The organism is Glutamicibacter sp. BW80, from assembly GCF_002332385.1.
GTDB lineage: Bacteria > Actinomycetota > Actinomycetes > Actinomycetales > Micrococcaceae > Glutamicibacter.
This window is the reverse complement of sequence record NZ_NRGV01000031.1, coordinates 148697-262260: the sequence shown is the minus strand read 5'-3', so window position 1 is coordinate 262260 and position 113564 is coordinate 148697. Positions and strand designations below refer to the sequence as shown.

At 61.1% G+C, this 113564-nt stretch carries 106 protein-coding genes, 1 tRNA gene, 1 other RNA gene and 4 riboswitches (2 of these 112 running past the window's edge); of the genes, 54 read left to right on the top strand and 54 right to left on the bottom strand.

Features of this window, described 5'->3' with window-relative positions; all coding sequences use genetic code 11:
- From kynU to CIK76_RS09530, 3 genes are all read left to right on the top strand, one after another.
- Window positions 1–795: the 3' portion of a kynureninase gene (gene kynU / locus CIK76_RS09540; RefSeq protein WP_096285763.1), read on the top strand. Its footprint begins 486 nt before the window's first position; only the last 795 of its 1281 coding nucleotides appear in the window; its start codon lies beyond the left edge, outside the window; its stop codon occupies window positions 793–795.
- A gap of 122 nt (window positions 796–917) precedes the next feature.
- Window positions 918–2297, top strand: a complete 1380-nt coding sequence (locus CIK76_RS09535; protein ID WP_255248411.1) for an amino acid permease — start codon at window positions 918–920, stop codon at window positions 2295–2297.
- A gap of 65 nt (window positions 2298–2362) precedes the next feature.
- Complete coding sequence (locus CIK76_RS09530) at window positions 2363–2986, top strand: thymidine kinase (RefSeq protein WP_096285761.1); 624 nt, start codon at window positions 2363–2365, stop codon at window positions 2984–2986.
- A gap of 15 nt (window positions 2987–3001) precedes the next feature.
- On the opposite strand, the gene CIK76_RS09525 is transcribed toward CIK76_RS09530, so the two are convergent.
- Window positions 3002–3541: a TetR family transcriptional regulator gene (locus CIK76_RS09525; RefSeq protein WP_096285759.1), complete on the bottom strand. Its 540-nt coding sequence runs from the start codon at window positions 3539–3541 to the stop codon at window positions 3002–3004.
- Window positions 3542–3602: 61 nt separating this feature from the next.
- Window positions 3603–4166 (bottom strand): small multidrug efflux protein, encoded by a 564-nt coding sequence (locus CIK76_RS09520; protein ID WP_096285757.1) that lies wholly within the window; start codon window positions 4164–4166, stop codon window positions 3603–3605.
- A 146-nt stretch (window positions 4167–4312) separates the two neighbouring features.
- Between CIK76_RS09520 and CIK76_RS09515 the strand changes: the two genes are divergently transcribed.
- Genes CIK76_RS09515 through CIK76_RS09505 form a run of 3 tightly spaced genes read left to right on the top strand, consistent with a single transcriptional unit; the run spans window position 4313 to window position 6485 of the window.
- On the top strand, window positions 4313–5530 hold the full coding sequence (locus CIK76_RS09515) for a histidine kinase (protein WP_096285755.1): 1218 nt from the start codon (window positions 4313–4315) through the stop codon (window positions 5528–5530).
- Window positions 5530–6135 (top strand): response regulator transcription factor, encoded by a 606-nt coding sequence (locus tag CIK76_RS09510; RefSeq protein ID WP_096286021.1) that lies wholly within the window; start codon window positions 5530–5532, stop codon window positions 6133–6135. The genes CIK76_RS09515 and CIK76_RS09510 overlap by 1 nt, the downstream gene beginning before the upstream one ends.
- Before the next feature lie 14 nt (window positions 6136–6149).
- Window positions 6150–6485 (top strand): hypothetical protein, encoded by a 336-nt coding sequence (locus CIK76_RS09505; protein WP_096285753.1) that lies wholly within the window; start codon window positions 6150–6152, stop codon window positions 6483–6485.
- 41 nt (window positions 6486–6526) lie between these two features.
- On the opposite strand, the gene CIK76_RS09500 is transcribed toward CIK76_RS09505, so the two are convergent.
- A complete protein-coding gene (locus CIK76_RS09500; RefSeq protein WP_096285751.1) occupies window positions 6527–7330 on the bottom strand; it encodes a MerR family transcriptional regulator in 804 nt (267 codons plus the stop codon).
- A 177-nt stretch (window positions 7331–7507) separates the two neighbouring features.
- Here CIK76_RS09500 and CIK76_RS09495 point away from each other — a divergent pair, with 177 nt between their 5' ends.
- The 3 genes from CIK76_RS09495 (at window position 7508) to CIK76_RS09485 (ending at window position 10004) form a co-directional block, all read left to right on the top strand.
- On the top strand, window positions 7508–8161 hold the full coding sequence (locus tag CIK76_RS09495) for a Pr6Pr family membrane protein (protein WP_141393522.1): 654 nt from the start codon (window positions 7508–7510) through the stop codon (window positions 8159–8161).
- A 155-nt stretch (window positions 8162–8316) separates the two neighbouring features.
- Window positions 8317–9606: an adenylosuccinate synthase gene (locus tag CIK76_RS09490; protein ID WP_096285746.1), complete on the top strand. Its 1290-nt coding sequence runs from the start codon at window positions 8317–8319 to the stop codon at window positions 9604–9606.
- 38 nt (window positions 9607–9644) lie between these two features.
- Entirely contained in the window at window positions 9645–10004 is a 360-nt protein-coding gene (locus CIK76_RS09485) for an NUDIX domain-containing protein (protein ID WP_096285744.1), read from the top strand.
- On the opposite strand, the gene CIK76_RS09480 is transcribed toward CIK76_RS09485, so the two are convergent.
- The 3 genes from CIK76_RS09480 to CIK76_RS09470 all read right to left on the bottom strand — a co-directional run bounded on the left by CIK76_RS09480 (window position 9985) and on the right by CIK76_RS09470 (window position 13678).
- Entirely contained in the window at window positions 9985–11271 is a 1287-nt protein-coding gene (locus tag CIK76_RS09480) for a HipA domain-containing protein (protein WP_096285742.1), read from the bottom strand. The two genes, CIK76_RS09485 and CIK76_RS09480, sit on opposite strands and share 20 nt — an antisense overlap.
- A gap of 1 nt (window position 11272) precedes the next feature.
- Entirely contained in the window at window positions 11273–11554 is a 282-nt protein-coding gene (locus tag CIK76_RS09475; protein WP_096285740.1) for a helix-turn-helix domain-containing protein, read from the bottom strand.
- A 594-nt stretch (window positions 11555–12148) separates the two neighbouring features.
- Complete coding sequence (locus CIK76_RS09470) at window positions 12149–13678, bottom strand: sodium:solute symporter (protein ID WP_096285738.1); 1530 nt, start codon at window positions 13676–13678, stop codon at window positions 12149–12151.
- A 438-nt stretch (window positions 13679–14116) separates the two neighbouring features.
- On the opposite strand from CIK76_RS09470, the gene CIK76_RS09465 reads away from it, so the two are divergent.
- The 3 genes from CIK76_RS09465 (at window position 14117) to CIK76_RS09455 (ending at window position 16981) form a co-directional block, all read left to right on the top strand.
- Window positions 14117–15772 carry a thiamine pyrophosphate-dependent enzyme gene (locus tag CIK76_RS09465; protein WP_096285736.1) on the top strand — a complete coding sequence of 552 codons (1656 nt, stop codon included), beginning with the start codon at window positions 14117–14119 and terminating at the stop codon, window positions 15770–15772.
- 266 nt (window positions 15773–16038) lie between these two features.
- Window positions 16039–16407: a hypothetical protein gene (locus tag CIK76_RS09460; protein ID WP_141393521.1), complete on the top strand. Its 369-nt coding sequence runs from the start codon at window positions 16039–16041 to the stop codon at window positions 16405–16407.
- Window positions 16408–16549: 142 nt separating this feature from the next.
- Entirely contained in the window at window positions 16550–16981 is a 432-nt protein-coding gene (locus tag CIK76_RS09455) for an SRPBCC family protein (RefSeq protein ID WP_176484155.1), read from the top strand.
- Window positions 16982–16990: 9 nt separating this feature from the next.
- Here the strand turns inward: CIK76_RS09455 and CIK76_RS09450 are convergent, their stop codons facing one another.
- The 8 genes from CIK76_RS09450 to CIK76_RS09415 all read right to left on the bottom strand — a co-directional run bounded on the left by CIK76_RS09450 (window position 16991) and on the right by CIK76_RS09415 (window position 25919).
- Window positions 16991–17731: a polysaccharide deacetylase family protein gene (locus tag CIK76_RS09450; RefSeq protein ID WP_096285730.1), complete on the bottom strand. Its 741-nt coding sequence runs from the start codon at window positions 17729–17731 to the stop codon at window positions 16991–16993.
- A 316-nt stretch (window positions 17732–18047) separates the two neighbouring features.
- Window positions 18048–18326 carry an HPr family phosphocarrier protein gene (locus CIK76_RS09445; protein ID WP_096285728.1) on the bottom strand — a complete coding sequence of 93 codons (279 nt, stop codon included), beginning with the start codon at window positions 18324–18326 and terminating at the stop codon, window positions 18048–18050.
- 54 nt (window positions 18327–18380) lie between these two features.
- Entirely contained in the window at window positions 18381–20090 is a 1710-nt protein-coding gene (ptsP, locus tag CIK76_RS09440) for a phosphoenolpyruvate--protein phosphotransferase (RefSeq protein WP_096285725.1), read from the bottom strand.
- The gene (locus CIK76_RS09435) at window positions 20087–22102 is read right to left on the bottom strand and encodes a fructose-specific PTS transporter subunit EIIC (RefSeq protein WP_096285723.1); all 2016 of its coding nucleotides are present in this window, start codon (window positions 22100–22102) and stop codon (window positions 20087–20089) included. Before CIK76_RS09435 ends, ptsP begins: the two co-directional genes overlap by 4 nt.
- Before the next feature lie 2 nt (window positions 22103–22104).
- Window positions 22105–23082 carry a 1-phosphofructokinase family hexose kinase gene (locus CIK76_RS09430; RefSeq protein ID WP_096285721.1) on the bottom strand — a complete coding sequence of 326 codons (978 nt, stop codon included), beginning with the start codon at window positions 23080–23082 and terminating at the stop codon, window positions 22105–22107.
- Complete coding sequence (locus CIK76_RS09425) at window positions 23079–23855, bottom strand: DeoR/GlpR family DNA-binding transcription regulator (protein WP_096286019.1); 777 nt, start codon at window positions 23853–23855, stop codon at window positions 23079–23081. Before CIK76_RS09425 ends, CIK76_RS09430 begins: the two co-directional genes overlap by 4 nt.
- A 202-nt stretch (window positions 23856–24057) precedes the next feature.
- Window positions 24058–24552: a CoA-binding protein gene (locus CIK76_RS09420; protein WP_096285719.1), complete on the bottom strand. Its 495-nt coding sequence runs from the start codon at window positions 24550–24552 to the stop codon at window positions 24058–24060.
- Window positions 24552–25919 carry an O-acetylhomoserine aminocarboxypropyltransferase/cysteine synthase family protein gene (locus tag CIK76_RS09415; RefSeq protein ID WP_096285717.1) on the bottom strand — a complete coding sequence of 456 codons (1368 nt, stop codon included), beginning with the start codon at window positions 25917–25919 and terminating at the stop codon, window positions 24552–24554. Before CIK76_RS09415 ends, CIK76_RS09420 begins: the two co-directional genes overlap by 1 nt.
- A 218-nt stretch (window positions 25920–26137) precedes the next feature.
- On the opposite strand from CIK76_RS09415, the gene CIK76_RS09410 reads away from it, so the two are divergent.
- From CIK76_RS09410 to glpX, 5 genes are all read left to right on the top strand, one after another.
- Complete coding sequence (locus tag CIK76_RS09410) at window positions 26138–26776, top strand: histidine phosphatase family protein (protein ID WP_176484154.1); 639 nt, start codon at window positions 26138–26140, stop codon at window positions 26774–26776.
- Window positions 26777–26935: 159 nt separating this feature from the next.
- Window positions 26936–27436 (top strand): sigma-70 family RNA polymerase sigma factor, encoded by a 501-nt coding sequence (locus tag CIK76_RS09405; RefSeq protein ID WP_096285713.1) that lies wholly within the window; start codon window positions 26936–26938, stop codon window positions 27434–27436.
- Window positions 27433–28062 carry a methylated-DNA--[protein]-cysteine S-methyltransferase gene (locus CIK76_RS09400; RefSeq protein WP_096285711.1) on the top strand — a complete coding sequence of 210 codons (630 nt, stop codon included), beginning with the start codon at window positions 27433–27435 and terminating at the stop codon, window positions 28060–28062. Before CIK76_RS09405 ends, CIK76_RS09400 begins: the two co-directional genes overlap by 4 nt.
- 460 nt (window positions 28063–28522) lie before the next feature.
- Complete coding sequence (gene nhaA / locus CIK76_RS09395) at window positions 28523–29800, top strand: Na+/H+ antiporter NhaA (protein WP_176484153.1); 1278 nt, start codon at window positions 28523–28525, stop codon at window positions 29798–29800.
- 85 nt (window positions 29801–29885) lie between these two features.
- Window positions 29886–30860, top strand: a complete 975-nt coding sequence (gene glpX, locus CIK76_RS09390) for a class II fructose-bisphosphatase (protein ID WP_096285709.1) — start codon at window positions 29886–29888, stop codon at window positions 30858–30860.
- Window positions 30861–31015: 155 nt separating this feature from the next.
- Here the strand turns inward: glpX and katG are convergent, their stop codons facing one another.
- From katG to CIK76_RS09360, 6 genes are all read right to left on the bottom strand, one after another.
- Entirely contained in the window at window positions 31016–33196 is a 2181-nt protein-coding gene (katG, locus tag CIK76_RS09385) for a catalase/peroxidase HPI (protein ID WP_096285707.1), read from the bottom strand.
- Between the two features lie 95 nt (window positions 33197–33291).
- On the bottom strand, window positions 33292–33744 hold the full coding sequence (locus tag CIK76_RS09380; protein WP_096285705.1) for a Fur family transcriptional regulator: 453 nt from the start codon (window positions 33742–33744) through the stop codon (window positions 33292–33294).
- Window positions 33745–33891: 147 nt separating this feature from the next.
- Window positions 33892–35856 carry an acetate--CoA ligase gene (gene acs, locus CIK76_RS09375; protein WP_096285703.1) on the bottom strand — a complete coding sequence of 655 codons (1965 nt, stop codon included), beginning with the start codon at window positions 35854–35856 and terminating at the stop codon, window positions 33892–33894.
- A gap of 32 nt (window positions 35857–35888) precedes the next feature.
- Entirely contained in the window at window positions 35889–36710 is an 822-nt protein-coding gene (locus tag CIK76_RS09370) for an ABC transporter permease (protein ID WP_096285701.1), read from the bottom strand.
- A gap of 5 nt (window positions 36711–36715) precedes the next feature.
- Entirely contained in the window at window positions 36716–37732 is a 1017-nt protein-coding gene (locus CIK76_RS09365) for an aliphatic sulfonate ABC transporter substrate-binding protein (protein ID WP_096285699.1), read from the bottom strand.
- Between the two features lie 62 nt (window positions 37733–37794).
- On the bottom strand, window positions 37795–38607 hold the full coding sequence (locus CIK76_RS09360; protein ID WP_096286015.1) for an ABC transporter ATP-binding protein: 813 nt from the start codon (window positions 38605–38607) through the stop codon (window positions 37795–37797).
- A gap of 5 nt (window positions 38608–38612) precedes the next feature.
- Window positions 38613–38720, bottom strand: a riboswitch (SAM riboswitch).
- Window positions 38721–38985: 265 nt separating this feature from the next.
- A riboswitch (SAM riboswitch) is annotated at window positions 38986–39085 on the top strand.
- Window positions 39086–39101: 16 nt separating this feature from the next.
- Here CIK76_RS09360 and CIK76_RS09355 point away from each other — a divergent pair.
- The gene (locus CIK76_RS09355) at window positions 39102–40436 is read left to right on the top strand and encodes an acyl-CoA dehydrogenase (RefSeq protein ID WP_096285697.1); all 1335 of its coding nucleotides are present in this window, start codon (window positions 39102–39104) and stop codon (window positions 40434–40436) included.
- Window positions 40437–40500: 64 nt separating this feature from the next.
- Window positions 40501–41904, top strand: coding sequence for an LLM class flavin-dependent oxidoreductase (locus CIK76_RS09350; RefSeq protein WP_096285694.1), 1404 nt, complete (start codon window positions 40501–40503; stop codon window positions 41902–41904).
- An 81-nt stretch (window positions 41905–41985) separates the two neighbouring features.
- On the opposite strand, the gene ggt is transcribed toward CIK76_RS09350, so the two are convergent.
- Complete coding sequence (ggt, locus tag CIK76_RS09345; protein WP_096285692.1) at window positions 41986–43809, bottom strand: gamma-glutamyltransferase; 1824 nt, start codon at window positions 43807–43809, stop codon at window positions 41986–41988.
- Between the two features lie 249 nt (window positions 43810–44058).
- On the opposite strand from ggt, the gene CIK76_RS09340 reads away from it, so the two are divergent.
- The 14 genes from CIK76_RS09340 to CIK76_RS09275 all read left to right on the top strand — a co-directional run bounded on the left by CIK76_RS09340 (window position 44059) and on the right by CIK76_RS09275 (window position 58991).
- Window positions 44059–44574 (top strand): ASCH domain-containing protein, encoded by a 516-nt coding sequence (locus CIK76_RS09340; RefSeq protein ID WP_096285690.1) that lies wholly within the window; start codon window positions 44059–44061, stop codon window positions 44572–44574.
- 276 nt (window positions 44575–44850) lie between these two features.
- Window positions 44851–44940, top strand: a riboswitch (SAM riboswitch).
- A 146-nt stretch (window positions 44941–45086) separates the two neighbouring features.
- Window positions 45087–46121 (top strand): methionine ABC transporter ATP-binding protein, encoded by a 1035-nt coding sequence (locus CIK76_RS09335; protein ID WP_096285688.1) that lies wholly within the window; start codon window positions 45087–45089, stop codon window positions 46119–46121.
- Window positions 46118–46813 carry a methionine ABC transporter permease gene (locus tag CIK76_RS09330; protein ID WP_096285686.1) on the top strand — a complete coding sequence of 232 codons (696 nt, stop codon included), beginning with the start codon at window positions 46118–46120 and terminating at the stop codon, window positions 46811–46813. The genes CIK76_RS09335 and CIK76_RS09330 overlap by 4 nt, the downstream gene beginning before the upstream one ends.
- A gap of 25 nt (window positions 46814–46838) precedes the next feature.
- Window positions 46839–47750, top strand: a complete 912-nt coding sequence (locus tag CIK76_RS09325; protein ID WP_096285684.1) for a MetQ/NlpA family ABC transporter substrate-binding protein — start codon at window positions 46839–46841, stop codon at window positions 47748–47750.
- A 316-nt stretch (window positions 47751–48066) separates the two neighbouring features.
- Window positions 48067–48157: riboswitch (SAM riboswitch) on the top strand.
- Between the two features lie 122 nt (window positions 48158–48279).
- Window positions 48280–49920, top strand: a complete 1641-nt coding sequence (locus CIK76_RS09320) for an ABC transporter substrate-binding protein (RefSeq protein WP_096285682.1) — start codon at window positions 48280–48282, stop codon at window positions 49918–49920.
- Between the two features lie 11 nt (window positions 49921–49931).
- Window positions 49932–50888: an ABC transporter permease gene (locus tag CIK76_RS09315; protein WP_096285679.1), complete on the top strand. Its 957-nt coding sequence runs from the start codon at window positions 49932–49934 to the stop codon at window positions 50886–50888.
- 15 nt (window positions 50889–50903) lie between these two features.
- Entirely contained in the window at window positions 50904–51794 is an 891-nt protein-coding gene (locus CIK76_RS09310; protein WP_096285677.1) for an ABC transporter permease, read from the top strand.
- Between the two features lie 38 nt (window positions 51795–51832).
- A complete protein-coding gene (locus CIK76_RS09305; protein WP_096285675.1) occupies window positions 51833–53455 on the top strand; it encodes an ABC transporter ATP-binding protein in 1623 nt (540 codons plus the stop codon).
- A gap of 50 nt (window positions 53456–53505) precedes the next feature.
- Window positions 53506–54729 carry an acyl-CoA dehydrogenase family protein gene (locus CIK76_RS09300; protein ID WP_096285673.1) on the top strand — a complete coding sequence of 408 codons (1224 nt, stop codon included), beginning with the start codon at window positions 53506–53508 and terminating at the stop codon, window positions 54727–54729.
- Between the two features lies 1 nt (window position 54730).
- On the top strand, window positions 54731–56143 hold the full coding sequence (locus tag CIK76_RS09295; protein ID WP_096285671.1) for an NtaA/DmoA family FMN-dependent monooxygenase: 1413 nt from the start codon (window positions 54731–54733) through the stop codon (window positions 56141–56143).
- Window positions 56144–56221: 78 nt separating this feature from the next.
- On the top strand, window positions 56222–56638 hold the full coding sequence (locus tag CIK76_RS09290) for a CoA-binding protein (protein WP_096285669.1): 417 nt from the start codon (window positions 56222–56224) through the stop codon (window positions 56636–56638).
- Window positions 56639–56724: 86 nt separating this feature from the next.
- Window positions 56725–57141 (top strand): MmcQ/YjbR family DNA-binding protein, encoded by a 417-nt coding sequence (locus tag CIK76_RS09285; protein ID WP_096285667.1) that lies wholly within the window; start codon window positions 56725–56727, stop codon window positions 57139–57141.
- A gap of 5 nt (window positions 57142–57146) precedes the next feature.
- Entirely contained in the window at window positions 57147–57470 is a 324-nt protein-coding gene (locus CIK76_RS09280; protein ID WP_176484151.1) for a putative quinol monooxygenase, read from the top strand.
- A gap of 159 nt (window positions 57471–57629) precedes the next feature.
- Window positions 57630–58991, top strand: coding sequence for an FAD-dependent oxidoreductase (locus CIK76_RS09275; RefSeq protein WP_096285663.1), 1362 nt, complete (start codon window positions 57630–57632; stop codon window positions 58989–58991).
- 70 nt (window positions 58992–59061) lie between these two features.
- Here CIK76_RS09275 and CIK76_RS09270 read toward each other — a convergent pair whose 3' ends face one another.
- Complete coding sequence (locus CIK76_RS09270) at window positions 59062–61320, bottom strand: 5'-nucleotidase C-terminal domain-containing protein (RefSeq protein WP_096285661.1); 2259 nt, start codon at window positions 61318–61320, stop codon at window positions 59062–59064.
- A 192-nt stretch (window positions 61321–61512) separates the two neighbouring features.
- Here CIK76_RS09270 and CIK76_RS09265 point away from each other — a divergent pair, with 192 nt between their 5' ends.
- Window positions 61513–61869 carry a zinc ribbon domain-containing protein YjdM gene (locus tag CIK76_RS09265; RefSeq protein ID WP_096285659.1) on the top strand — a complete coding sequence of 119 codons (357 nt, stop codon included), beginning with the start codon at window positions 61513–61515 and terminating at the stop codon, window positions 61867–61869.
- Window positions 61870–61873: 4 nt separating this feature from the next.
- Here the strand turns inward: CIK76_RS09265 and CIK76_RS09260 are convergent, their stop codons facing one another.
- From CIK76_RS09260 to CIK76_RS09240, 4 genes are all read right to left on the bottom strand, one after another.
- Entirely contained in the window at window positions 61874–62080 is a 207-nt protein-coding gene (locus CIK76_RS09260) for a hypothetical protein (protein ID WP_096285657.1), read from the bottom strand.
- A 169-nt stretch (window positions 62081–62249) separates the two neighbouring features.
- On the bottom strand, window positions 62250–62957 hold the full coding sequence (locus CIK76_RS09255) for an HNH endonuclease family protein (RefSeq protein WP_096285655.1): 708 nt from the start codon (window positions 62955–62957) through the stop codon (window positions 62250–62252).
- 1124 nt (window positions 62958–64081) lie between these two features.
- Window positions 64082–64282, bottom strand: a complete 201-nt coding sequence (locus CIK76_RS09245) for a hypothetical protein (protein WP_096285651.1) — start codon at window positions 64280–64282, stop codon at window positions 64082–64084.
- A 72-nt stretch (window positions 64283–64354) separates the two neighbouring features.
- Complete coding sequence (locus CIK76_RS09240) at window positions 64355–65455, bottom strand: siderophore-interacting protein (RefSeq protein ID WP_141393519.1); 1101 nt, start codon at window positions 65453–65455, stop codon at window positions 64355–64357.
- A gap of 292 nt (window positions 65456–65747) precedes the next feature.
- Between CIK76_RS09240 and CIK76_RS09235 the strand changes: the two genes are divergently transcribed.
- Entirely contained in the window at window positions 65748–66530 is a 783-nt protein-coding gene (locus CIK76_RS09235; RefSeq protein WP_096285647.1) for a type 1 glutamine amidotransferase domain-containing protein, read from the top strand.
- 106 nt (window positions 66531–66636) lie between these two features.
- Here CIK76_RS09235 and purL read toward each other — a convergent pair whose 3' ends face one another.
- The 3 genes from purL to purS are packed head-to-tail and all read right to left on the bottom strand — an operon-like array spanning window position 66637 to window position 69952.
- Window positions 66637–68952, bottom strand: a complete 2316-nt coding sequence (gene purL, locus CIK76_RS09230) for a phosphoribosylformylglycinamidine synthase subunit PurL (protein WP_096285645.1) — start codon at window positions 68950–68952, stop codon at window positions 66637–66639.
- Complete coding sequence (gene purQ / locus CIK76_RS09225; RefSeq protein ID WP_096285643.1) at window positions 68949–69701, bottom strand: phosphoribosylformylglycinamidine synthase subunit PurQ; 753 nt, start codon at window positions 69699–69701, stop codon at window positions 68949–68951. Before purQ ends, purL begins: the two co-directional genes overlap by 4 nt.
- Window positions 69701–69952, bottom strand: coding sequence for a phosphoribosylformylglycinamidine synthase subunit PurS (gene purS, locus CIK76_RS09220; RefSeq protein WP_096285640.1), 252 nt, complete (start codon window positions 69950–69952; stop codon window positions 69701–69703). The genes purQ and purS overlap by 1 nt, the downstream gene beginning before the upstream one ends.
- Window positions 69953–70171: 219 nt before the next feature.
- Between purS and CIK76_RS09215 the strand changes: the two genes are divergently transcribed.
- Window positions 70172–70582, top strand: coding sequence for a YchJ family metal-binding protein (locus CIK76_RS09215; RefSeq protein WP_096285638.1), 411 nt, complete (start codon window positions 70172–70174; stop codon window positions 70580–70582).
- 12 nt (window positions 70583–70594) lie between these two features.
- Here CIK76_RS09215 and CIK76_RS19370 read toward each other — a convergent pair whose 3' ends face one another.
- Window positions 70595–71212, bottom strand: coding sequence for an ankyrin repeat domain-containing protein (locus tag CIK76_RS19370; RefSeq protein WP_176484150.1), 618 nt, complete (start codon window positions 71210–71212; stop codon window positions 70595–70597).
- On the opposite strand from CIK76_RS19370, the gene CIK76_RS19365 reads away from it, so the two are divergent.
- Together CIK76_RS19365 and rlmC are read left to right on the top strand one after the other, a co-directional pair.
- Window positions 71175–71528 carry a hypothetical protein gene (locus tag CIK76_RS19365; RefSeq protein WP_176484139.1) on the top strand — a complete coding sequence of 118 codons (354 nt, stop codon included), beginning with the start codon at window positions 71175–71177 and terminating at the stop codon, window positions 71526–71528. The two genes, CIK76_RS19370 and CIK76_RS19365, sit on opposite strands and share 38 nt — an antisense overlap.
- A 200-nt stretch (window positions 71529–71728) precedes the next feature.
- Entirely contained in the window at window positions 71729–72859 is a 1131-nt protein-coding gene (gene rlmC / locus CIK76_RS09205; protein WP_096285634.1) for a 23S rRNA (uracil(747)-C(5))-methyltransferase RlmC, read from the top strand.
- Between the two features lie 64 nt (window positions 72860–72923).
- Here rlmC and CIK76_RS09200 read toward each other — a convergent pair whose 3' ends face one another.
- The 3 genes from CIK76_RS09200 to CIK76_RS09190 all read right to left on the bottom strand — a co-directional run bounded on the left by CIK76_RS09200 (window position 72924) and on the right by CIK76_RS09190 (window position 75957).
- Complete coding sequence (locus CIK76_RS09200) at window positions 72924–74507, bottom strand: sodium:proton antiporter (RefSeq protein ID WP_096285632.1); 1584 nt, start codon at window positions 74505–74507, stop codon at window positions 72924–72926.
- Window positions 74508–74568: 61 nt separating this feature from the next.
- Window positions 74569–75024 (bottom strand): hypothetical protein, encoded by a 456-nt coding sequence (locus tag CIK76_RS09195; RefSeq protein ID WP_096285630.1) that lies wholly within the window; start codon window positions 75022–75024, stop codon window positions 74569–74571.
- A gap of 33 nt (window positions 75025–75057) precedes the next feature.
- Entirely contained in the window at window positions 75058–75957 is a 900-nt protein-coding gene (locus tag CIK76_RS09190) for a 3-methyladenine DNA glycosylase (RefSeq protein ID WP_096285628.1), read from the bottom strand.
- 77 nt (window positions 75958–76034) lie between these two features.
- Here CIK76_RS09190 and CIK76_RS09185 point away from each other — a divergent pair, with 77 nt between their 5' ends.
- The 4 genes from CIK76_RS09185 (at window position 76035) to CIK76_RS09170 (ending at window position 80559) form a co-directional block, all read left to right on the top strand.
- On the top strand, window positions 76035–76589 hold the full coding sequence (locus CIK76_RS09185) for a DUF664 domain-containing protein (protein WP_096285626.1): 555 nt from the start codon (window positions 76035–76037) through the stop codon (window positions 76587–76589).
- Window positions 76590–78266: 1677 nt separating this feature from the next.
- Entirely contained in the window at window positions 78267–79235 is a 969-nt protein-coding gene (locus CIK76_RS09180) for a hypothetical protein (protein ID WP_141393518.1), read from the top strand.
- A gap of 53 nt (window positions 79236–79288) precedes the next feature.
- On the top strand, window positions 79289–79591 hold the full coding sequence (locus CIK76_RS09175) for a hypothetical protein (RefSeq protein ID WP_096255847.1): 303 nt from the start codon (window positions 79289–79291) through the stop codon (window positions 79589–79591).
- 413 nt (window positions 79592–80004) lie between these two features.
- Complete coding sequence (locus CIK76_RS09170) at window positions 80005–80559, top strand: type 1 glutamine amidotransferase domain-containing protein (RefSeq protein ID WP_096255846.1); 555 nt, start codon at window positions 80005–80007, stop codon at window positions 80557–80559.
- Between the two features lie 285 nt (window positions 80560–80844).
- Here CIK76_RS09170 and CIK76_RS09165 read toward each other — a convergent pair whose 3' ends face one another.
- The 6 genes from CIK76_RS09165 to CIK76_RS09145 form a co-directional block, all read right to left on the bottom strand.
- On the bottom strand, window positions 80845–81111 hold the full coding sequence (locus tag CIK76_RS09165) for a Txe/YoeB family addiction module toxin (RefSeq protein WP_096285622.1): 267 nt from the start codon (window positions 81109–81111) through the stop codon (window positions 80845–80847).
- Complete coding sequence (locus CIK76_RS09160; RefSeq protein WP_096285619.1) at window positions 81108–81356, bottom strand: type II toxin-antitoxin system prevent-host-death family antitoxin; 249 nt, start codon at window positions 81354–81356, stop codon at window positions 81108–81110. Before CIK76_RS09160 ends, CIK76_RS09165 begins: the two co-directional genes overlap by 4 nt.
- Window positions 81357–81840: 484 nt before the next feature.
- A complete protein-coding gene (locus CIK76_RS09155; RefSeq protein WP_096285617.1) occupies window positions 81841–82053 on the bottom strand; it encodes a hypothetical protein in 213 nt (70 codons plus the stop codon).
- 48 nt (window positions 82054–82101) lie between these two features.
- The gene (locus CIK76_RS19360) at window positions 82102–82242 is read right to left on the bottom strand and encodes a hypothetical protein (RefSeq protein ID WP_176484149.1); all 141 of its coding nucleotides are present in this window, start codon (window positions 82240–82242) and stop codon (window positions 82102–82104) included.
- A 358-nt stretch (window positions 82243–82600) separates the two neighbouring features.
- Complete coding sequence (locus CIK76_RS09150; protein ID WP_146113362.1) at window positions 82601–83284, bottom strand: multidrug efflux MFS transporter; 684 nt, start codon at window positions 83282–83284, stop codon at window positions 82601–82603.
- Between the two features lie 318 nt (window positions 83285–83602).
- The gene (locus tag CIK76_RS09145) at window positions 83603–85078 is read right to left on the bottom strand and encodes an SLC13 family permease (protein ID WP_343252123.1); all 1476 of its coding nucleotides are present in this window, start codon (window positions 85076–85078) and stop codon (window positions 83603–83605) included.
- A gap of 109 nt (window positions 85079–85187) precedes the next feature.
- Between CIK76_RS09145 and CIK76_RS09140 the strand changes: the two genes are divergently transcribed.
- Together CIK76_RS09140 and CIK76_RS09135 are read left to right on the top strand one after the other, a co-directional pair.
- Window positions 85188–86852 (top strand): ATP-binding protein, encoded by a 1665-nt coding sequence (locus CIK76_RS09140; protein WP_096285611.1) that lies wholly within the window; start codon window positions 85188–85190, stop codon window positions 86850–86852.
- Between the two features lie 14 nt (window positions 86853–86866).
- Window positions 86867–87538, top strand: coding sequence for a response regulator (locus tag CIK76_RS09135; protein ID WP_096286013.1), 672 nt, complete (start codon window positions 86867–86869; stop codon window positions 87536–87538).
- Window positions 87539–87553: 15 nt separating this feature from the next.
- Here CIK76_RS09135 and CIK76_RS09130 read toward each other — a convergent pair whose 3' ends face one another.
- Window positions 87554–87799 carry a hypothetical protein gene (locus tag CIK76_RS09130; RefSeq protein WP_096285609.1) on the bottom strand — a complete coding sequence of 82 codons (246 nt, stop codon included), beginning with the start codon at window positions 87797–87799 and terminating at the stop codon, window positions 87554–87556.
- Window positions 87800–88011: 212 nt separating this feature from the next.
- Here CIK76_RS09130 and CIK76_RS09125 point away from each other — a divergent pair, with 212 nt between their 5' ends.
- Window positions 88012–88224, top strand: a complete 213-nt coding sequence (locus tag CIK76_RS09125) for a hypothetical protein (protein WP_096285607.1) — start codon at window positions 88012–88014, stop codon at window positions 88222–88224.
- Window positions 88225–88327: 103 nt separating this feature from the next.
- On the opposite strand, the gene CIK76_RS09120 is transcribed toward CIK76_RS09125, so the two are convergent.
- Window positions 88328–89029, bottom strand: a complete 702-nt coding sequence (locus tag CIK76_RS09120) for a hypothetical protein (RefSeq protein WP_096285604.1) — start codon at window positions 89027–89029, stop codon at window positions 88328–88330.
- A 183-nt stretch (window positions 89030–89212) separates the two neighbouring features.
- On the opposite strand from CIK76_RS09120, the gene CIK76_RS09115 reads away from it, so the two are divergent.
- Window positions 89213–90820, top strand: a complete 1608-nt coding sequence (locus CIK76_RS09115) for an alkaline phosphatase D family protein (protein WP_096285602.1) — start codon at window positions 89213–89215, stop codon at window positions 90818–90820.
- Window positions 90821–90896: 76 nt separating this feature from the next.
- On the opposite strand, the gene CIK76_RS09110 is transcribed toward CIK76_RS09115, so the two are convergent.
- The 9 genes from CIK76_RS09110 to CIK76_RS09070 form a co-directional block, all read right to left on the bottom strand.
- The gene (locus CIK76_RS09110) at window positions 90897–92183 is read right to left on the bottom strand and encodes an aspartate kinase (protein WP_096285600.1); all 1287 of its coding nucleotides are present in this window, start codon (window positions 92181–92183) and stop codon (window positions 90897–90899) included.
- A gap of 172 nt (window positions 92184–92355) precedes the next feature.
- Window positions 92356–92907, bottom strand: a complete 552-nt coding sequence (locus CIK76_RS09105) for a hypothetical protein (protein ID WP_096285598.1) — start codon at window positions 92905–92907, stop codon at window positions 92356–92358.
- A 146-nt stretch (window positions 92908–93053) separates the two neighbouring features.
- Window positions 93054–93524, bottom strand: a complete 471-nt coding sequence (locus tag CIK76_RS09100) for a helix-turn-helix domain-containing protein (RefSeq protein WP_096285595.1) — start codon at window positions 93522–93524, stop codon at window positions 93054–93056.
- A gap of 5 nt (window positions 93525–93529) precedes the next feature.
- Window positions 93530–95137, bottom strand: a complete 1608-nt coding sequence (locus tag CIK76_RS09095; protein WP_255248410.1) for a DHA2 family efflux MFS transporter permease subunit — start codon at window positions 95135–95137, stop codon at window positions 93530–93532.
- 157 nt (window positions 95138–95294) lie between these two features.
- Window positions 95295–95912 carry a recombination mediator RecR gene (gene recR / locus CIK76_RS09090; protein ID WP_096285593.1) on the bottom strand — a complete coding sequence of 206 codons (618 nt, stop codon included), beginning with the start codon at window positions 95910–95912 and terminating at the stop codon, window positions 95295–95297.
- A gap of 115 nt (window positions 95913–96027) precedes the next feature.
- Window positions 96028–99591 (bottom strand): DNA polymerase III subunit gamma and tau, encoded by a 3564-nt coding sequence (locus CIK76_RS09085; RefSeq protein ID WP_096285591.1) that lies wholly within the window; start codon window positions 99589–99591, stop codon window positions 96028–96030.
- Window positions 99592–99600: 9 nt separating this feature from the next.
- Window positions 99601–100521, bottom strand: a complete 921-nt coding sequence (gluQRS, locus tag CIK76_RS09080; protein ID WP_096285589.1) for a tRNA glutamyl-Q(34) synthetase GluQRS — start codon at window positions 100519–100521, stop codon at window positions 99601–99603.
- 27 nt (window positions 100522–100548) lie between these two features.
- An RNA gene (gene ffs / locus CIK76_RS09075) (signal recognition particle sRNA small type) lies at window positions 100549–100645 on the bottom strand.
- An 88-nt stretch (window positions 100646–100733) separates the two neighbouring features.
- Entirely contained in the window at window positions 100734–102257 is a 1524-nt protein-coding gene (locus CIK76_RS09070) for an HNH endonuclease signature motif containing protein (protein WP_096285587.1), read from the bottom strand.
- 187 nt (window positions 102258–102444) lie between these two features.
- Between CIK76_RS09070 and CIK76_RS09065 the strand changes: the two genes are divergently transcribed.
- Window positions 102445–102532, top strand: a tRNA-Ser gene (locus tag CIK76_RS09065).
- Window positions 102533–102588: 56 nt separating this feature from the next.
- Here the strand turns inward: CIK76_RS09065 and CIK76_RS09060 are convergent.
- A complete protein-coding gene (locus CIK76_RS09060) occupies window positions 102589–103770 on the bottom strand; it encodes an IS481 family transposase (protein ID WP_255248409.1) in 1182 nt (393 codons plus the stop codon).
- A 310-nt stretch (window positions 103771–104080) separates the two neighbouring features.
- Here CIK76_RS09060 and CIK76_RS09055 point away from each other — a divergent pair, with 310 nt between their 5' ends.
- Window positions 104081–104452 (top strand): VOC family protein, encoded by a 372-nt coding sequence (locus tag CIK76_RS09055; protein ID WP_096285585.1) that lies wholly within the window; start codon window positions 104081–104083, stop codon window positions 104450–104452.
- Window positions 104453–104528: 76 nt separating this feature from the next.
- Complete coding sequence (locus tag CIK76_RS09050; RefSeq protein ID WP_176484148.1) at window positions 104529–105296, top strand: response regulator transcription factor; 768 nt, start codon at window positions 104529–104531, stop codon at window positions 105294–105296.
- A 245-nt stretch (window positions 105297–105541) separates the two neighbouring features.
- Here CIK76_RS09050 and CIK76_RS09045 read toward each other — a convergent pair whose 3' ends face one another.
- Window positions 105542–106582 carry a 2-oxoglutarate and iron-dependent oxygenase domain-containing protein gene (locus CIK76_RS09045; protein WP_096285581.1) on the bottom strand — a complete coding sequence of 347 codons (1041 nt, stop codon included), beginning with the start codon at window positions 106580–106582 and terminating at the stop codon, window positions 105542–105544.
- 259 nt (window positions 106583–106841) lie between these two features.
- On the opposite strand from CIK76_RS09045, the gene CIK76_RS09040 reads away from it, so the two are divergent.
- Together CIK76_RS09040 and CIK76_RS09035 are read left to right on the top strand one after the other, a co-directional pair.
- The gene (locus CIK76_RS09040) at window positions 106842–107141 is read left to right on the top strand and encodes a type II toxin-antitoxin system VapB family antitoxin (protein ID WP_176484147.1); all 300 of its coding nucleotides are present in this window, start codon (window positions 106842–106844) and stop codon (window positions 107139–107141) included.
- A 65-nt stretch (window positions 107142–107206) separates the two neighbouring features.
- Window positions 107207–107839 (top strand): LytR C-terminal domain-containing protein, encoded by a 633-nt coding sequence (locus tag CIK76_RS09035; protein WP_096285577.1) that lies wholly within the window; start codon window positions 107207–107209, stop codon window positions 107837–107839.
- A gap of 51 nt (window positions 107840–107890) precedes the next feature.
- Here the strand turns inward: CIK76_RS09035 and CIK76_RS09030 are convergent, their stop codons facing one another.
- Entirely contained in the window at window positions 107891–108547 is a 657-nt protein-coding gene (locus tag CIK76_RS09030) for a DsbA family oxidoreductase (protein ID WP_096285575.1), read from the bottom strand.
- An 87-nt stretch (window positions 108548–108634) separates the two neighbouring features.
- On the opposite strand from CIK76_RS09030, the gene CIK76_RS09025 reads away from it, so the two are divergent.
- Entirely contained in the window at window positions 108635–109294 is a 660-nt protein-coding gene (locus tag CIK76_RS09025) for a YoaK family protein (RefSeq protein WP_255248408.1), read from the top strand.
- A gap of 60 nt (window positions 109295–109354) precedes the next feature.
- On the opposite strand, the gene CIK76_RS09020 is transcribed toward CIK76_RS09025, so the two are convergent.
- Window positions 109355–110683 carry an amino acid permease gene (locus CIK76_RS09020; RefSeq protein WP_096286007.1) on the bottom strand — a complete coding sequence of 443 codons (1329 nt, stop codon included), beginning with the start codon at window positions 110681–110683 and terminating at the stop codon, window positions 109355–109357.
- A 457-nt stretch (window positions 110684–111140) separates the two neighbouring features.
- Here CIK76_RS09020 and CIK76_RS09015 point away from each other — a divergent pair, with 457 nt between their 5' ends.
- Together CIK76_RS09015 and CIK76_RS09010 are read left to right on the top strand one after the other, a co-directional pair.
- The gene (locus tag CIK76_RS09015; protein ID WP_096285573.1) at window positions 111141–113183 is read left to right on the top strand and encodes a hypothetical protein; all 2043 of its coding nucleotides are present in this window, start codon (window positions 111141–111143) and stop codon (window positions 113181–113183) included.
- A protein-coding gene (locus CIK76_RS09010; RefSeq protein WP_096285571.1) for an ATP-binding cassette domain-containing protein crosses the window boundary here: on the top strand, window positions 113180–113564 show its 5' portion. It continues 251 nt past the right edge of the window; only the first 385 of its 636 coding nucleotides appear in the window; it begins with the start codon at window positions 113180–113182; its stop codon lies beyond the right edge, outside the window. The genes CIK76_RS09015 and CIK76_RS09010 overlap by 4 nt, the downstream gene beginning before the upstream one ends.

Sequence of the window (113564 nt, the reverse complement as noted above, 5' to 3'; positions counted from 1 at the left end):
GACAACGAAACCGAGCTGCTTGCCGCGCTAGACGAAGACACCGCGGTTATCTCGCTGTCGCACGTTAACTACCGCACCGGCTCCATGTGGGACATGGCGTCCATAACCGAAGCGGTCCACCAAGCTGGGGCACTGGCAATTTGGGATCTGGCGCATGCTGCCGGCGCCGTTCCCGTAGATCTAAACGCCGCAAAGGCCGACTACGCGGTTGGGTGCACCTACAAATACCTCAACGGCGGCCCGGGCTCTCCGGCTTTCATCTGGGTCAACGCCCGGCATCAGGACCGCTTCTGGCAACCGCTCTCCGGATGGTGGTCCCACCAGGCACCCTTTGAAATGGCAGAGCAATACACCCCGGCAAATGATGTACGCCGCTTCATGTGCGGCACCCAGCCGGTAACGTCCATGGCGATGATCGAGGTAGGCCTGGATATCGCGGTGGAAGCCGAGATGGATTTGGTCCGGGCGAAGTCCTTGGAACTCACAGATCTATTCATCGAGCTAGTCGAGACCCGATGTGCCGGACACGGACTCGAACTGATTACCCCTCGTGAGCATGCGCAACGCGGAAGCCATGTGAGCTTCCATCATCCGAACGGCTACGAGATCATTGCCGCGTTGATCGAACGCGGCGTAATTGGCGACTACCGCGAGCCTGCGGTGCTGCGCTTCGGCATCACGCCGCTGTATCTGAGCCGTACGGATATCTGGGATGCGGTGGAGATCTTGCGTGAAGTTCTGCACACAGGCCACTGGCAACGCGAAGAGTTTGCCGTGCGAAACGCCGTGACATAGCAGGAATACTAGCCACTGGCGCCCAGCGGCTCCCAAAACCGCACGGCCGAGGCGATAGTACGCTTGAACGCAGCGAGGCAGCTGGTGCCTCGCTGCGTTTTCTTTGAGGGGTGCTGCGCAACGTGGGAACTGAACCTGCGAACAATGTACCGGGTGGCTTGGGGCTGAAAAAGTCGCTTACCACGGCCCAGATGACCATGATCGCCCTCGGCGGGGCGATTGGCACCGGCCTATTCATGGGCAGCAAGCTTGGCATCCTGCTGGCCGGTCCATCGGTGATCATCAGCTACATTATTGGTGGCATCATCGCCCTGCTGGTGATGGGCGCGCTTTCGGAAATGACAGTGCATCAACCTGTGGCTGGTTCGTTCGGTGTGTACGCGGAGAAGTACCTTGGACACTTCGCCGGGTACCTGACCAAGTATCTTTACTGGTCCGCGTTGGTCTTCGCGGTGGGAACCGAAGTCAGCGTGGTGGGGGAGTACATGCAGTACTGGTTCCCCGATATTCCCGGATTGTTCTGGGTGGTCGTCTTCTCTCTGGCACTTCTCGCGGTGAACATGTCCAGCGTGAAGTTCTTTGGAACCACCGAATATTGGTTCTCCGCGATCAAGGTCTTCGCGATCGTCGCCTTCATAATCATCGCCGCATGGCTGGTATTCCATGACCCAAATGACCAGTTTGGCATCGCCAACTACAGCGCTGAATCAGGGTTCTTCGCCAACGGCATCTGGGGCACTTGGAATGCGGTGATCGTCGCAATTTTCTCTTATATGGGCATCGAAGCAATCTCCATTGCAGCCGCGGAATCACGCAATCCTCAGATCGCGGTGCGCAAAGCCTTCAAGACGACGTTCCTGCGCCTGTTGCTGTTCTATGTGTTCACCATGGGGCTGATCCTCGCGATTGCACCAACCAGCGAGCTGGTCAACGGCGGTTCTCCCTTCGTGACCGTGATGAGCCTGATGGGTGTTCCCTTCGCCGACTCGGTGCTGAACTTCGTGTTGATCGTCGCTGCCCTTTCAGCCATGAACGCGCAGCTGTACGCGGCGACTCGCATGCTCAAATCCTTGGCGGATTCCGGCCATGCTCCATCTCTCGCACGAAAGCTCAACGTGAAGGGTTCGCCCATCCACGCGGTCTGGATGTCTGCTGGCGGGATTGCGGTCGCGGCGCTGGTCTACGGGCTTGTCCCGGATGGAGGCCTGGGCATCATGATCTCGCTAGCGACTTTTGGTGCCATCGCCACCTGGTTCATGATCCTCATAACTCACCTGGCCTTCCGTCGACACATCGGCAAAGAACAAATCCGTCTGGAATTCAGGCTGCCGGGCTACCCGACCGCTTCGTTGCTCGGCGCGATACTCCTCGCGGGCTTGCTGGCCACCTCGTATTTCACCGAACAGTTCAGCTACACGCTGGTCTTCGGCATTCCGTTTGTGGTCGTGATGTCGCTGCTCTATAAGTTGGTTTTTGCCCGCCGTGCCAAAGTCCGGGCCTAGAACAAAAGCCAACTAAACTCGTAGGAGGTCTGCGCGGTGCAGGCCAGAACTTTGAAGGGGCAACTGTGGCCAAGCTGTATTTCCGATACGGGGCAATGAACTCGGGCAAATCAACGAGCTTATTGCAGGCCGCCTTCAACTATGAGGAACGCGGTCAGCGTATCTTGCTGGCGAAGCCGGGCGTCGACACCAAGGGGGAGGCCTCGATCGTTTCCCGTTTGGGTATTGAACGCGAGGTCGACTTCGTCATCAGCCCCCGAGGCGATGTGCGTCAGCAGTTCGCTGCGATCGCTTCCGGCGAGGACCCTGAAGCCTTGCTCACCCATGTTGATTCGCCTCCGGTCGCTTGCCTGCTTGTCGACGAGGCGCAGTTCTTGACGCGTGAGCAGATCGATGACCTGCTGCGCATTGCCGTGTTGGACAATGTCCCGGTCCTTGCCTATGGGATCCGCACGGACTTTAGAACTCACGCTTTCCCAGGCTCTGCGCGATTAATGGAGCTGGCGCACTCGTTGGAAGAGCTGAAGACCATCTGCCGTTGCGGACGCAAGGCAATGTTTAACACTCGTAGAGTGGGGAACCAGGTTGTTTTTGACGGCGACCAGGTGGCTATCGACGGGGAAGATGTCTGGTACGAGTCACTGTGTGCCTCATGCTACCTAGAGGTTTCCGGCGGGCGACTGAGCTAGGTCTTTCTAGTGGGGTTAGCCGCGTGGGAAAAGACCAGAAACTGCGCGCTGAAGTCCCCAATCAAAACCGTCACTTTGTGGCGCATCAACGTCCAATTGCACAAGGTTTTGACGGTAAGCCACCGAACCCAAAATGTGGTTGAGCAGTAGCTGCTGACCAAAGCGGGCATCCTCTGTGGACAAACCAGCAGAGTGAAGCAAGTCGCGTAGCTGCAGAACCGGATTGAGCTGCTCAACTTGCAATGCGCTGGCTACTTCGATCACCTCTGGGCTGTCCTGGATGGGAAGCAGAGCCAAGTACAGCTTGCGGCATAGCTGCAAAACAGCGTCGGCGGGTGTTGCAAAATTTTCTGGGATGACACGTAGCTGCTCGGTGTTCAATAATTTTGCGGCAACGGCAGCTAGTAGCTCTTGTTTGTTCTTCACATGCCAGTACAGCGCGCCAACCTGAACTTCGAGTTCTTTGGCTAAACGCCGCATGGAAAGGTCAGCTAACCCGAACTGTTGCAGGATATCGACCGCGGTATCCACGACGGTCAGCTGAGTTAGTGCCATGCCTTCTAGTCTAGACGTAGTGACGTCGGCTACCCGTGTGCACTGACCTGGCCGGGTTTTCCTAGGCTGCGACGTTGACTACGCTGGCAATGAAAATGGACAGCACGGTGGTCCAGCCGACGATTGCGACTGCCTGCCAGATGAGGATGCGTGCCTTGTTGATGCCGGCGGCAGCGAGCATGGTGGCGGTGAAGTGCGTTGGCAGCAGCAGTGGGCCGAGCAAGCTCACCCCTGGCACGCCGTAGCGTTCGAATGCGCGCTGGAATTTCATGCGACGGTTGACTTTGCGTTCGCTGTCCTCGGCTACCGGCGCAATGCTTTCGTGGAGCTGTGCGTCTTCGGTGCGGTTGGCACCATTTACTGCGACAGGTTCTTTGGCTCGTTTGCGGTTGACCAGTGCGGTGCGGGCACCGGAACCCAGTAGCACTAGCAACGCCACACAGATGAAGTTGCCGATGATGGCGGCGATGGCGGCGGCCACCGGGTTAATTCCGCCAAGAATGCCGATGGTTGCCGCACCTTCGCCTTCGATGAAGGGCACTGCGCCGGCGAGGGCGACGATCAGTGGCTGTACGATTTCTGGAACTTGGGAGATGAGGTTCTGGAAGGATTCGATGAGGTTCATTATTGTTCCTGTCGTGGGTCACTGGATGTGTGTGTAATACAATTTCATCGCGTTTTCGGTGCCACGGTAAGTGTCTAAATGTCACTTGTGACAGGGAGCTTTGCATGTTTGGGCGATGACAAATGTCATCCCCGTATACTGAAGAAATGAGTGCTCTTTTACCTGCCGATCCGACTGAGAACTTTGGCCCCGGATCGATTGGTTCGCGCAGGCTGAGTACGGGAATCACCGCCACTTGGTGGTACACGGTGGCCGCTTTGTTGATGTTTCAGCTCACGATCCTGCTCTTATGGGTCGGCGCGCTGGCCAACCTGGACAAGGGCACTGCTTCCATGGCCATCATGTCGATTGGGGGACTGGTGTGGTGCGCCGCGACGATTTCCTTGCTGATGCAATACCGGCGCCGAGATGAAACTGCCGGAGCCGCAGCGCAATGGCGCAGCATCCTGCTTCCACTACTCATCAGCGCGGTATTTGCGCTGGTGGCGGGTCTGAGCAGCGGGCTTTGGGTGGTGGGCGCGTTGCCCATCGTGCAATCGCTGATGTTGCTCAACTGGCCTCGCGGCGTGCGCATGCGCTTGGTCATCACCACGCTGGTATTACTTGGAGGCCTGTGGTTTATCGACCTGCCAGCGGTGTCCTCCGCCAAGGGGGACAGCTGGTGGACACTGGGAATCGCGACCATTGTGTTGCCAGCGATGACCGTCAGCTCACTGTGGTGGTGGGACGTGCTTGCCACACTTGACCGCGCCCGGGCGGCGGAATCACGGTTGGGGGCCACCCAAGAGCGGCTGCGGGTTGCGACCGACGTACATGACCTGCAGGGCCATCACCTGCAGGTGATCGCGTTGCAGCTCGAACTCTCCGAACGGCTGCTGGCGCGTGACCCGCAGGCGGCGCTGCAACAGCTGCGGCTGGCCAGGTCAAGCGTTGCCGAAGCCCAGCAGGGCACCCGAGATCTGGCCATGCGCTTCCGTGGTGTTCCGCTGCGCGACGAGATCGATAATGCGGTTGACCTGCTCAGGGCTGCCGGAACTTCGGTGAATGCCGTGGTGTCTGCCGAGGCAAACTCGGCACCCGCCGCCACTCTCGGGCCGATCATTCGTGAAACGACAACCAACGTGCTCCGTCACGGCGGCGGGAAGCGCGCACAGCTGTCGTTGAGGCGCGAGGAAGACCAATGGCGCTACGAGATCACTAATGATGTTGCAGCAGCTGCCAAGGATGGTGCGGATGGATCGGGGCTGCAGGGGATCAGTCGCCGGGTGGCCGAAGCCGCTGGCTCGGTTCAGGTGCAACGTGGAAAACATGAGTTCACGGTCGTAGTGCTGGTGCCGGCGATGAGTCCTAAGGAAGAGCAATGATGATCCGAGTATTAATCGCAGATGATGAGGCAATGATTCGTTCGGCGGTGGCGGCCCTGTTGTCTTTAGAGGACGACATCGAAGTGGTTGCCGAATGCGCCGACGGTGCGCAGGCTGTTGTTATGGCAGAGAAACTAAAGCCAGATATCTGCCTGCTCGATTTGGAAATGCCAGAACTTGACGGCGTCCAGGTGGCCGACCGGCTGAGCGGTACGTTGGCCGCGACCCGCTGTGTTGTGGTGACCAGGCATGCCGGCCCCGGGGTGTTGCGCAGGGCCCTGGCATCCGGCGTCGCCGGATTCCTCCCGAAGTCGCGAAGCGCCAACGAGGTGGCCGAGGTCATCCGCCGCGTCGCGGCAGGCGCACGCTACGTCGACCCCGAGGTTGCCGCCGATGCGCTAAGCGAGGAGCGCAGCCCGTTGACCGAGCGGGAACTGGACGTGTTGCGCGCGGGCCGGCGTGGAGAATCCACGAGCCAGATCGCCAGGGCACTCGGCCTTGCCCCCGGAACCGTGCGCAATTACATCTCTGCGATTCTGGCTAAGTTGAATGTTGCTACCCGCCAGCAAGCGGTGTTGCTGGCCGAAGAGCGTGGCTGGATCTGAGACATATACTCGAAGTGACGCTGTTCGCGCTGTCCGGGGCGGTTGCCTTATTTGGACAGTCGCTGTTCGCAGATGTTTCGGCACTGTTCTTGCAGCTAGTCATAACGTTGGCCTATCGGCTGAGCGTGGGAGTCTTTATCCAGACGCAGGCCCGGGACGTAGCGCGAATATACCGCAGAAATACCATGATTCTTGTGGTTGCCAGCGTGCTGAGCGTTTTTGAACCACTGAAATTTGCGGTGGCTTTGCTTCTGATGCTCGGTGCGCTGTTGATCGCGCAGCGTGCCTGGCGTTACGGCCATCCGGAAATGGAAGATAATGATGTCCCGCGGCCCCTGCAATGGATCTGAGCTCGCAGCAGAAGCCAAGGGCAGAAGCCCCCGGTGAATCATTAGCGGTTTGGATCGGTGACCGGCTGTTGAAGCTCGGTCACCCAATCGGTCTGGTCTTCGGACTCTGCGCGCACATAAAGTTCGCGGCACGGGCCGGCTGGAACGAGCCCACGGGCAAGCACTTCGCCATGCACCGCTTGCCAGCTCTCATGGATTCGATCCATGGGGCCGAGGTGAATCCCGCAAATCGCCTCGGGTACTTCCTCAAGCTCAATGATCTCAAATTCATCGCTTGGCGGGGCATCGCTGAGGTACCCGGCTATCACGTCCACGCCGTTTTCGGTCCCGGTGTACTGCGCAATCGGGGTGGTCAGCGAAGCCCCTCGAAGTGCGCCTGCGACCTGGTCAAATAATGGGCCGAGGGATCCGGCAATTTCGGGTTGTTCGCTAACGGAAAACCGGCCGGCCGCTAGACGCACCGCAGGCAGGGGTTTGTGGATTATCTCGATGTGAGACATGAGTTTCTCCTTGGTGATGAGGTCAAGACGCCGGGCGACATCTCGCAGCCGCGAGGTCGCCAACCGGTGTTCGGCCTCGACTTGAGCATGACGCACGCGCAGCAGCTCAGCGATATGTGCTGCATCCATTCCCTGAGCTAAGATCAGCGAGATGTCTTCGAGGCCAAAACCGAGCTGCCGCAAGGCAACGATCCGGTGCAGGCGTTCTAGCTGCGCAGGATCATACGAGCGATAGCCGCTGAACTCGTCGACGTGGGCGGGCACAAGCAGCCCGGCGGTGTCCCAGTGCCGAAGCATCCGGTGAGTCACCTGACCGATCTGCGCAAACGCTCCAATGGATAACATGCTTTAAGTTCTCCGCCCTGACACCGTGTGAGAGTCAAGCCCTCGGTTGGTTCTGGGGCTATTGTTGCACCGCAACGGGTGCCATTGGCGTTTCCTGGGTCCGGTAATTTTCCGGAAGCTACAGGTCGCTTAGCTAAAGCCATTGGATACTACAGCGCTAGACGATAATCTTCGAAGGTGAAGACGCCTCAAAAAACCGTGCGCTATCTCAACCTCGCTCGAATCTTCTGGGCGCTGGTCACCCTGGGCGCTATTTTGGCCACTTATGCGGACACCGCGTCGCGAGGCCCGGTGCAAGCGATGAATTTCTTTGGCTACTTCACGATCCAGTCGAACCTGATCGTGGTAGGCGTCGGGCTCGTCGCCGGGGTGATGGGCCTAGCCAAGGGTGCCGCGGTGCCACGCTGGGTTGTGGGCCTGCGGGCCTTGGCCAGTATGTGCATGGTGGCCGTCGGGCTGATCTATATCACCTTGCTGGCACCCTTGGGAGCTGCCGGCGGGGTGCCGCTGCCGTGGGCGAATTGGGTGATGCATATTCTCGGCCCAATCCTGGTTCTGGCCGATTGGCTCTTGGCTAAGAAGCGGAAGGCCTTGCCCTACACGGCGGTACCGGTGCTCCTGCTTTACCCGCTGCTCTGGACCGGGGTGGTGCTGGTTCGCGGGGCCGTCGATGGGTGGGTCCCCTATCCCTTCCTCGACCCGGATCAGGGATACGGAGTCATCGGCTTGTACGTTGTTTCCATTGCCGTGGCCTTCGCGGGAATAGCCTTTCTCGTCGTCGCATATGGCCGGCGGGGACGACACCGTGACGCTGAGCTCGAGATTCCCTAATCGTTTCGGTAAACTTTGGTCGTAAGAGCCCCTAACTCTTACATTGAGCCCATTGGGCCAAGTGAGAAGTACAGGGGCATATTTTTTGCCCGGCACCGTGCCGGGACGGCGTGAAGAGCGCCGTAACCGCTGCTTTATGCAAGGGGGAGGATCCCATGCCAGCAATCGTGATCGTCGGAGCCCAGTGGGGCGATGAAGGCAAAGGCAAGGCTACCGATTTGCTCGGTGGACACGTCGACTATGTAGTCAAGCCAAACGGCGGCAACAACGCCGGGCACACCGTGGTCGTCGGCGGTGAGAAGTACGAGCTCAAGCTCCTTCCAGCCGGCATCCTGTCGCCAAATGCCACTCCGATCATCGGCAACGGTTGCGTGGTGAACCTCGAAGCGCTCTTCGAAGAAATCGATGGCCTCGAAGCCCGCGGCGCCGATACCTCGAAGCTGCGCGTTTCGGCCAACGCCCATCTGGTGGCCCCGTACCACCAGACCATGGACAAGGTCACCGAGCGTTTCCTGGGCAAGCGTGCCATTGGCACCACCGGCCGCGGCATCGGCCCCGCCTACATGGACAAGGTTGGACGCCTCGGCATCCGCGTGCAGGACGTCTTCGACGAGTCGATCCTGCGCCAGAAGGTCGAAGGCGCGCTGCGCCAGAAGAACGAACTGCTGGTGAAGATCTACAACCGGCGCACCGTGATCGTCGAGGACATCGTGGCGTACTTCCTGTCCTATGCCGATCGCCTGCGCCCGTTGATGATCGATTCCACCTTCGAGCTGAACAACGCGCTGGACGAGGGCAAGGTGGTGCTCATGGAGGGCGGCCAGGCCACCTTCCTGGACGTTGACCACGGCACCTACCCGTTTGTCACTTCCTCGAACCCCACCGCTGGCGGCGCCTCGGTCGGTTCGGGCATCGGCCCGACCCGCATCAGCCGTTCGATCGGCATCATCAAGGCCTACACCACTCGCGTGGGCGCAGGCCCTTTCCCCACCGAGTTGTTCGACGAGATGGGGATCTACCTGCAGACCACCGGCGGCGAATTCGGTGTGAACACCGGTCGCCCGCGCCGTTGCGGCTGGTATGACGCGGTGCTCGCCCGCCACGCCTCGCGTGTAAACGGCTTCACCGATTACTTCGTGACCAAGCTGGATGTGCTCACCAACATTGAGCAGATTCCGGTCTGCGTGGCCTACGACGTTGACGGCGTGCGCCACGACGAAATGCCGATGACGCAGACCGAGTTCCACCACGCGAAGCCGATCTTCGAGTACTTCCCGGGTTGGACCGAGGACATCTCCGAAGCCCGGAGCATGGAAGATCTGCCAGAGAATGCGCGCAACTACATTCTGGCCCTGGAGAAGATCAGCGGCACGCGGATCTCCGCCATCGGCGTGGGTCCGGACCGCGATCAGACCATCGTGCGCCACGATCTGCTTAAGGATTAATTTCTAGACATTTGGGAGCCGTCGCAGTTCATTGATTGATGAACTGCGACGGCTCTTTTTTCGTGCGCTCGAACCTAAGACGTGTTGGTAGTGGGATTCAGGCACCCCAAGATGAAGTCCTAGGATTGGATGGCGGGCATGGTGGTTTCTCCGAACATGCACACCCAGCCCGTGGGTGGATCAAGAAGAAACTCGAATTCCAGAACAGATTACTGTCAGCGGGCATTACCGGGCACGAGGCCGGGCAGGTTCTGGCAGTCCGCAAACGAGGTACGGCAACTTTCATGGTCCCGGGTGGCAAGCCTGAACCAGGCGAGTCTCCTCTCGATGCGGGCGTGCGCGAAGTGAGTGAGGAACTAGGGTCCAGCTCCCTTTTCGCTAGGCACTTGGCGGGGTGAGCCGGCCGATGCGTTTTCTGGTGTCATCGGCAACGTCGAGGATCATGGGGGTGAACCAGCCTTCTGCGCGCGATTGCTCGATGAGCGCCGGGAGCGCATCAAGCATCTCTCCCAGGGCGGTACGGATCTGCCTGGCGGCAATTTTCGAAGGGACACCCCAGGAGGCCGCTTCATCCATCAGATGCCTTCCATCGACCTCGTCGATGTGCGCACCGGCGCCTACGTGCAGGGACAGCTCGCGATCGGCATGCGCCCATGCGGCGGTGGGGACCACATCGTAGGCCGGCGCCAGTCGCACGGTTCCGCGGTCGATGGTCAATCCGATGTTCCGGGCGTGCATGTCGCAGTTCCCCAAGGCCAGATTCACGGTCAGGTATTTGAGCAGCAGTTCTCGCTCTTGCGGAGGATTTGAAGCGTTGTCGGTGAGGACCTGGGCGATTAGCTTCAGCGTGGGGGAGTTCTCTGCGGGTTTCTGGTACTTCTGCTTCATGCCGAGCGCTTGGCAGAAGTCCTCCTGGTGGATGCGCCGCACCGGTTTGGATTGGGCGTCGCGGTCGTAGCGTTCAACCAGGATTGCTTTGCGGCCTTGGACGGTGATGACTTCGGCGGCGGCGGCGATTTGGCGTTTGGAGCGGCTCAGGCGCACGGAGGCTTCGACCAGTCTCAGGCCGAACAGTTCCAGCTCGGCGATGGACGGCCATTGTTCGGTGCCGTCTTCATTCAGCCGCGCGGGTTTGAGGATGTGGGTGGTGGGACTGCCGTCCAGGGGCATGCCGATGCGGGGTCCGTCGCGGACTACGAGCAGCTTGCCTTGGAGTCCTCCCAGGCTCACCCGGATGGAGCTGTCGATGCCGATGCCCAGGGGTGCTGTGGGCAGGCTGGCGATGGCTTTGGCCAGTTCCTCGTCGGTGGTCCAGCGGATTTTGTGCGGTTCGTTGTTGGGCTCTTCGCCCAGGGGGAGCACTTGGACGGCGCCGGCGCAGTCCTTGCCGTAGGCGCCGAGCATCATGAAGGTGTCCTCGTGCGGGATTCTCGCCTTGTCGGCGAGCATTTTGCGGACGTCGTCTTCTGGCAGCAGGCCGTCCAGGAAGTGGACGCATTCGACCCAGGGGTAGGGTTCTTCCCGGATGGGCAGCTTGGTGGACAGCAGTGCGCTGCTGTTTTGAGCTTCGGGGGTGTACTGCAGGGATATGGTGCCGAAGCCGTGATCGGTGATGGTGGCCGTGTGCACTCCGTCGAACCATAGCGCCAGTTGCGGGTCTGCCACGTCAGCTCCTCTTGACTCGGTGGTGGATGCTGCGGGCGTTGCGGGCCATGCTGTTGCGGATGGCGTTGGTTTCGCCGGAGTGGCGTGGGGCGATGAGCAGATCCAGGCCGAGGAGGGACATGATTTCGAGCAGGATGTTGGCGTTGCCGAGCTTGCCGTTTTCGATCGCGCTGATGGTGTTGCGGGAGATGCCGAGCTGGTCGGCGACGTCCTCTTGGCTCAGTCCGAGGTCGATGCGCTGTTTGCGCAAGGTGCTTCCTATGGCTTTGGGGTCGTTTCGCATGCGCCCGCCTTTCTCTTAAAGCCCATTTTATCGTGAATTAACCCCAATGACATCATAATGTACTGATTTTTGCGTTTTAGTAGGTCGGTGACTTTAATGAGCAGAATCCTGTGCATTAGTGCATGGTGAGCATTAACGCCCAGAAGTTTGGTCTTTAATTGCCGTGCGCCGCTAAAGGCCAAAAAACTGCGCATTACCGCTAAGGTGCCAAAAGGCCAGCACCACCAGCAAGCTGATCATCATGGTCACCGTGGCAATCATCATGCTCGGCCTAGGGTAGCTGCCGCACCTACTATTTCAGGTGATGAAAATATGAGCATTAACGACAGATCGGAAATAAAGGGTTTCAATTTGGCGGGAGCGATAAAGATGCCGAGATTCCAACGCTGCAAAACTGCTGTTTCCAAGTTCCCGTACGGCAAAGACGCGTCCTGCTGAATTGTGAACTCATAATTTCATGGCCCTCCCGGATTCCTGCGCAGCCTATTCCGTGACGCTGGATGCCGAATAACAAAACGAGCCCCGTGCTCAGCGACGTTCACGGCTGAGCGCGGGACTCGAATACGAGGGTTCGCCCCGATGTTGCCTACTGGTCTAGAGTGCTGACTCCTGTGCCGTAGTGCTGGCCGGAGCGTCCTGGATCTTGCCTGCCACTCGTTGATTCCAATGCTCGATGACCTGCGCGGAGGTGGGTCGGGTGAGCAGGGAGACGATCACGAAGGTCAGCGCCGAGGCAATTAGTCCGTAGTAGATCGGCTCATTTGCGTATACGCCGGCGAATTTTTCCTCGGCCTGGATCTCTAAGATGATCATAGTGCCCAGGGTGACGACTGTACCGGCCGCCATGGAGACCGCGGCACCGATGCCGTTTCCGCGCTTCCAAATCAGCCCGCCAATGATGGCGACCAGCAGTCCGCCGACCAGAATGTCATAGGCGATGGTGAGCGCAGCGACCACATCATCAACCAGAATCGCCAGCGAGACCGTGACTATGCCGAGGAGCAGGACCCAGATGCGGTTTGCGCGCACGTCATGCTCCGGATTTTCGTCGGAGTTGGCCTGGACGGTCTTGCCGAACCAGCTGGCAACAAAGGGGGTGACGTCGGCGCGTGCCACGGTGGCCGCGGCGATCAATGCGCCGGATGCGGTTGACATCATTGCAGCCACCGCAGCGGCCATGACCAAGCCGCCTACGGCAACCGGCAGCAACTGGGTTGCGACCTCCGCGTAGACCACGTCCTGGTTGGAGTCAGCTCCGACGATGTCCGGCAGGGCTACCCGGGCCGCCATGCCGATAATCGCTCCGGCAGCGCCATAGATGATGCAGTAAATTCCTGCGGTGGTGCCGCCCCAGCGGGCCACCTTTGGGGTTTTAGCGGTGAATACGCGCTGCCAGATGTCCTGGCCGATGAGCAAGCCAAGGGTATAGACAACAAAGTAGGTGATGATTGACTGCAACCCGATGCCGGTGAAGCTGAAGAACTCGGCATCCACTCGTTCGCGGATGCCAGCCATTCCGCCGGCTGCGTTCAAGGCGAAGGGCAGCATCAAGAAGAAGATGCCGATCGTTTTGATGATGAACTGCACCTGGTCTGCCAGGGTGATTGACCACATGCCGCCGATAGTCGAGTAGACCACCACGATCGCCCCGCCGATGGCGATGGCGTGCCACTTCTCCCAATCGAAGAGCACCACGAAGATCGTCGCGTACGCACTGGTGGATGTCGCGCAGAGCATCAGGGTGTAGGCGAGCATGACCATGCCCGAGGTGTTGGTGGCCGACTTGCTGCCGTAGCGCAGGGTCAGCATTTGCGACACTGTGAAGACCTTCAGTCTTTGCAATGTCGGCGCGAAGCAGAGCGAGAGCAGGATGACTCCGGCCCCGATGGCGACCACCAGCCACATTCCCGAGATGCCCCATTTATAGCCCAGCCCGACGCCGCCCACGGTGGAGGCGCCGCCGAGCACGACGGCCGCCATGGTGCCGGTGTAGAGGAAGGGGCCTAGCCGGCGTCCGGCGACGAGGTAGTCGCTGCTGTTCTTGGTGCGCGATTTTCCCCACCATCCGAAGAGCAGCATTGCCGCCAGATAAGCTGCAACGATTATTCCGTTGATGTATTCCATGAAGGTGGCCTGTGTTCTGTGAGGGCGGGCAATCGAGATTACCGTAAGTAAACTTTTGTTGTTCTACAGGCTATTGGTGATAGCGGTGTGTCGTCAAACACATGAAGCTTGCCCGGTGATTGCCTCGACGGTTGCGGGGCATCCGAGGCGCGGCCCGGCAGGCTGCGGGTGAAGTGCGGTGCGACCTGCCCGATTTACCCTTGGTTGCTGTGATGGAACACACTGACCTACCCGCCGTAATTTTATGGACAATTTGACGAGCGATATGAATGATCGCTGGGCAGTCTGTCATATTTGCGTAGCAATCCATGGATCTTGTGCGATGCTGCGTGGACTCGAGTACTGTTTCAGGACGACGCAACGTTGCATCCGGTGCCTCTGTGGCACCTTTTTTCGTATGCGCGTCCCCCAAGTTTTCGATAGAAAGACGCCTAAAAGATGAGTGAAAATGGTCAGCCGTCGACAATGAAGTCGGCCGGACACGTCATTGTCGACACCCTTGCAGCCCATGGCGTGGAGCGCGCCTACGTCGTACCGGGCGAAAGCTACCTCGACGTCCTTGACGGCCTGCACCACTCGGCCATCGACACCATCGTCTGCCGCCATGAAGGCGGAGCCACTTATATGGCCGAAGCCGATGGCAAAATGCACCAGCGCCCGGGAATCGCGATGGTCACCCGTGGCCCGGGTGCCGCGAACGCCCACGTCGGTTTGCACACCGCGTGGCAGGACTCCACTCCGCTGGTGCTCTTCGTGGGGCTGATTCCCTTCGAGCACCGGGGCAAGGAGGCCTTCCAAGAATTCGATCCAAAGGCCTGGTTCGGTACCGGCGCCAAACGCGTGATGATCCTGGACCACCCCGATCGCGCCTCGGAAATCGTCGCCGAAGCCATGTTCGCCGCCATGTCCGGACGCCCTGGCCCGGTGGTGGTCGGACTGCCCGAAGATATCATCACCCGGCAGGTGCCTGCGGAGGTGCACCCTGCGATCCCTGTCGCTACCGGCGGCATGACGGTCACCGACTGGAAGGCGTTGAACGAGGCGCTGCAGGAAGCCGATAAGCCGCTGTTCATTTTCGGCGGCAACGACTGGTCCCATGAGGGGGCGGCAAACTTCACCAGCTGGCTCGAAGAGCACGACCTGCCGGCCGCCGCCGAATGGCGTTGCGAAGGAACCGTACCGTTCAACTCCCCGTCATATGTGGGGCCCATCGGGTACGGCCGTCCCAAGCCCACCTATGACCTGCTTGAAGAAACGGACCTGCTCATCTTCGTAGGCACCGTGCCCGGAGACGTGATTACCGATGGCTTTAACATCCGCCAGAACTGGGATAAGAAGAATTTCCTGGTCACCATCGACCCCTCGCTGCGTGGCCGTTCGGGGCCCGTCTCGCACCAGATCGTGGCCAAGCCCGACGTTTTCGTCCGCGACCTGATGCTCATGGATCTGAAGGTCAAGGATTCCTGGCGCGCATGGACTGGCCGCATGCGCGGCGAGCAGGAGAAGTTCGCCCAGCTGCCTTCGGCGGTTCCGGCGGAAGGCCAAGCCCGGATGGCAACTCTCATGGCCAACCTGGTCGATTCCCTCCCGGAAGATGCCATGGTGACCTTCGGGGCCGGCGAGCACACCAACTGGGCGCATCGCTACTTCCCCACCAACGGCTACGCCTCGATGCTCTCGGCGCGTAACGGTTCGATGGGTTATTCCATCCCTTCGGCGGTGGCCGCTTCGCTGTCCTACCCGGGACGCCAGGTGGTCAGCATCGCCGGGGACGGCGAATTCATGATGAACGGCCAGGAGCTGGCCACCGCCACCCAGTATGGCGCCACCCCGCTGGTCATCGTCATGGACAACCAGCAGTACGGCACCATCCGCACCCACCAGGAACGCCAGTACCCGGGCCGCGTCTCCGGCACGCAGCTGCAGAACCCGGACTTCGCGCTGATGGCCCAGGCCTTCGGCGGGTACGGGGCGCGCGTCGAAAAGGACGCGGACGTTCCCGCGGCAGTCGAAGCGGCGCTCGCCGCAATCGACGGAGAGAAAACCTTTGCGTTGATCCATTTGATCGTGGAGCAGGGCGTCAAGGCCTACTAGGCGGCTCCAAGGCGCAGCGCCCAGCGAGTGCCCCGACGGCGCTCGCTGGGCGCTTTAACCTCTGCCAGGCACCCGGAAACCGGCCTCCCGAGCGATGCGAAAGCTGCCGCGGAGGACCGGGCCTTCTGCCGATGGCGTGGCGTGCGCACGCGGGCAATGATAAATCCCACTCCTATCGCCTTGGCATGCCCCGTGGGACGGTTTAAGCTGAATTCCTACGGAATACGAGAGCAATCCAATCCCAACCCACCAAGGCGGAGAATCAGATGGCACAAATGAGCGAAGAGCTCATTGAGCAGTGGGCCGATGCCACTGCCGAAATCTACAACGAATCCCTATCCGGCATCTCGCTGACCCGATTGCCGGGCGCCGTGGGGCAATACATTGAGCTGTTTGCGCAGAGCGAAGACCTGACCTTCAATCGGGCAGCCACTCCACTGGATTACTTTGAGCGCCACCCGTTCCTTGCGGTGACAGCGATCCTGAACAACGACGAAGCGCTTGAGGCGCTGGACGAGGATCAGCAGGAAGCCTTGGACGAGATGGTGGGCTTCACCGAAGCCTGGTACAACTTCGACCAGGAGCAGGAACCCGAATTGGGGACCTCCGAAGCCGATGACGAGGACAACTGGTAAACCCAGATCCCCCAGCACGAAGCCGATCCGCCCAGGGTGCGCCGTGGACGGGTCGGTTTTTTGCTCGCCGAAACCGGCAGGCCGGAGCGGAAAAATGGATCCTGCTATTTCCATATCGCATGATTGGTGGGACGATGCCGTTATGAGCCAGTTCAGCGTCTTTGAAAGCACCGTGGTGATTCACCTGCCGGTGCACCGCGTCTGGGAACTGCTGACCGACTGGGCAGCCACCCCGTTATGGATGCCGGGCATCGCCACCATGCACTCCGATGACGTGCAGCTACGCGTAGGCACGCAGTTGATATATCGGGTAGGCAAGCACGAACGCCACTACCGGATCCACGACCTGATCGAGAACCGCCTGCTGGTGGCGCACACTTCCGAAAATCCAGATGGCCTCTCCTACCGTTTTGACCTGAAAGACGATGCCGGATACACCGAAGTGGTGCTCCAGGTGGCGGTGATCAATCCGGACCTCACCGTTGAGCAATGCGAAGAGCTTGCCGCCTCGGTGCGCGAGGCCGAGGGAGATATGCTCGATCAGCTCAGGCTCTACGCCGAGCAGGCTCCATAGCGGAACCTATCAGCTGTGCGGCATGCTGCGCTTGTCATAGGCCTTGGAATCCTTGAACTCGGTTCCGGAGAAAAGCTGCTCGACGGTCACCAGGGTGTAGCCCGCCTGCCGAAGTTCTTCCACCAGCTGCGGCACGGCCTGGACCGAACTTTCATGGATGTCGTGCATCAAGATGATGGAGCCGGGGCTGACCTCCTCCATGGCTATTTCCACGGTCTTTTTCGGGTCGTGATGCTGCCAATCCATCGTGTCCACATCCCACAGCACCAGCGGGTAGGGCACCAGCCGGTCATAAACCGCGCCGTGGGAACCGTAGGGCGGGCGGAGGACAGCGGGGCGCACCCCGGCGGCCTCTTCGATCGCTTCCTCCGTCCATTGCACCTCCTGCTCGATGCCTTCGGCGGTCAACGTGGTCAGATCCTTGTGGTCAAAGGTGTGGCTGCCGATCTGGTGTCCCTCTTGGACCATGCGCTCCAGGGCTTCCGGGTGCTTCTTGACGTTTTTGCCCAGCACAAAAAAGGTGGCCGGGGTGTGCTGCGCGCCCAATTCGTCCAAAAGCCTGTCGGTGAACTTTCCGGGCCCATCGTCAAAGGTCAGCGCGGCGCACTTGGTGGCCGCGCAGTCCACGGCTTCGGGGCTTGGCTCGGCGGGTGTCGGCTGCGCCGCGGGCTGTGCGGCGCAGCCGGCAAGCAAGGCGATGGCGATAGCCAGCGCGGAAAAGCGGTAGGAGTGACGGGAGAACGAACTCATCCTTCAACCATCCACCTCCCATGGCGCTGGCGCCAAGCTGCCACGCCCCACGGCGCGAATTTCACGGCTAACTCTGCGCAGCCGGTTGCGCGGCAGCGCGCATGATGAGCAGCGCATAATCTCGGTGGGTGAATGGTTTAACTAGGTGCCGCACCGAGTCTTGCACGCGGCTCACGGGTGCTCCTGCATAGATGCGTGTAAATCCAATTATCCGGCCACTGATTGAATTTTGTCAATCAGTAAATTCGGGTGCACGCAAAAGCCCCGTGCCGCACCCTTGATGGGTGCGGCACGGGGCTAAGCAGAGAAGCTTTGACTACTCGGAGTCGTGGTCAATTTCCAGGAGCGTGACCAGCTGCTCCAGGGAGGCCTCGGCTCCTTCGCCTTCGGCGCGCAACACTACCTTGGTGCCGTATTCGGCTCCCAGCCCCATCAGCGAGAGGATGCTCGAGGCATCCAGCGCGTCCTCGGCAGGTTCTCCTTCCAGCGCGATGGTGACCTCAACCGGAAGCTCACCGGCGGCTTCGGCGAAGATTGCAGCCGGACGGGCATGCAGGCCAACCCGGCTTCCAATGATTGCTGTACGTTCTGCCATGATGGCTCCTTCTGATCGGTGGTATTCGTAAGCTTAAAGTACTTAGGTCTTCGGTTACAGTCCGAAACGGTCCAGTTCGGGCAGCTGCGCGCGCACCAGAGCGCGAGCCTCATCCGCCGAGGCCGCCTGCAAGGCGAGGCGTGCCAAATCCTGCGCGGCCGCCAGGTCCACGGTGCGCAGCACCGCCGCTACCGGAGCGAGCGCACGCTTATTCATCGACAGCGTGCTGACTCCCAGCCCGACCAGCACCACCGCGAGCGCGGGATCCGCCGCGGCTTCACCGCACACGCCTACCGGTTTGGCCCCGGCGCCTTGCGCCCCGGCGCCTTGCGCCCCGGCGCAGGTGGCCGCGACCATGTGCAGCACCGCAGGCTGCCAGGGGTCGTTGAGTTCCGCCAGCGAACCCAGCTGCCGGTCGGCGGCCATGGTGTACTGCGTCAGGTCGTTGGTTCCGATGGAGACAAAATCGCAGCGTTCCAGGATCCGCTCGGCCAGCAGCGCGGCCGAGGGCACCTCGATCATCACCCCGGCGGTGGGCAGCTTCGCCTCGGCGACCAGCGCCGCGAAATCCTGTGCCTCGGCGGGCGTGGAAATCATCGGGGCCATGGTCCAGACCTCGGCCTGGTGGGCGGCGGCCGCCTCGGAGATCGCGGTGAGCTGGCGGGCCAGCACGCCGGGACTGGTGGTATCGGTGCGGTAGCCGCGCACCCCGAGGGCCGGGTTCGGCTCGCTGGCATCGGTGAGGAATGGCAATGGCTTGTCGGCGCCGGCATCCAGCGTGCGCACCACGACCTTCTGCTGCGCGAACGCCGCGAAGACCGCACCGTAGGCCGCGACCTGCTCCTCGTGGGAAGGTTCCTTTTCGCGTCCCAGGAAGCAGAACTCGGTACGCAGCAGGCCCACGCCTTCGGCTCCGGCCGCGGCGGCCGCCTGCGCGTCCTCGCCGCTTCCGACGTTGGCCAGCAGCGGGACGCGGTGCCCGTCGGCCAGCACGCCGCTGCCGTCGAAGTCCGGCAGCTGCTCGCGGTTGGCGTAGGTGCGCGCGATGGCGACCTCGACCTCGGTGGGGTTGCGCACCACCAGCCCGTCGATGCCGTCCACGTACACCCGGTCCGCATCGCGCAGCGCGGTGGTCTCGCTCGCCGCGACGATGGCAGGCAAGCCCAGGGAGCGGGCGATGATCGCGGTGTGGGACTGCGGGCCGCCGTCGCTGGTGACCAGGGCTAAGACCTTGGCCGGATCCAGGGTGGCGGTATCCGCCGGCGCCAGGTCCACCGCAACGAGCACAAAGGGCTCGTCCGAGTCGGGGATTCCCGGGGCGGGGACCCCGCGCAGCTGGGCCACGATGCGCGCCCGCACATCCAGCACGTCGCCGGCGCGTTCGGCCATGTAGCCGCCGAGCGCCGCAAGCTGGGTGGCCACCGCGTCGGCGGCTTCCCAGAGCGCCGACTCGGCGCAGGTGCCCGAGGCGACAAGCTTCGTCGCGGACTTCAGCAGGCTGCGGTCGCTGGCCATCAGCGCGGTGGCCTTGAGCACCGCTTGAGCGTCTCCGGTGGCATGCGCCGCGCGTTCCTTCAGCTGTGCCGCGACCGTCGCGGTGGCCTCGGCCAGTCGGGCGGTTTCGCTCTCCACGCTGGCCCCCGGGGCGAACGGGGCGCCGTCGGCCGGGGCGCTGATCGGATCGGGCATGCGCCGCACGGTGCCGATGACCCGGCCCGCGCTGACCCCGACGCCGGAGAACTTTTCTACGCTGTGGGTGCTCATGCGCCGACCTTCGCATTCTCTACGCCCGGCGTCGCGGACTTGCGGACGAATTTCTTCAAGATAATCACCAGCGCCGCGGAAACCAGCGTGCCGATGAGCGTTGCCAGCAAGAACATCGGCCAGGTGTTGTTCATCGCGAAGAAGACGAAGGCTCCGCCGTGGGGTGCCTGGCTGACCACATCAAAGGTCATGATCAGCGAACCGGTGACCCCGGCGCCGACCATCGAGGCCGGGATGACGCGCAGCGGATCCGCCGCGGCGAAGGGGATTGCCCCTTCGGAGATGAACGCGGCACCGAGCAGCCAGGCCGCCTTGCCGTTCTCGCGTTCGGCCCCGGTGAAGAGCCTCGGGGAGACCGCGGTGGCCAGCGCCATGGCCAGTGGTGGAACCATGCCCGCGGCCATAACCGCCGCCATGATCATCAGCGGTGCCGGGTTATCGGTAATCGAGCCGGCTCCCAGACCTGCCACGGCGAAGGAGTAAGCGACCTTGTTGACCGGTCCGCCCAGATCCACCGCCATCATCAGGCCGAGAATCAGTCCAAGAATTGCCGCGGCGGTGCCCGACATGCCCGATAGCCATGAGTTCAAGGCTTCGGTGAGTTTTGCGATCGGGCCGCCGAGGAAGAGGATCATCAGCCCCGAGGCGATGATCGAGCCCAGTAGCGGCACGATGACCACCGGCATCAGGCCGCGCAGCCAGCGCGGAACGTTCCACGAGCTGATCCAGCGTGCCGCCAGTCCGGCAATCAGGCCGCCGACGATACCGCCGAGGAAACCGGCTCCCATGAACCCGGCCACCGCACCGGCGGTGAAACCGGGGGCGATGCCCGGACGGTCGGCGTAGGCGTAGGCGATGTAGCCGGCCAGCGCCGGCACCAGGAAGCCCATGGACAACCCGCCGATCTTGAAGGCGACCGCGCCGAGGAAGGCCAGGAGCCCCTCGTCCGGCAGATTGAACAGCGTCGTCTCCGCCAGGTACTGATCGGCCACGTCGGTGATGTCGTAACCGCCGAGCAGGAAGCCCAAGGCGATCAGCAAACCGCCGCCGGCGACAAACGGGATCATGTAGGAGACGCCGGTGAGCAGTGCACGCTTCAGGTCGGCGCCGAAGCCTTGCTTGCCGCCGCCCTGTTCGGATTCCGCGGCGGCCGTGCCGGCGGGAACCTTGCGTGCGTTGGGATCGGTGGCCGCGGCGATGGCATCCTGCAAGAGCTTTTCCGGCTCGTCGATGCCGCGTTTGACGGGAACCTGGATCACCGGTTTGCCGGCGAAACGCGAGCGGTCACGCACATCCACGTCTACCGCGAAGATCACCGCGTCGGCGGCTTCGATAACCGCCGGGTCCAAGGCGGTTGAGCCGGAGGAGCCCTGGGTTTCCACGGCGAAGTCGATGCCGAGCTCCTCGGCGCTTTGCGCCAGCGAGTCGGCCGCCATGTAGGTGTGCGCGATGCCCGTGGGGCAGGCGGTGACCGCAACGATCTTGGAGACCTTCGCGGTAGCAGCCGGCGCTTCGGGCTGCGCGGCAGGTGCGGTGCCCGCCGCGGCAGGCACCGTGGGGCTATCGGAGATCACCGCGGAGACCAGTGCGACGATTTCCTCGTCGCTCTTGGCTTCACGCAGGGCGCCGGTGAAGGTCTTCTTGACCAGTGCGCGGGCCAGCTTGGAGAGCAGCTTCAAATGATCCTTGTCGGCGCCTTCCGGGGCGGCGATGAAGAAGATCAGATCCGCCGGGCCGTCCTTGGCTCCGAAGTCCACCGGGGTGGCCAGGCGCGCCATGGCCAGGGTCGGGATGGTCACGGCCGCCGAACGGCAGTGCGGGATCGCGATGCCCCCGGGGACGCCGGTTGCCGTTTTGGCTTCTCGGGCCAGCGCATGCTCGGCCAAAGCCGAGGCGTCGGTGGCGCGGGAGGCCTGGGCCACCAAATGCGCCAGATGGTTGATGACCTCGGAGGTCGAGGTGCCCAAGTGCGCGTCGAGGGTGACGAGCTGGGTGGTGATCAGGTCGCTCATAGCTATGATCCTTGCCTTGGGGTTAGTGCGAGAACGGTGACGGCGTCCACGGTGAGATCGGATGGTGCGGGAATGGTTGAGCCGGGAAGTGAAGCCGCCGCGGCGCCGTAGGCGATGGCGGAGCCAAGACACTGATCCGGTGCTGCCCCGGAGATGGCCGCTAGCAGGTAGCCTGCCAGCGAAGAGTCTCCGGCGCCCACGGTGCTGCGGGCGGTGATCGGCTGGTGCCAGCCATGCCAGGCGCCCTGGCCCGTTGCCAGCACGGCGCCGTGCGCTCCGAGGGTGGCAAGCACCGCGCCGGCCCCGCGTTCGAGCAGGTCGCGGCAGGTGCTCGCGGTCAGCTCGGCGTCGGCCTCGAGCTGCTCCTCGGTGAGCTGCGAACCGACCAGTTCGGCCAGTTCCTCGGCATTTGGCTTGATCAGATCCGGGACGTGGCTTGGGCCGTGGGCAAAGAGCTGGCGCAGCGGTTCACCGGAGGTGTCCACGGCGATGTGCGGGCAATTCACCCCGAGCGCATCGCGCAGTGCCGCGGTGAGCTGGGCGTAGAAATCTGCGGGTGCTCCCGGTGGCAGCGAGCCGGCCATCACCACCCATTGGGCTGCGCCAGCGGATTCCAGCACCAGCGCGCTCAGTGCGTTCAGCGCCTCGGCCGTGAGCACCGGACCCGATTCGTTGATCTTCGTGGTGGTGCCGTCCGGGTCGGTGATGGCGATGTTGGTGCGCAAGGGCCCATCGATGGGCAGCGCCTTGAACTCAAGCCCGTCGCCGCGCAGCGCCGCGATCAAGGGGTCATTGGCCGCTCCGGGGAGCAATGCCAGGCTCTGGGCACCGGCGATCGAGATCGCCCGGGAAACATTGACTCCCTTGCCGGCGGCTTGGGTGTGGCTTCTGGCCGCGCGCTGGACCGCTCCGTGGGCCAGCGGATCCAGCAGCTCGATGGTCTTGTCCAGGGCCGGGTTGCAGGTCAGGGTGATAATCATGCGACCACTACCTCTACCTCGGCTAGTTCCAGGGCGCGGGACAGCTCGGCTTCCGGGGCGTGATCGGTGACGATCGTGTCCACCTGGTCCAGCCGCGCGAAGCGGACCAGGGTTTCCTGCTCGAATTTCGAGGAATCCACCAGGAGGACCACCCGGCGGGCGCTGGCGACCAGCGCCGTTTTGACGGCGGCTTCCAACGGGTCCGGGGTGCTCAGCCCGAAGCCGGCATGCAGGCCGTTGGTTCCGATAAAAGCAATGTCTGCGCGGTAGTTCGCGTATTCCTGTGCGGTGCGCGCCCCGCTGCTGGCGCCGGTGATTCCGCGAACTCGTCCGCCAATCATTTCCAAGGCAATCTGCGGGCTTTGCATCAGCGCGGTGGCGATCGGCAGCGCGTGGGTGATCACCACGAGCCCCGACCCTGCATTGGTTTTCACCATGCGTTCGGCGAGAATCTCGGTGGTGGTTCCCGCATCGAGAATGACCGAGGCATCGGAGACCGGGAGCAGGCTCAGCGCGCGCTGGGCAATCCGGGCCTTGGCCTCGGCGTGGATGGCAGTGCGGGCTACATAGCTTTCCTCGCGGGTGCTCGCCTCGCTGGCCGCGACCGCACCGCCGTGCACCCGGCGCAAGAGGTTCTCTGATTCCATCTGGGCCAGATCGCGGCGGACCGTTTCGGCGGTGATCTCGAAGCGCTGGGCCAGCTGAGCGACGGTTACTTTCCCGGCATTCGCCAACTGATCAGTGATTAGCCGGTGTCTTTCCTCGGCAAACATCTGCGCCTCCATGAAGTCATGATCTACAACACACGAATCTGTGTTTCCATGACTTTATGCCCGTTTGCGTGGGGTAGTCAAGATGAAATCCAAAAATATTGTGGATTAATCTTTGCTTGCGTGGGGTTATCCGTTCAAAAGACAAAAATCGGTGGGTCCTCTCCGCAGAGGGAACCCACCGATCGAGGTATTGAGCCGAGCGCTACGCCAGGATCTGGCGTTTGGAAGAAATGACTCCGGTGTTGAAGCCGGCCAGGCGCAAGCCGCCGTGGAAGCGTGCGTGCTCAATCTTGACGCAGCGATCCATGACCACGTTCAGGCCCGCCGCCTCGCCGCGTGCGGCGACTTCCTCATGCCAGGATCCAAGCTGCAGCCACAGCGTTTTCGCGCCCACCGCCACGGCCTCATCCAGTACGCCGGGAAGGTCATCGTGCTTTCGGAAGACCTCAACCAGATCCGGGGTCTCCGGCAGATCCGCCAGCGACTTGTAGACCGGCTGGCCCAGAATCTCGTCGAGCACCGGGTTGATGAAGTACACCTTGTACTTCGAGGAGGACAGCAGGTAGGTGGCGACGAAATAGCTCGCACGCGAGGGCTTATTCGAGGCGCCAACAATGGCGATGACCTTTGTATCGCGCAGGATCTGCAGGCGTTCGGCCGCGCCGGGCGCCTGCCAGGTGCGTTCTTCGATGCTCATTAGTTCGCTCCCTTCGAAGCGGCTGGCACGGCGCAGGCGGCGCCGTCATAGGTGGGAGTGTCGAGCTGTTCGTCCGCGGTGGCTGCCTGCGAGGCGCTCAGCGCCTGATCAAGGTCCCAGATGATGTCTTCGACGTCCTCCAGGCCAACCGACAAGCGGATCAGGTCCTCCGGAACGCCGGCGGCAATCATCTGCGCGGCGCTCAGCTGCTGGTGCGTGGTGGAGCCCGGGTGCAGCACCAAGGTGCGCGCATCGCCGATATTCGCCAGGTGGCTGGCCAGCTGCAACGCCTCGATGAACTTGGTGCCGGCCGCACGCCCACCCTTCACGCCGAAGCTGAAGACCGAGCCGACGCCCAGGGGAAGCAATTCGGTGGCCCGCTCATGCTGTGGGTGGGATTCCAGGCCCGCGTAGTTCACATAGCCGACGCGGTCATCGGCTTCGAGCCACGCGGCGATCTGCTTCGCGTTGGCCAAGTGGTTGTCCATGCGCTGCGGCAGCGTCTCCAAACCCTGCAGCAGCTGGAAGGCCGACTGGGCCGGCAGGGAGGGACCGAAGTCGCGCAGCTGCTCGCTGCGCAGCTTGGTCAGGAAGCCGTACTCGCCGAAGTTATCCCACCAGGACACGTTGCCGTAGCTCGGCACCGGTTCGGTCATAGTGGGGAACTTGCCGTTGCCCCAGTTGAAGGTGCCGGCCTCGATGACCACACCACCCAAGGTGGTGCCGTGGCCGCCGATGAACTTGGTCGCCGAGTGGATCACGATGTCCGCACCGTGCTCGATAGGGCGCAGCAGGTACGGCGGGGTCAGCGTGGAGTCGACCACCAGCGGCAGGTTGTGCCGGTGCGCCACCTCGGCCAGGCCCTTCAGGTCTGCAATGTCGCCGGAGGGGTTCGCCACGATCTCGGTGTAGACGGCCTTGGTGTTTTCCTGGATGGCAGCCTCAAAGTCGGCCGCCTCGTTGGAATCGACGAAGGTGGTGTTGATGCCGAAGCGGCGCAGGGAGACGTCCAGCTGGGTGATGGTGCCGCCGTAGAGCTTGGAAGAGGCCACGATGTGGTCTCCGGCCTGTGCCAGCGCCGCGAAGGTGACGAACTCGGCTGCCATGCCGGAGCCGGTGGCTACCGCGCCGATGCCCCCTTCGAGGGAGGCCATGCGCTCCTCGAAAGCCGCCACGGTCGGATTGCCGATGCGCGAATAGATGTTGCCGTATTTCTGCAGGGCGAACAGGTTCGCCGCATCATCGGTGTCTTTGAAGACGAATGAGGTGCTCTGGTAGATCGGCACGGCGCGTGCGCCATGCTCGGCATCGGGGGTGCCGCCTGCGTGTAGCGCGCGGGTGCGGAATCCAAACTTGTGGTCGGCCATGGTGGCTTACGACTCCTTGTCGACTGGGTCTTCGGCAGGAATCCCGGGTCAATGTCGCATAACCCCTGGAGTCCAGTGGAAAGCAGCTCCATCGGTTCTGGCGGTAGCACCTGATCCACCGGCTGTGGCAGGTTGCTGCGGCGTCATCAAACCAGATCTCTCGGCCGCTCGGGATGGTTAAGTAATAGTCTGTCAATATGTCCTGGGATGACCCAACAATGAGTCCTAAGGTTGCGAAGGTTGAAGCGCAGACTGATTCGGGTGCGGCGCCGCGGTTACCCTATGCTCGAATTATGGACACCGCGCTAGCACTGGTACGACACGGGCAGACCGACTGGAATCTTGCGGGTCGGCTCCAGGGCCGCACGGACATCGAGCTGAACGAGACCGGCCGCGAACAGGCGCGCGCGGCCGGGCGAGCGCTCATGGGGGAGGGGTGGGATCTGGTGCTCGCCTCCCCGCTGTCCCGCGCCCAGGAGACCGCCGCGCTCATCGCCGCGGAACTCGGCGTCGACACCGGTGCCCCGGTTGCTCACGCGGTTGAACGCGGCTTCGGTCCGCTCGAAGGGCGGGTCATGATCGAAGTGACCGAGCGGGAAGCGGCTGCGCTGGCGGGGCAAGCCGAGAGCCGTGAACTGGTGCTGCAGCGGATGCTGCTCGCCTTGACCGAACTGATTCAGGCAAACCCCGGCCGCCGCATGCTGGTGGTCAGCCATGGGGCCGCCATGCGCATCACCCGCGACGCGCTCGCCGGGACCCGCGCCGAGCGGGGAGTGGAAAATGGAGAAGTCATTCCGGTCAGCCTTGCCCGGCTCGCCGAACTCGTTCAGGATCACGATCTTGCGGACGCCCGCTAGGCTCGTTTGCCACCCAGTGATTATCCGGCACCGGGCCGGTACTGCTTAAGCACCGCTAGGCAGCCGCGGAGAATCTTTCTCGAAGAAAAATCCCCACGAAACCTCACAAAACATCGCGGCGGTACGTTTACATGGTGAAAGCACCGAACCAGGAGCAGCATGAAACAGCCATTCGAACGCATCGTCCAGGCCCACGGGCTGAGCGTCCTTCGGGTTTGCCGCGCCCTGCTCGATGAGCACCGCGCGCAGGATGCCTGGTCCGAAACGTTTCTCTCCGCGCTGAAGGCGTACCCGGAGCTGGATGAGGAGGCGAATGTCCAGGCGTGGCTGGTGCGCATCGCCCATCGCAAGGCCATCGATGAGCTCCGCCGGCACAAACCAGAACTCAGCCAAGCAGAGGTCCAGCCAGCCACTCGGGCATCGTCCGAGACCAGCGCGGAGGACCACGTGGCAAACATGGAGCTGTGGCAGGCAGTGAAGCTGCTGCCACAAAAGCAGCGGCTGGTCGTGGCCTACCGTTATCTGGGTGGGCTCGGCTATGCCCAAATCGCCGAGATTCTCTCCGGCAGCGCGGATGCTGCCCGGCGTGCTTCAGCCGACGGAATCAAGAACCTGCGAACCCACCTGTCGCAGGATCAACTACCAGGAGGCGACCGATGAACACGCAAACTCCAGACTCCAACCCGACCTCATCCGAGGCGCAGCTGCTGCGCGAGCTCCATACGCGCCTGGAGCGTAGCGCGGGGGAGCAGCAGTTGATCGATATCGCCTATCGGGTAGTGGATTCGCCCATCGGGCGGCTGCTTATGGCCTGCACGGAGGTGGGGCTGGTTCGGGTCGCCTTCGAAAGCGAGGGGCATGAATCGATCCTCGATATCCTGTCCGGCAAAGTGGGTGCGCGGATCTTGCGCGCGCCAGCAAAACTGGACAATGTCGCCTGGCAGCTCGAAGAGTACTTTGCCGGGGACCGGCAGGAATTCGAAGTGCCCTTGGACCTGCGCCTCTCGACCGAATTCCGCAGGCAAGTCCAGCTGGAACTGAGCCAGATAGGCTACGGCGAAACCTGGAGCTATGCCCGGATGGCCGAAAGGCTCGGCAAGCCCAAGGCGGTGCGCGCGGTTGGATCGGCCTGCGCCACCAATCCGCTGCCTATCGTCCTGCCCTGCCACCGGGTCCTGCGCACCGATGGTTCGCTCGGCGGCTATCTGGGTGGGCTGGAGACCAAGACCTACCTGCTCCGGATGGAAAATCCGGATCGTTCAGAACAAGCCCCGGTCCTTTTCTAGCCCGAGCCACGGAGCTAAGCCGCACAGACCTGGGGATGGTGCTCGGGGAGCGCTTGATAGCTCGGTAACGCAATGAACTATTCATCCGCGAACTCCGCGGCAAAGTGCCTCCACCTCGGGGCCCGCCCCACATGTTTTCTACCGCCGTTCTGCCCGCGTACTGGTGGCGTATTCCAATCGCTGCCTGCCCGGTTCATGTTAGTGTTGAAGCATGCCCTTTTTGGTTTCGTCCCACGTGCAGCGGTTGATCGCTGCGGTGTTCCCGAACTCAAAATTACTGACGAAACGGGCTAGCGGCACTAACGGGTGGATGAGTTCCTGGGGAACCAATGCCCATGGCGAGATCGCCGGCTGTCCACCACCGCGCTCCTGATCTGCGCGGCTCTCTGCTCTCTTTCTTGATCGGTGGATTCCGCGCGCCATCGCGCCCGCATACCTCTTCTGAGAAAGACACCTTACTTTGTCGCACCATTCTTCCGACGTAATTCGTCAAGCACCCCATTCCATCTGGCGTGGAATCCACCAGACATTAAAGCAGGACTCGGTCGGCGGCTTGTTGCTGCTGTGCGCAACGGTCGCTGCGCTGATCCTCGCCAATTCCCCCGCCGCGTCCTGGTATGAGGATCTACGGAACTTCACTTTCGGCCCCGAAGCGCTGCACCTGAATCTTTCGGTAGGCACGTGGGCAGCCGACGGGCTGCTGGCAATCTTCTTCTTCGTGGTCGGCCTGGAATTGAAGGAAGAGTTCGTTGTCGGCAAGCTTCGCAACCCACGCACCGCGTTGGTCCCCATCGCTGCCGCAATCGGCGGCGTAGCCCTGCCTGCGCTGTTCTACGCGTGGGTGATCACCAGCGCCGGGAGCGACGCGATCAACGGCTGGGCGATTCCTGCTGCCACCGATATCGCCTTCGCGATCGCGGTCATCGCAGTCGTCGGAAAGTTCCTCCCGCCGGCGCTGCGCACGTTCTTGCTGACCCTTGCGGTGGTTGACGACCTCTTGGCGATTTCGATCATCGCGATCTTCTACACCGATGATCTAGCGTGGCTGCCGCTGGCTCTGGCCCTGATTCCACTGTTGGTGTTTGCGTTCGCCGTGCAGCGCGGCGTGCGTGCGTGGTGGATCCTGATGCCACTAGGCATTGCGGTGTGGGCGCTAGTGCATGCCTCGGGTATCCACGCGACCGTGGCCGGGGTGCTGCTAGGTTTCATGGTTCCGGTGGTCGCAACCTCGCGGGCGCGGGTGAAGATCGGCACGACCAATGACGGCCAACCGGTATATGACGGGCTAGCGGCGCATTTTGCGGACCGCTGGAGCGTGCCCTCATCGGTAGTCGCCATCCCCGTGTTCGCCTTCTTCGCCGCGGGCGTGGCCGTGGGCGGGCTTTCGGGGCTGGCCGAGTCACTGCTCAGCCCGGTGGCCGTAGGCATCATTGCCGGCCTGGTGCTGGGTAAATCCATTGGCATCACCGCCTCCACCTTCCTGGTCACGAGGATTCCGGGGATCACGCTGGACCGGTCGATCAAGTGGGTGGATGTACTCGGGATGGCCTTCGTCGCCGGAATCGGCTTCACGGTCTCGCTGCTGGTTGGTGAACTCGCCTTTGGCGCAGATGGTGCCGAGGCACAGTATGTCAAGATCGGGGTGCTGTGCGGCTCGCTGCTTGCCGCCGTGATCGGCGCCTTGATCCTCGCAGTGCGTAACCGGAAGTACCGCGCAGACTCATCTTCTTCGGCATAGCTTCGAAAGCTATTGCCCGGGAGCCTGCCTGTGGTTCAAAAATTAGGTCCTGCAAGGGCCAGCGTAGTAGAAAGCAGTTGACCTGATGCCTGATATTTCTTCTCTGCATGCCGACCGAAACCTGGCCTTGGAGCTGGTGCGGGCCACCGAAGCGGCGGCTATCGCCTCTGGCCCGTGGGTGGGTGCGGGGGATAAGCTGCGCGCAGATGGGGCGGCCGTGGACGCGATGCGTTCGCTGCTTGCCTCGGTGCGATTCGACGGGACCGTGGTGATCGGCGAGGGTGAAAAAGATCAGGCACCTATGCTGTTCAACGGTGAACGCGTGGGCACCGGCGAGGGGGCGAAATGCGATGTGGCAGTCGACCCGATCGATGGCACCCGGCTGACCGCCATGGGCCTTGAAAATGCGCTGTCCGTGCTGGCCGTCGCCGAGGCCGGGTCAATGCTCGATGCCTCTTCGGTGTTCTATATGGAGAAATTAGTGACCGGCCCCGAAGCCGCGGAATACGTGGATTTGCGGTTGCCGGTGAAGGAAAACCTGCGGTTGATCGCGAAGGCAAAGTCGGTCGATATTCGCCAGTTGACGGTGAGCGTACTCGATCGTGAACGGCACCAGAATCTGGTTCAGGAAATTCACGCGGCCGGCGCTCGGACCAAGGCACTGGTCGACGGTGATGTGGCGGCGGCGATCGCGGCGGTACGTGAAGGAACCGGCATCGACGCGTTGATGGGCGTTGGCGGCTCCCCGGAAGGCGTGATCACCGCGTGCGCCGTCAAGGCCCTCGGCGGAGTGATCCAGGGGCGGATGCATCCAACCAGCGGCGAAGAGCGCGAACGCGGTCTGGCTGCGGGCCTGGATATGGACAAGGTGTATTCCACCGGTGACTTGGTCCGCAGCGACAACTGCTATTTCGCGGCCACAGGCATCACCGACGGTGACTTGCTGCAGGGCCTGCGGACCGGGCCGCGGACCATCCGCACGCAATCGATCGTGATGCGCTCGAAATCCCGAACGGTCCGCGTGATCGATGCGGAGCATTCAACCAGCAAATGGGCGTAGCGGCTAAACCCCGATAGCGAGGGCGGCCCGGCCATGCGCAATGGCGTGGCTGCGGCGCAGCAAACCAACGAATTGGATGCGTACCCTCGTGGCTCATTTAAGAACAATGGCCGCCACCCCGCAAGGGGTGGCGGCCATCGTCATGAGGCTAGAAACTACTTATTGCGCAGTTCGAAGCGGTCGGCATCCATGAGCTTGGCCCATGCTGCGGCGAAGTCCTTGGCGAACTTCTCCTTGGCATCGTCCGCGGCGTAGACCTCGGCCAGTGCACGCAGCTCGGAGTTCGAACCGAAGACCAGATCAACGCGGCTGCCAACCCAGCGGCCGTCGGTGGTCGAGTAGGTCTTCTCCTCGGCGTCCGGGGTCCACTCGAGGCCCAGCTCCAACAAGTTCGCGAAGAAATCGTTGGTCAGCGCGCCCGGGGTTTCGGTGAAGACGCCGGTGTTCGAGCCGTCCCAGTTGTTGCCCAGTACGCGCAGGCCGCCGAGGAGCACGGTCGCCTCCGGGGCGGTCAAGCCCAGCAGGTTGGCGCGGTCCAGCAGCAGGTATTCAGAAGGCAGCTGCAGGAAGCCCGAATCGTAGTTGCGGAAGCCGTCGGCTACCGGCTCCAGCCAGGCGAACTGCTCCACGTCGGTCTGCTCCTGGGTTGCGTCAACGCGCCCCGGAGTGAACGGAACGTTTAGCTGCTGGCCGGCGGCCAGCGCTGCCTGCTCGACACCCACGTTGCCGGCCAGAACCACAACGTCGGCGAAGGAAGCCTTCACGGCCGAGGTCGCGTTGAATTCGGCAACGATGCTTTCCAGCGCCGCGATGACCGGCTTGAGCTGCTCAGGCTGGTTCACCGTCCAGGAAACCTGTGGTTCCAGGCGGATGCGGCCGCCGTTGGCGCCGCCACGCTTGTCCGAGGAGCGGAAGCTTGCTGCGGCCTTCCACGCGGTGGAAACCAGCTGCTGAACCGACAGCCCGGATTCGGCGATCAGGGACTTCAATGCGGCGATCTCGGTGTCACCCAGGGTGACCTCCGGAGCTGCCGGCAATGGATCCTGCCAGGTGAGGTCCTCAGCCGGAACTTCTGGGCCGAAGTAGCGGGACTTCGGGCCCATGTCGCGGTGGGTCAGCTTGAACCAGGCACGGCCGAAGGCATCGGCGAACTTCTCCTGGTTGTTCTTGAAGTCCTCCGAGATTGGACCGTAGATCGGGTCGAAGCGCAGCGCCAGGTCACTGGTCAGCATGCGTGGTTCGCGGCGTGCGGCTGCGTTGTGGGCCATTGGCACCATGTCGTCGCCTGCCCCGTCCTTCGGGCGCCACTGCTGCGCGCCGGCCTCGGAGTAGAACAGCTCCCACTCGTAGGCGAAGAGGATGTGGAAGAACTCGTTGTCCCAGCGGGTTGGGTGGTAGGTCCAAGTGACTTCCAAGCCCGAGCCGATGGTGTCATCGCCGTGCCCGGTGCCGAAGTCCGACTTCCAGCCCAGTCCCTGCATTTCCAGCGGAGCCGATTCCGGATCGCCGCCCTTGTGGGATTCGGCGCTGGCGCCGTGGGTCTTGCCGAAGGTGTGGCCGCCGGCGATCAACGCGACGGTTTCCTCGTCGTCCATGCCCATGCGGCGGAAGGTTTCGCGGATATCGATGGCCGAAGCCAATGGATCTGCCACGCCATCCGGACCCTCTGGGTTCACGTAGATCAGGCCCATCTGGACTGCTGCCAGTGGCGCCTCCAGATTGCGTGCGCCGGTGTAGCGTTCGCTCTCCAGCCAGACCTTCTCCGGACCCCAGTAAATGTCGTCGTCGGCTTCCCAAACGTCCTTGCGGCCGCCGGCGAAACCGAAGGTTTCGAAGCCCATGTCTTCAAGGGCCACATTGCCGGTCAGCACGATCAGGTCGGCCCAGGACAGCGACTGGCCATACTTCTTCTTGACCGGCCATAGCAGGCGACGTGCCTTGTCCAGGTTCACGTTATCCGGCCAGGAGTTCAATGGTGCGAAACGCTGCTGGCCGGCGCCTGCGCCACCGCGGCCGTCATGCGAGCGGTAGGTGCCCGCCGCGTGCCACGCCATGCGGATGAAGAACGGACCGTAGTGGCCGAAGTCAGCTGGCCACCAGTCGTAGGACTTGGTCATCAGTTCGGCAATATCGGCCTTGACGGCAGCAAGATCCAGCGCCTCGAAGGCCGCGATGTAGTCGAAGTCGGGATCCAGCGGGTTGGTGGCTTCCTGGTTCTTCGAAAGAATCTTCAGGTTGAGCTTATTTGGCCACCATTCGGTATTCGCATGACCCTGGGTAGGGTGAACGCGTCCGGCTCCTACTACTGGGCACTGACCTGCAGTCGTTTCTGACATGTAGTCTTCCTTCCGATAAGGGATTGGTTTGGTACTCCGTCTCCGTGCGCCGTTGGCCCGCGGAGACGAAAATTAGTTCCTTGCGGTACTTCTTTTCAGACAGTTCCCGTAGCCGGCTGCGCTGTCTTGGCTTGTTGGCAGTCCGGGCAGAGCCCCCAGTAGATGACCTCTGCCTCGTCGATGCTGAAACCGTGGTGATCCGAGGCATGCAAGCACGGTGCGGCTCCGACGGCGCAGTCCACGTCCGCCAGCGTTCCGCAATTGCGGCACACCACATGATGGTGGTTGTCGCCTACGCGGGTTTCGTACCGGGCGATATGACCGTGGGGCTGGATTTGGCGGAGCAGTCCAAGGCTGGTGAGAAGCTTCAGCGAATCGTAGACCGCCTGGTGGGATACCAGCGGGTGCTCTTGGCGCACTGCCTCGATAATGGTTTCGGTATCCGCATGGGGATGAGCTGTCACCGCGGCGAGCACCGCGACGCGCGGGCGGGTGACCCGCATCGATGCTTCGCGCAGCACCTTCTCGATTCCCTCGGATGTTGTCATGGTACTAGCTTGCCCTATTTATTTTGAATGAGTCAAGATAATTACTCGTATCTTTTCGCTCCGCTGAAAATTCGTGGTCAGAATCGGTTAAATGAATCTGGCCGACCTTCGCAAGAGCGGATGAAGGTCGGCCAGATCCAGTGGCGGCTAGGGACGAGCGCGGCAGATCTCGTTGAGCCGGGCAATGCATGGTTCATTTTGCAAGCTGGTGGTGTCCCCTAGTCTGGTGCCTTCGAAAAGCTGGGTCAGCAGGCGGCGCATGATTTTGCCCGAGCGGGTCTTGGGCACATCGGGGACCAGGACAATATCGCGTGGTTTGGCGATCGGTCCGATCTGCGTGGTGACGGTTGCGCGCAGCTCGGCGATGAACTGCTGCTGGCGGACGAGCGTCTGCGCATCGGGTTGCGCCGCGACCAGCGAGGCATCCAGCGGCACCACGAACGCGGTGGCCGCGTGCCCGGTTTTCTGATCGGGGGTCGGGCAGACTCCCGCCTCGACCACACCTGGGTGGGTGACCAGTGCGGATTCGATCTCGATGGTGGACAGCCGGTGTCCGGAAATGTTGATCACGTCATCGGTGCGTCCCAGAATGTAGATGTCCCCATCCTCATCGAAGCGCGCGCCATCCCCGGCCAGGAACCAGCCCTGCGCGGCGTACTGCTCCCAGTAGCTGGTGTAGTAGCGTTCCGGGTTTCCCCAGACCGTGCGGGCCATGGACGGGCCGGTCTGGGTGATCACGATATTTCCCTGCTCGTTGGGCCCCACGCGGCCGCCGGAGGCGTCCACGATGTCCACCGAAACGCCGGGCAGCGCCCGCGAAGCGCAGCCGGGCTTGAAATGCTCGTCGGTAGGCAGCGGGGAGAGGACGGTTGCGCCGGACTCGGACTGCCACCAGGTATCGACCATCGGGATGCCGCCGGGGGTGTCGCGCCCCAGCTGAGCGCGCAGCCAGCGCCACGCCTCGGGGTTGACCGACTCGCCCACGGTGCCGCCCACCCGAACCGAGGACAGGTCATAGCCGGCCGGAACCCCCTCGGGGAACCAGCCCATCAGCGAACGGACCAGGGTCGGCGCGGTGTAGTAGCTGGTGACCTTGTAGCGTTCGATGATTTCGAAGTGGCGGCCCGGGTGCGGTGCGTTGGGCACGCCCTCGTAGATCACCTGGGTGACGCCGTTGGCCAGCGGGCCGTAGATCTCGTAGGTGTGCGCGGTGACCCAAGCCAGGTCCGCGGTGCACCAGTGCACGTCGCTCGCGCGTTGGGATTCGTCGGGGTTGCCGAACAGGAGATTGTGGCTGTACGCGGCCTGGGTCAGGTACCCGCCGGTGGTGTGCACCAGCCCCTTGGGCTGCCCGGTGGTTCCGGAGGTGTACATGATGAACAGCGGGGTCTCTGAATCGAAAGCCTGCGCTGCGTGCTCGGTGGACTGAGTTTCCACCGCCTCGTGCCACCACACATCGCGTCCGGCGGTCCACGGGATCTCATCCCCGGTCCGGCGGATCACCAGAACCTTTTCGATGCTGTTTTCCCCGGATACCGCAAGATCTGCGTTGGCCTTGACCGGAACCGAGGTGCCGCGGCGGAACTGGCCGTCGGTGGTGACCAGCAGCTTGGCCTTGGTGTCCTCCACCCGGAACTTCAACGCCTCCGCGGAAAAGCCGCCGAAGACCAGCGAATGGATCGCCCCGATGCGTGCGCAGGCCAGGGTGATGACGATGGTTTCGACAAGCACCGGCAGATAGATGACCACGCGGTCCCCCTTGGCCACGCCGAGCTCCTGCAGGGCGTTCGCCGCCTGGCTGACGCGCTCCTGGAGGTTCCGGTAGGTCACCGCGATGCGGTCACCGGGCTCGCCCTCGAAGTAGAGGGCGACCTTCTCGCCGTTGCCGGCGGCCACATGGCGGTCGGCGCAGTTCACCGCGGCGTTGAGCTTGCCCCCGAGGTACCAGGAGATCTGCGGGCCGCGCTTGGCTTGTGCGTCTGCCGGGATGATCTGGCTGGTGGTGTGCCATGGGGTGTCCCAGTCAAGCAGGTTCGCCGCCTCGTCCCAGAACTCCTGGCGTGCCTCGGCGTTGGAGGGCTGATTTGTACTGGCCAATTCGATGGTGGTCATTGCGGTCCTTGAACGTGATTCGAGTTGTTGGCTTAGGTCCAGCGGTTGATCGCCCAGCGTTCTGCTACCGAGAGCAGGGCATCGGTGATCTTTCCGAAGACGGCGAGCAGGATAATTGTCAGGATCAACCGGTCGATGCGACCGTTGTTCTGCGAGTCGGTGAGCAGATAGCCCAGCCCCATGGAGGCGCCGAGCAGTTCGGCGGCGACCAGGAACAGCCAGGCCTGGGCCAAGGCGAGGCGAAGCCCGGAGAAGACCGAGGGAACCACCGCGGGAAGCTGCACGGTGCGCAGCAGCTTCAGGCCGTTCAGTCCGAACGCGCGCGCGGCTTCGATGAGCTGGCGGTCCACGTGGCGCAGGGCCAAGGCAACGGTGGTGAACACCGGGAAGAATGCGCCGATGATGACCAGCGTGACCTTGGAGTCCTCGCCCATCTTCATCCACAGGATGAGCAGCGGAACCCAGGCCAGCGAAGGCACGGCGCGCAGCGCCCCGATGCTCAGGCCGAGCAGTGCGTCGGCGAGCCGGGACAGTCCGACCAGCGCGCCGAACAGCAGGCCGAGCAGCGAGCCGAAGAAGAATCCGAGCAGTACACGCTGGGTCGAAATGCCCACATGTTTGCCCAGCTCGCCGCCTTCGAGCAGTTCGCCGGCCGCGGCCACCACGGCCGCCGGAGTCGGCAAGGACCACGGCGCGACGATGCCGGTGGTCGTCACCACCTGCCAGGTGAGCAAGACGATGAGCGGCAGGATCAGCGCGAGCAGCCAGTGCGGTAGCTTCAGAAGCCTGGCGCCAAGGCTTTCGCGTGCCTGCACCGGCGTGCTGGCTTGCTGGGTTTGGTTCGCTGAAGACATGTTGCTTATTCCCCGGCGATCTTCGTCGCGTCGGCCTGGGCAGCGAACTGCTCATCCACCAGGGATTCCAGCGCTTGATCGACTGCGTCCTGGGTGGAGACGTCCTTGTTGGCCACGAAGGTAGGTCCGATATTGCGCAGCACCGAAATGAAATCCTCACCCGGCACGGTGTCCACGTCGAGGTTCGAGCGTTCCTCGATCACCTGGGTGGCGACCGGGGCCTCCAGACCTGCAACCTCGGCCAGAATGCTCGCCGTTTCACCAGGATTGGCGGCGGCCCATCCGCGAGCCTTCTCGTAGGAGTCCACCACCAGCTGGGCGAGTTCGGGGCTTTCCTCGATGAAATCTTCGCGGGCATTCAACGCGCCATAGGTGTTGAAGTCCAAGTTACGGTAGAGCAGCTTCGCGCCGTCCTGTTCGGCATCGGCCATGATCGGATCCAGGCCGCTCCAGGCATCGACCGAACCGTTGACCAGCGCGGTGCGCCCATCGGCGTGCTGCACGTTCTGCAAGGTGATGTCCGAATCGCTCAGACCGGCTTCGGCCAAGGATTGCAGCAAGAAGAAGTAGGGGTCGGTGCCCTTGGTGGCCGCGACCTGTTTGCCCTCAAGGTCCTTGACCGACTTGATATCCGAGTCCTCGTTCACCACTAGGGCGGACCATTCGGGCTGCGAATACAGCGAGATGGTCTTGATAGGTGAGCCGTTGGAGCGGGCCAGCAGTGCTGCCGAACCGGCGGTGGATCCCACATCCACGGCATCGGCGCGCAGCGCCTCGTTGGCCTTGTTCGAGCCGGCCGACTGGATCCATTCGACGCTGACCCCTTGTTCCTTAGCGGCGGCGTCCAGCCACCCCTTTTCTTTCAGGACCAGGCTCAGCGGATTGTAGGTGGCGAAGTCGATGGACAGCGTCTGGCCGTCGGCTGCGGCGTTCTCGCCCGCGCATCCGGTCAGCACCAGGGCCGAAATGCCAAGCGTTGCTACGGATAGTGCGGCGCGACGGGAAAAACGATTCGAGAGCATGGAAAATCCTTGATTTGTGCGAAGGGAAGGCCCGCGGGACCAAATGAGTGCGGTAGAAAGTGCTAGTGGTTCGTCGGATCAACGCCGAGCAGGCTCAGCAGCGCTGTGCGGTGGGCGACGAATTCGCTGCTCGTATGGCTGCGCGGGTGCGCCGCGGACAGGACTCGATCCTCGATCACAGTCGCCGAGGCCTGGCCCTCGGGTCGGCCCAGCACGACGATGCGGTCGGCGAGAGTCAGCGCCTCATCGACGTCGTGGGTCACCAGCAGCACGGTAGTCGGGAAAGACTTATGGATGGCCAGCAGCAGATCCTGCATTTTCATTCGGGTCAGCGCATCGAGCGCACCAAAGGGTTCGTCGAGAAGCAGGACGCCCGGGCGCCGGGCCAACGCGCGAGCAAGCGAAACCCGCTGAGCCATGCCCCCGGAAATTTCACGTGGGCGCAGATCTGCTGCGTGGCTCAAGCCGGTCAGCTCCAGCAGCTCGGCGATCAGCTGGCGCCCGGATTGCTTGTCGGTTCCCGGCGCAAGGCCGATGGACACGTTGTCTCGGACCGAGCGCCAAGGCAATAGCCGTGGTTCCTGGAATGCAACGGCGCACCGCTCATCTATCCCCGTCACGGCGCGGCTTCCGATGACCACCGACCCGGTGGAGGGGCGGTCCAGGCCGGAGGCCGCCCGCAAGAGAGTGGATTTGCCGCAACCGCTTGCGCCGAGAATTGCAACAATCTGGCCCGCTTCGAGGCGCAGATTCACGTCGCGAAGCACCGTGTTGCTTTCCTTCTTGGCGGTGAAAGTACGCGATAGCTCGAGGAACTCCACGTCGAGCGCCGTTGCGCTTTGGACGGTCTCGGGCAAGGCAAAGGCTGTAGTCATTTTCATCTCCATCGTTCCTGGCGGTAGCACCGGACACCGTTTGGTTTATTAACCGTGTGTGGTGGTTGCTGCGGCGTCACAGAGCCAGATCTCTTAGCCGCTCGGGATGGTTACACGACTATTACAGGCCTTCGAACGATTTCAATGCAAATCTTTCGTAACATGAAAAATATTCGATAGATGCGTCACATCATCGTGATGTTTCGATTTTTATTTCATCAATCGCGTATTTGGCCGAAAAATCGCTAAACGCTAGGTATTGCGTTCGACCTCGCTAGGCAAGTGCTGTCCTTGATGCATTTCAATCTCCATCCGCACACGACGAAATGTGACTAACCGGGTTGATGGCGATGTAAACCTCAGGCTACAAATGATTACGAACCATCCAGAGCGACCGAGAGATCTGGCTCGTCGACGTCGCAGCAACCACCCACCAAATATTGGCGCGGGACGGTGCTACAGCCAGGACCGATGGAAAGAATTGAGGACTTCCGATGTCATTTGGCGATCCCGCTGGCGACTTTAATGCGCTCAGCGACCCGTCTATTGCGGGTAGCGCGGTGGGGCTTGACGACCTTCCACAAGAACTTCCTACCCGGCAGCTGCTGAAGATCACCCCGGGCCCCGGCGCTGACGAGCAGTATGAACGGCTTGCCGGCATTTTCCGTCCGGTATTCGCGCAGATCGCCTCGGGTGCAAGAGAACGCGACCGGCAGCGGATCCTGCCATTTGAACAGGTTGGCTTGCTGAACCGCGAGCGCTTCGGTGCGCTGCGCCTGCCGGTCGCCGACGGCGGCCACGGGGCACGCTTGAGCGATGTCTTCCGGCTGCTCATCGAATTAGCCGAGGCGGACTCGCATGTGGCCCAGCTATGGCGCGCGCATATTGCCTTCGTGGAAAACGCGGTGCGCCTGGAAGATGCGCAGCTCCGCAGCAAATGGGTTGCCCGGATCAGCTCCGGGCAGATCGTGGGCAACGCCTACACCGAGGAAGGCGGCAACGCCCTCGGGTTGCTCAACACCAAGGTCACCGAGGAGGGGTCGCGCTGGCTGGTCAACGGGCGGAAGTTCTATTGCACCGGCACCATCTTCGCCGACTGGACCACCGTAGCGGTGGCGCACCCGCAACTCCCAGGGCGCCAGATCGCGGTAGTTTCCACCCAGCACAGCGGCGTGAAAATCCTCGATGACTGGGACGGTTTCGGCCAACAGCTCACCGGTACCGGCAGCACCGAATTCCACGAAGTTCCGGTGGACACCTTCATGCCGGAGGACCCCACGGATCCGGAAGCCGCGATCTTCCAACTCGTGCTCATGGCGGTACAGGCCGGAATCGGACGCGCGGCACTGAACGACCTGCGCTCCTCGGTGCAGGCGCGTACCCGCAGTTTCAGCACCGGCACCGGAGTTCCGGTGCACCGCGAACCGCAGGTATTGCAGCTCGTCGGCGAGGTCTCCGCCGAAATCTTCGCCGCGGAGTCCGTGGTCATGGGCGCGGTGCTGGAGGTCGAATCAGCCATGGCAGATGCGAACCTGAATGCCGAGGAGCGCTTTGCCGTGTGCGAACTGGCGGCCAACCGCGCCCAGACGATCGTGCAGCCGCTGGTCATCGGTGCGACCAGCAAGCTCTTCGACGCGCTGGGTGCATCCTCCACCCGCAATAGCTGCAATATGGACCGCCACTGGCGCAACGCCCGCACCATCGCGACGCACAATCCGGCGATCTACAAGGCGCGCATCGTGGGGGACTACGAGATCAACGGCGTGCAGCCCCAACGGCTGTCCGTCACCGGCACGGTAACCGGAGCAAACCGGTTCTCCGGCAGCTAGGCAACACTCTTCGAACACTGATTTTTAGACTTACCAGATTTCTTCTATGGATAGGGGCACACCAATGAGCGAGAACAAGCGCGAAATCCTTTTTAACGCCTTTGATATGAACTGCGTAGTGCACCAGTCGCCGGGCCTCTGGCGCCACCCGGATGACAAGGCGTCGACCTACAACACCCTGGGCTACTGGACCCACCTGGCCAAGGTGCTGGAAAAGGGCAAATTCGACGGGCTGTTCCTCGCCGACGTGCTGGGCACCTACGACGTCTACAAGGGCACCAACGAAACTCCGCTGCGCAGCGGTGCACAGGCGCCGGTCAACGACCCGATGATGCTCGTCTCCGCGATGGCCGCGGTCACCGAGAACCTCGGCTTCGGCGTCACCGCGGGTACCGCCTATGAGCACCCTTATGCCTTCGCGCGCCGCCTGGCCACCCTGGACCACCTGACCAATGGCCGCGTGGGCTGGAATGTGGTCACCGGCTACCTGCCGTCGGCCGCCCGAAACATGGGCCAAGAAGACCAGATGGAGCACGACGAGCGCTACAACCACGCCGATGAGTACCTCGAAGTGGTCTACAAGCTGCTCGAAGGCTCGTGGGAAGAGGACGCGGTGCAGAACAACAAGGAATCCGGCGTCTACACCGACCATTCCAAGGTGCACCCGATCAATCACGAGGGCAAGTACTTCAAGGTTCCAGGCATCGCCATCACCGAGCCAAGCACGCAGCGCACCCCGGTGATCTACCAGGCCGGCGCCTCCAAGCGCGGCACCGAATTCGCCGCGTCGAACGCCGAAGCGATCTTCGTGAATTGCCCAACGCGAGATTTGCTCAAAGAAGCGGTCGCCAAAATCCGCGACGCTGCCGAAGCCGCAGGCCGTGGCCGCCACGACATCAAGATCTTCGCCATGCAGACCATCATCACCGCCGAAACTTCGGAACTTGCCCAGGCAAAGTTCGAGGACTACAGCTCCTACGTGGATATCGACGGCGCGCTGGCATTGCTTTCGGGTTGGACCGGCATCGACATGTCCGCTTACGGACCGGATGACGTGATTGGCGACGACGTGAAGTCCAACGCCATCCAGTCCTCGGTGGAAACCTTCAAGAAGGCCAGCGGTGATACCGGCAAGCCATGGACCATCCGCCAGCTGGCCGAATGGATCGGCGTGGGCGGATTCGGTCCGGTCTCCGTCGGTTCCGGTGCCGAGGTTGCCGAGAAGCTCATCGATTGGGTTGAATACACCGACGTAGATGGCTTCAACCTGGCCTATGCTGTCACCCCAGGTACCTTCGAGGACGTCGTCGAGTACGTGGTTCCCGAGCTTCAGGCACGCGGGGTCTACAAGACCGAATACACCGAGGGCTCGCTGCGCCACAAGCTCTTCGGTGAAGGTGACCGGGTGAAGGACACCCACCGTGCCGCCCAGTACAAGATCTCCAACCGATTGGCCACCAAGGCCTAAATCCTTGAAGATCAAGCGCTAGCAAAGCCAGCGAGTCCCCGCGAAATGTTGAATTCCGCGGGGACTCGCTGGCTTTAACGGCTATTTGGCCGGGTTCACCACCATGGCCGAACCGCCTCCGCGGCGGGTTGGCTCGGCCGCCGCGATCAAGGTCCCGTCTGCGGCGATTTCCACCGCCTCAACCGCACCGATCTCAGCCTGCGGGGTGAAGGAATCACCGGCGGCGGTGAGCTTGTGCCCGAAAGCCTCAAGCGCCGGCCCATAGGCCTCGATGAATTCGGGCTCCGCCGTCACCGCCGCGGTATTGCGCTGCGAGGCGCGCGGGGCCGCGATGGCTTCGCTCAGATCCATGCCCAGGTCAATGCGGTTCACCAGGGTCTGCAGCACCGTGGTGATGATGGTGGAGCCGCCGGGGGAGCCGATGGCGAGCATCGGTTCGCCATCGCGCAGCACGATCGTGGGCGCCATCGAGGAGCGCGGACGCTTGCCCGGCTCGATCCGGTTCGGGTCGGCGGGATCGTACACCGTGGAGAAATCGGTCAGCTCGTTGTTCAGCAGGAAGCCGCGCTCGGGCACCACGATGCCCGAACCTCCGGTCTGCTCGATGGTCAGGGTGTAGGAGACGACATTGCCCCAGCGGTCCACCACCGAAAGGTGGGTGGTGGAGATATTCTCGGTATCCTGCTCAACCACCGGCTCGCTGGTTGCCGCAGGGCACACTCCGTCATAGCCCTCGATATCGCCCGGAGCCACCGGCTTCTCCGCGGCCTGTTCGGGGTTTACCGCGCACGCCCGGTCGACGCCGAAGAGCTTGTCGGTCAGGATTTCGGTGGGAACATCCACAAAGGCCGGGTCGCCGACAAACTTGCCACGGTCGGCGTAGGCCAGGGCTGTCGCCTCGAAGTAGTGGTGAAGCGCGGTGGGCCGCTCCATGCCGGCGAGGTCGAACTCGCCGAGAATATTCAGCGATTCACCGATGGTGGTTCCTCCGCTGGAGGATGGCGCCATGCCGAAAACATCGAGGCCGCGGTAGCTGACCTGGGTTGGCTGCTGCTCCACGACCTCGTATTCCGCGAGATCGGTGGTGCTCACATAGCCAGCCGGAACCGGGAGTTCGATGTCCGCGGACGTGGGCGGAGCCTGCACCGTCTGGGATATTTCTTCGGCCATTTCGCCCTGGTAGAACGCCGAGGGGCCCTGCTTCGCCAGCAACCGGTAGGTCTGGGCAAGATCCGGGTTCTTGAAGATGCTGCCAACGTGCGGCGCATCGCCATCGGGCAGGAATAGCTCGCTGGTGGAGCCGAAGGTCGCGAAGCGTTCCTTGTTATCCAGGGTCTGTTCGCGGAATGTTTCATCGACAACGAAGCCGCGTGAAGCTACCTGGGTGGCTGGGTGCAGAACTTTCTTCAGGCTTTGGGAACCCCAATTGTCCAGCGCGCGCTGCCAGGTGGCCAGGGTGCCGGGCACGCCGACCGCCACGCCGCTGGTCACCAGTTCGGGAGTGAAGTTGTAGGGCTCGCCGGTTTCCGGATCGATGAAGGCATCTTGGGGCATTGCTGCCGGTGCGGTCTCCCGGCCGTCGATGGTGCTGATTTTTCCGGTTTTCGCGTCGTAGTACATGAAGTAGCCGCCGCCGCCGATGCCCGCGCTATAAGGCTCGGTCACGCCCAGCGCGGCCGCCGTTGCGACCGCCGCATCAACCGCGTTGCCGCCTTTGCGCAGGATCTCGATTCCGGCGGCGGTCGCTTCCGGGTCTACGGAGGAGACTGCGCCGCCGCTGCCTTTGGCCGTAGGCGTTTTGTCGGTCGCCCTGGGATCGGCGCTGGCCGGAAGGGCGGTGAAAGTTCCCAGTCCCAGCGCCAGTGCCGCGGCGCTGGCGATAGCTCTCGTACTTGCTCGTGACATACTTTGATCTCCTGAAAAGGTGGGGATGAAGCAAGCGCCAATTTACGGGAGAAGCACCTGAGACTTAGGCTGTGACACGCGTCACCGCGCATGCTTGTCGCTCATTACGCTCAGGTGAAGACTTCACTAGCGTCGGATTCACCGCCGTCGCCTCAAGGGCTTCGGAGGGCATGCCGCCACCGCGGCAGCCAGCGATCCGGCCACCGAATACAGCAGCTTCGGTGGCCGGACTGCGTTTAGGCTAGGAGAATGAGCAATGAACCTACCTCCGAGCTGCCCCCGGTAGATCTCGCCGCCGCCGCGCAAATGTGGGCTGACTACCGAAACAGCTGTGCCACCGATCCGGGCGACTACGTGGTGGAATACTTCGGAGACAGCGCTGAGCTCGCCGAGGCACTGCTGCATCAGGTAACCCACGGGCAGAAACGTGCCACCTCAAGCCTTGAAAACGAGTACCTTGCCGAGAACGAACCGCTTCCGCGGGTCGGTTCGCACTGGATCGCCTGCGACGGCTCCGGGACACCGAAAATTATCCTGCGTACCAGCGAGGTGACGCTGAAATCATTCGACCAGGTGGATGCAGATTTTGCCTTTGCCGAGGGCGAGGATGACCGTAGTCTGGCCAGCTGGCGCCGGGAACACGAAAAGTTCTGGAAACGGACGCAGCAGGCAGATTTCGCCAAGCAGTGGGAACCGGCAATGACCGGCGTGCCCGGTGAGCGGATCGTGTGCGAACGCTTCGAAGTGGTCTGGCCGCGCAGCTAGCTTCCAGGCACCTAATTCATCTCCACCTTTCGGTTCTGGAAGCTTGCTTTGCGTTCAGGCCCAGGGGCGTCCTCGCACCCGCCGAGTTCTCCTGAGTCAAGATGCGAATTCAGCGTCGTCACGTGGCGACATATGACGGGTGAGTCGCGCATTTATGGCCGGTTTTCCGCCGATCTGCGCACCGAGGTCGACTTCATGACGCGTATATAACGTCATGGTTGTTCACGAAGCGGGCACGGGCACAGACTGAAACTGTTCGATTCACCTATCGAATGGTAACCATCCAGAGCGACCGAGAGACCTGGCTCAACGACGTCGCAGCAACCACCCTCACGGGGCCGGTGCTACAGCCAGGACCGATGGAGCAGTCTGAAACACCGGCTTTGTTCCCGAGATTCAGAGCCTGGCGAAAGCCAGCGGCATCCTGAATCCGTGGATCGTCGCTGTTTGAGACTCTGCGCGGTGCCAGCACCAAGGAGAACAAATGCAAACGACGTTATCTGGACGATCACATGATTGAGATTCGCCAGCTGCATAAGCACTACGAAACGGCCCAGGGCCGTGTGGAGGTCCTCAAGGGGATCGACCTGGACGTTCAATCGGGGACAATCACCGCGGTGGTTGGGCCCTCAGGCGCCGGGAAGTCCACCTTGTCCCATTGCATCTCGCTGTTGGAAAAGCCCAGCAGCGGTCAGATCCTGGTAGAAGGCAAGGACTTGTCGGTGCTCTCTGGCAAAGAACTATGCGCCGAACGTCGTGCCATCGGCACGATCTTCCAGAACTCGGCCCTTTTGCGCCGCATGACGGTAGCCGAAAACGTTGCGTTGCCGCTGCGAAACCTGGGAGTAGTCCACCACGAGATGGAAAACCGGGTCGCCGAACTCCTGAATCGCGTAGGTCTGGCGGATTGGGCAAATTCGTACCCCGGAGAACTTTCCGGTGGCCAACGCCAACGCGTGGGCATTGCCCGAGCGCTGGCGCTGCGTCCGCGTCTGCTGCTCTCCGATGAAGCAACCTCGGGGCTCGACCCGGAATCCACCACGCAGGTGCTGGAACTGCTTGATTCCCTGCGCACCGACTTGGGCTTGGCGATTATCTTGATCACCCACGAGATGGATGTGGTGCGCCATATCGCCGACCGCGTCGCGCAACTCGATGGCGGTCGAATCGCCGAGTACGGCGAACTTCGAGGCCTGGTAGCGGATCCGGGATCGGTGACCGGTTCAAAGCTTCTGCCATTGCGCCCCGATCTGGTGCCCGCCGGCTACGACTTCACGCTGACCGTGGCCTACCAGGCGGCAAATGTGGACCCAGCCTGGATATCCCGGCTGGGAACCGAACATGGCGCGCGGGTCGCGCTGCTCGGTGGCTCCGTGGAAGCACACCACGAGGGAACGCTGGGCCGCGTTGAAATCGGTCTCGCGGGCATTGCCGCAGAACGAGCTATTGCCGTCTTGGCTGGATGGGGATTGCGCGCCACGCCACGATCCCAGCAGCTCCTCGCGAGTGTGGCCGACCGCGCGGAACGCATCGAGGTGGCGGTATGAGAATCCCAACCGAAAGCGCAGCGGTCGGTACCGACACCCCATGGAACGAACTGCCCGCCCTGATGCTTCCTGCCTATGGACAGACCTGGGCAATGGTCGGCATCGTGATGGTCTTGGTGATCATTTTTGGCGGCATCATGGGTTTGGCGCTGTTCAACACCGACCGGCAGGGTCTCTTTCCGCACGACAAGAGCCATGCGGCACTGAGCTGGTTCGTCAACATGGGACGCTCATTGCCGTTCCTGGTCTTGATGGCGGCGATTATTCCATTCACCAAATGGGTGACCGGAACCACCATCGGCATTTGGGCAGCAGTGGTGCCGATGACCATTGCGGGCATTCCCTTCTTCGCGCGGCTCGTGCAGAACGCGCTCAATGATCTGCCTAAGGAGAACCTGGCCGTCGGGCTGGTGACCGGTGGATCGCCGCTGCAGATCATCGGGGCAACCCAGATCCGTGAGGCGCTGCCCGCCCTGGCCTCCGCCGTCACGCTGAACACCATCTCGATGGTCGAGTATTCGGCCATCGCGGGAACCATCGGGGCCGGCGGCATCGGCTATCTGGCGGTCACCTACGGCTATCAGCGGTTCGACATGAATGTCATGCTTGCCACGATCCTTGCGCTCATTCTGACCGTGCAAGCAGTCCAATTCCTCGGCGATCGCATCGCCCGCGCGCTGGCCCGCCCCTAAGCGCCCTAGAACAAACGAGAAGAACATGACGACTTCACCCAAAGGCCATGACCATGGCTTCACTCTGCGTAAAAACACCGCGAAACTGCCTTGGACCATCGCGGCATGCGCGACCATTGTGGCGCTCGTCCTTGGCGCGTTGCTGGTTCAGCAAAAGTCCGCTCCAGCGCTCGCGTCCACCGAGCCCGGCAAAACGAATTTCAAGGTCCATTTTGAACCGGCAATGGCCGGGGAAGAGAAGATCCTGAAATTCGTGGCCGAGACCATCGCGCCGGATTATGGAATCGAGATAGAACCCATTGGGCTTCAGGATCCAATCCAGGCGAACCGCGCCGTGGCCGAAGGGCAGTTCGACGCGACCATCTTTGAACATGAGTGGTACATGCGGCAATCGGCAGAAGCCGCCGGCGTGGAATTGACGCCAACCGTTGAACTGTACCAATGGGGCTTCGGTCTGTATTCCACCCGCTACGAATCGGTCGAGGTTCTCCCCGAGGGGTCGACGCTGCTCCTGCCTAACGACGTCGCCAACCAGGGGCAAGCGCTCTGGCTCCTGGAGCGCGAGGGACTGCTCGGCCTGAACCCCGACATCGAACCGCGTACCGCGAAGATGGCCGACGTGGTTGACAACCCGCGCGGCTTCGAGCTGAAGGAAGCAGACCTCCTCGCCATGCCGCGCATGCTAGACGATGTGGATGCAGCCATCGGATACGTGTCGCAGTTCGATGCCGGAAAGGTCGGCCGCGACAAGGGAATCCTGTTCCCGGAACCGCCTAGAACCTTCGCCTCCAAGCTGATCTTCGGCACCGAGTTCTCCAAAACTGCCGATGCAGCCAAGCTAATCGAGGTGTTCTCCGATCCAAGACTGCAGGAATACCTGAAGAACACCGAGGATCCGTTGGTCCAAGGAGTGCTGACTCCGGTATCCGCCGAGTAGGGCCGCTCACTGGAACTATGCGAACGGCCAGCCTGAACCAGAGAGGTTCGGGCTGGCCGTTCGCTTTTATCCCGAATGTTTCGTTGGCGAGCGAGCAAATCCACCCTTGATCACGCGGGGCCGGGGATACTGCTGTCAAGGAAATCTTTTCAGCAGCGTCACGAACTGACTTATGACGATTAGTGACCGGCTTCAGGGCCTGTATTAGTCCCAAAGTGTGTATTGGGATGACTTCGTGACGCGCATATAACGTCATGGTTGGTCACACCGCACCTGCGCGCGCAGACTTAAATTGTTCGGCAAAGACACCGAATGATAACCATCCAGAGCGACCGAGAGACCTGGCTCGTTGACGTTGCAGCAACCATCCCGGCAGGGAGCGGTGCTAAGGCCAGGACCGATGGAGATTGCTAGATTTCGCAACGGTCCGCACAGGGGAGAAGTCTGCCTTCTTCCCGCCCCGCAATACCGCGGCAGGATCGGGATTTCGGCGTAATCCTCGGGAACTTACCGAGAGGAACACCAGAAAATGCGCAACACACCACTGAGCCTGAAGGCCGCGGCACTACTCGCAGTTCTAGGTCTTGCGCTGACCGCCTGCGGCGGCAACAGCGCATCCACCGCGGGGAGCTCCGAGCCGGCAGCTTCCGCGGAAGCAGGCACGCCGGTAACGGGCGGAACCTTCACCTTTGCCGAGGTAACCCCGATCAACAACTGGCAGACCCAGGCCGCTCGCTTCTACGAGAAGGCGAATGTGCTGAACTCGGTGCTGGACCGGTTGACCTATTTTGATACCGAGTCCGGCAAGCTCGTAGGCTGGATCGCCTCCGAGTTCACCGCCAATGAGGCACAGACCGAATTCACCTTCACCATTCGTGATGGCGTCACCTTCTCGGACGGCACGGCCCTGGATGCCGAAGCAGTCAAGGAAAATCTGGACGCGCTGGGCTTAGGCGTGAAATCCGCGCAGATTCAACCGAACGTCGACTTTTCAGCCTACAAGGGCTCCGCGGTCGTCGGCGAGGACCAGGTCAAGGTGACCTTGAAACGCCCGGATGCGAATTTCCTGCGCTCCACCTCCTCGGTGACCGCCGGGCTGGTATCCCCGGGCACCCTGGAACTGGACAATGCAGGGCAAACCGCAATATCGCAGATCGTCGGTTCCGGACCGTTCGTCTTCGAATCCGAAAAGCCAGATGAAGAGGTCGTCTTCACCAGCCGCGATGACTACGCCTGGGCCCCGGAAACCGCAGCAAACCAGGGCGACGCGTACCTTGAAAAGCTGGTCGTCAAGTACCTGCCAGAAGTTGCCCACCGGGCCGGCGCGGCGCAGTCCGGCCAGGTCGATTTGGTCCGCGGACTGCAGCCCGTTGACGAAGAGGTGCTCAGCGCCGGAGGCGGGCAGATCTTCGCCGCCCAGGGCGTGGACCTGACGACCAACCATGCCGCGATTCGAATCGGTTCGGGCAAGCTGGCCGAGACCAAGGTGCGCCAGGCGTTGCAGGCGGGAATCGACCGCCAGGCGCTGAAGGACACGGTCCTCTCGGACAGCTACGTGCTCGCAGGTTCGATCCTCAACCACCAGGCACCGGGCTTCGTGGACCTGTCTGCCGAGCTCGGCTATGACCCGGAGAAGTCCAAGGCCTTGCTTGAAGAAGCCGGCTGGAGCGTTGGCGCGGACGGGATCCGTGAGAAGGACGGCAAGAAGCTTGAAATCACGGTGGCCAGCTCGAATAACTCCGTGGTCATCAAGCCAGCCTTCGAGCTGATCGAACAGCAATGGCGGGAGATCGGAGTGCAGCTGGTCAACCGTGCTGCGGACAATTCATTTTTGACCAAAGCCATGGTCGATGACCAGATCGAATTCTTCGGAACCCGCCAGTTCGCCTACGGCGGCCTGGGGCCGGTCTACGCGCCGGCGACAAATAACCAGACGTTGAACGCCGACAAGGAACTGAACGAATTGTTCACCCGCGAGCAGGCGGCGACCACCGAAGAAGAGCATCTGAAGCTCGTCGGCGAGGAGCAGCGCGCGCTGGTACTGGACAAGGCACTGACCCTCGTGTTGTGGGACGAAGTGCAGGTGTACGGCGCCAACAAGGACGCGCACATCGACTTCACCTCCGGCACCGCACCAATCTTCCAGGGCGCCTGGAAGAGCAACGGCTAAAGGAACTCATCATGGGTGGATACATCGCTCAACGCATCGGTCAGGCACTGCTGGTGATCCTGCTGGCCTACACCGCGGTCTTCCTCGCGGTGCAGGCCCTGCCGAACGACCCGGTCACGATCTTCCTCTCGGCCGACTCGTCTGCGGATCCGGCAACGATCGCGCAGATGAAGGCCTACTACGGCTATGACCAGCCGCTGATCGTGCAGTACTTCACCCAGCTCGGTGCGCTGCTGACCGGGGACCTGGGCTATTCCCTGTCCTCCGGCTCGGCGGTGTCCACCCGTATCGGCGAGGTCATCGGCTCCACGCTGGTGCTCGCCGGGAGCGCCTTCGCCCTGGCGCTGGTGCTGGCGGTCGCGCTGACCGCCGCCGCCAGCCTGTCGCGCCGCACCCGGGTCCGCAACGCCCTGCTGAATCTGCCACCGCTGATGATTTCCATCCCGGTGTTTTGGCTCGGACTGGTGCTGCTTCAGGTGCTCGCGGTGCAGCTCGGGGTGATGTCGCTGTTCCCGGACGGCTCGTTCCTCTCGCTGGCGGTGCCGATCCTCGTTCTGGCCATCCACCTCAGCGCACCCATCGCCCAGGTGCTGATCAAGAGCGTGCACGAGGTGAACACTCAGCCCTTCGTCGACGTCTTGCGGGCCAAGGGCGCCAGCGAGGCGTGGATCTTCTACCGGCACACGCTGAAAAACGCCGCACCGGCGGCGCTATCCATTGCCGGGATCACCATCGGCACGCTGCTCGCCGGTTCCGTCATCACCGAGACGGTTTTTGCCCGCGCCGGCCTGGGCCAGCTGGTGCTGCAGGCGGTCACGGTGCAGGACATCCCGCTGGTGCAGGGACTGGTGCTGCTCACCGCCGCCGCCTTCACCGCGGTAAATCTGCTCGTCGACCTGATCCACCCGAAGCTTGATCCACGCATCATCACCTCCCACGCCGGTTCGCCTCGCGCGCTGGCGGCCTAGGGAAAGGAACCGATCATGAGTCTTTTGACCGAACGAGGCAACCCGGCCGTGGAGCTGGCCCCTGGCAGCGCGCTCCAACCGGAGCATGGCGCCACGCCCAGAACCACGCTGCTTGGCTGGTTGCGGAACTGGTGGGTGCTCCTCCCGCTGGCGCTCCTGCTCGCCTGGGCGGTATTGCCGGGGCTGTTCACCGGACAGGACCCGCTCACCGGGGTGCCGCAGCAGAAGCTCGCGGAACCGTCGCTGGCTCATCCCTTCGGAACCGACCACCTGGGGCGCGACGTCTATGCCCGGGTGGTCCACGGCACCAGCCAGACGCTGATGACCGCCGGGCTGGCCTGCCTGATCGGCAGCGTGGTGGGCAGCCTGCTGGGTCTGCTCGCCGCCACCGCCGGCCGTTTCGCCGACTCGGTCGCGATGCGCTTCGTCGACGTGGTGCTGGCGGTGCCGGCCTTCCTGATCGCGCTGATCCTGGTCACCGCGACCGAACCCGGTCCATTCTCGCTGGGGCTCGGCGTGGGCATCGCCTCGATCGCGGCCTTCGCACGGCTTGTCCGCACCGAGGTGCTGCGCGTACGTTCGCGCGACTTCGTGCAGGCGGCGCTGATGAGCGGTGGCGGCTACCTCACCGTGCTGCGCCGCCATATCATCCCGCATGTGATCGGCCCGGTGCTCGCCCTCTTGGCGGTCGACCTGGGGGCGGCGATCCTGGCGATCTCCGGGCTTGGTTTCCTGGGGTTCGGCTCGCCGCCGCCAACACCCGAATGGGGGCTGCTGATCTCCGAAGGCCGCCAATACCTCACCGTCGCCTGGTGGCTGACCACCCTGCCGGGGCTGGTGATCGTCGCGGCAGTGATGCTCACCGCCGTGCTCGGCCGCGCAATCAACAAGGCATTCCGCTTCTAACCGGCACCGGGTACCAAAATTTGTGAAGGGATCAGATTATGACTACCAAGAACACCGGCACCAACCCGGTCGTGCGCATCGAGGATCTTTCGGTGCGGTACGCCCAAGGCACCCTCGCCGCGCAGGGGATCAACCTCGAAATCCCGGCCGGGCAGATCGTGGCAATCGTTGGCGAATCGGGTTCGGGGAAATCGACGCTGACCAAGGCGCTGATCGGGCTGCTTCCCCAGGACGCCAGCACCACCGGCAGCATCCGCTTTGGCGGCACCGAAGTCACCGCGCTGAGCTTGCGTCAATGGCGCGATATCCGGGGCGCCGGTATCGGGCTGGTCCCGCAGGACCCGGGCGCCTCGCTTGACCCGGTGAAGACCATCGGCTCGCAGCTCATCGAGGTGTTCCGCCTGCACCCGACCCGTTCGGTGCCCAAGAACCGGTGGCGTGAAAAAGCCATCGAACTGCTCGGCAGCGTCGGGATCGACCGGGCGGAGCAACGCCTGAGCCAGTACCCGCACGAGCTATCCGGCGGGCTGAAGCAACGCGTGCTGATCGCCATCGCCTTCGCGCTGAATCCGCAGCTGCTGATCGCCGACGAGCCAACCAGCGCACTGGATGTCACCGTGCAGCGCACGGTGCTTGAAGTCTTCGTGTCCCTGGCCCGGCAGAAGGGGACCACCGTCCTGTTCGTCACCCACGACCTCGCCGTAGCTACCGACATTGCCGACCGGGTGCTGGTGATGAACGGTGGCGAGGTGCTCGAAGACCGTTCGGTCCGCGAGCTGATTGCCAGCAGCACCAATGACTACACCAAGGCCCTGCTCGATCAGGCGTACGCCACCAACCAGCGCCGAGACACGGCCGAAATCAGCGACGTGGCGATTCGCGTGACGGACCTCGGCAAGGAGTTCGGCCAGGGCTCCAAGGCACATCAGGCGGTCCAGCAGGTCAGCTTCGAGGTGGCTCGCGGCACAACCTTCTCGCTGGTTGGAGAGTCGGGATCAGGAAAGTCGACGACTGCCAAAATCATCATGGGGCTGCTTGGCGCAAGCCAGGGCAGCGTCGAGGTGAACGGCCAGGACATCAGCTCAATCGGCGGCAAGCAGCGCTATGCGTTGTGGCGCGAGGCGCAACTGGTTTACCAGAACCCCGACTCGGCTCTGGACCCCCGCCAATCGGTCCGTTCGGTCATCCAAGAGCCGATGCGCAACTACAAGCTTGGCGATGCCGCCTGGCGCGAAGCACGCACGAGCGAGCTGATGGCGCAGGTGAATCTCGCCCCGGAACTGGCCGGCAAGCGCTCGCCGGAACTTTCCGGGGGCCAGCGCCAACGCGTGGCCATCGCCCGCGCCCTGGCCAGCGGCGCGAAGATCCTGGTCCTCGACGAAGCATTGAGCGCGCTCGATGTGCTCACCCAGGAACAAATCCTCAACTTGCTCGATCGGCTCCAGACCGAACAGCAATTGACCTACCTGTTCATCTCCCATGACCTGCACGTGGTCGAACGGATCAGCCACCGGGTGGGCGTGATGCGCCGCGGCGAACTGGTGGAAACCGGAACCGTCGAGCAGGTGTTCTCCAACCCCCGCCATGAATACACGCGCACCCTGCTCGCGGCGAATCCCGGCGCGGTGCTGCGCGAATTCGAGCACCTGCGCAGCGCCTGAACGGCAGAATCATCCCAGACAGATTTCCAGTGAAAAGGAATGAGAAGCACATGAGCATTGACCTCAGCCAAACCCTGAGCCCCGAAGCCACCTACCAGCGCCTGGCTGAGCGTTTCGCTCCGGTCTTCGCCCGCGTGGGCGAAGGCGCTACGCAGCGCGAGCAGCAGCGGATCCTGCCCTTCGAGCAGGTGCAGTGGCTCAAGGACGCCGGCTTCACCACGTTGCGTGTGCCGCGCAGCCACGGCGGGGAACCGGTCAGCCACGAGCATCTTTTCCGGCTGCTGATCGAATTGGCCTCCGCGGATTCGAACGTCGCCCACCTGCTGCGCAGCCACTTTTCCTTTGTCGAAACCATCGCGCTGCAGCCCCAAGAATTCCAGGACCGCTGGTTCCCCCGCGTGCTCGCCGGCCAGATCTTCGGCAATGCGGCCACCGAACGAGGCGGCAATGCGCTGGGAACCACCAACACCCGTTTGAGCCAGAGAGCTGGAGGCTGGGTGCTCAACGGCGAAAAGTACTACACCACCGGCTCGATCTTCGCCGATTGGGTGGTCGTGATGGCCTCCACCGACGGAGTCGAAGGGCGCCAGTACGCGATCGTTGACCGCCACGGCGAAGGGGTGGAGATCCTTGACGATTGGGATGGCTTCGGCCAGCCGCTGACCGGTACCGGAACCGGCATTTTCACCGATGTTCCCGTTGATGAGGCAAATATCCTGCAACGCAAGGTCGCCTCCACGCTGGAGCCCGCGTTCTTCCAGCTTTGCCTGCTCGCGGTACTCGTCGGCATCGGCAAGGCAGCCCGCGACGAGGCCGCCCGCATCGTGGAAACTCGCACCCGGACCTTCAACACCGGCTCCGGAGAATTGTTCCGCAACGATCCGCAGATTCAGGAACTGGTGGGCCGGCTTGCGGCGAACGTATACGCCGCGGAAGCTATTGTGGTCACCGCGGCCCGCGAACTGGATGCCGCCCACGACCCGGCGCTGAACCTGGATGACGAAGCCGCCTTCCTGCGCGCGGAGATCGCGGTGCAGCAGGCACACGTCGTCACGCCCAAGCTGGTGCTTGATGCGACGAGCGAACTGTTCGACGTCACCGGCGCCTCGGCGGTGTCCACCAGCAAGTCGCTGGACCGCTACTGGCGCAACGCACGCACCGTCGCCACGCACAATCCGGTGGCATTCAAGGCCCGCTCGGTAGGCGACTACTTCATCAATGGCACGATTCCGACCGGCCTGAACTCAATCGGCGAAGCCAAGGGAGCAAAGTAAAATGGGTACCTTCGAAACACGGCCACGCTTCATCCTCTCGGCATTCCTGATGAATACTTCTAGCCATATCCTCGGCGGAATGTGGCGTCATCCGGAAGCGCAGCAGGACCGGTTCCATGAGCTGGGGCTTTGGGTGGATCTGGCCAAGAAGCTCGAAGATGCGAAATTCGACAACCTGTTCTTCGCCGACGTGGCCGGACTGTACGCAGATCACGAGGGCGGTTGGGCCTCCCTGGCACGCAAGGGAATGCAAATCCCGAGCCACGACCCGCTGGTGCTGCTTTCGGCGCTAGCCGCCAGCACCAAGGAGATCGGGCTGGCGATGACCAGTTCGGTCGTCCAGTCCCACCCATTCCAATTCGCACGCCAGATCTCCACGCTGGACCATCTCTCCCAAGGACGCGTGGCATGGAATATCGTGACCAGCGTGCTGGAGAACTCGCACCGCAATTTCGGCGCGAAGAACCTCATGGCCCACGATGACCGTTATGGGTGGGCCGAGGAATACGTCGATGCCGCCTACAAGCTCTGGGAAGGCTCATGGGAAGACGATGCGCTGAAGGCCGACAAGGAATCCGGAATTTACGCCGATCCGGCGCGCATTAACAAGATCAATCACCGCGGCGAGATCTATTCGATCGATGGCCCGCATCAGGCGATTCCCAGCGCCCAGCGCACACCATTCCTCTTCCAGGCGGGTTCCTCGCCTCGTGGAAGCCAGTTCGCAGCCACCCATGCGGAGGCGACGTTCCTCTTCGCCCCGCATCCGGCGTATGTGGCCAAAAAGGTCGCCTCGTTGACGCAGAACCTCAACGCCGCGGGCCGAAGCCGCGAGGATCTGAAGGTCTTTGCAGGTCTTTCCTTCGTGGTCGGTTCCACCGAGGCGGAGGCCAAAGCGCTGGAAGCCGAATACGACCAGTACCTTGATCCGCATGCGATCATCGCTCACATCGGTGGCGGCATCGGCGTGGATTTGGGCGGGTTGGATTTGGACACCCCTCTTGGCGAGGTGAAAACCGAGGGCGCCCAAGGAGTCCTGGAAGCCGCACTGGCTTCCACCCCGGGCCGCAACCCGACGCTGCGCGACCTCGCGCACTACCGGGCCAAAGCCCAGCAGATTGTGGGAACCCCGGAACAGATCACCGACAAGCTGCTCGAATGGCAGGATGCGGGGATCGACGGGCTGAATGTCATCAACCACATTTTGCCGGGCTCCTATGACAACTTCATCGAGGGGCTGCTTCCCGAGCTGCAGCGTCGCGGATTAGCGCAGACCGAATATGCTCCGGGCAGCCTGCGTGCGAAGGTTTTTGGACGCGGAGACAAGCTTCCGGAGAACCACCCCGCGGCGCAGTACCGTGGCGCCTTCGGAGAGTTCTCCGCGACGAACACCGAAACGGCGCTCCAGCATTAGAACGCAAACCGTTTAGGCCGCCGGGGCAGGCTGTGCACCGGCGGTCTTTACGTATCCATTCCCTGTAGGGTGACGAGCATGGACGAAAACCAGGTTAATGATCCCGAGCTCATCCGCCGGTTATTGACGACTCCGGCACGCTGGGCGGTGGTGGGTTTGAGCGCCAACCCGCATCGCGTGGCGCCGTCGATTGCCTGGTACCTGCGCGACGAGTTGGGCATGGAGATCGTTCCGGTGTCCTTGCGCGCAGAGAATGCGCTCGGCGAACAAGGCTATGCCAAGCTCGCCGATATCCCAGGAAAGATCGATGTGGTGAACTGCTTTGTGAACTCGCATAAGGTGGGTGACGTTGTCGACCAGGCGATCAGCGTTGGAGCGTCAGCCATCTGGATGCAATTGGGCGTCAGAGACGACGCGGCTGCTCAACGGGCCAAGGATGCCGGCCTGGAAGTTGTCATGGATACCTGCCCGAAAATTGAGTATCCGCTGCTCTGAAAAGTAGACCTCGCCAAAGTCCGGCCGGGAAAACTTGGGTACCGTGGCAGGCAGCAACCCAGAGCCGTAAATGAAGGGGCAGATCGATGGCCGAAGCTTCGATTGAAGAAATCCACGAACGGTGGCGCGCCCTCTGCCTGGAGCTGCCCGGGGCATTTGAGGACCACCCTTTTGGTGAAGACAGCACCGTGTTCAAGGTTGCCGGCCGCGACCGCGCAAAAGCCAAGATGTTCGGGCTACTCATGGTGCACCGAGGCGAGGTGCTGCTGAACCTCAAATGCGAACCCGCGATCGCAGACCAGCTGCGCAGCGAATATGACGAGATCATTCCCGGATATCACATGAGCAAAAAACACTGGAATTCGGTGCGTCCGGGGTTGGAGCCGCAGCACCTGCGGGAACTTGTTGAGGACTCCTACGACCTGGTGATCGAAGGCATGCCGAGGCGTGACCGAGAATTCATCCGCATGCAAACAAAAATTGCGCACGAATCGCTAGACTGACTTACATGTACTTCATCGTCGTTAAATATCAGGTAAAGCCGGAATTTTCCGAAAGCTTCATGTCCCACGTTGCACAGTTCACTCAGGCTACCCGTGCCGAGGAAGGCAACATGTGGTTCGACTGGTCGCGAAGTGTCGAGGACGCGAACCAATACGTTCTCGTCGAGGCCTTCCGCGATGACGAAGCCGCAGCGGCTCACGTTAACTCGGAGCACTTCGCAGCCGGGCTTGAGTCGATGCGTCCATTGCTCGTTGAGACCCCAAAGATCATCTCGCGCAAGATCGAAGGCGAAGACTGGGACGAAATGGGCGAGCTCCAGATCGGCTAGCCTTGCAGGCAGCGAAGCGGCGCGGCGCGTAGTTGGAAGAAGATCCAACTACGGGCCGCGCCTTTCCTATTCCCCGAGTCCATAGGTTGCTTTGGAGCTACGCACGGAGAAGACTCGGAGTGGAAGCAGAAAACCAATTGTGAGGATGTGGTTGTGGCTATGGAACTTGATGTCATTGTCATTGGCTGGGGCAAGGGCGGCAAAACTCTCGCCGGAACGCTAGCCCGCGCAGGACAACGGGTGGCTATCGTTGAGCAGTCGACGTCGATGTATGGCGGCACCTGCATCAACATTGGATGCGTCCCAACGAAGACCTTGATCCATGACGCGGAACAGCATCGTGGCAATAGGGCAGATGCCCACTACTTCTACAAGTCGGTCGAACGCCGCGACGAACTCACCGCGAAGATGCGCCAAAAGAACTTCTCGATGCTGAACGATCTGGACTCCGTTCTGGTGCTCACGGGCAGGGCCAGTTTCACCGGCCCGCACAGCATCAAGGTGGAAGGCGGCGAGGAGGTACTAGAGCTCAGCGCCCCGAGGATCGTCATCAACACCGGGGCGCTTCCTTCCGTTCCGCCTATCAGCGGCGCAGAAATTGGCGGGCGAATCCACGATTCAACGACCCTGCAACATGCGGAATTCCCGGCCAAGCTTCTTGTGGTGGGCGGTGGTTACGTGGGGCTGGAATTCGCTTCCATGTTTGCGCAATTCGGTGTGGAGGTGACCGTACTGGATCGCGGAGCGCGGCCATTGAAGCGCGAAGACGAAGACGTTGCCGCCGAGGTAGCCTCGGCTCTATCTGATGCCGGAGTGAACATCCTCGATTCCGCCAGTGTCACCTCGATGCGTCAGGATGCCGCAAGTGTCACGGTGACCTATCAACGTGACGGACGGCAGCGGAGCATCGAAGCCGACGCGGTGCTCCTGGCACTTGGACGAACACCCGCCACCCAGGGGCTGAACTTGGCAACGACCAACGTTCGTCTGGGCGAAAGGGGCGAGATCATGGTTGATAAGCACTTGGCCACCAGCTCGGAGGGGATCTACGCATTGGGCGATGTCATCGGAGGACCGCAGTTCACCTACACCTCTTTAGATGACCAGCGGATCCTCAAAGACCAGTTCTTGGGGGAGGGTGTACGGAACCTCGAAGACCGGGTGGCGGTGCCAACCACCATGTTCAGCACCCCGCCCCTGGCCCGGGTAGGTCTCAGCGAAGACCAGGGACGTGCCCAAGGACTGGACATTAAGGTGGCAGTGAAAAAAGTTGCCGATATCGCGGCGATGCCACGGCCGAAAATTGTGCAGGATCCGCGAGGCATCATCAAATTTGTGGTGGATCGAAACAGCGACCAGATACTTGGTGCGGCGCTGATGCACGTAGACGCACAGGAAGTCATCAACCTGGTGGCGCTAGCCATGCGCTCCGGGATCACCGCCAGCACGCTGCGGGACTCGATTTTCACCCACCCGTCTTCGACCGAGGCCCTGAACGAGGTATTAGCAGAGTTTGACTAGTGCGTAGTTCCTGAAAGGCCAACGGCACCCCGGATGGATTCCGGGGTGCCGTTGGCCTGTGCGCTCCTGCTTAGTGGGTGTTCTTCTTGCGGCTGCGAATCACCAGCAAGATGATTCCGGCGACCAGCACCACCCCTGCGGCGATGCCGATCCAGCTAGTGGCGAACCCGGTGTCCGCCAGAGAGTCCTTGTCGCGAGGCTGCTCGCTAGGCGACTGCTTGGTGTCCTCGGAAGGCGTTGCGCTTGGCGACTGCGACGGACTTTGCGATGGCTCCTCGCTTGGGCTCTGCGAAGGTTCCTGGCTAGGTTCCTCGGTCGGTTCGGCGCTCGGAGTCGGCTCCGCGGCCGACTCGATTACGGTGAAGTCCACCGAGATGTCCTCGCGCTGCACCTGGGAGAGAACCAGCGAGTTTGCCCCTAGCTTGGCATCGGCTGGAACGGCAAGCTCGAAGGAGGTCTTGCCTTCCGCATCCGCGGCAGGGATATCATCTACTACCAATTCGCCGTCGAAGGCGGTGGCTGTTACTTCTCCCCCTTCTTCGAGGCCCATCACGGAGACCTGAGCGCCTTCACCGGGAACGATCTCGGAAGGCGAAATCTCCACGCTGGCCCAGTCGGTACCCGACAAGGTGGCGCGGCCCAGTGGTGCTGGGGAAACTACGTCGTGGGATTTGAAGTAGTTCACGGTTGCGTCCAGATCAATTTGGCCGCTGTCCGTGTGGCCGGTGCCTTCGGCAAAGGCGGCGAAGTTATCGCCACCGGTTGCGAGGAATGCGTTGGCCGCGACCGTGAAGGATGCGCTCTCATCAAGTGGCTCACCGTTGAAGGTGATGTCCTTGATATGCTCGCCGGCAGCGGCAGCGGCAGCTGCAGCTGCATCTTCAACGTAGGTGTATTCCAATCCCTCGGAGATGCCCAGATGCAGTTTGGTACGTTCCGAGCCTTCCGGCTGCCATTGCTGCTCCAAGGCCTCACGGATCTGCTCTCCGGTCATCTCGAAGGTGATCAACGTATTGGCAAAGGGCTGGACGTCGGCGGCGGCCTTGTAGGTCACCGTGCCATCTTGGCCGTAGAGCAGATCGGCGCGCAGGCCGCCTGGGTTCATGAAGGCGATCTCCGCCGGCTCTCCGGCGAAGTTCTCGTTCGAGGTGGCCCACAGGTGGATGTCTGCCACGGTGTTTCCCAGTGTCGACTCGATACCGCGGTCGGATCCCGGTTCTTCGCCGCCGCGCAGGATGTCCTCGGAAATCTGGCCGACCTTCACGCTGCCGACTTCTTCCGACTTGTCTACTGCTTCATCGACAATGGCCTGGACCTCGGCATTTGCCTCGAAGTTTGGCGACCAATCGCCATTGGCGTCTTCAGTTGCCAGCGGGACGAGTTCGGTTGCACTCTCAACGACGTCACCGGTGGTGGCGTCGAGCTCTAGGGAAACCTTGCCCAAGGTGGTGCCGTACTGATGCGACTGGATGACCGATCGGCCCGCAATATCGCAGTTATAGGCCTGATGCGTGTGGCCGGAGAAGATCGCATCGATCTCCGGGCTGGCATCGCGGATGAGCGTGCCGTAGTCGCTGTCCTCGTCGGCGATAACCTCGCAGGTATCGTTCTCCGAGCCGTTGTGAGTCAGTAGGACCAGAGTGTCGGCTTCGCCGTTGGCCTCGTCGCCATCGGAAAGCTGGGCCGCGACTCGATTGGCCGCTTCCAATTCACTTCCGAAGTCAAGGGAGGAGATACCGTTCGGGCTGACCAGCGAAGGGACATCGGCGGTGACGGTGCCGATGATTCCAACGCGCAGCCCGTCCACCTCGCGGATCGCGTATTCACGCAAGGCGGGATTCTTGGTCCCCTTGTCATAGACGTTGGCGCCAAGCGCGAAGTCGGCGCCATCCGCACCGGATTGCTGCCCGTAGCGTTCGATGACGCGGTCGCTGAGGTCCTCGTATCCGCCGTCGAATTCATGATTGCCCACCGCTGCGGCGTCCAACCCGCCGGCGACAAGCGAATCGATGGTCGGTTCATCTTCTTGAGAAGCGGAGGCGAAGGTTGAAGCTCCGATGTTATCCCCGGCCGAGACGAACAAGGTGTTCGGGTTCGCTGCGCGTTGGGCATCGACGGCGCCGGCCAAGACCGCGGCGCCTGCCGAATCCCGGTCGGCTGCGATACGGCCATGGAAATCGTTGATCCCGATAAGGTCGAGACTGACATTTTCGCCAGCAGCGGGTGCTTCCGTCGCGGTTGCCTGAGCGGCAATTGCGCCCGAGGTGAGCAGGGACAATGCGGCTAGCGAAGCTAGTCCAGTGTTCCTTATCTGCTTGAATGCAGACATAGATCCTCCTAGTAGTGTGCGAGTGACATGCATCATGTCTATCGCATGCAGGTGAACCTGTCGATGACTTCTCGTGAAATTTGTCCATCTATATGGAAATTACGCCGTTTCCGGTGCGGGCGGTGCCTGCCGGTTCGCCGCTTGACCCTCCAGGGTGCGGGCGCCGATCACCAGCATTGATAAGCTATTTTCATGAGTGAAACCTTGCCGCCGTGCCCCGAATGCTCTAGCGAATACACCTATGCCATGGACTCGCTACTTGTCTGCCCCGAATGCGCGCACGAATGGAATGCGCACATTGCTGGGGAGGGGGGCAACAATGCCGCAGGCGCCGAAATAAAGGATGCCGTGGGCAATGTCTTGCAGGATGGCGACTCGGTGACCATTGTGAAGACCATGAAAGTTAAGGGAGCGCAGGCTGCGCTGAAGTCTGGAACCAAGGTGCGTAATATCAGGCTGACTCCGGGCAGCGGTGACCATGATATCTTCGCCAAGGTCGATGGCTTCGGTCCCATGGAACTGAAGTCTTCCATCGTAAAGAAAGCCTAGTTCGCTAGACCTTTCGGCGGCGCGGATCGCCGGCGGTTACTTCGGATCTATCCAGCGTGCTGGTCACCAGAATCATTGCCGAGACAATGAACATCAGCGATGAGGTCACCCAGCAGGCGGTCGCGATCTCGCGTTGCTGGACGTCCAGGGCGAGCATGAAGACGCAGACGCTGGCGGCTAGAAGTATCGAGCCGAGCAGTCGTGCCTTCATGGTGCACCAGTTTCTGTTGATTCGTGTTCGTCGCGCCATGAGCTATTCCCAAAACGCTGGACTAATACAATTCTGCCACAGGTTCACCGATTTGAATATAAAACTTTTGGTGCAATTACGGCCTATTGCCCTCATCCTTTTGTATGATGGCGAGGCGATTGCCTGAGTTTTACAGGCATGACCTGAGGATTTTGGCAATGGAAGTGTGCTCAGCCGGGGTCATCCACGCGCCATATTTTGCCTTCACCTGAGTTTGGCGTGAAACGTAAGCACAGCGGAAGCTCTTGTTTGGTGGAAGCCAGGTAGCTGCATCCTTGTCACCTTTGGAGGCATTTGCCGACCCATCCGAGGCAAGAAGGTTCAACGGGTCATTGGCGAATTCGAGCCGAGTCTGTGCGTCCCATTTCTGTGCGCCCTTTTGCCACGCATCAGACAACGCGACTACGTGATCAATCTGGACTTCGGAGCTGGTTCCTTGCCCGCGCCGGAACTCAATGGTTTCTCCCGTATACGGATCATGGAAGATGCCGCTGAGCACCACGCAGTCGACCCGTGCCGGCTTGAAGGCAACATCTTCCAGATCGCGGGCCAAGATATCGTTTCGTGCATCGCAGCCGTTGCGGTCCGGGTCCTTCCAGCCTTTGCCGAATAGATCCCGTGCATATCCGGTTTTCGGCGCTCGCCCCTTGCGATCGATCTGTTCAAGCAGCGTGAGGGATTTGGCGAACTCTTCTTTGTCGCCCAGTGTGGTTGCCGTCTGGGCAGCAGGCTCGGAGACCAAGTCTGAAAGCTCAAATGATCCCAGCGACGCGCAAGCACCCACGGCAAGGGTGGCGGCTACCAGCGTGATGGAAATAATTCGTCGCGATAAGCGCATGCCCGGGGAGTTCTCCTGCTTCGGTATTGATTAGGTGGATTTGTCCTCCACCGGTAGAACTCTATTCGTTGCTACCGACAAGTCGAGGGGTTCACCTGCGTGTTCATTTGTGAGATGTTTCGAGCCGCGATCTAGAGGGAGTAATTAGTAGAGAACTCCTGATCTGACACACCTTGTCTTGAATCGTTCAGACCCACGGTCATTCGAATGCTTCACTGCATTGGAATTTGGACAGGTGGGCGTTGGCGAACGAAACGTCTCTGCCTCGATCGGCAATTCGGTTCTGCCGTTGAGCTCCACATCAGACTTCCGAGTTGGAGAAACGGATCGCCCTTGATTAGCGCAGCGAGAGGCCCGAATTGCAGGTCACGGTCCGGAACTTCGCCCGATAGCTAGTTGGCGGGTGCAGTTTCCACGTTCTTGTTCCCCCGCCAGCAATTCCTTGGTCCATTGCACGAGATCATGGTTCAACGGTGAATTTTCTCCGACGAGCCCCAGATGATCCAGCCCGTCATATTCGCGTTAGAGCAGATCGCTTCCGGCTGCGCACGCGTCGAATAGTCGAGAGCTGGTGGACAGCGCGGCGGGTACGTCTTTGCCGAAGAAGCGCAACTGTGAGATGTGCTCGACAGCGGAGCGGGCCGATGAGTTCTGTTGCGCGGCGATCTCCAACTCGGGGTAGATCTTCTCCCAGGCGGAGGCAATATGGCTGGTGACGATCTTTCCCTAAGCCTCGTCCTTGAATCCTGTCGCAAGTCGAGTCAGGTCCGTTGCCGGAGCCATTCCGGCAGTATCGAGTACCTCCAGTTCAGGAGCATATCTCTCGGCACGAGCCGCACCGAAAAGGGCCGCATGACCGCCTGTGCATCGCTGGAATAGAGCCATGCGGTGGCGGCGCCGGTGGCAAGCAGAAGCACGAGGCAGCCGGCGGGAGCAAAGGTGAGCCCCGTCTGTCCCAGCAGGGAAGCCACCGAGGAGTCTTGGGAAGCCGGTGTTCAAAAGTTTCGCAAAGACGGTGCAGTCCCAGGAGAACTAGCCACCCGCAAAAGCTGCGCCGAGTACCCAAAGCGATGGCCGGGGCCAGATGATGACCAGAACCGAACCAAATAATCCAACCAGCACGGTCAGTGCGCCACGCACCGGCTGCTTACCTGCCACGCGGCCGGTAGGCGCATTAGGTCGGTGAGAATCGACCCCGAGCACAGCAAGAGGACGATGAGCGATACGGAAGTTGCCGAGTCGGTTATCAGCGCAAGCCCGATAACGACCAATAGCAACCCGCCGATGGCGCTGAGCAGTCGCCGGGCGCGGGGGAGCCGAGCCATCGATTGATCCTCGCTTCGCTTCGAAAAGATACCGCTCCCTACGGTGACGTCCAGTGACCTGCGGCGCTAACGCTAGCGCCGCAGCGTCCAGTACGAAGAAACGTGGACGTACTTCTTATTCAGGCCCCATTGGGCGGTGATATTCGAGATGGCTTTCGCGGTGGATCGTTCGGCGTGCGCCATCACGCTTGTCCCGGGGTTGGGTTGACCCAGCGCAAGAAGCGCCGGAGGGAGCAGATCGCTGGTTCCGGGGCGTAGGCCGTCTCGGTGCAGCCAGCGCAGTTCGATCCCGGCGGGATGCTCGATTTCAAACTCGCTCGCGGCCCCGGCCACTTCCAGCAGCGCAATTCCTTGCGCATCCGCACGCAGCATACTCAAAGCCACGGAAACGGCCGGAATTCCCGCCTCGTCGGCTGCGAACAGATAATTCCCGGCCTTCGAGCTCGGCGTGAATTTGCCACGTGGGTCCGAGATTACCAGTGGGTCTCCCGGCAGTACCTTGGCGGCCCACGAACTGCCATAACCACGGTCTCCATGCACCACGAAGTCAATGGCCAGCTCTTCTGCCGACCGGTCGACCCAGCGGATGGTGTAGGAACGTGAGCGTGGAACCTGCTCGCGGGGCAGCCGGTGGCGCAATGCCTTCAAATCGTAGGGGGCGGTGAGCCCCAGTTCGCGATCGGCAAAGTACACCTTGACGTACTGATCCGCCTTGCCGTTCGGGCGGAATCCGGCAAGTCGATCGGCTCCGGCGATCACCCGGATCATTTCCGAACTCAAATGCTTCACGCGTTTAACCGTCAACACGTGTTGGCCCATGCCGTGGCTGAGAGGAGTTGGCTCGGTGAGTTCGGGGCGGGGCGTCTTATGCTCGGAGTTCTCGCCGGGATATATGTCCTGCCTCCCGTGAACGCTCTTGCCTAACACGCGTCGTGCCGCGGCCAATGCTGCCGCAGCTCCGGCGCGTTCGGCGGCCTGGAGCAGTTCGTCGGTCTGTTGCTCGGAAAGCTCGAGCCCTTCATGCTGCGCGTTCTTCAGTTCCTTCTTGGCTATCTTGTAGCCGAGTTTGCCGCCTGCCCTTTCGGCATGATTGACCGCCTGCAGGATGAAATGCTCAGGTGCGGACACGACCAGTTGTGGAGTGTGCTTGCTGTATCTGTGATGCTTTGACACGACCTGTGCTCCCGACTCTTGCGTCCACTGGAAATGTTCTTGATCCGAGTGTGCGCTGTCTGGAGGGAGCAAACAAGCCCCACAGGGAAGGCAAGGCAAGGTTCCGCAACGACTCCCAGCGGTCCTGTCTTTCGAATGCGCCAATTTCGCTCAAGGATGACGGACTTCAAAGGGGCAAAAATTCTTAGCCCCGCTCAAGGCATTTCCTGAGACTTAGCCGAAAGCTATCTGGAATAGGTAGCCAGATGAAGAGCGCCTGCCTAGGCTGGGGATCGGGTGAAAGGAGCACGTCATGAAGAAAATCCTCATGGTACTAACCAGTGTTTCCGAGATCGGCGACACGGGAGAAAAAACCGGATACAACGTGGCCGAGGCCGCGCATCCATGGAAAGTATTCAAGGACTCCGGGCATTTCGTAGACTTTGCCTCGATCAAGGGCGGACAACCACCGCAGGATACGGTAGATACCGACGACCCGATCCAAGTGGCATTCACGCAGAATGAGGCTACGCGGGCGGGCCTTTACAACACCGCGCGAGTCGAGGTTGTGGACCCCGAACAATATGACGGCGTTTACCTGGTCGGTGGACATGGGACCATGTGGGACTTCCCTGAGCATGAAGGGCTGCAGAAACTTGTAGCCAGCGTCTACGACGCAGGGGGACTAGTCGGTGCGGTTTGCCACGGTTCTGCTGGATTGCTCGACGTCGAATTGAAAAATGGATTGCGCCTCATCGAAGGGCGAACCGTCGCGGCATTCACCAACGAAGAAGAGGTCGCAGTCGGCAAGGACAAGGTCGTCCCGTTCCTCCTTGTCGACAGGCTGGTTGAACAAGGTGCCATTCACGAAGCGGCTGAAAACTTCGAAGAAAAGGTTGTCGTCGACGAGCGTCTGGTCACCGGCCAGAATCCGGCGTCCGCAGCTGGTGTCGCCAAGGAGATGGAGAAGCTTTTCGCTCAAGTGATTCAGCAGGAGAAAGCCGCCGAGCAGCATGACGCCGAAGACCTTCGTGCCCAGCATGATGCCAAGAAGTCGGCATCGCGCAAGGAGCACGATGAGCACAAGCATCACTAGAAGAGCTAGGTCCCGAGCTGGCGGGGAGCACCTCGAACCGGCATGAATACGGCGAACAGCCCGTTNNAACGGGCTGTTCGCCGTATTGCGCTATTAGCGCGGAGGCTTAGCCGAAGTACTTCTCCATGGTGCCTTCGTGCGCGGCACGCAGGTCCTCGACGGACACGGTGAATTCACCCTGCACCTCCAGGGCATTCGATTCCGCATCGACGATGCCCAGGCGAGCCACGGTTACACCGCGGGCGCCGGTCATGTCGTTGAAGCGGACCTCTTCGCTGCGCGGAACCGCAACCAGTGCGCGAGACTGCGATTCGGAGAACAGTGCGGTGAATGAATCGACACCGTCACGCTTCTTGATGTCGTCCAGGGCCACCCGGGCACCGACACCGTAGCGCAGGACCATTTCCGACAGCGCGGCCGCAAGGCCGCCCTCGGAGAGGTCATGCGCCGCGTCGACCATGCCGTCGCGGCTGGCGTTGATCAGGATCGCGCCCAGTTCCTTCTCAACCTCCAGATCCACCTTCGGTGGCAAGCCGCCGAGGTGTCCGCGCAGGTTGGCGAACTCTGAGCCGTCCAGCTCGTCGAAGGTCTCACCGATCAGGTAGATTGCCTGGCCGTCTGCCTCTTCGCGCCACCCCGATGGGGTGCGGCGTGCCACGTCGTCCAGCTTGCCCAGGGTTGCCACGACCGGGGTTGGGTGGATCGCGGTGGTGCCGGTCTGGTTGTACAGCGAGACGTTGCCGCCGGTCACCGGTACTCCGAGCACCTTGCAGGCGTCGGATAGGCCGCGGATGCCTTCGGCCAGCTGCCACATGACATCCGGATCCTCGGGGGAACCGTAGTTCAGGCAGTCCGAGACCGCCGCAGGGATCGCGCCGGAGGTGGCGACGTTGCGGTAGGACTCGGCCAGCGCCAGCTGGGCACCCAGGTAAGGGTCCAGGTAGGTGTAGCGGCCGTTGGCATCGGTAGCGATGGCTACGCCAAGCCCGGTTTCCTCATCGATGCGGACCACGCCTGCATCATCCGGGGAAGCCAGGGCGGTGTTGCCACCGACATAGCGGTCGTACTGGCGGGTGATCCAGGACTTGTCGCACATATTCGGGCTGGCGATCAGCTCGAGCAGCGCAGCCTTCAGCTCGTCACCGGTAGCCGGAAGGTTCGCTCCGGCCTCCGACGCCTTGAAGGTATCTGCCTGCAGGGCGTCCTGCCAGCTTGGGCGAGCATACGGACGGTCGTACACCGGGCCGTCGTGGGCGACGGTCTTCGGGTCCACGTCCACGATGACTTCGCCATCCCAGGTGATGATCAGGCGGTTGGTGTCGGTGACCTCGCCGAGCCAGGAGTACTCCACGGAGTACTTGTCCATGACGGCTTCGAAAGCCGCGACGTTCTCCGGGGTGACCACGGCCATCATGCGTTCCTGGGACTCCGACATCAGGATTTCGCCCGGGGTCAGGGTCGGGTCGCGAAGCAGCACATCGGTCAGCTCGACACGCATGCCGCCCTCGCCGTTGGAGGCGAGTTCGGAAGTGGCGCAGGAGATGCCGGCGGCACCCAGGTCCTGGATGCCCTCGACCAGGGAGGCCTTGAACAGGTCCAGGCAGCATTCGATGAGCACCTTCTCGGCGAAGGGGTCACCGACCTGCACGGCCGGGCGCTTGGAAGGCTTGGTGTCGTCGAAGGACTCGGAAGCCAGCACCGAGGCGCCGCCGATGCCGTCGCCGCCGGTGCGCGCACCGAAGAGCACCACCTTGTTGCCCACGCCCGAGGCGTTGGCCAGGCGCAGGTCTTCGTGGCGCAATGCGCCGACTGCCAGCGCGTTGACCAGCGGGTTGCCCTGGTAGATCGGGTCGAAGACGGTTTCGCCGCCGATGTTCGGCAGGCCCAGCGAGTTGCCGTAGCTGCCGATGCCGGAGACCACGCCGTGCACCACGCGCTGGCTATCGGGGTGGTCGATCGCGCCGAAGCGCAAGGGGTCCATCACGGCGATCGGGCGGGCGCCCATGGAGATGATATCGCGCACGATGCCGCCGATGCCGGTAGCCGCACCCTGGTGCGGTTCAACGAAGGAGGGGGAGTTGTGCGATTCGATCTTGAAGGTCACGGCCCAGCCGTCGCCCAGGTCGGTGACGCCGGCGTTTTCGCCGATGCCGACCATCAGGTCCTTCTTCATCTCTTCGGTGACCTTGTCGCCGAACTGGCGCAGGTGGTTCTTGGTGGACTTGTACGAGCAGTGCTCGGACCACATCACCGAGTACATGGCCAATTCGGCCGCGGTCGGGCGGCGGCCCAGAATCTTCACGATCTCCGCGAACTCGTTGTCCTTCAGGCCCAGCTCGGCCCACGGCAGTTCCACATTCGGGGTACCGGCCGCGTTATCGACGGTGTCGATATTGAATTCCTTGGTCACTTCCTGGCTCACTTCTTGCCTCCAACGAGGTGGGTCAAAACACTGGTGAAGAACGTCAGACCGTCGGTGCCGCGGTGATCCGGACCGAAACCGGCCTCGATGGCGTGCTCCGGGTGAGGCATGAGGCCCACCACGTTGCCCGCCGCATTGGAGATGCCGGCGATCGAACGGCGCGAGCCGTTCGGGTTCCAGCCCACGTAGCTGAACGCCACGCGGTTCTCGGCCTCGAGCATGTCCAGGGTCTTCTCGTCGGCCACGTACTGGCCGTCCTGGTTCTTCAGCACGATGGTGATTTCCTGGCCCGGCTCGTAGCCGTTGGTCCAGGCGGTCTGGTTGTTCTCCACGCGCAGCAGCTGATCGCGGCAGAGGAACTTCAAGTGGTCGTTCTTGATCATCGAACCGGGCAGCAGGTGCGACTCGGTGAGGATCTGGAAACCGTTGCAAATGCCCAGCACGGGCAGCTTGGCTTCGGAGTTCGCAGCATCGACGATCTTGGACATCATCGGTGCGAAACGGGAGATCGCGCCGGCGCGCAGGTAGTCGCCGTAGGAGAAGCCACCGGGAATCACCACGGCGTCAACGTCCTGCAGCTCGGTGTCGGCGTGCCACAGGGACACCGCTTCGGCACCGGCTGCGCGCACCGCACGAGCGGCGTCGCGGTCATCGAGGGTGCCCGGGAAGGTCACCACGCCGATGCGCGCTCCAGAAAGTTCGGAAGTTGGCGTCGAATAGTCGCCAATCAAGGGAAGATCTGTGCTCATTAGTCTTCGACTACCTCGACGTTGACAACGTCCTCGATGACCGGGTTCGACAGCAGGGTCTCCGCCGCTTCGCGCGCCTGGGCGAGGATTTCTTCGGTCACCTCGCCGTTGACGGTGAGTTCAAAGCGCTTGCCCTGGCGGACAGCTTCGAAGGAGGTGAAGCCTAGGCGGGGAAGTGCTCCCGCGATGGCCTTGCCCTGAGGGTCAAGGATTTCTGGCTTGAGCATGACATCTACAACGATGCGGGGCATCCGGCATATCTCCTGTTGGCGAGGTTAAGTTAAATGCCACACGGAGTTGCCGTCTCACACCAGGGGGATTTGGCGCTCCGCGAGCTTGCTTTACAAGTCTACCGGGTATGTGACGCGCAAAACGCAGGGGTGTGTGCAACTACCGCTTTAGCGGCGATTAAGACGTGTGATATTCGGCTCGTGGGCTAGGTCACCGGAGCGGGCAAGTAAGCTGGATACGTGCAAAACTCCAAGGAAACCCGCTGTCCCTGCCGTGAATTAGACGCAGCGCAGCGCAGCTACGCGCAATGCTGCCAGCCCTTTCATGACGGACGGACCAACCGGTCAGCGCTGCCCGACACCGCAGAAGAGCTGATGCGCTCGCGCTATAGCGCCTTTGCCTTGGGGCTGCACCGGTATTTGCTTGAGACCTGGCATGAGACCACCCGGCCCAAGGAACTGGAGCTGGATGCCCACATGCGCTGGCTGGGCCTGGAGATCCATGCAACCCGCTCGGGCGGCGCCACCGCGACGCGTGGAGTCGTGGAATTCGAGGCGCACTACAGCCTCGGGCAGGATCGGGACAGCCAACGAGAAGCCAGCTCGTTCGTGCGGGAAGACGGAGCCTGGTTCTACGTCGACGCCCTGTAGCAGAACTCGCCGCTATTTGCTGGAGTTGCGCAGGGCGGAGAGCATCTGCGGCTGATTGCGCTTCTCGGCAAGTTCGAAGGCGTCGGATCCGGAAGGATCGGTCAGGTGCGGATTAGCTCCGGCTGCCAAGAGCAGGCGGGCTATGGACAGCGAATTATTCGAGCCCTGGCCCAGGGAGATGGTCACATGCAGTGCGCTCCAACCAAGATCATTGACCTTGTCCAGGGGGATATCGTGCTGCAGCAGGACACGAACCGATTCCACCTGTCCGGCTTCGCTAGCCACGAACAAGGCGGTGCTGCCCAGCCGGTCGACGCTGTTTACATCGGCGCCGTGGGCCAGTGCCGAACGCAGCACGTCTTCGAGGCCAAAGGCGCTGGCTCGCAGGAACGGTGATTCCTGGGACTTGTTCTTTGAGTTCGGATTCGCCCCATCGGCAAGCAGCAGCTTGGCGATCTGGTCATCGCGGTTGAGCACCGCGCGCATCAGCGGAGTATTTCCCCGTCCGTCTTTGGCATCCAGCTCGGCGCCGTCCTTCAAAGCTTTGCGCACCGAGCCGACTTCGCCTTCGGCAACCGCCGCAAAAAGAGCGGTGGTTGAGGTCGAATGGATCGGTCCGCTTTGGGTCAACGGCTTGATGCTGGCAGATCCAGAGGTGGCCGCACTCGACAATGGGGCAAGGCTTCCTTGGGAAGCTGCCGGATTCGACGTCGACCTGGCGCTCGCGCTTGTGGCGGGCTTGGTTGCCAAGCTCGTGCTGGAACTGGTGGCGGCAGATGGCTTGCTCTGCGTGCTGGAGGGGGCAGCAGCCGGACTTTGCACCGGCAAATTTGGCGGGCTAGTGGAAGAGGCGGCCGAGGGCACGGGGTCTGCTTGGGGGACTGAAGAAGCGCAACTGCTGCAAGCTCCAAGTACGGCGGCCAAGGGGAGCGCTAGCAATGCGTAGCCACGTCGTTGCGTGGAATGCCCGTGTCGAAGTGCCATCTTTCCTTTCAATGATCCGCGGTTTTCCGGTAGCGGTGAAGTTCCTGCCGAATGTCGATCTGCTAGTGAGCATATCGGGGAAAGCTGAAAATTTGCGGTCAATAACCGCCGAAATCTCTTTGCGCCCCAGGCGCAGGCTTCTTCGCTAAAATTGGAGACACCATGGAATGCCTTTACTTCTCCGCCGGACGTTGCCGTTCATGCACCCAAATGACGGTGCCGTACGTTGACCAGCTCCAGGCCAAAGCCGACCACTGCGCCACCGCGCTCGCGCAGTTCCCAGACCTGCAATTCTTGCCGCCGCAAGCCAGCTCAGAATCGGGCTTCCGCAATAAGGCGAAAATGGTGATCTCCGGAACCACCGAGAATCCGACCATCGGAATTCTCGACGCCGACGGCCACGGCGTAGACCTGCGCAACTGTGGGGTTTGCGCTCCCGAACTGCGCGCGCTGTTCCCGGTGATCGAGCGCTTCATCAAGGAACTGAAGCTCATCCCCTATGACGTGCCCAAGGGCAAGGGGCAGCTCAAGCACGTCATCCTCACTCTTTCGGACACCGGAGCGGTCATGGTGCGCTGGGTGCTGCGCACTAAGAAGCACTTCGTGGCTCTTCGCGATTCACTGCCTCAATTCCTCGAGCTGCTCCCGCGCCACAGCGTGGTTTCGGTGAACTTCCTGCCCGAGCACAAGGCCGTCTTGGAGGGTGAAGAAGAAATCATCCTCACCCGCCGCACCACCTTGGAATTCGGACTGAACGGCGTGCCGATGCACCTGCGTCCGCAGGGGTTCTTCCAGACGAACACCGAGATTGCCGCCGCGCTGTACCGCCAGGCTCGCCAGTGGATCACCGATGCAAATCCTGCCAGCCTCTGGGACCTGTACAGCGGGGTAGGCGGCTTCGCGCTGCACTGCGCCGAAGGCGGGCGTCGGGTGCAGGGAATCGAAACCAGCACCGAGGCGGTGGCTGCGGCGCAGGTCGCGGTGGAGGAGATGGGCTTGGAGAACACGACGTTCACCGCAATGGACGCCACCGACTTCGCGCTATCCGCCGGGCAGGCGCCGGAAGCGGTCATCGTCAATCCGCCGCGTCGGGGCATCTCGGCCGAGCTGGCACAGTGGCTCAACGATTCGACCGTGCAGCATGTGGTGTACTCCAGCTGCAATTCGGTTTCGCTGGCCCGGGATCTTGCACGGCTAGACAAGTTCACCGCTAAGCAGGCCCGGGTGATGGACATGTTCCCGCAGACCAATCACTACGAGGTGATTGTTCGTCTCGAACGCGCCGCAGTCTAAACGCGTATAGAGACGCACTAGGGTGGCCGGAACCATTAACAGGTTACGGCCACCCTTTTGCGTGCTAGCGGTCCAAGGTGGCCGTGCGCATATCAAGGCGCTGCATGATCTGGTCAACCATATGCGGATCAACCCCGGGTTCGCGCCGGGCGCGGAGCAACTCGTCGCGGGCCGCCGCCAGCGCCGTGGACTGAATCGCGTCGGCCTTGGTGATCACCGCGCGCAGCTGGGTGTATTTTTCATCGGTGATCGCGTCATGCGTATCCGGATCGGTCAGCAAGATGTTGTGCAGGTCGTGCATGCGTCGGGTGACCACATGGCGGTAGTTCTCCGGCAGCTGCTGCAGCTCAAGATTCTTCTTCAGGGTCTGCACCGCAACTTCTTCGGCCCGGCGAGCGAGCGCGCGGCGGGCCTTTTTGGTGGCCTGGTCATTGCCGCGCAGCTTGAGCGCCCGCATCAGCATCGGCAGCGTCAGCCCCGGGACTACGAGGGTGGCGAGCAGTACGGAGCAGGCGGCGACCACCACGAAGTTCCTTCCCTCGATGGGGGTGCCTTCCGCGGTGAACTTCGGCAGGGCCAAGGCGAGAGCAAGGGTGGCCAGTCCGCGCATGCCGCACCAGGTGAGCACCAGCGAATCCTTGGCCGCGGAGACCTTCTCCATCCCGCGCCGGGCATTTGGCAGATAGTAGGTGCCGAACATCCAGAGCGTCCGAACCAGGATCACTACGACACAGATGGCAAGGATGCCGGGAATGAACCCGAGCAGGTTGCTGCCCTCTTCCTGGATGACCGAGTTCATCTCCAGGCCCATGAGGCCAAAGGCCAGACCGGTGGCCAGCATTTCGAGCACTTCCCAGAAGGCGTGCCGGGTCAACCGTTCTTGCGAGTCCTGCGGACGGTCGCGGCGTCCCAGCTCCAGGGCCAGCACCACGACCGCGACCACTCCGGAGGCATGGACTTCCTCGGCCAGCATGTAGACGGCGTAGGGTGCCACCAAGGTTGCCGCGCAGCGCGCCGCCAGATTAGGCACGAAGCGGTTCAGCCAACCGACAACCCAGGCCATGGCGATGCCCACGATGATGGCCACCGCCGCGCCGATCAAGAATTTCGGAATGAGGTCCAAGCCGACCTCGGTGCCGTTAAGCGTGGCGGTGACCGCAAGCTGGAAGAGCACGATGGCCATCGCGTCATTGAACAGCCCCTCGGTCTCCAGCAGGGAGGTGAGCCGCCGCGGCATTTTCACCTTCGTCGCAATCGCATCCACCGCTACCGGGTCCGGCGGGGCGACGATGGCGCCGAGGGCGATCGCCAAGGGAACCGACAAGAAGGGGGCGAAAGCCAGCGAGGTTGCCGCCACCGCGCCGGCGGTTACCACGATCAGCACCACCGCGAGGCGGATCAGCGCTTTCCAGCGCAGCCGGAACACCGACCAGGAGCTGCGCTGCGCGGTGGCAAAGAGCAGCGGCGGCAGGAAGATGGGCAGGATCAACGCTGGATCGATATGCAGTTCAGGCATGAACGGGAGGAAACCGGCCAAGGTGGCAAGGATGAGCATCAGGATTGGATAGGGGAGCTTGATGCGCTCACCCAGCCCGACAATCAAAATAGTGGCGAACAGCAGCGCGATGATCAGCAGGAAGAACTCCATAGTCTTCCTATTCTAGTCGCTGGAGCTATCCGTGGTGGCATCTAGAGGAGGATATAGCGGGTTATTTCATGCCCTCGCCCAGCAGCGGGGCCAATGCATCCCATTCGCTAATCGCGCAGCCATTGTGGCGGTCGAAGCTCGTATCGACTTGTTTCCCACCTAATTTTCCGCTGATCCTTGCCGTCGCGGGCCCGCCATAGATCTCGGTGCAGCTTTGCTGCGGCGAGCGTTGCGGGGTGAGCACTTCGGGATTCTTGGCCAATAACGCACAGGCGGCATTCGACTCGGGCAGCGTACTGGAATCAGCGGCCTGGGCGCCGCGGCAGGATAGATGGTATTCGCTGTCGACGGATTTCCCCTCGAAGCTGATGCTGATCTTGAGGTCTGCGTCAGCGCCAACGGGTGAGGTGCCCGCGGTGGGAGCCGAACTGGCGCAACCAGCGAGCAGCAGCCCGGCCAGTAGCGGAGCTACGAAAACCAGGCCCGTGTGCGCCTTCCGATTCTTCAGTCGTCCCATGAACCAATTGTGCTTCCCTTTTAGTTCAACACGCTAGCGTTCCGAGGCAATTGGCAGGCTGAGCACCACCTGCAATAGTTCCATCCGCAGCTTCTCCGCCCGCAGGGCGAACTCCTTTTGCAGACGCACATAGTGCGCCTTGCCCTCCGGAGTCTCGATTTGGATCGGCTCTTGGCCCCAATCCCCAAGGTCATAGGGCGAAGCTTGCATGTCCATGGTGCGGATATCCCACGCCAGTTCAAAGCAGTCCATGACCAGATCGCTGGGAACTGCCGGGCTCAACTTGTAGGCCCATTTATACAGGTCCATATTTCCATGCAGGCAGCCCGGCTGTTCGAGGTCGCGTTGCGTCTCACGGGTTGGCTGCAGCTCGTTGAGCGGCACCGCCTCCGGAGTGTAGAAACGGAAGGCATCAAAATGCGTGCAACGGATCTTATGGTTTTCCACGACCTCGTCCGTGCCCGTCGCGCCGAGGCGAAGCGGCAGGTATTCGTGGCGTATCCCGTTGACCTCGGACTTGTAGGCCATCGCCCATTCATGCAATCCGAAGCAGGAGAAATTCGCCGGCTTCTGTACCGTATTGCGCAGCAGGATGCGGGCAAATTCGATCACCCTGGCCCGTGACTGGGAGAATTTCTCAAGATCGAGTTCTACCCCCGGTCCTGCCGGGGCTTCCACGCTGCGGTAGAACTTCCAATCTTCTCGTTCGTGGGCCTGCTCGCCGAGCAGCGCCACGCCAACGCCCGGGTGCCAACGGTAGAGCTGGCCTGGCTTCTGCGTGTAGTAGGTGAAAAGGAAATCCTCGATGGGATGTTTGGCCCCGGTCATTCTGCGCTGCACAAATGGTTCGCCAAAGGCCCGAGCACGGACCTCATGCGCGGCGGCACGCTGCATCCAGTGCGGGGCTTCCAAAGCTGTGGCGGTTAGGGGCATACTTCTAATTATTCAATTCATGGGCCGGCGAAACCAGTTTGGTACGCCAACTCACACATCCTGCATAGGAGTACACCATGGAAAACTTCCCTCCCTGGGAGCCGCCAATGGACGGCACCGAGGAAGCGCACCTGCTCGGCATGCTCGACCGGTTGCGCACCACCTTCAGGTATAAGGCCGACGGACTGGACATCGAGCAACTAGCGGCGAGGCTGCCGAGCAGCGATCTGAGCATCGGTGGACTGCTGCAGCATCTGGCGGTAGTCGAAGATGAAAACTTTGCCTACTTGATCGCCCGCGGACAACCGGAGATCGTGCTTGAATTCTCTGCCGAGGGGCGCGACCAGTTCGCGGTGAACGCCGAAGAGAACCCGGAAGCGCTTTATGCGCGCTACGACAAAGCCGTGCTTAGGAGCAGGGAGGTTCAGGCACAGGTAGTTGCCGCGGGTGAACTAGATGCGCCCTCTGCCTTGGAATACGAGGGAAAACACGCGAGCGTACGACGATTAATCTGCGATGTGATCGAGGAATACGGCCGGCATACCGGTCACGCGGATCTGCTGCGCGAGGCGATCGACGGACGGGTGGGCGAAGACCCTCCCTTTGAATACCGTCCACCTTGGTACGCGTGATTTAAGGTTTCGGCTAAGCAAGCTTGAATCGCGAGATAGCTTGAATGAAAAAGTGGACAGTGCCGAATCGGGATTGCTTTTTTGGATCGTCCAGCTGCTTTCTAAGCGCATCTAGCAAGTCGTTGGGCATCAGCTTAAATATGTCTCGCAACGGAGGTCATGTACGTGATTCCTCGGGACCGTTTACAAGACATAGTTGCAAGAATTGAAAGTGCTGAATAGTCGCGGTTCAGCGAACAGGCCTGCGTGCTCTGGCGGGACGTCTCACAACCCTTGGGTTACAAGACGTCTCTTGAGGTAGATGCTCGACAAGCTGAGCCCGAAATATATTACTTCGGAGTTATTTCAACCATGCGTTCATGAGAAAATCGGCAATATTTCCAAGGCGTTACGGTCTTAGGTGAGCAAATAGTTGTTGCGCAGACGGCCACTTGCTGCAATAAGGCTTGTTGAAAGGGCCAGTATTGAGTCTCCCGCTGGGATCAGTTTAAAGCCCCCTCCGGGACCTGCAGACATGCCTCCACCAGGGCCACTGGAAAGGCATCCCTGTGGTCCTGGGTATTGCCCGCTACCCGGGCCTGTGTAGTTATCGCGTGGCTAAGTAGTCATATACAGAAGTTACCTGAGAATGCCGACAGACAGGGGCCTATACTTCGCGGCATGGCAATACCGATTGCCGAACGCTCGGACGACGACGCTGGGTCTCAATTCATGACTTCTTAGACAAAATGAAGCTGTTCTTCTACGCAAGACAGTACTTAATAACCGTTTTCAACCACCGCGGCGTTCTAAATCATTGTCGAACTCTCTAGCTCTCTTCGCAACATTGGGCAGGCCCCCAGACCGTTGAGCTCTTGGAGTGATATCTGAACGGCCCGGTTGCTAGCGATGCGACTCAACTCGCCCTTGCCTTAGCTTTCGGAACTGTGGCCGCTATGTTGAGGCCCTGAATGTCGCGCTACGAACATTCGCGCCCGTTCTCCCGCTATAGGGACGATCTATAACCGCCTACACCGATAATCTCTTGCAGAGATGATTTCTCTTCTCAAATCCCAGTAAAGGTTTCGTTTGCGAACGGGCCGATAAGTACTTTGCCGATTAACTGAATATCCTCGGCGTATCCCAGCGGATCTGCAGACTAGAACTATTCTGCTTATTTTTAATTGCCGTTCATGGCGCCAGGCTTCGCGGTGTTTGCGTCTCCCACCAAGGGGGCTCGGGTTCCCAGAGCTCAAATATTCCGGGTCTCAAGTAGCAAGGAGGGGCCCTCTTGAGCTGGCAGCAAAGCGATGTTGGCAGCAAAGCGAAATGCGAGCCCCTCCTACAAAAGGATGATTTACACCCTTACTTACGGTGGGTAGTGTTCATCTTAAGATCTTTATTCATTTTGCTGGTTAACAAAACAACTAGTCAAGTGACATATCGAAAATTTCATACATGCCCACTGTGAGCGCAACTTCTCTCGCTATCCACTGCAGTTGACCCGACGCGTCACTCATTGCTTGAGCATCAACCGACACCAACACCAGACTTACTGATCTTTGTTTTTCCGGTTATGTCGGTACCGCCCGTATGAAGCACACGCGGCAATGAACGCCATCCCGAAAAGGAGTGCTAACAAAAACTCGATTCCCATTGCTCTCTCATTCATTGAATACAAATTCTAGGAGAAAAATAATGAAACCCCATTACAAGGTCACTGCAATTCTTGCAGTCTCATCGGTATTTCTTAGTGCCACCGTAGCAAACGCTGCTGAGAATTCAGTGGAGATCCACGACCTTCTCACCTCCGCTCCAGGACATAGTCGCGTCCTAACCTCGACGAGCGCCGCAACGACCGATGGCACAATCACATTGCCCAGTGAGGAGGCAGGAGTGATCGAGTTGAAGCATTCTGACGGCACCTGGCTCACAGTGGGCTTGCCTCAGAACGCGGGGCTGAGCAGCCCGGCAGATAAGTTGAGCCAGAGCTCAGGATCTGCAGTCATCGCTGAGCCCATGAAAGCAGCCACTAGTGCTCAAGATTCAAGCACCGGTAAGTCAGCACTGTCGGCCCGTGCAGTAGTCGCTGTTCCCGATGCCAAGGCCGACCGATCGTACAACTTCGATCTAAACTTCTCGGATGGAATCGTTCCTCAACTACGCAAAGACGGAAGTGTGCAGTTCGTCCTCGATCCCAAACTCGGTAACTCACACCCTGGGGTGGAGGCAGAAGCGAGCTTCGGCGAAATCAAAACCCCTTGGGCCATCGACGCCAACGGCAAAGCCGTTCCCACCAAGTTCACTCTCAAAGGCAATACCCTCACCCAAACCATCAACCCCATCAAAGACACCACCTACCCCGTAATCCTTGACCCCGAAGCCGAATGGAAAGGATTCTATGGCCGCCTGACCTACAGTCGCGCCGAAACCGCAAATATGCGTGATCAAGGCGTCGTCATCGCAGGTCTCCTAGGGGGAAGCGCGGGCATCGCCGCCATGTTCGGACCAGGCGCGCCCATCGTCGGAGCAGCCCTGGCCGCCGCCTCCGCCGCTGCAGTGGGAATCATCGCTACCACCGCCTCCAACGCCCACTCTGATGGCCGATGCCTCCAAGTCGACATCCCACCACTCGTCAACCCAACCATCGTCAACTGCCGCTCTTAAACCCCGTATCTAGCGTTGACCACGTTAGGAACCACCGATCAAGGGAGGATGTCATGTCTGAGCAAGATGCCAACAAGCAACCCGGGAATTTTGACAATGCTGACAGTTTTGACAATGCTGACACTCAAGAAACGAAGCAGTCCGGCGGCCGAGAGGCCTCCAACGGTTCAGAAAACACTGGCAGGCCTACAGACATCCAACAGTCTTATGGCGCAGAGGGATCAAGCAACCAAAAAGTCTCTTCAAATAGCGCAGACGAATTGGAAACTTCGGAGGGTGCTACCGACGTTCAGCAGTCATACGACGGTGGCGATAAAACCAGTGACCACGCGAGCCAAGAGACCAACGACTCCTAGAAGCTGGGAGAGATACTTTCCGTTGGGCACACCAAACCTTTAATAGTAGTTGCCCTCCGCTTCGAAGAAGGTGCGAAGTGTTCAGGAGTTGATCGATCGGGTTAGCGACTCGTTGTATGGGGCGCAGCCAAGGTCAACCGATGGCGATGCTCCGCAAAATGATCCGTCGTCTTAGACGTTTTTCTATCGTTTAGCAGGTTCCTCTCACAAGACCCCACCAACGATCGTTTACGGAGATCTTAAAATCTCCGAGGAGGAGTAACTCTTCACCTACGGTTTTCTATCTTTCGGTTTGTCCCGATACGGACTGCCGAAACGCTGCGCAGGATCAGCTGAATATTTCCTGATTACATCTTGCTGGGTTGTACCTGGAGTGCCAAGCTAGCCCTTGAACCCAATGAAAGGAACACCTCATGTCAGAGTTAACAGGTAAGAAAGTCCTCGTCGTGGTTTCCAACCGCGGAGTAGAGCAGGATGAGTTGAAGGATCCTGTCGAGAAATTAGAACGGGCTGGAGTCAAGGTCACCATCGCCGCTCCAGAAACAGGTCAGGTACAGACCCTCGTCGGCGACTGGGACTTAGGCGAGGTCTTCGAGGTGGACGAAACATTATCTGAGGTCCGCGAAAGCGAATTCGATCTATTGCTCATTCCCGGAGGCACACTGAACGCCGACAATCTCCGACTGGATGCAGAGGCGCAAAGGATCGTAAAGTCATTTGCAATGTCTGGACGTCCGGTGGCATCGATATGCCACGGTCCGTGGCTACTGGTTGAAACAGGACTAGCGAAAAATAAGACCCTCACTTCTTACAAGTCCATTAAGACTGACATCATCAATGCTGGCGGCACCTGGAAAGACGAACAGGTTTTTCGTTGCCCGGCAGAGAACTTTGCCTTAATCACTTCACGCAACCCGGGCGATCTGGCGGCTTTCAACGATGCAATCATCGAAGAGCTGAGTCACTAACTGGCTGTAACAAGTCGGAGGGGTTATTTTCGGCATACACGTCGCGACATGATACTGCGGCCTGGTGGTCGACCCTTTTAAGCATCCAGAAACTGTGGGCAAGATAGATGGAAGATTACTATTCTTCAGAAGATGCTTGGATTGTCGCTCAAATATCAAGGGGAACCTGAATTCGCATATTCTGCGAATAGTCTTTTTACGACTTGACATAATCAGAATTATCGGCCTAGCGATAGCCAGGGTAAAAGTAGTTGCGCAAACTCCCGTCAACCGCTGATTCGAAGGTCAGTAATGGTACCTAGCTTGCAGAATTGTCAAGGCGCGGTCATCGGCGATATAGATCAGCCGATTCGCTTCGTCGATGCGGCGCGACCAAGCGCCCGCTAGGGCATGCTTCAGCGGTTCGGGTTTGCCGATGCCTTCAAACGGATCATCGCGCAGCACATCTTCGATGAGCGTATTGATGCGCTTAAGGGTCTTGCGGTCTTGAGTTTGCCAATAGAGGTAATCTTCCCAGCCCTCGGCAGTCCAGATAAGTTGTCTGTCGCTCACGGATCAACAAGTCCGCGTTCTAGCGCCTGGCCATCACGTGCCGCTTCAAGAGCAGAGAGCAGGCGCACCGCATTCTTAGGTGAGCGCAGAAGATAGCTCGTTTCAACGAGAGAATCGTATTCATCTTTCGACATGAGCACCGCAGATCCACGCTTGGACATGATCTCCACTTCGGTGTGATCAAGATTCACTCGTTCAATGAGACCAAACAGGTCACGACGCGCTTCGCTGGTTGTGATTGCCATACCGCCTCCTAGTGGTACTAGATATGGTACCACTGAATGGATGGTTCCACTCGGTTGCCGATTGCCGGACTCGTTCAAACCTTCTAGCTTCTATCCGCCGTGCTTATTGTGCCTGGATATCCATAGCCAGAGGACTTTTCGGACCTGCTTCAAGCTTGTATTCAAAAGCTTGGCCGCAGTTCCCGGCGAGTTCTAACGGTCGTTGCAACTCCTGATTTATCAGGGTGTTGCAACTGTGAGAGTTACTTGTAGCTGATCTACGTCTCACAGGCAGGAAAGGAATCGGCCCAATGAATTGTGGGCTTATTGCTTACGCGAGAGACGTGGTTACGGGAAGTTGATTTCTAGTTATTCCCCGAATTTGGTAGCGAGCGTTTGGTATTTGTCTCTGAACTGTTGTTCAGTTCCTTCATGTTGGGCGGTGAGCATCATGCGATTGTTTCCTGTCACGGAAGTGGCAGGTCATGATGTTGTCGTAGGTGTCCTATGGTTCGCATACTTTTCCGAGGCGTTCTGCGAAATATTCTTTATCCGCTGACAAATCTACGTCGGTATTTTTGAGCAACGCGATACGGATGACACCGCCGGTAATCGTCATTGAGAGATCGCGGTTATTGCATTCGCCTTCGGCGGAGGGAAGCTGATGCTTTGCTTCTAAGTAGTGAAAGAATCCGAAATATTCTGTCTCTGTAGACATTTCTTCCTGCGCGGGGGTTCCCGTACAGAAGCAACTGGCTTCTGCCTCTTATTGGGTGACGAACTCGTAGCCGTCGATGGTCTTTGGAGCTTTCGAGTTGAGTTGTGTTCCTGTTTCAACGAGGGGGCTTATGCAACCGGCGAGCAGTAGAGCTGAGGCGAGGGATGCGGCTGCGACTGGTTTTCGCATGGAGATGTTCCTAGGTGTTTTGTTCAGAGGTGGGCGTTCCAATCCTGTTCAGCTCCGCTTGTGTCCAGCCCTTCTTCAGCGCAACCGTGAGAGTTCGCTCGACGTCCACCGCCTGATCTCCCACATCGCAACTATAGACTGATCGGCTTGTTAGACGGCTCAAGGCAAAGTCATAGGCAGATCCTAAAACAGCGAATTCTGTCATTTTCCTCGTCCAACCGACAATGGCCTGCCAGCTGGTCTTCGTCGCGCAATGGGCACGCGACAACAGCTGGCCTTGTAGTTGTGCGCGGCGCGGCCAGCTGGTGCTACTGCTAGGTCGAGGGATTGATCCCGACGTACTCGTGGATAGTCGACGTTACGGTTGTTTGTTGGGTGTGGAACCGGTTAGTGGGGCCGGTTGGCGGCGCTTTCCGAGGAAGAAGGTGCCTTTGACGGCCAACATCGCAATGACACCGGCCGTGGTGAACGCCGTTTGTCCTACGGCGACGGTTTGCGAAACGGTCAGGGCTCCGGTCTGTGCTGCGTTTGCTCCGATCGTGTACATGGCAACGAGGACCGCGCCGCCGGCGGCACCGGCGAGTAGCTGCGCGGTAGTGAATGCAGCGCTCCCGTACGGGTAGAGCTCGGGGCGCAGGGACGATAGGGCCAAGGTGGTTATCGGTGCCCACATCATCGCCTGGGATGCAGAGAGGACAAGATAGGCGGCGAGGTACAACCAGCCGCTGTTGCTCTCATCGAGTGTGCTGAGGAACCAGATGCTCGCCGCCCAGATAATTCCGACGGGGACGACCAATGGCCGTGGGCCGAAATGGTCGTAGATCCGGCAGCCCGCTGCGGAGACCAGCGCGATCAGGACGCCTCCCGGGACAAGGAAGAGTCCGGTAGTCAATGTGCCCATTCTCAACGCCTTGGTAGGTGCGAGGGGGAGGGCCAAGCCGATGCCAAGCACGGATAGAACGAGCGAGAATACGTCGTGAGTCGTGTGTTCCGGTGTCGTGATGTTCTTGCGCTTGACGGCTCCCAGTATGAGAGCGATCACGGCGATGGGCAGGACGAGGATGACCGGATGAACACACGGGATTTGTAGCGGTCTTCCCAAGCGTTGATTGGTTCAAGGTTGGGTGAACCGATAAACCACAACTACAGTTCGTCCAATGTCCGGTTGGCTCAAGAACATCTCCACGTATTTTCCCGAGAGGAAGGACAGGGAGGCCCAAGAACATGGACTCGGCTCTAGAACCGAAAGTGTGCGGCTCGGATTCCCTCCCGCTCCTTAAACACCAAGTTCCGCGGTACTCGGTAAAAATACCGAGTCTCGCGGAGCTTGGCTGACGACGGACCAATAGGTCCTTGGGGTTTAGCCCATGTGGATTGCGCCGAAGAGCACGCCCGAAGCGAGCATGACCAGGCTGACCACGGCCGCACGCCACAGCACCTTCTTGTGGTGATCGCCCAGATCCACACGAGAGAGCGAGACCAGCAAGAGGATTGCCGGGACGAGCGGAGATTGCATGTGCACCGGCTGTCCGGTGATGGAGGCGCGAGCCATATCCACCGCAGGAACGCCGAAGTGCGCGCCGGCCTCGGTGAGGACCGGAAGAATGCCGAAGTAGAAGGCGTCGTTGCTCATCAGGAAGGTGGCCGGAATCGAAATCAAGCCGGTGATGACCGCCATGTACTGGCCCAGGGAATCCGGGATGATGTTGACCAGCCAGAGGCTCATCGCATCGACCATGCCGGTTCCGGAGAGCACGCCGGTGAGTACCGCCGCGCCGAGCACCATGGAGACCACCGCGATGATTTCACTGGAGTGCGCGGCGATCATCTTCACCTGGTCGTTGACCTTCGGGAAGTTGGCTACCAGCGCGATGGCGGTGCCGACCATGAACAGGTAGGCCAGCGGCAGCACGTCGACGATGAGCAGCACCATGATGGCCACGGTGAGCGCCAGGTTGAAGTAGAACATCTTCGGGCGCAGGGTCTCGCGGTGCGGATCGAGCACGGTGCCGTCCATGGTCGCGGCTTCCGAACCGTCCCCCTTGCGGGCCACGGATTCAAGGACTGCCACCGAGGAGCCCGAAGGCGAGGTGCCGTCCTGGGGCTTGCCGCCGCCCAGGTTTCCGCCTCCGAAGCCGGTGCCCCACAGTTCGGGACGATCCTTCTGCAGCCGGCGGCGCTCGGAGAGCCCCAGCTGCCAGGCGAAGATGGCAATCACGATCAGCGCGACGCCCAGCGATGGGAGCATCGGCACGAAGATGTCTGCCGCGTCCACGCCCAAGGCGGCCGCGGCGCGAGCGGTTGGACCGCCCCACGGCACGATGTTCAGCGTGCCGTTGGTCAGCCCGGCCACACAGGTCAACACGACCGGGCTCATGCCCAGGCGCTGGTAGATGGGCAGCAGGGCGGCGGTGACCACGATGAAGGTGGTGGAGCCGTCGCCATCCAGCGAGATGATGGCGGTCAGCAGCGCGGTGCCGATGACGACCTTCGCCGGGTCGTTGCCCACGAGCTTCTGGATTCCCGAAACCAGCCGGTCGAACAGGCCCACGTCGATCATGATGCCGAAGTACATGATGGCGAACATGAGCAGGGCGGCGGTGCCCGACATTGACTTGATCGCGTCCATGATCATTTCGCCGAGGCCAAAGCCGGCGCCGGTGAACAGGCCGAAGATGGTGGGAACGAGGATGAGCGCCAAGAGCGGCGTCATTTTTTTGGTCATAATCAGCGCCATGAAGGTGATGATCATGAGGAATCCGAGAGCAACTAGCATTGCGCCGACCTCCTGAAGTGTGTGGCAAGTGATGATGCCAGCAGGGGTGCGGGCACTTATCCAAGTTACGTGGCGGCGCTCACGTATCCGGGGTTGTTCGTTTTCTGATCCCTTTAGGTTTTTGCAATCTTTTTGCTCATTAAAATCACGGACGGTTTATGCTGGACAGATGCCGCATTCCACAGCCACCTTGCACTTTGCCTCGCGGATCATGCGTCCGCAGTTCGTGGTGCTCGGCGTGCTTTTCGCGCTGGTGACAACCGCGACCCTGCTGGTGAGCTACAACAGGGTCTTCGACCAGGGCGAAGACACCTCCCTGGGGATTGCGCGTTCGGTCGCCGCCTTGCCGGAGGTGGTGCGCGAGGTGACGGACTATGCGCAGCAAGATGAGCTGGATCTCGAAGAGCTGCGCAGCGGAAAGCTGCAAGAACTGGCCGAGGCCGTGCGGGAAGGAAGCCAGGCGACCTTTGTGGTGATCACCGAGGACCGTGGGCTGCGCCTGAGCCACCCGAACCCCGACGAGCTGGGACAGCTGGTCTCCACCGACCCGGTGGCGTTAACCGGGGTGGAAGACATCGCCCGCGAGCATGGCACTCTCGGGGAATCGGTGCGCGCCAAGGTGCCCATCCGGTCCGTCGACGGACGGGTTATCGGCGAGGTGTCGGTGGGTGTGGCCACCGAGTCGCTGACCGGTGCACTGGTTGCCTCCTTCGGCTGGATCGTGCTGTTCGCGGTGCTTGCCGCGGCGCTGGCAACCCTGGCCGGACGCTTCACCGTGCGCACCCTCAAGCGCCAGACCCTGGGGTTGGAGCCCGCGGAAATCGCCCAACTGGTGCGTGATCAGCAAGCGGTGCTGTACGGGGTGAGCGAGGGCGTGATCGGGCTGGGGCCGGATGGCACGGTGACGGTGCGCAATAAGGCAGCACGCCAATTGCTTGGACTGCCGCACCGCACCGAGCTGGCGGACATCATCGGCCGGCACTACGAGTCGGCAGATCTCGACCCGCGTTTGGTGAAGGCAATTAAAGACCATGAACCGGCTCCTATCAGGCTGGAAGCCAACTCGAATGCGATCGTTGCCCGCGTCTCGGATGTGGTGCGTGACGGGGTGGATCTTGGCCAGGTTGTCTTGCTCCACGACGTCAGCACCGTCGAAGCGCTCGGCACCAAACTGGATGCCGTGCAGGATATGGCCGACGCGCTGCGCGCCCAGCGCCACGAGTTCGCCAACCGGATGCACGCGGTCCTCGGACTGATTACCTTGGGCAAAACCGATCAGGCCGAGGAGTATCTGCGTGAAGTGATGGATGCCGGCCCGGTCATTGCACCGGTCGGTGGCCTGGAATTGGTCAAAGACGCTTACCTTTCCGCATTCCTTTCGGCCAAGGGGGTGCGCGCCCACGAGCTGGGCATCGAGCTGCGGGTCTCTGCGCAATCCATGCTCTTCGAACAGATCGCCTCGGCCAGCGACGCCCAGGACGTCACCGCGGTGCTGGGCAACCTGTTGGACAACGCCTTCACCGCGAGCCTGTGCGGAAGCAAGGATCCGTGGGTTGAGGTGGATCTGCTCTCCGAGGGGAGCACCTTGCATCTTGCGGTCGCCGATTCGGGGCCGGGGATCAGCACCGAGGAAGATATCTTCGCCCCGGGAGTGAGCACCGGGTCCTCGCTCGGGGAGGGGCACGGCTCCGGTGTGGGGCTGCCGCTGATTCGCCGGTTGGCCCGTTCGCGCAGCGGTGACGTGTGGATTGCCGACGCCGGCGGGGAGCAAGGCGGGGCCGTGATCGCCGCCCGGCTGCCAGCGGTACTGAGTGAACCGAGGAACTTCTCATGAACAAGGGAGCGAAAATGACACAGAATGCCGTGGGGGACTACCGGGTATTGATCGTTGACGATGACTTTCGCGTCGGGCAATTGCACGCGGACATGGTCAATGAGATCCCCGGATTCCAAGCCCTGGAACCGGTGCAAGACCCACGCACCGTACCCAAACTTGTCGCGTCACTGCAACCGGATCTGGTGCTGTTGGACCTCTATCTGCCGCATGTCAGCGGCATCGAATTGCTGCGTGAAATAGAAGTCGACTCGATCATGATTTCTGCCGCCACCGAACCGGCCAATGTTGCCGCGGCTCTTCAAGCTGGCGCCCTGGCTTTCATTATCAAGCCCTTCGGAGCCAAGACGCTCGCGGCAAAGCTCAAGGGGTGGGCTCGGTACCGCCGGCAGTTGGCGGCGGCAACCGACCTCGACCAGCAAAGCGTGGATCGGCTGTACCGGACCTTGCAGGGGATCGATGATGCGCCAGCTGCCGCTAATGCGGCGCCCACCGAGCAGGCGGTCATGGCCTGCGTCAAAGCTTCCAGCGAACCGCTGAGCGTGGCCGAGGTCGCCGAAGCCGTGGGCGTCGCACGGGCGACTGCCCAACGCTACCTCGCGTCGTTGGTCGCCAGCGAGATGCTCGACCTGCAGCTGGGCTATGGGACCAGGGGGCGCCCCGAGCACCGCTACCTGGCGAGGTAATCGCGGACGAAACTATTACGAGCGCTGGATGAATTCTCGGTTCCCCACCCAAAAAGCAAACCAGATGACAGCCGGGATAGCGGCTAAGAGCGCCACGATTCCAAACGGAATTGTGATCGGCGCCGTCAATGCGAAGGCCGTTGCGAGCAAAGAAACCATGAGCAGTCCGTGAGCGCCGGTGAATATAGATCCCACGCTAAAGCACGCTGCCACGAAGACCTTGAGACCCATTGGCATCCCCAACGGTTCGTTTGAATGCATCGTAGCTACCTCCAGCCAGGTTTCGTTCAGCAATCTTTAGAGAACTGCGCGTTCAAATCTCAGCATATCTATTTCTGTTAGGTCAAGACAGAGCATATCGGATGGATTATCGAGTTCAATCCTCAACTTCGAGTAGGACAGTCCAGCGTTGGACTCGTACCTGGCTCAAGTTTCTTGTTGCAAGCGGTCACGTTGGGGTAGCGTCTATTTCTATGGAACATCCAGACAAGCGCGGGAACACGCTACTGAGCAAATATTCGACCGGATTCTTCATGGCCATATTCGTATCGTTGTACCTCGCTTGGAATCAGCGAATTCCTGACCCGTGGGGCTTGTACCTGATTCTCCTCTCCGTAGGAGGCTTCACCGTCACCCTCGTATGCCTGGCGGTCAAGAAATCTCGCGTGGAATCACGAGAGAACTGAACTGCGCGCAAGCTGCTGGCAGGGGTGAGGCGAATCTAGTGGAGCGGGGCTAGTAACCTTTGCCTTTGTGATACGTCCGCCTGGACGAGATATGCAGCAAAAGTCATGCAATGTTCGATTGCGCCGGCAGGGGACCCCGGGCGGTGGGAGCTGTTCCGGAAAATACCTGCCGAGCAACCTCATCGAATCTGCTCATGGCTCGGAACCAATAATGCACGGGATTCAGGCTGCATGCCTGTAAGGCCTGAGCGTGGTCGAAGCAAACAACAATTGCCGCGCCTGCCGCCACCACCGACCAGATTCCACGTACGACATGTTTCAGCGGCCTGGGCGTAAACTCAAACCCTTGACGCAGACGGTCGATCTGGAAACGAAGGTGGTTTCGTTCGTCTGAGGCGATTCTTCTTCCCAGCCCGCGCAGTGTCGCATCCGGTGCGTGGCTTGCTAGGGCCTCGAAATATCCCATGGCGACGCTTTCAGCAATGAGGAACAGCCCGAGCTCGGTACGCAACCCCAACATTCGCCGCAGCAGGGTGAAGGCCTTATCCGACCAGTGCGATTCCAAGCGTGGGGCATCCAGGTAATCCAGCGCTTGTCCGAACAACCGAGAATGCTGCTGTTCTTCGCGCACCAGGAGCTCAAGTGCTCGTACGTAGGTCGAGTCGCCGGCCCGCTCCGCCAAACCTAGCAAGTGCCTGCCTTCGCCGCTTTCGCCAAGCTCAAGACGCTGGAAAGAGCGGATGAATCCGCGTCGTGCATTTTCCGTTAGCGCCGGAACACCGCTCCAGTTCAATTGCGCGTTCATCGTGTCATGCAGTCTCGAGTTTGCTTCAAAATATGCCAACCATGATGTGAATTGCATAGCTCCACGGTAGCCGTGGGATGGGTCAGCACGAGCCGTTGAAACATTAGACACCAGTACCGTGTTTCGTGAGCTGTTCACGCAGCTGACACCATGCGGCTAACTCGCCGCGAAATACTGGTGATCATGACACAAATTTCACGGCGCAATCTGCTCACTGGCGCCTTGGGCGCCGGTGCTCTGACGCTCATTTCCCCGGCCGGCTCGGCGCTGGCCGCAAATAGTCCGCGCCTGGTCCGTTCGCGGCTCGGCCTCACCAATGGCTTCTCGATGGGAGATGTCTCCACCAACAACGCGGTGCTTTGGGCTCGCGCCACCGGTGAAGGCCGGCTGCGGGCGCAACTGCGTGCCATCGACGAGGCCGGAGAGATTATTCGCGGCCGCGGATCATTCGAACGAACCCTGCGCGGTGCGCAGGCGAACTCCGATACCGACTTCACCGCCAAGATTTCCGCATCCAACCTGCCGGCGGGCACCCGCTTCGCGGTGACCATCGGTTTCGAGGACGAAAACGGGACCCTGGGAGAAACCAACACCGGTTCCTTCCTCACCGCGCCTTCGCTCACCGGCCGCCGGAACCACAGCGCATCGATGGCGCAAAGCTTCGTCTGGTCTGGCGATACGGCAGGCCAAGGCTGGGGCATCAACGAGGAAATCGGCGGCATGCGGGCCTACGCGGCCATGCACGCGACCAAGCCTGACTTTTTCGTGCACAGCGGCGACACCATCTACGCCGACGGCCCGATCGCGGCCGAAGTTGTGGAGCCAGACGGCCAGATCTGGCGCAACCTGGTTACCGAGGAGGTCTCGAAGGTCGCCGAAACCCTGGCGGAATTCCGTGGCCGGCACCGCTATAACCACATGGATGCAAATGTTCGCGCCATGTACTCCGAGGTTCCGGTTATCGCCCAGTGGGATGACCATGAGACCCACAACAACTGGTGGGCCGGGGAGACAATCGAGGACGAGCGATACACCGTGCGGGATGTCAACACCCTCGCCGCCCGCGGTCGCCGTGCCTGGCAGGAATACCAGCCCATCGCCGATCCGCGTGCCATGCGCGGCGGCACCGGGTTCGAGCCCGCCCGGATCTACCGCAAGATCTCCCGCGGACCGGCCCTTGACCTCTTCGCCTTGGACATGCGCAGCCACAAGTCGGAGAATACCGCCGGACTGGAAGCCGAAGAGACCACGACCCTCGGCGAGGAACAGCTGAACTGGCTCGTTGAGGGCCTGCAGAAGTCGAAGGCCACCTGGAAGGTGATCCTCAACGACCTGCCGCTGGGCGTCATCGTTCCGGACGGCAAGGCCCAGGAATCGATCGCCAACGCAGAGCACGGCGCACCGCTGGGCCGCGAGCTGGAGCTGGCCAGGCTGCTCAAATCGATCAAGGACCGCGGCGTGAAAAACGTGGTCTTCTTGACCGCGGACGTGCACTACTGCGCGGCCCACCACTATTCCCCGGAGCGCGCCGCCTTCGGCGACTTCAACGAGTTCTGGGAATTTGTGGCCGGTCCGGTCAATGCAGGATCCTTCGGTCCGAACAAGATGGACGGGACCTTCGGCCCCAAGGTGGAATTCGCGCTCGCCGGAACCACCAACCAGTCGCCGCGCGATGGCAAGGGCCAGTTCTTCGGCCATGTCGACCTCGATGAGTCCCAGCGATTCACCGTGTCGCTGCGCAATGGCCTCGGCGAGACCGTCTACGCCAAGACCTTGGAACCGGCGCGCTAATCCGCCACCGTAACTGCTGCATTAAAAAAGGGGCGGCGCAGATCTTCAAGATCTGCGCCGCCGCTTTGGCTGGTATTTAGCGTCCGGTGCCGCCGTACACGGTGGCTTCCACGTCGGTGTCCAGATCGAAAGCCGTGTGGATGGCGCGGACCGCGTCATTGAGCTTGTCCGCGTCGGTTACCACCGAGATGCGGATCTCCGAGGTGGAGATCATGTCCACGTTGACCCCGGCCTGGTGCAGCGCCTCGAAGAAGGTGAAGGAAACTCCTGGGTTCGAGCGCATGCCTGCACCGATGAGCGAGAGCTTGCCGACCTCGTCGTTGTGCTCGATATCCTCGAAGCCGATTTCGCCGCGGGAGGTTTCCAGCGCTGCGAGAACTCGTTTGGTCTCGGTCATCGGCAGGGTGAATGAGATATCGGTGGAGCCGGTACCGCGAGTCGAGATGTTCTGCACGATCATGTCGATATTGGCCTGCGCGGCCGCGATAACCCCGAAAATCTGTGCTGCCTTGCCCGGGATGTCAGGCACGCCAATGATGGTGACCTTGGCTTCCGAGTGGTCGTGGGCAACACCGGAGATGATTGGCTGTTCCAAGGGTTCTCCCTCTTGAATCTTGATCTTGTCGTTGGGGTCCGGGAGCACCCAGGTGCCCTCGTTGGTGCTGAATGAGGAGCGCACGTGCAGCGGCACGCCGAAACGGCGGGCGTACTCCACGCAGCGCAGGTGCAGGATTTTGGAGCCGCTGGCCGCCATCTCCAGCATTTCCTCGCTGGAAATCTCGTCGATCTTCTTCGCGGCACCGACCACGCGAGGATCGGCGGTGTAGATGCCGTCAACGTCGGTGTAGATCTCGCAGACATCGGCGCCGAGGGCTGCCGCAAGGGCCACCGCGGTGGTGTCCGAGCCGCCGCGGCCCATGGTCGTGATGTTCTTCGATTCCTTGCTCATGCCCTGGAAGCCGGCGACGATCGCGATGAAGCCGCGGTCGATGGCGCGGCGGATACGCTGCGGAGAAACCTCCATAATGCGTGCCATGCCGTGGGTTGAGTCGGTGATCAGCCCTGCCTGCGATCCGGTGAAAGATACCGCGCTCTCGCCGAACTGGTCGATGGCCATGGCCAGCAGCGACATGGAGATGCGTTCGCCGGCCGAAAGGAGCATGTCCATTTCGCGAGCGGGGGCGTCCTCGGTGAGCTGGGCCGCGAGGTCGAGCAGTTCGTCGGTGGAGTCGCCCATTGCGGAAACGACCACAACGACTTCATGGCCCTGCGCCTTGGTATCAATAATTCGGCGCGCGACGCGTTTGATGCCTTCGGCATCGGATACGGACGAACCGCCAAATTTTTGAACTATCAGGCCCATGGGCGCACACTCCAACTGATGAAAGTTGTTGATGCGCATCGTGCTGCCAGCACAGATGCGACATATCTACCGTAGATAATTGTGTCAGTACCGCAGGTGCATCACCTAGTTGTGAAGGTAACCATTGGTCATATTGCCTAGCATTTGTTGTTTCGATGCCTGGAAATGCAGGTCATGTACGCGCTGTGGCTAAGATTTGTCGCCAAAATGACTTCCAGCCATCCAATACCTGAGGGTTGGAGAGCCGTGAATGCTCAGCGCTTACGCTTGCCTTGCCGCCCTTGAGCGAGATGTTCACGCTCACCCGGCTTCCGTCGCTGAATTCGGCCTTCCAATACCGCCACCGATCCGAACCGCTGACGGAGGCTTCCCCCACCAGCTGCGCGCCGTTGAAGTCGGTTCGCGCGCCGACGGCCTCCACCCAGCGGGCCAGGGCGCCGTCCAGATCGGCGGCCATGGTGGCCGAGACTGAGCCCTTGAAGGTGCCGTCGCTGGACTGGCCCGGGACCCGGCGGCCGATGTGCTGCTCGTAGGCGATGGCCACCGACTGCGCCCACCAGCCGGGATTGGATAGTTCGGCGGGCATCATCTCGTAGGCCAGCGAGGCGAGCGGTTTATGTGCCAGCTCGCTGGCTCCGTCCGCTTCGAGCCGGCTGACCCATTGGTCCCACCCAGTGCCGGTGGCCTTGGCGATTGCCTCGATATTGCTGCCCTTGATTGCCATGAATCGAGTGTAGCCACTGCAGCCAAGGACTAACCAGCCCCGCATGCAGCCTGGCGGTCGAAGGCGCTACCGGGTCATCAGCCGATCCGGGCGCGCAAATGGCGTGGAGCCGCGGCCTTNNAAGGCCGCGGCTCCACGCCAATGGTTCACAGTTCGCGCAGATCCGTGTTGAGCCTGCCGAGCAAGCCAACCAAATGGTCCAAGTCGTCGTCGGACCACAGTGTAATGCGTTCGCGCAAGCTGTCGCGCCAGGATTCCAGCCATCCGTGCCAGCGTTCCTTGGCCAGTTCGGTGGGCAGCAGGTTGGAGACGCGGCGGTCGGCTTCATCGACCTGCCTGCTGACCAGGCCGAGCTCTTCGAGCCGGGTGACCAGGCGGGAAAGGGTGGCCTTGTCCGTCATGAGGTGTTCGCAAATTTCGGACTGCGTGATGCTCTGGCATTTGAGGATCATTGCCAGCACCGGCACCGCCGCGGGCGGCAGCCTTTCATCGAGCCGGGCGGCAAGGGTGCGTCGCGACTTGGCGGTCACCGAGATCAAGGTGAACAGTTCTTGCTCGGCGGCGTCGAATAGCACCCCGCGCCGGGTCTCCGGCTGCGCTTCATCCAAGGTATCCACGGTGGCTAGGCGACGGTTTCCGCGGTGGAAGGGGCATCGGATTCCTCGGCCAGCCGCTCGGTATTGGTCTTGGTGTTCAGGTGCTGGTTGGGCAGCAGGATCACTGCGACGACGGTGATCAGTGCGAGCGGCGCGGCCAAGGCGAACAAGCCTGCCACCCCATCGCCGTAGACCGATTCGAGAATTACCCGCACCGGTTCGGGCAGCGTGGAGATCGTCGGCAGGGAACCGGAGCTCAGTGCCGCGCCGACCTCGGCGGCCTTATCGCCCAGCGAGGCGATGGCGCGGGTCAGTTCGCCCTGGCGGTCGGCGATCATATTCGGAATGGTGACCGCGAGCATTGCGCCGAGTCCGGCGGTGCCTGCGGTACCGCCCAAGGTGCGGAAGAAGGTCACCGCTGAGGAAGCGACGCCGAGGATCTTCGGATCCACCGAGTTCTGCACCACCAGCACCATATTCTGCATGACCAGGCCGACGCCCGCGCCGAGGATGAACATGTACAGTCCCACCAGCCAGAAGGCGGTGTCATAGTGGATGGTTCCCAGCAGATACAGGCCGACAACCTGCAGCACGGCACCGGTGACCACGAAGGCCTTCCATTTGCCGTAACGCGAGATCAGTGCGCCGGCGATGGTGGAGACGACCAAGAGGCCGGCCATCATCGGGAAGGTCATCAGACCGGCCTGGGTGGCGGTGGCGCCACGGGCCATGATCATGTACTGGCTGAGGAACACCGAGGTGCCGAACATCGAGATGCCCACAGCGAGCGAGGCGATCACCGCGAAGGTGAAGGTGCGGTTCTTGAATAGCTGCAGGGAAATCAGCGGGTCTGCAACCTTGAACTCGACGAGCACGAAGACCGCCAGCAGGATGACCGAGCCGATCACCATGAGGTAACTGGTGGCCGAGTTCCATTCGAACTGGCTGCCGCCCATGGAAAGCCAGATCAGCAGCATTGCCACGCCCGAGGCGAGCAGCATGATGCCTAGGTAGTCGATCTGGACCTTGCGCTTGGCGATGGCCGGAAGGTTCAGCGTGCGCTGGATCAAGATGATTGCCACGACGGCGAAAGGCAGCGCGACGAAGAAGTTCCAGCGCCAGTTGATGGTGTCGGTGACGAAGCCGCCGATCAGCGGTCCGCCGACGGTGCCCAGCGCCATAACGGCTCCGAACAGGCCCATGTATTTGCCGCGCTCCCGCGGCGAGAGGATGTCTGCCATCACGATCTGGCTCAGCGCGCCCATGCCGCCGCCTGCCAGACCCTGGACCACACGCATGGCGATCAAGAATTCGGTGTTCTGCGCGAATCCGGCGGCCGCGGAGGCAAGCACGAACATGGCCAGAGCAATCTGCAAGAGCAGTTTGCGGTTGCCCAGGTCGGCGAGCTTTCCCCAGATCGGGGTCGAGATTGTGGTGGCAAGCAGGGTAGCGGTGACCACCCAGGTGAATGCCGTCTGGCTGCCGTTCAGGTCAGAGACGATTACCGGGAGGGAGCTGGACACCACAGTGCCTGCAAGGATTGAAACGAACATGCCCATAAGCAGACCGGTCAGCGATTGGATGATCTGCCGGTGGCTCATCTTGGGTTTTTCGACCGGTGCTACTGCGGTCATGCGGACTCCAAAAGACTCAAAGATAAAGTTGACTGATATCAACTATATGCCGATAGTTGACCATTATCAACCAATGTGGTTGAGTCCACAGACAAGAAAGCCCGGGCCATCTGGCGATGGACCGGGCAGCATGAAATATGCTCGTGTGGCAGGGTGCCTAGGCTCGTGAAGTGCTCGGTGCGATGGTGTTGCGCCGGCCTTCGAAGGCGCGGGCCAAGGTGACCTCGTCGGCGTATTCCAGGTCGCCGCCTACCGGCAGGCCAGAAGCCAGACGGGTGATCTTGATGCCCAGCGGGCTGAGCTGACGCACCAGATAGATTGCGGTGGCCTCGCCCTCCAGGTTCGGGTCGGTGGCGAGGATCAGCTCGGTGATCGAGCTGTCGCCCAGGCGGGTGACCAGCTCGCGAATGTGCAGCTGTTCCGGGCCGATCCCGGCGATCGGATTAATAGAGCCACCCAGCACGTGGTATTTGCCGTTGAAGGCGCGGGTGCGCTCGATGGCGAGCACGTCCTTGGACTCCTCGACGATGCAGATCTGGCTGGTGTCGCGGCGCTCGTCGCGGCAGATCCCGCAGGTGTCCTGCTCGGAAATGTTGAAGCAGATCTCACAGAAGCGGACCTTCTCCTTGGCCTGCTGGATGGACGCGGCAAGGCGCGTCATATCCTCGGCGTCGGCATCGAGAATGTGAAAAGCGATGCGCTGCGCCGATTTAGGACCGATGCCAGGTAGCCGACCGAGTTCGTCGATCAGTTCCTGAACAGCACCTTCGTACACCTAATGCCCACTTTCCTGATAACTCAAACGTCCATTGATCTTGCGGTGCCATAACTGGCCTGCGGTGGTATGCCACCGTCCTACACCCTAGTGTCTCACCTAGACGGTTTGGCGGTTAGAGCCCGCGCTTAATTTCTACGATACTTCCGTTGACGTCACGCTGCTCGATGACCATGCCGCCGAGCAGCCGCTCCACCGCGGGGACGCCGATGAGTGCCGAATCCTCGACCTCGATGTCGTCTTCGCTGGGCGTGAAATCCTCCGGCTCCGGTGCTGGGGGCCGGGGTTGGGCGCGATCCGGCGTGCCCCAGTTGCTGGCGGAACTTTCCACCGGCACTGCCGGAGCGCTGTCCTTGGCCTGGCTCATCAGCTGCTGGTAGCGGCTGAGCCGCTGTCCGGCGGTCGGCATCGGAGACTCGGCAATTGGCTGCTCGGACCCTTCGCCCGGTGCGCCCCACGCGGGAGCTGACTCGGTGGCCGGCTGCACGGAAGGCTTCGGCGGTGCCACCCGAACCGGCTCAGGGGCAAGCGGCGCCGGCGTTGGTGCCTCCGGCTCCGGCTCGCGGACTGCCTTGGACTCGAAGGTGTCGGTGGTGCTGCCCGGATGCAACGGGGTGGAAGAAACCGGACGCGAGATTACCGGAGCTCCCACCTCTGCCTGGCGTGCGCTGAGCCCGGCGGTCAACCGGGGACGCGGGGCCACCGGGGGGCCGTCAAAGGAGCGCGGAGCAGCGCTCCGCGGCGACGGGGCCACGGGTTCCACCACGGCCGCAGCGAGTTCCGGTGATGCGCTAGCTTCCTGCGGCTTTGCTGGTCGGGGACTTGCCGCTGGCTCTGGTGCCTGGACTGCGGGAGCCTGCGGCGCTGGGCTGCTAGGCGTGCCGTATCCGTCATCCGGGTACGGAGGCTCGTCCATATATGGCTCGTCCAGCGGAGGCGGAACATCGTCATAACTGCTGACATATCCCGAATCACCCGATGCTGATGGTTTGCTGGCCGGAGCCGGAGCCGGAGCCGGAGCCGGAGCGCTGGCTGGTTGCGGGCGCGACGGAGCGTTGGGCGCTACCCCAGCGTTCGGAGCCTGTGCGTTGGTGGCTGCTGCTGGGGAGGACGCCGGTGTTGGCCGGCGTTCACCTTTTGGGGAACCACCACCGGCGGGTGCCGATCCGCCCTCGGCAAGTACGACTTCGATCTGTTGGCCTGCCACCTGGCAGAGGATGCCTACTAATATCTGCATCATGTCCGGACGATTGCGCAGATTCACAATCGGTCCGGTATTGCTGAACGCGATCGTCAGCGTGCGGCCATCGAAACCGGCGACCGAACCATAGTTGGCGACCATGGAATGGAGCACTCGGGAACTTGACTGCAGCTGCTCCAAGACCGCCGGCCAGGCCTGCTGGAACTGCTGAACCGGTGCCCCGGCAGTGTTCGACTGCTGAACCGGTGCCCCGGCAGTGTTCGACTGCTGTATCGGCGGCGTGGATTGCTGAACCGGTTGCCGTGGCGCTTGCTGCTGGGCAGGTTGAGCTGCTTGTGCGCGTTGCTGCGCTTCGGCTTGCTCGCGTGCCGCCTTCTCCTGGGCAGCACGCTGTTCTGCGGCTTCCCGTTCTGCAGCGGCTCGTTGTTCGGCCTGCTCTCGAGCGAGCTTTTCTTGCTCGGCCAGTTCCGCAGAGGCACGTTGTTCGGCCTGCTCTCGAGCTGTCTGTTCCTCGGCGCGACGGCGTGCTTCTTGTGCTGCCTGCTCCTGGTTCTGCGCCTGCTGCTGAGACTGCGTTTGACCTTGAGCTTGTTGATCTTTCTGCGGCTGCTGCGCCTGACGAGGGGCACCCTGTGGCGGGGCTTGCGGAGGACGATTTTCTGCCGTACGACGAGTGAACTCGGCCATCGCGGCATTTTGCTTCACGTCATCGATGGAAACACCAGTACCGAAGGACAGGTCTTCCCCCGCGGCCGGATCTGGAACCAGGCTGAACGGCGCGACACCTTCCGGACGTGCTTCGGGAACACTCGGACCTGGTTGGACCGGGGTGGTGACCGGATTCAAGTCTTCCTTAGGGCCCCACGTGGCTCCCCAATCGGCCGCTTCGCCGGTGTTGAGTGAACGGGCGGCGTCCGGATCAAGCGGAGCGTTAATATCTGTATCTTCTTGCGCCACCGGAGGCTGCTGCTCGCGAGGCTGACTTGGCTGTTGCTGTTGCTGTTGCTGTTGCTGTCCCTGCGCAGGCTGTTGAGCTCGCGCTTCCGGGTGCTGCTGTTCGCGTGGCACGGGTTCCTGCTCCCGTGGCTGGAGGTTCTGTTCCTGTTGCGACTGACCTGGCTGGGCCGGCTGCGTCTCCTGCTGAGGTGCGCTGGGCTGCTCTTGGGCTGCCGGCTCGACGCCGCCATTGCGCAACTTCGCGGCGGCAAGGGCCTCGCGTACCGCGGCCGCGCCTTGGCGTGCCGCCGCGGGGGAAGGGGCAGCGCCCGAGGACTGCGTTGGCATTTCCCCCTCCGGGAGCTCTGGAAGCTCGCTGCCGGTCATCGCATGACGTTCCAGGCGATCGAGGCGTGCGGCGAAAGAGCTCGCCGAGTTTTCGGCGCCAGGCAGCATCAAACGCGCTGCCAACAGTTCCAAGTGCAAACGCGGAGAGGTCGCGCCGGTCATCTCGGTCAGCGCTTGGTTGGTCACGTCGGCCCAACGGCTCAGCTCACCGGCGCCGACCAGCGAGGCCTGCATATGCAGCGACTCCAACTGGTCCGCTGGGGTGCCACGCAGAATTTTCTCCAGGCCTTCGGGCATCGCCTTGGCGATGATCAGGTCGCGCATGCGTTCCAACAGATCTTCAACAAAACGTCGCGGATCCAAGCCGGTCTGAATGATGCGGTCGATGGCGCCAAAGAGGGAAGCGCCGTTGGCCTCGTGCAGGGAGAGGATGACTTCATCGAGCAGCGTGGAATGGGTATAGCCGAGCAAGGCAATCGCGGTCTCATAGTCCACCCCGCCTTCACGGGCGCCAGCCATCAGCTGGTCTAGCACCGAGAGGGTGTCGCGCACCGAACCGCCGCCGGCGCGAATCACCAGCGGAAGCACGCTGTCGGCGACCACTACGTTTTCGCGTTCGCAGAGCGTCTTGAGGTATGCCAGCAGTGCCTCGGGCGGCACCAGGCGGAACGGATAGTGGTGGGTGCGCGAACGGATGGTGCCGATGACCTTGTCCGGCTCGGTCGTCGCAAAAATGAATTTGATATGGGGTGGTGGCTCTTCGACGATCTTCAGCAGGGCGTTGAAGCCTGCCGAGGTGACCATGTGGGCCTCGTCGATGATGAAAATCTTGTAGCGGTCGCGGGTAGGTGCGAAGGTCGCACGTTCACGCAGATCACGGGCGTCTTCGACACCACCGTGGCTGGCGGCGTCGATCTCGATGACATCCAAGGAACCGGGGCCGCCGTTGGCCAGCTCGACACAACTGGGGCAGGTTCCGCACGGGGTAGGAGTCGGACCCTGCGCGCAGTTCAGGCAACGCGCCAGAATGCGTGCGCTGGTCGTTTTGCCGCAACCGCGCGGACCGGAGAACAGGTACGCGTGGTTGACCCGGTTCTTTTCCAACGCAGTCATCAACGGGGTGGTGACATGTTCCTGCCCGATGACCTCGGCGAAAGTGTCTGGACGGTATCTGCGATAAAGCGCTGTACTCACACCGGTACCCTATCGGTTGTGCGATGCCGGAGGCATCAACTGGTCAACAATAAATTCTGGTTCTACAACCCAAGGCTCGCGGGGCAAAGCTGAAGGGTTGAAGGAGTCCAAAGCGGCCTGCAAAGACGTGCCGGGCAAGCCTAATGACTCTAACAAGTAGGCGCGGAGCTGTGTGCCATTTAGTCCTTTTTCGGAAAGGTCTTCGAGCGTAACCGCACCATCGCGTTTAGCAAGACGTTGGCCTTGAACGTTCAATGCCAACGGAACGTGGGCGTACGTAGGAATAGGCAATCCGAGCAACTGCGCCAGGTATGCCTGGCGCGGGGCGGAGGACAGCAAATCGTCACCGCGAACAACCTGGTCAATGCCGTAGGCGCCGTCATCAACGACCACCGCAAGGTTGTAAGCGGGGGAGCCGTCATTGCGCAGCAACACAAAATCATCTACCACGCCGGTGTACTGCCCGAAAAGCTCATCGTGAATGGTGAACTGGTCAACCGTGGAACGAAGGCGCAAAGCAGCCGGCCGTTCTCGGGCCCTTTCGGCACGTTCTTCGGCGGTGAGATTTCGGCAGGTGCCGGGGTAAGCACCGGGTGCCGCGTGCGGCGCGCTGGCAGCCTCAGAAATATCTTTGCGCGTGCAAAAACACTCGAAGACCAGGTCGTTTTCGCGAAGAGCTTGGATTGCTTCGAGATAAATGGGGAGGCGATCGCTTTGACGGACCACGGGAGCATCGAATACCAGGCCGATGGAAGCCAACTCCGAAAGCTGCTGCTCCTCGGCGCCGGAGCGCACGCGGTCAAGGTCTTCGATGCGCAGAAGGCATTGCCGATCGGTGGACCGGGCAAAAAGCCAAGCAAGAATTGCGGTGCGCAGGTTGCCCAGGTGGAGTTGCCCGGTCGGGCTTGGGGCGAAACGACCAACGCCCACGCGAACTCCATTCGGCTTGCTAGAAAAATCAAAGACCCCTCATGCACCTGCCAGAGCCCATCTACCCTTGCTACCTTCCGGTCCTGGGGGAGTTCAACAGGATGACACCACACGAGGGGTCACAGAAGATACTACCCGAGAGTTGGGGGTGGATGAAAATCGGTAGCCGTGCCCTTGCTCTCAATCCAACCCATGCAAGGAAGGAGGCTATGTCACCCGGCTTTCGAATCCGGCGGGTCAAACCAACCTAGGATCCGGCGAACTCGGGCGGGCAATTCCGAGGCGGGGAGCATCGGGGTTTGATTCCGTTCAAAGTCGAAGTTCTGCACGCTGGTGACGCTGCCCGGTAGCTCAACCTGCAAGATTCCGTTCGGCGAACGCCAATTGACCGAACCGTCGGCCATGTATGTGGCCTGCCAACCTAAGGCGTGCTTATACATTTGGTGCCGCTTGCACAACAGCTGCGAGTTGTCTCGGTTCGTATGTCCGCCCTTGGCCCAGTCGTCGACATGGTCGATTTCACTGGAATCCGGAAGCCTGTTGCAACCAGGGAACCTGCAGTGGTTATCCCGTAATCTCAGTAGGTCCTTGAGCGCTTTCGTTGGGCGGTACTTCTTTCGTCCTACGTCGATGACGGCACCGGACCAAGGGTCGGTGAGCACCGTCATCAGCGAAGGAGCATCCTTTGCTAGCCGCAAGGCTGCACCGAGGGCGATTGGCCCGTAGCCTTCCAGATCGGCCAGCGTTCGAGTAGGATCTGCAAGCATTTGCAAGGCGGGGATGGTCAAGGCCACCCGCGCTTTGAGCGGAGTGCCGTTCCCGGCCGGCCAGCCATCAAGCAAAGCGTCCCGGAAAATATCGGCGCGACGTTGTTGCTCGTTGCGCAGATCCTCAGGGTCATCATGTTTCGTGGCGTGCCAGTTGATGGTGTTGATGATTGCCAGGGCATCCTCGGCTGGAAGCCGTATCTGAAGCACGGCCATGCCGTCAGCCTCCGGCCACCAGATCACCGAACGCGATTCACGCCCTTTTTCATGCCTCGTTTCCGCTGGTTCTGGCAAGAAACGTTCACGCATTTTGCGAGCTCGATCCTTCACCGTGCGATCCGAACCGGTGCGAGCGATCGGCAAGAGCACTTCTTGCATCTGCTGCACGTTCTCGGACTCAAGATCCTGCGCCTGGTGAACGATCTCCGTGGCGCTCTTGGTGGTGATGGTGCCCTTGCCTAGCTCATTCAAGGTATCTGGGCAGAGGTGGCGAAGCCCCTCGGCGGTGAATAATTTGCCTTGGACTATGCGTTCGCTTTGCCGCAGTGCACCAGATGCCTCGGAAATGAATGACGAACGAACCAAAGGTTCCGCTTCGGGATCAACTCCGAAATGCTCTGCAGACTGCGCTTGCAAAGGGTCGTCGACTAAAGGGTCCTGAGTGCCGGACAAGGCGGCTTGTTTGCTAGTCAGCTCGTAGGTATCGGCCAGCAAAGCAGCTTCTGCCGCATCCAACATACTGCGTATCCGACCAAGGGTTTCCAGTTGTTTGAGCCCGGTGGCTGGTTCGATTGCCCTGCCCTGCTCATGAAGGCTCTTGATAGTTGCTGCTAGCTTCGCGAAGATCGTTTCTTGCTCAACGTGGGCAGCCCACACGCCGTCGGTACCTGGATCGGTTCTGGTGCCCGGCGGACTTATATGCAGCCGATGAGGATCATCGCCGCTATGAAATACCTCTCGTTTGTTCATGTTTTAAGTATCCAGCGCCGCGGAAAGGGGCTTTGGTGGACGCGTGCCAGATGTGGATAAACTAGATAATCCCCGAAATTTCGCCAATTTTTTGCTGAAAATACGCGTAGTTGAACCCACAACGCCCTCGATTCGTGATTGTGGAGATATTTAGATATGCTGGTACCTGCTCCACGGAGCAAACTGAGGAGGATTCGCCTAGCGGCCTATGGCGCACGCCTGGAACGCGTGTTGGGTTAACGCCCTCAGGGGTTCAAATCCCCTATCCTCCGCCATGTAATGTCTCGGGACATCGGTAGAACGATGTCCCGAGACATTAGTCTTTTAACTGTCACCTATTCAGGCGAGAAATTGCTTTTTGGTAGTTCTTCGATGGCTCGATTTTGAAGTACCTGATGATTTCTCCGGTTTTTCTGTTGATGACGGTTACGTCCCGATCATCAATGAGCATCCGGACCGGAACGCCTGAATAGGTGCGTCCCATTCCGAGGTGGCGAAGCTGCCCTCCGTAACGTAGCGTCAGCTTTCCGTCCTTGTCCACGGTGTCTGTTCTGATGCGCCGTTCGTCCTTTGGAAGCGGTTTCGGAACGGCTTTCGCTGTTGCCGTGTAGCGCAGATATGGTGGTTTCCTCCCCGCTGCTTTGTGTGGCCTTTCCATGTTGTAGACGTGCTTGAATTCCTCAAGTTGCTCGTTGAGTTGGGCGACGGTTTTGGCCCGTGGTTGGGCATTGAGCCAGAGCTTGAGCGTGCGATGGAATCGTTCAATCTTGCCCTGGGTTTGAGGGTGGTTCGGTGAGCCGTTGATCTGCTTGATGTCCCATTCCTGGAGCAGCTTCTCGAACTGGTTCTTCGCTGGTTCATCTCCGTTGATCTTGCCGGTGAAGCGGGTGGTGAAAACCAGTCCGTTGTCGGTCAATGAGGACTGTGGCCGGCCGTGTTCCTCGCAGGCTTGGGTGAACTGTTTTGCTACGTGGTGCCCAGTCACGCGCCGGTATGCGCGGATGCTGATGAGGAATCTGGAGTGGTCATCGATGTAGTCCAGGATTTCGGTGTCGCTGCCGTCGGCCAGTCTCCAGTGGGTGAAATCCGATTGCCACATTTCGTTGGGGAGCGCGGCTTCGAAGCGGATTAGGGAGCTTTTCGGGCGTTTTTGGGGTTGGTCGGTGACGTGGTTGGTTTGGCGCAGAATGCGGTGGACGGTGGATTTTGAGGGTGCGGTCAGGCCTTCTGTTTCCAGGAGGATTTGGATGGTTTCTGCTCCGGCGTCGAGGCCTTTGGCGGTGAGGTTTTGGCGGTGGAAGATGATGCGGTTGCGGGTTTTCTCTGGTGTTCTGTTGGGTGATGTTTTGGGTTGTTTAGACCTGGAGTCGAATGCTGCCTCTCCTTCGAAGGCGTAGCGTCGCACGAGCTCTTTGACCCAGCGTTCGGAGACGTTGAAATGGTGGGCTGCCGCTTTGGCGTTCATGGATCCGTGAACGACCGCGGTGATTATTTGTTTGTTGTGTGTTCTCACAATTTCTGAGAGTGAACGATGTCCCAGGACAGGGTGTGTTGCCACGCCGGGGAAGGGGGGCTTTGAACTTTACGTGCAGTGTCAGATCTGGTGTTGGGATCAGGTTTTCCCGGGGTGTGGGGGTGGAACGATGTCCCGCGACATGGGTGAAGGATGTCTTGAGACCGGACACCCTATCCTCCGCCAAAGAAAACCCCCGAGAAATCGGGGGTTTTCGCATTTAAGCCCGGGCTTGGGAGTAGTATCCCGACGCATAAGGTAATCGAGGGGTCAGCAAATCGCTTTTCCTCCGTCATGTGGGAGATTGAAAATGGGTTGCAGGTTCGCAGAACTGGCCATTGACTGCAAGAATCCGGTACTGATCGCCCGTTTTTGGGGCGAGGTCTTCGATTATTCGGTGCTCAGCGAAGAAGCTGGCCTGGTGACGATAGGTCCTGCCGAGGCAACTAAAGATTCGCATGCTCCGGTCTTGGCCTTCGCTCAGGTGCCGGAGGAGAAAACCATCAAGAACCGCGTACATCTTGATGTGCGCCCGGTCGACTGCACGCAAGACGAAGAGGTTGAGCGGCTCTTGGGGCTCGGAGCGAAATATGCGGAAGTCGAATCCAGCGATTTCCCATGGATCGTCTTGCTTGATCCGGAAGGCAATGAATTCTGCGTTTTGTCGGAGCAGGAGGCCTAGGCAGACGCGAAGAACGCCTCCATCCGGTAGCATGGATCTTCACGCAATGCGTGATCCGTGTCACCAAATGGGGGTTGTGGCTAGCTTGGCAGGGGACGTCCGTAAAGCCGTAGTTATCGAGCACGAGTTTGAGGTTCGCGCGGTGTTGTCGCGCCTGCTAAAACAAGTTGGATTTGTCGTGCACGAGACGTCCTCTGGAGAAATTGGAGTAGAGCTAGCCGAACGAATCAACCCTCAGGTGATTGTGGTTGGCTCCGGACTTCGGGACATCGACGGCCATGAGACCCTGCGCCGACTCTCGAATCGCGTTAGTGCCCATTTGCTTGCGGTGCTTGATTCCGATGAAGAATTCGACGTAGTGCACTCCTTTGACGCGGGGGCCGACGGCGTGATGGCCAAGCCGTTGCGTGAGCGGGAATTCAGGGCGCGACTCGATTCCTTTGTGCGCCGCCAGGCCACCACCAGTAGGTTGCTGGCCTTAGGCGAGAGCCAGGCGGGTCGGATACTTAGCCATCGGAATCTCACGTTGAACGTCGTGACGTGGCAGGTAATGATCGATGCAGAGCCGGTGGAGCTGACCGCTACCGAATTTTCCTTGCTGCGCGCGTTGCTGCTGCACCCAGGGCATGTGCGGAGCAAGAAGGAACTGGCCCGAATGCTGAATGACGAGGATGGGGCAGGTGCGGTGGATCTATACGTGTCACCCGCCGCCGTGCGAAGCATTGAAGTGCATATCGCAAATCTGCGACGAAAACTGGGCGATTCGGCGCGAACGGAACTGTGGATCGAGACGGTGCGCGGGGTTGGATACCGGATGGTCGGCGAGCAGAACTCGCGTTCCTAGCCGCAGCGAAACATTGAGCTGATCTTGAGCATTCGATAATCAACCCTTGAGGATTATCGAGCAGAATAATCACCATGGCCTTGTGCCATAGGGGTGCTGTGCCGAATGAGGTTGGATCTTGGGGGATTAACTGGCTGCCGCGCAAGGCGGCAATCATTACTGGTACCCATTTAAGTGCGTGAAGGCTTCGAAATGGTAGCGCAATACCAAGTCGAAGCCTTCACGCATGGTGGGGCCGCCTGCGGCTAAGCGCTGGTTTTTTTGCTGCTCAGTTCCGGGTAGTGAATGGCAGCGGTTTGCGGGTGGGCGCGTAGCCAGCCCTTGAGAACGTTCGCACCGTAAGAGGCGAGCATTGCATTATGCGGATCATCCGATACGCCGCGGGCTACGGCCGCAAGCTCCGCCGGAAGCTGCACCTTGTCGACCACCGCGTCGAGGCGCGGGGAGTAGAAAAACGGCACAGAGTAGCGGTCGACGCCAGCTGGCGGGGCGACCACTCGGTGGATGGTGGCCATCAGATAGCCGTCGGTGGCCACTTCGAGCATCTCGCCGAGATTTACCACCAGCGCGCCCGGGGTCGGAGGCACCGAAATCCATTCCTCCTGGCCGTAGGGCTGCACCTGCAGTCCGCCAACCTGGTCCTGAAGCAGCAGGGTCACGAAGCCGTAGTCCGCATGCAGGCCCACGCCTTGGTTGCCGGCGTCGGGTACGACGTCGCCGGAAACATAGTGCACCAGCTTGCCCATCCATGACGGGGTGTCAGCGAATGGCTCGTCGAAGTGCTCTTCGGGCAGGCCCAGGCCCACTGCGATGGCCGAGAGCAGCTCGTGGCCGGTCTGGTTCATCAGCTCGGCCCACGCCAGGGCACGTTCCTCAAGCTGCGGGAAATCTGCCGGGAACTGGTTGGGGCCCTGCAGGTTCAAATAAGGCTTGTCGGCAGGGACCTCGGACAGGGTCTCGCGCTCCGGTCCGTAATCAATCTGCTCGCGGGCATCGGCTCGGCCACGGGTGATTTCGGTGCCCATGCGGGTGTAGCCGCGGAACTGGGCGCTGTTGCGGTTATCGAGCTTGATCTTCTCAGCGACGGGCTTCTTGAAGAACTCGGCAATCGTATCCAGCAGTTCCTGGTCTTGGTTCGCATGTGAGGCGTAGCCAACGATCTGGAAGAACCCTACGCGGTGCGCGGCATCGCGCAGTGCTGCGACGAAGGCTTCGTTGAAGCTTCCGTCGGCGTTGCGTGAGGTTGAGATGTCGAGGACTGGGATCTCGGTGACTACGTTGTTCATATCCCTAGACTGCACCCAAAAACTCAATTGTTACTAGCGTCCGTTACGCCGGGTTCCTCCAAGTTTCTCCCGTCGTAACAATCCTTGCTTTTTGCTTCATAGAGGCGCAAGCTACGCGCTGGCGAATCTTCCAAGGGGTTTTCGCCGGGTGTTCTCGGCACTGCCCGTCACCTGTTCACGCGCTAGGCGTCCGCGATGAATAATGCGCCCCAACGCCTGGGAATGTGTTTTTGCCGGTGGGGTTCCATATGCTTGGAAGGTGATCTTCCGAGCCGTTGGCGCTTCGCGCCCTTACCCAGAGCATCAATTAACTACCTCTCGGCAGTGGAGCGAAATTCCGCCGCAGCAGGTGAAGCTCGACGAACTGGTGACCACGAAAACTGTGCTCGATTTGGAGGCGCTGCTCTCGGAGGACTCGACCTTCTACGGAGATCTTTTCCCCCACGTGGTGCTCTGGCAGGGAACGCTGTATCTGGAGGATGGGCTGCATCGGGCGCTGCGCTCGGCCTTGCACCATCGATCGGTGCTGCACGCAAGGGTGTTGGATTTGGACGCCTAACGGGTAGGCTCGGATCAAGATAGCCTCAGGGCGCAGGCCGAAAGGTGCGCAGGGAAGGTAGGCCAATGACCGAGCCGAAGGATCGTCGTGATCCAAGCAGTTGGCATGGGCAGCATATCGTCAGCGAATCCGAGCTAGCCTTCCAATCGGATCTGCAGGCCAAGAAACGCCGCCGCACCCGGCAGAACGTGGTGTTCTCCGTGATGGCATCGCTCGTTGTGCTCGGCTTTGTGGCCGCGGTGCTGATTTTTACCGGGAACTGGCCGCTGGCCCAGGAGCCGGTGGAGGACGCGGTGGCCGATGCGCCGGTCGACATCGAAAATCCGGTATGCCCCGACGTTGAGTTCAAGGTGCAGGATCCGGCCTCGGTGCAGGTCAGGGTGCTGAATACCACCGGAAAACCGGGGCTGGCCGGGGCGACCGCCGAAACGCTCGAGGAGCGCGGCTTCACCATCACCTCGATCACCGAATCCGCGAGCGACTACGCCGACGAGGTGGGTGCGGTGATCGCCGGCCCCAAGGGGTATGCCCAGGCGCTGAGCGTTCAGCGCCAGTTGCCCGGGGCGGTGTTCGTCTTCGACAAGGAACGCCGTGACGCGCGCATCGACCTGGAGGTCGGGGCGAAGTTCGAGGGGCTGGAGAAGGAACGAAAGCTCAATGACGCCCCCGGAAAGCTGCACTGCGCCGAGTCGGAATAGCGGCGGCGAAGATCCCCGGGGGCTGTCAGTGCGCTCAGCCGGTGCGCGAAGCTAGTTCACCGCTCCGGCATGCGCCTGGGTCAGCGCATTGGTGAAGGCCTCGGCCGGTTGCGCCCCGGAGATCCCGTATTTGCCGTCGATCACGAAGAACGGCACTCCGCTGATGCCCAACTGGCGTGCCTGGGCGATGTCCGCGTTCACTTCCTCGGTGTAGGCCGTCGATCCGAGGGTCTCCCGCACCGCCGCCGCGTTGAGCCCCACCTCGGCCGCGAGCGCCGACAGAACCTGGCGGTCCCCGGTGTCCAGGCCGCGTTCGAAGTGCGCCGAAAGCAGCGTCTCCTTCAGCTCGCTGCCCTTGCCCTCGGTCTTTGCGTGTTCCAGCAGGCGCAGCGCGGTGAAGGAGTTCGCCGGGCGCAGCGCGTCGAAGTTGTAGTCCAGCCCTTCGCCGGCCGCCTGTTCGGTGACATGCGCCAGCATCCCCTTGACCTGCTCGGGATCCATGCCCTTGACCTCGGAGAGGTACTGCACCTCGTCGCCGTCATAGCGCTCCGGAAGGGTGGGGTCCAGCTGGTAGGCGTGCCAGAAGACGTCGACGTTCTCGGAGAATTCGAACTGTTCAACGCCCTTTTCGAAGCGGCGCTTGCCAATGAAGCACCAGGGGCAGGCGATATCGGACCAGATGTCCACACGGACTCGTTTTTCACTCATGAAAGCTTCAACAATTAGCCGCCGTGCAACATTCCCGCCGCGGCGATGGCAAGATGGAATAGGCAGAACCTATGCACCGTCAGGAGGATGATGGCCAAGTCGTTGAGCTATAAGGGCGTTATTTTTGCCGGCGGAATCACCATGATGGCGGGCTTCGTCGACGGGGTGGGGTTCTTGCACTTCTCCGGGTACTTCCTCTCCTTCATGTCCGGGAATTCCACCCGGTCCTCCGCGGCCCTGGCCACCGGGGACGCGAGCGGATGGTTGCTGGCCATGGGATTCGTGGCGAGTTTTGTCCTCGGAGTCATGCTCGCAACCCTGCTTTCCGCCCGGGCCAGACGCTACCGGCGGCCCCGGGTGATGTATCTATCCGCCACGTTGCTGCTGTGCGCGGCCGTACTGGGTGCGGCCGGAAATGTGCTGACCGCCTGCCTGCTGGCCGCCGCCATGGGCGCGGTCAACGTCAGCTACACGCGCTCCGGGGAGGTCTCGCTGGGACTGACCTATATGACCGGCACGCTGGTGAAACTCGGCCAGCACCTGGCCGGGGCGCTGTCCGGGGCCAACCGTGCGCTATGGGTGCCCTACGCGATCCTCTGGGCGATGATCACCCTCGGCTCGGTCTGCGGGGCCTTCGCCTATCTGCAGCTGGGATTGTCAGCCCTGTGGTTGGTGGCCGGAGGCATGCTGGCCTGGGCCAGCCTCGGGCTGTGGCGCGAACGCCGGATGGATAGCACCACCATTTAACCGCGATGCACCCGCGGACCGGAGCGGTCCGCGGGTGCATCATGTGGCGTTCTCCGAAACTTATTTGCTGGAAACCAGCCCGGCCTGCGGAGTGCGGACCAGGAACTTGTAAGCCACCGCGAGCAGCACCAGCCAGCCGGCGCCCGCGTAGAGCGCAATGCGGGTCTCGGCGCTCAGGGCCAGCAGCACAACCACGAAGGCCATGAATACCAGCGCGATCCAGGCGCTGGCGGTGCCCCCGGGAACCGCGAATTCGCGGTCCACCACGACGCCGGACTTTTCCTGGCGGCGCATCGCCAAATAGGAGGTGAGGATCATGATCCACACCCAGACGGTGGCGAAGGTCGCGATCGAGGCGATGATCATGAACAGCGATTCGGGCAGCAGGGCGTTGAGCAGCACGCCGACCAGCAGCACGATGGACATGGTCAGCACCGTCATCCACGGCACCCCGTGGCGTGAGATCTTCGCGAAGGAAGCCGGCGCGTGGCCCTCGCGGGACATCGCGAACATCATCCGCCCGGCGCCGAAGGTGTCCGCATTGATCGCCGACACCGCGGCGGTGATGACCACAGCGTTGAGCACGTGAGCGGCCGCCGGGAGGCCCAGCGCGTCGAAGATCTGCACAAACGGCGAGGCCGAACCGTCGATCTGGCGCCAGTCGAAGAGCATCATCACGATCGCCAGCGAAGCCACGTAGAACAGCAGAATGCGCCACGGCACGGTGTTGATCGCCGCGGGCACCGACTTGCCCGGATCCTCCGCTTCGCCGGCGGTGATGCCGATGGTTTCGATGCCGCCGAAGGCGAACATCACCACCGCGAAGGACAGCAGCAGGCCCATGAAGCCGTTGGGGAACAGCGTGCCGGCGCTCATCAGCGTGGCAAAGCCGGTGGCCGTTTCGGCGTCCGGGGCGCTGAAGCCGAAGAGGATCAGCGCCGCGCCGCCGACGATCATCGCGATGATTGCGGTGACCTTGATGACCGCCAGCCAGAATTCGGTTTCGCCGAAGACCTTGACCTTCATCAGGTTGATCGCGGCAATCAGCAGCACCACGGCCAGCACCCAGATCCACTGCGGCACCTGCGGGAACCAGAAGCGCATGTAGATGCCGAAGGCGGTGACGTCGGCGATCGCCACGATCGCCATCTCGAAGGTGAACGTCCACCCGGTGACGAACCCGGCGAAGCGGCCCAGGTAGCGCGAGGCGTAGTGGGCGAAGGATCCGGAGACCGGATGCTTGACGGCCATCTCGCCCATGGCGCGCATGACGATGAAAACCGCCGCGCCGCCGATCATGTAGGCGAAGAGCACGGCCGGGCCGGCTGCCTGGATGGCGGCGGAGGAGCCGTAGAACAATCCGGTGCCGATGGCCGAGCCGAGGGCCATGAAGCGGATGTGGCGGGCCGTGAGCCCGCGGGCGAGGGACGCCTTGATATCGGTCACGATGAAATACTCGGATCTACTTTGAGGTGCATGTGATCTGCGGCCGGAGACTTGAAGGTTCAAGCCAGCTGGTGCCTCAAGAATTTTACGTGGTGCATGATGCTGGACGGGGTTGTTTGTGGCCAAGCTCTATCGTGAGATAGCTCATCTGCGATGGGGAGACCACTGATTCCGCGATGTTCGGATGATTAAGCGGGAGCAGTTCAAAAATCGATCATTGACCGCCCCTTGTGTGCTGTGAATAAAGACGTTTTATCTGGTCAGCAACGTGTTGTGCCAAAGTTCAATAGATCCAGCTCAGGTATATTGAAGCGCGTATGTTGTGCGGAGCAATGGTAGACAGCGGATCGCATGAGTTCGGACTCCGGCAACCGGAGACAACCGCCGGCAGAAAGAACAAATGAAAAATACCGGACTACGACTAGCTGTCGCAGTAGCCCTTCTGTACTCGTTATTTGTGTCTTTTATGCTTACAAAGTCCATTGATGAGTCGACGCTGGCGGGCGCTAGCAGAATTCTCGTCTCGGGTACGGAGACTATGTCCGGCAACCAAGGACTATGCGAACTGGTCCAGGGATCCGCTGCAGAGTCCGGCTCAATCATCGTGCGTGAAAATCGTGACTTGCATGATGCATCGGTGCGTCACCTCTATCTGGCCAGTGGCAACAACGCCCAAAAAGAGGCGCAGTGGTTGGACACCGGTTTCCCGCAATTCAGCCAGAGCGTCAGCACTATCGTTCACGCAGCAACTGACCTTGATGGGATGGATCCGCGCGGAGAGTACTTCATCTTCGGCAATTCGGCCGCGCTGCGCATGGTTGAGCAAGACTTCACCGAGTTGGGTTATTCGGTAGAGACGTACAAGTCCGGCACCTCATTTCCGGCCCTTGCCGGCGAAATTTTCTTTGGCTTCTTAGGGCCGGCAACGATCGTTGCCTTATTGCTCGTGGCCTTATTGACCGGTTTTTCGGTTCTTTCACGGGCCAAGCACTACGCGATTTTACGGTTGCATGGCGGCACCATCAATACAGCCTTAAAACGAGATTCCCGGCAAGAGATAGTTGCCATCACGGTCATTCTTGCCTTGGGCTTCACGGCAGCATTGCTGGGGCTACTGCTATACAACGGATGGAACCAGCTGGGGAGATATCTGGAAACGGCGTTCAGCCTCGTGGGGCTCATGCTGCTGGTCATCACATGTTTGCATCTTGGGGCGCTACATTTGGCGTTCGACGTGAAAATTCTCGACGCGATCAAAGGAAAATTCGGGTTCAAGGTTGCGGTGCCAGCCACCTATATTCTACGAATCCCGAGCATCATCTTGGCGGTATCACTTATCGCCTCGGCATTCGCTGCCAGTAGCGCGGCCGCGCAAGCACAGAGAAACCAGGATTCTTTAGCCGACGTAGGCAACGTGGCAAAGATTGTCTTTGAGGGACTTTTTGCTCCGCAACAGATAGACAAATTAGCCTTCGACACTGGGATTTGGCTTAAAGAGCAAGACCGTCTGGGGCACACCATCATGGTGAGCACGCTGGCAGAACACTCGGCAGACACCACGCTTCAAGACGAGGTGCTGCTAGTCAACCGAGGCTATCTGCAACGCAACCGAGTCCTTGATGCGCAAGGGCAGCAAATAACCAGTGTCCCGGACGACGAAGTTGTCATTATGGTCCCCGAATACTCCAAGCGCTCGGCTGAAGAGGTGGAAAGTGCACTGCTGGAAAACTATGGGGGTAGCCAATTACCCACGATAAGTACTGTGACGCTGCGTGATGCTCAGAGACACTTCCTCTACGGCAGCGCGGCCGATCGCCCAAACAAGGAAAGTCATCTGAATAACGCTATCGTTGTCGGTATCGGTGCCAACTCCGGGTTCATCGCGGACGATGAATACATGGGGCAAGCCAGCAGAGGACTAGTCTTGATGGCGGATGCAGAACAAGCCCGAATCGATACACCCCCAGAATTCTTGGGAACGTGGATTTCTGCCTACCTCCCGATCGCTCAAATGGCCGCCGACGAATCCGCGACGCGCCAGGAAGGACTTCGCTTTCAGGCAGTATGCGCCGTCGTAGCACTGCTGGTGCTCCTCGCTACCGCAGTTGGAATGGCGCAGATTCATGTCCGGTCCAATGCGCAAACGATCTTGGTGCGATATCTGAACGGCTGGTCTTTCTGGTCCACCCACCGGTGGCTCATCAAAGGTGAAGCTGTTGTCTTAGCGCTAGCCGTCGGATGGGCGGCGGTGACAGGAATTTGGACTGCTGTTCGTGCGAAGTCCTTCGGCGAGGTGTCCCATGCAGCCAGTGATTTGGCCGTCGCCCAATGGCAGCCTGTAGTGGTTCTGGGTGTCGCCCTTATTAATCTGTTGCTGCTTTTTGCTGTGGTGCACGCTAAGACTCAACGCCTGATTCGTACCCATAGTGAGGAAACCGCATGAGCACTATCGAAGTTCACGGGGCCACGAAATCTTTCGGTTCCAAGACGCTATTTCGTAACCTGACTTTTAGCGTGCCGACCGGGCAGTTGATGGCGGTGATGGGGGCTTCTGGATCAGGGAAATCGACTCTTTTGAACTGTCTAGGCCTGCTTGAAAGACTAGATGGCGGAAGCCTCATTGTTGGTGGTGAGAAAATTTCGGCATTCTCCAGCCAAGAACAACGGCGCTTTCGGCGGGACTCATTGGGTTACATGTTCCAAAACTATGCGCTGATCGAAAGCTCAACGATTCAGGATAACCTCGAAGTTGCATTGGCACCTGCGGGAAAAGCGAAGATCCGAACGACCGATTTTGACGGAGCCCTGGAACATGTAGGTCTCG

Excerpts from the sequence above, each read along its gene's own strand:
- CIK76_RS09525 (WP_096285759.1), bottom strand. The coding sequence starts at position 3,541 with ATGGCACTAACTCAGCTGACCGTCGTGGATACCGCGGTCGATATCCTG.
- CIK76_RS09520 (WP_096285757.1), bottom strand. The coding sequence starts at position 4,166 with ATGAACCTCATCGAATCCTTCCAGAACCTCATCTCCCAAGTTCCAGAA.
- CIK76_RS09515 (WP_096285755.1), top strand. The coding sequence starts at position 4,313 with ATGAGTGCTCTTTTACCTGCCGATCCGACTGAGAACTTTGGCCCCGGA.
- CIK76_RS09510 (WP_096286021.1), top strand. The coding sequence starts at position 5,530 with ATGATCCGAGTATTAATCGCAGATGATGAGGCAATGATTCGTTCGGCG.
- CIK76_RS09500 (WP_096285751.1), bottom strand. The coding sequence starts at position 7,330 with ATGTTATCCATTGGAGCGTTTGCGCAGATCGGTCAGGTGACTCACCGG.
- CIK76_RS09490 (WP_096285746.1), top strand. The coding sequence starts at position 8,317 with ATGCCAGCAATCGTGATCGTCGGAGCCCAGTGGGGCGATGAAGGCAAA.
- CIK76_RS09485 (WP_096285744.1), top strand. The coding sequence starts at position 9,645 with ATGAACTGCGACGGCTCTTTTTTCGTGCGCTCGAACCTAAGACGTGTT.
- CIK76_RS09475 (WP_096285740.1), bottom strand. The coding sequence starts at position 11,554 with ATGCGAAACGACCCCAAAGCCATAGGAAGCACCTTGCGCAAACAGCGC.
- CIK76_RS09470 (WP_096285738.1), bottom strand. The coding sequence starts at position 13,678 with ATGGAATACATCAACGGAATAATCGTTGCAGCTTATCTGGCGGCAATG.
- CIK76_RS09465 (WP_096285736.1), top strand. The coding sequence starts at position 14,117 with ATGAGTGAAAATGGTCAGCCGTCGACAATGAAGTCGGCCGGACACGTC.
- CIK76_RS09460 (WP_141393521.1), top strand. The coding sequence starts at position 16,039 with ATGGCACAAATGAGCGAAGAGCTCATTGAGCAGTGGGCCGATGCCACT.
- CIK76_RS09455 (WP_176484155.1), top strand. The coding sequence starts at position 16,550 with ATGAGCCAGTTCAGCGTCTTTGAAAGCACCGTGGTGATTCACCTGCCG.
- CIK76_RS09450 (WP_096285730.1), bottom strand. The coding sequence starts at position 17,731 with ATGAGTTCGTTCTCCCGTCACTCCTACCGCTTTTCCGCGCTGGCTATC.
- CIK76_RS09445 (WP_096285728.1), bottom strand. The coding sequence starts at position 18,326 with ATGGCAGAACGTACAGCAATCATTGGAAGCCGGGTTGGCCTGCATGCC.
- ptsP (WP_096285725.1), bottom strand. The coding sequence starts at position 20,090 with ATGAGCACCCACAGCGTAGAAAAGTTCTCCGGCGTCGGGGTCAGCGCG.
- CIK76_RS09435 (WP_096285723.1), bottom strand. The coding sequence starts at position 22,102 with ATGAGCGACCTGATCACCACCCAGCTCGTCACCCTCGACGCGCACTTG.
- CIK76_RS09430 (WP_096285721.1), bottom strand. The coding sequence starts at position 23,082 with ATGATTATCACCCTGACCTGCAACCCGGCCCTGGACAAGACCATCGAG.
- CIK76_RS09425 (WP_096286019.1), bottom strand. The coding sequence starts at position 23,855 with ATGTTTGCCGAGGAAAGACACCGGCTAATCACTGATCAGTTGGCGAAT.
- CIK76_RS09420 (WP_096285719.1), bottom strand. The coding sequence starts at position 24,552 with ATGAGCATCGAAGAACGCACCTGGCAGGCGCCCGGCGCGGCCGAACGC.
- CIK76_RS09415 (WP_096285717.1), bottom strand. The coding sequence starts at position 25,919 with ATGGCCGACCACAAGTTTGGATTCCGCACCCGCGCGCTACACGCAGGC.
- CIK76_RS09410 (WP_176484154.1), top strand. The coding sequence starts at position 26,138 with ATGAGTCCTAAGGTTGCGAAGGTTGAAGCGCAGACTGATTCGGGTGCG.
- CIK76_RS09405 (WP_096285713.1), top strand. The coding sequence starts at position 26,936 with ATGAAACAGCCATTCGAACGCATCGTCCAGGCCCACGGGCTGAGCGTC.
- CIK76_RS09400 (WP_096285711.1), top strand. The coding sequence starts at position 27,433 with ATGAACACGCAAACTCCAGACTCCAACCCGACCTCATCCGAGGCGCAG.
- glpX (WP_096285709.1), top strand. The coding sequence starts at position 29,886 with ATGCCTGATATTTCTTCTCTGCATGCCGACCGAAACCTGGCCTTGGAG.
- katG (WP_096285707.1), bottom strand. The coding sequence starts at position 33,196 with ATGTCAGAAACGACTGCAGGTCAGTGCCCAGTAGTAGGAGCCGGACGC.
- CIK76_RS09380 (WP_096285705.1), bottom strand. The coding sequence starts at position 33,744 with ATGACAACATCCGAGGGAATCGAGAAGGTGCTGCGCGAAGCATCGATG.
- acs (WP_096285703.1), bottom strand. The coding sequence starts at position 35,856 with ATGACCACCATCGAATTGGCCAGTACAAATCAGCCCTCCAACGCCGAG.
- CIK76_RS09370 (WP_096285701.1), bottom strand. The coding sequence starts at position 36,710 with ATGTCTTCAGCGAACCAAACCCAGCAAGCCAGCACGCCGGTGCAGGCA.
- CIK76_RS09365 (WP_096285699.1), bottom strand. The coding sequence starts at position 37,732 with ATGCTCTCGAATCGTTTTTCCCGTCGCGCCGCACTATCCGTAGCAACG.
- CIK76_RS09360 (WP_096286015.1), bottom strand. The coding sequence starts at position 38,607 with ATGACTACAGCCTTTGCCTTGCCCGAGACCGTCCAAAGCGCAACGGCG.
- CIK76_RS09355 (WP_096285697.1), top strand. The coding sequence starts at position 39,102 with ATGTCATTTGGCGATCCCGCTGGCGACTTTAATGCGCTCAGCGACCCG.
- CIK76_RS09350 (WP_096285694.1), top strand. The coding sequence starts at position 40,501 with ATGAGCGAGAACAAGCGCGAAATCCTTTTTAACGCCTTTGATATGAAC.
- ggt (WP_096285692.1), bottom strand. The coding sequence starts at position 43,809 with ATGTCACGAGCAAGTACGAGAGCTATCGCCAGCGCCGCGGCACTGGCG.
- CIK76_RS09340 (WP_096285690.1), top strand. The coding sequence starts at position 44,059 with ATGAGCAATGAACCTACCTCCGAGCTGCCCCCGGTAGATCTCGCCGCC.
- CIK76_RS09335 (WP_096285688.1), top strand. The coding sequence starts at position 45,087 with ATGATTGAGATTCGCCAGCTGCATAAGCACTACGAAACGGCCCAGGGC.
- CIK76_RS09330 (WP_096285686.1), top strand. The coding sequence starts at position 46,118 with ATGAGAATCCCAACCGAAAGCGCAGCGGTCGGTACCGACACCCCATGG.
- CIK76_RS09325 (WP_096285684.1), top strand. The coding sequence starts at position 46,839 with ATGACGACTTCACCCAAAGGCCATGACCATGGCTTCACTCTGCGTAAA.
- CIK76_RS09320 (WP_096285682.1), top strand. The coding sequence starts at position 48,280 with ATGCGCAACACACCACTGAGCCTGAAGGCCGCGGCACTACTCGCAGTT.
- CIK76_RS09315 (WP_096285679.1), top strand. The coding sequence starts at position 49,932 with ATGGGTGGATACATCGCTCAACGCATCGGTCAGGCACTGCTGGTGATC.
- CIK76_RS09310 (WP_096285677.1), top strand. The coding sequence starts at position 50,904 with ATGAGTCTTTTGACCGAACGAGGCAACCCGGCCGTGGAGCTGGCCCCT.
- CIK76_RS09305 (WP_096285675.1), top strand. The coding sequence starts at position 51,833 with ATGACTACCAAGAACACCGGCACCAACCCGGTCGTGCGCATCGAGGAT.
- CIK76_RS09300 (WP_096285673.1), top strand. The coding sequence starts at position 53,506 with ATGAGCATTGACCTCAGCCAAACCCTGAGCCCCGAAGCCACCTACCAG.
- CIK76_RS09295 (WP_096285671.1), top strand. The coding sequence starts at position 54,731 with ATGGGTACCTTCGAAACACGGCCACGCTTCATCCTCTCGGCATTCCTG.
- CIK76_RS09290 (WP_096285669.1), top strand. The coding sequence starts at position 56,222 with ATGGACGAAAACCAGGTTAATGATCCCGAGCTCATCCGCCGGTTATTG.
- CIK76_RS09285 (WP_096285667.1), top strand. The coding sequence starts at position 56,725 with ATGGCCGAAGCTTCGATTGAAGAAATCCACGAACGGTGGCGCGCCCTC.
- CIK76_RS09280 (WP_176484151.1), top strand. The coding sequence starts at position 57,147 with ATGTACTTCATCGTCGTTAAATATCAGGTAAAGCCGGAATTTTCCGAA.
- CIK76_RS09275 (WP_096285663.1), top strand. The coding sequence starts at position 57,630 with ATGGAACTTGATGTCATTGTCATTGGCTGGGGCAAGGGCGGCAAAACT.
- CIK76_RS09270 (WP_096285661.1), bottom strand. The coding sequence starts at position 61,320 with ATGTCTGCATTCAAGCAGATAAGGAACACTGGACTAGCTTCGCTAGCC.
- CIK76_RS09265 (WP_096285659.1), top strand. The coding sequence starts at position 61,513 with ATGAGTGAAACCTTGCCGCCGTGCCCCGAATGCTCTAGCGAATACACC.
- CIK76_RS09260 (WP_096285657.1), bottom strand. The coding sequence starts at position 62,080 with ATGAAGGCACGACTGCTCGGCTCGATACTTCTAGCCGCCAGCGTCTGC.
- CIK76_RS09255 (WP_096285655.1), bottom strand. The coding sequence starts at position 62,957 with ATGCGCTTATCGCGACGAATTATTTCCATCACGCTGGTAGCCGCCACC.
- CIK76_RS09245 (WP_096285651.1), bottom strand. The coding sequence starts at position 64,282 with ATGGCTCGGCTCCCCCGCGCCCGGCGACTGCTCAGCGCCATCGGCGGG.
- CIK76_RS09235 (WP_096285647.1), top strand. The coding sequence starts at position 65,748 with ATGAAGAAAATCCTCATGGTACTAACCAGTGTTTCCGAGATCGGCGAC.
- purQ (WP_096285643.1), bottom strand. The coding sequence starts at position 69,701 with ATGAGCACAGATCTTCCCTTGATTGGCGACTATTCGACGCCAACTTCC.
- purS (WP_096285640.1), bottom strand. The coding sequence starts at position 69,952 with ATGCCCCGCATCGTTGTAGATGTCATGCTCAAGCCAGAAATCCTTGAC.
- rlmC (WP_096285634.1), top strand. The coding sequence starts at position 71,729 with ATGGAATGCCTTTACTTCTCCGCCGGACGTTGCCGTTCATGCACCCAA.
- CIK76_RS09200 (WP_096285632.1), bottom strand. The coding sequence starts at position 74,507 with ATGGAGTTCTTCCTGCTGATCATCGCGCTGCTGTTCGCCACTATTTTG.
- CIK76_RS09195 (WP_096285630.1), bottom strand. The coding sequence starts at position 75,024 with ATGGGACGACTGAAGAATCGGAAGGCGCACACGGGCCTGGTTTTCGTA.
- CIK76_RS09190 (WP_096285628.1), bottom strand. The coding sequence starts at position 75,957 with ATGCCCCTAACCGCCACAGCTTTGGAAGCCCCGCACTGGATGCAGCGT.
- CIK76_RS09185 (WP_096285626.1), top strand. The coding sequence starts at position 76,035 with ATGGAAAACTTCCCTCCCTGGGAGCCGCCAATGGACGGCACCGAGGAA.
- CIK76_RS09180 (WP_141393518.1), top strand. The coding sequence starts at position 78,267 with ATGAAACCCCATTACAAGGTCACTGCAATTCTTGCAGTCTCATCGGTA.
- CIK76_RS09175 (WP_096255847.1), top strand. The coding sequence starts at position 79,289 with ATGTCTGAGCAAGATGCCAACAAGCAACCCGGGAATTTTGACAATGCT.
- CIK76_RS09170 (WP_096255846.1), top strand. The coding sequence starts at position 80,005 with ATGTCAGAGTTAACAGGTAAGAAAGTCCTCGTCGTGGTTTCCAACCGC.
- CIK76_RS09160 (WP_096285619.1), bottom strand. The coding sequence starts at position 81,356 with ATGGCAATCACAACCAGCGAAGCGCGTCGTGACCTGTTTGGTCTCATT.
- CIK76_RS09155 (WP_096285617.1), bottom strand. The coding sequence starts at position 82,053 with ATGTCTACAGAGACAGAATATTTCGGATTCTTTCACTACTTAGAAGCA.
- CIK76_RS19360 (WP_176484149.1), bottom strand. The coding sequence starts at position 82,242 with ATGCGAAAACCAGTCGCAGCCGCATCCCTCGCCTCAGCTCTACTGCTC.
- CIK76_RS09140 (WP_096285611.1), top strand. The coding sequence starts at position 85,188 with ATGCCGCATTCCACAGCCACCTTGCACTTTGCCTCGCGGATCATGCGT.
- CIK76_RS09135 (WP_096286013.1), top strand. The coding sequence starts at position 86,867 with ATGACACAGAATGCCGTGGGGGACTACCGGGTATTGATCGTTGACGAT.
- CIK76_RS09130 (WP_096285609.1), bottom strand. The coding sequence starts at position 87,799 with ATGCATTCAAACGAACCGTTGGGGATGCCAATGGGTCTCAAGGTCTTC.
- CIK76_RS09125 (WP_096285607.1), top strand. The coding sequence starts at position 88,012 with ATGGAACATCCAGACAAGCGCGGGAACACGCTACTGAGCAAATATTCG.
- CIK76_RS09120 (WP_096285604.1), bottom strand. The coding sequence starts at position 89,029 with ATGAACGCGCAATTGAACTGGAGCGGTGTTCCGGCGCTAACGGAAAAT.
- CIK76_RS09115 (WP_096285602.1), top strand. The coding sequence starts at position 89,213 with ATGACACAAATTTCACGGCGCAATCTGCTCACTGGCGCCTTGGGCGCC.
- CIK76_RS09110 (WP_096285600.1), bottom strand. The coding sequence starts at position 92,183 with ATGGGCCTGATAGTTCAAAAATTTGGCGGTTCGTCCGTATCCGATGCC.
- CIK76_RS09105 (WP_096285598.1), bottom strand. The coding sequence starts at position 92,907 with ATGGCAATCAAGGGCAGCAATATCGAGGCAATCGCCAAGGCCACCGGC.
- CIK76_RS09095 (WP_255248410.1), bottom strand. The coding sequence starts at position 95,137 with ATGACCGCAGTAGCACCGGTCGAAAAACCCAAGATGAGCCACCGGCAG.
- CIK76_RS09070 (WP_096285587.1), bottom strand. The coding sequence starts at position 102,257 with ATGAACAAACGAGAGGTATTTCATAGCGGCGATGATCCTCATCGGCTG.
- CIK76_RS09055 (WP_096285585.1), top strand. The coding sequence starts at position 104,081 with ATGGGTTGCAGGTTCGCAGAACTGGCCATTGACTGCAAGAATCCGGTA.
- CIK76_RS09045 (WP_096285581.1), bottom strand. The coding sequence starts at position 106,582 with ATGAACAACGTAGTCACCGAGATCCCAGTCCTCGACATCTCAACCTCA.
- CIK76_RS09035 (WP_096285577.1), top strand. The coding sequence starts at position 107,207 with ATGACCGAGCCGAAGGATCGTCGTGATCCAAGCAGTTGGCATGGGCAG.
- CIK76_RS09030 (WP_096285575.1), bottom strand. The coding sequence starts at position 108,547 with ATGAGTGAAAAACGAGTCCGTGTGGACATCTGGTCCGATATCGCCTGC.
- CIK76_RS09025 (WP_255248408.1), top strand. The coding sequence starts at position 108,635 with ATGATGGCCAAGTCGTTGAGCTATAAGGGCGTTATTTTTGCCGGCGGA.
- CIK76_RS09020 (WP_096286007.1), bottom strand. The coding sequence starts at position 110,683 with ATGGCCCTCGGCTCGGCCATCGGCACCGGATTGTTCTACGGCTCCTCC.
- CIK76_RS09015 (WP_096285573.1), top strand. The coding sequence starts at position 111,141 with ATGAAAAATACCGGACTACGACTAGCTGTCGCAGTAGCCCTTCTGTAC.